Source organism: Terriglobia bacterium (assembly GCA_020072565.1).
Lineage (GTDB): Bacteria > Acidobacteriota > UBA6911 > UBA6911 > UBA6911 > JAFNAG01.
The window spans coordinates 1-89,708 of record JAIQGI010000022.1 but is presented as its reverse complement, the minus strand read 5'-3'; the positions used below and the strand labels follow the sequence as shown (position 1 = coordinate 89,708).

67 protein-coding genes are annotated in these 89,708 nt (G+C 58.6%); 40 read left to right on the top strand and 27 right to left on the bottom strand.

The window, feature by feature from the left end; translation table 11 throughout:
* Together LAP85_15755 and LAP85_15750 are read left to right on the top strand one after the other, a co-directional pair.
* Positions 1–193: hypothetical protein (locus LAP85_15755; GenBank protein MBZ5497859.1), on the top strand; the 193-nt coding region annotated here is incomplete at its 5' end.
* A complete protein-coding gene (locus LAP85_15750; GenBank protein ID MBZ5497858.1) occupies positions 186–938 on the top strand; it encodes a hypothetical protein in 753 nt (250 codons plus the stop codon). The genes LAP85_15755 and LAP85_15750, both read left to right, overlap by 8 nt.
* A 344-nt stretch (positions 939–1,282) precedes the next feature.
* Here LAP85_15750 and folK read toward each other — a convergent pair whose 3' ends face one another.
* The 9 genes from folK to LAP85_15705 all read right to left on the bottom strand — a co-directional run bounded on the left by folK (position 1,283) and on the right by LAP85_15705 (position 15,622).
* On the bottom strand, positions 1,283–1,813 hold the full coding sequence (gene folK / locus LAP85_15745; protein ID MBZ5497857.1) for a 2-amino-4-hydroxy-6-hydroxymethyldihydropteridine diphosphokinase: 531 nt from the start codon (positions 1,811–1,813) through the stop codon (positions 1,283–1,285).
* Positions 1,810–2,169, bottom strand: coding sequence for a dihydroneopterin aldolase (locus LAP85_15740; protein MBZ5497856.1), 360 nt, complete (start codon positions 2,167–2,169; stop codon positions 1,810–1,812). The genes folK and LAP85_15740 overlap by 4 nt, the downstream gene beginning before the upstream one ends.
* Positions 2,147–2,908, bottom strand: a complete 762-nt coding sequence (locus LAP85_15735) for an SDR family oxidoreductase (protein MBZ5497855.1) — start codon at positions 2,906–2,908, stop codon at positions 2,147–2,149. Before LAP85_15735 ends, LAP85_15740 begins: the two co-directional genes overlap by 23 nt.
* A gap of 115 nt (positions 2,909–3,023) precedes the next feature.
* Entirely contained in the window at positions 3,024–4,214 is a 1,191-nt protein-coding gene (locus LAP85_15730) for an FAD-dependent oxidoreductase (protein MBZ5497854.1), read from the bottom strand.
* Between the two features lie 21 nt (positions 4,215–4,235).
* Entirely contained in the window at positions 4,236–4,886 is a 651-nt protein-coding gene (locus LAP85_15725) for a GTP cyclohydrolase I (protein ID MBZ5497853.1), read from the bottom strand.
* 221 nt (positions 4,887–5,107) lie between these two features.
* On the bottom strand, positions 5,108–5,275 hold the full coding sequence (locus LAP85_15720; protein ID MBZ5497852.1) for a DUF3309 family protein: 168 nt from the start codon (positions 5,273–5,275) through the stop codon (positions 5,108–5,110).
* Positions 5,276–5,435: 160 nt separating this feature from the next.
* Positions 5,436–14,057, bottom strand: coding sequence for a cyclic beta 1-2 glucan synthetase (locus tag LAP85_15715; GenBank protein MBZ5497851.1), 8,622 nt, complete (start codon positions 14,055–14,057; stop codon positions 5,436–5,438).
* 515 nt (positions 14,058–14,572) lie between these two features.
* The gene (locus LAP85_15710) at positions 14,573–14,824 is read right to left on the bottom strand and encodes a GlsB/YeaQ/YmgE family stress response membrane protein (protein ID MBZ5497850.1); all 252 of its coding nucleotides are present in this window, start codon (positions 14,822–14,824) and stop codon (positions 14,573–14,575) included.
* A gap of 96 nt (positions 14,825–14,920) precedes the next feature.
* Complete coding sequence (locus LAP85_15705; GenBank protein MBZ5497849.1) at positions 14,921–15,622, bottom strand: lipid-binding SYLF domain-containing protein; 702 nt, start codon at positions 15,620–15,622, stop codon at positions 14,921–14,923.
* A gap of 346 nt (positions 15,623–15,968) precedes the next feature.
* On the opposite strand from LAP85_15705, the gene glgP reads away from it, so the two are divergent.
* Positions 15,969–18,515, top strand: coding sequence for an alpha-glucan family phosphorylase (glgP, locus tag LAP85_15700; GenBank protein MBZ5497848.1), 2,547 nt, complete (start codon positions 15,969–15,971; stop codon positions 18,513–18,515).
* A 107-nt stretch (positions 18,516–18,622) separates the two neighbouring features.
* Here the strand turns inward: glgP and LAP85_15695 are convergent, their stop codons facing one another.
* The 3 genes from LAP85_15695 to LAP85_15685 form a co-directional block, all read right to left on the bottom strand.
* The gene (locus LAP85_15695; GenBank protein ID MBZ5497847.1) at positions 18,623–18,865 is read right to left on the bottom strand and encodes a hypothetical protein; all 243 of its coding nucleotides are present in this window, start codon (positions 18,863–18,865) and stop codon (positions 18,623–18,625) included.
* 48 nt (positions 18,866–18,913) lie between these two features.
* Positions 18,914–19,693, bottom strand: coding sequence for a Crp/Fnr family transcriptional regulator (locus tag LAP85_15690; GenBank protein ID MBZ5497846.1), 780 nt, complete (start codon positions 19,691–19,693; stop codon positions 18,914–18,916).
* A gap of 681 nt (positions 19,694–20,374) precedes the next feature.
* Entirely contained in the window at positions 20,375–21,265 is an 891-nt protein-coding gene (locus LAP85_15685; GenBank protein ID MBZ5497845.1) for a hypothetical protein, read from the bottom strand.
* Between the two features lie 568 nt (positions 21,266–21,833).
* On the opposite strand from LAP85_15685, the gene LAP85_15680 reads away from it, so the two are divergent.
* The gene (locus tag LAP85_15680) at positions 21,834–23,147 is read left to right on the top strand and encodes a zinc dependent phospholipase C family protein (protein ID MBZ5497844.1); all 1,314 of its coding nucleotides are present in this window, start codon (positions 21,834–21,836) and stop codon (positions 23,145–23,147) included.
* Between the two features lie 381 nt (positions 23,148–23,528).
* Positions 23,529–24,032 carry a hypothetical protein gene (locus LAP85_15675; protein MBZ5497843.1) on the top strand — a complete coding sequence of 168 codons (504 nt, stop codon included), beginning with the start codon at positions 23,529–23,531 and terminating at the stop codon, positions 24,030–24,032.
* A gap of 164 nt (positions 24,033–24,196) precedes the next feature.
* Here the strand turns inward: LAP85_15675 and LAP85_15670 are convergent, their stop codons facing one another.
* Positions 24,197–24,805 carry a dual specificity protein phosphatase family protein gene (locus LAP85_15670; protein ID MBZ5497842.1) on the bottom strand — a complete coding sequence of 203 codons (609 nt, stop codon included), beginning with the start codon at positions 24,803–24,805 and terminating at the stop codon, positions 24,197–24,199.
* 459 nt (positions 24,806–25,264) lie between these two features.
* Here LAP85_15670 and LAP85_15665 point away from each other — a divergent pair, with 459 nt between their 5' ends.
* From LAP85_15665 to LAP85_15655, 3 genes are all read left to right on the top strand, one after another.
* On the top strand, positions 25,265–27,088 hold the full coding sequence (locus LAP85_15665) for an ABC transporter ATP-binding protein/permease (GenBank protein ID MBZ5497841.1): 1,824 nt from the start codon (positions 25,265–25,267) through the stop codon (positions 27,086–27,088).
* Positions 27,089–27,443: 355 nt separating this feature from the next.
* Positions 27,444–28,409 (top strand): hypothetical protein, encoded by a 966-nt coding sequence (locus LAP85_15660; GenBank protein MBZ5497840.1) that lies wholly within the window; start codon positions 27,444–27,446, stop codon positions 28,407–28,409.
* A 174-nt stretch (positions 28,410–28,583) separates the two neighbouring features.
* Positions 28,584–29,654 carry a phosphatidylserine synthase gene (locus LAP85_15655; protein MBZ5497839.1) on the top strand — a complete coding sequence of 357 codons (1,071 nt, stop codon included), beginning with the start codon at positions 28,584–28,586 and terminating at the stop codon, positions 29,652–29,654.
* A 98-nt stretch (positions 29,655–29,752) separates the two neighbouring features.
* Here the strand turns inward: LAP85_15655 and LAP85_15650 are convergent, their stop codons facing one another.
* The 3 genes from LAP85_15650 to LAP85_15640 form a co-directional block, all read right to left on the bottom strand.
* A complete protein-coding gene (locus LAP85_15650) occupies positions 29,753–30,457 on the bottom strand; it encodes a hypothetical protein (GenBank protein MBZ5497838.1) in 705 nt (234 codons plus the stop codon).
* Between the two features lie 602 nt (positions 30,458–31,059).
* The gene (locus tag LAP85_15645) at positions 31,060–32,136 is read right to left on the bottom strand and encodes an AI-2E family transporter (GenBank protein ID MBZ5497837.1); all 1,077 of its coding nucleotides are present in this window, start codon (positions 32,134–32,136) and stop codon (positions 31,060–31,062) included.
* Positions 32,137–32,177: 41 nt separating this feature from the next.
* Positions 32,178–33,104 carry a YihY/virulence factor BrkB family protein gene (locus LAP85_15640; GenBank protein ID MBZ5497836.1) on the bottom strand — a complete coding sequence of 309 codons (927 nt, stop codon included), beginning with the start codon at positions 33,102–33,104 and terminating at the stop codon, positions 32,178–32,180.
* 1,041 nt (positions 33,105–34,145) lie between these two features.
* On the opposite strand from LAP85_15640, the gene LAP85_15635 reads away from it, so the two are divergent.
* The 13 genes from LAP85_15635 (at position 34,146) to LAP85_15575 (ending at position 49,366) form a co-directional block, all read left to right on the top strand.
* On the top strand, positions 34,146–37,958 hold the full coding sequence (locus tag LAP85_15635; GenBank protein MBZ5497835.1) for a PAS domain-containing protein: 3,813 nt from the start codon (positions 34,146–34,148) through the stop codon (positions 37,956–37,958).
* Between the two features lie 12 nt (positions 37,959–37,970).
* Entirely contained in the window at positions 37,971–38,621 is a 651-nt protein-coding gene (locus tag LAP85_15630; GenBank protein MBZ5497834.1) for a response regulator transcription factor, read from the top strand.
* A 197-nt stretch (positions 38,622–38,818) separates the two neighbouring features.
* A complete protein-coding gene (locus LAP85_15625) occupies positions 38,819–39,478 on the top strand; it encodes a Crp/Fnr family transcriptional regulator (protein ID MBZ5497833.1) in 660 nt (219 codons plus the stop codon).
* Positions 39,479–39,613: 135 nt separating this feature from the next.
* Complete coding sequence (locus LAP85_15620) at positions 39,614–40,294, top strand: hypothetical protein (GenBank protein MBZ5497832.1); 681 nt, start codon at positions 39,614–39,616, stop codon at positions 40,292–40,294.
* Positions 40,197–40,541 carry a nucleotidyltransferase domain-containing protein gene (locus tag LAP85_15615; GenBank protein ID MBZ5497831.1) on the top strand — a complete coding sequence of 115 codons (345 nt, stop codon included), beginning with the start codon at positions 40,197–40,199 and terminating at the stop codon, positions 40,539–40,541. Before LAP85_15620 ends, LAP85_15615 begins: the two co-directional genes overlap by 98 nt.
* A 3-nt stretch (positions 40,542–40,544) precedes the next feature.
* Positions 40,545–40,805, top strand: coding sequence for a hypothetical protein (locus LAP85_15610; GenBank protein ID MBZ5497830.1), 261 nt, complete (start codon positions 40,545–40,547; stop codon positions 40,803–40,805).
* Between the two features lie 130 nt (positions 40,806–40,935).
* On the top strand, positions 40,936–41,205 hold the full coding sequence (locus LAP85_15605; GenBank protein MBZ5497829.1) for a DUF2191 domain-containing protein: 270 nt from the start codon (positions 40,936–40,938) through the stop codon (positions 41,203–41,205).
* Positions 41,202–41,675 carry a PIN domain-containing protein gene (locus tag LAP85_15600; protein ID MBZ5497828.1) on the top strand — a complete coding sequence of 158 codons (474 nt, stop codon included), beginning with the start codon at positions 41,202–41,204 and terminating at the stop codon, positions 41,673–41,675. The genes LAP85_15605 and LAP85_15600 overlap by 4 nt, the downstream gene beginning before the upstream one ends.
* A gap of 554 nt (positions 41,676–42,229) precedes the next feature.
* On the top strand, positions 42,230–45,238 hold the full coding sequence (locus LAP85_15595) for a PAS domain-containing protein (protein ID MBZ5497827.1): 3,009 nt from the start codon (positions 42,230–42,232) through the stop codon (positions 45,236–45,238).
* Between the two features lie 33 nt (positions 45,239–45,271).
* Positions 45,272–46,576, top strand: coding sequence for a PAS domain S-box protein (locus LAP85_15590; GenBank protein MBZ5497826.1), 1,305 nt, complete (start codon positions 45,272–45,274; stop codon positions 46,574–46,576).
* 198 nt (positions 46,577–46,774) lie between these two features.
* A complete protein-coding gene (locus LAP85_15585; GenBank protein ID MBZ5497825.1) occupies positions 46,775–47,860 on the top strand; it encodes a site-2 protease family protein in 1,086 nt (361 codons plus the stop codon).
* Between the two features lie 242 nt (positions 47,861–48,102).
* A complete protein-coding gene (locus LAP85_15580; protein ID MBZ5497824.1) occupies positions 48,103–48,759 on the top strand; it encodes a Crp/Fnr family transcriptional regulator in 657 nt (218 codons plus the stop codon).
* 271 nt (positions 48,760–49,030) lie between these two features.
* Positions 49,031–49,366 (top strand): STAS domain-containing protein, encoded by a 336-nt coding sequence (locus LAP85_15575; GenBank protein ID MBZ5497823.1) that lies wholly within the window; start codon positions 49,031–49,033, stop codon positions 49,364–49,366.
* A gap of 135 nt (positions 49,367–49,501) precedes the next feature.
* On the opposite strand, the gene LAP85_15570 is transcribed toward LAP85_15575, so the two are convergent.
* Entirely contained in the window at positions 49,502–51,727 is a 2,226-nt protein-coding gene (locus tag LAP85_15570) for a PAS domain-containing protein (protein ID MBZ5497822.1), read from the bottom strand.
* Between the two features lie 628 nt (positions 51,728–52,355).
* On the opposite strand from LAP85_15570, the gene groES reads away from it, so the two are divergent.
* Positions 52,356–52,652: a co-chaperone GroES gene (gene groES, locus LAP85_15565; protein MBZ5497821.1), complete on the top strand. Its 297-nt coding sequence runs from the start codon at positions 52,356–52,358 to the stop codon at positions 52,650–52,652.
* A 55-nt stretch (positions 52,653–52,707) separates the two neighbouring features.
* The gene (gene groL, locus LAP85_15560) at positions 52,708–54,333 is read left to right on the top strand and encodes a chaperonin GroEL (GenBank protein MBZ5497820.1); all 1,626 of its coding nucleotides are present in this window, start codon (positions 52,708–52,710) and stop codon (positions 54,331–54,333) included.
* A 158-nt stretch (positions 54,334–54,491) separates the two neighbouring features.
* Here the strand turns inward: groL and LAP85_15555 are convergent, their stop codons facing one another.
* Positions 54,492–54,821, bottom strand: coding sequence for a hypothetical protein (locus LAP85_15555; GenBank protein MBZ5497819.1), 330 nt, complete (start codon positions 54,819–54,821; stop codon positions 54,492–54,494).
* Positions 54,822–55,315: 494 nt separating this feature from the next.
* Between LAP85_15555 and LAP85_15550 the strand changes: the two genes are divergently transcribed.
* Together LAP85_15550 and LAP85_15545 are read left to right on the top strand one after the other, a co-directional pair.
* The gene (locus tag LAP85_15550) at positions 55,316–56,560 is read left to right on the top strand and encodes a DEAD/DEAH box helicase (GenBank protein ID MBZ5497818.1); all 1,245 of its coding nucleotides are present in this window, start codon (positions 55,316–55,318) and stop codon (positions 56,558–56,560) included.
* A gap of 19 nt (positions 56,561–56,579) precedes the next feature.
* The gene (locus LAP85_15545) at positions 56,580–56,762 is read left to right on the top strand and encodes a hypothetical protein (GenBank protein ID MBZ5497817.1); all 183 of its coding nucleotides are present in this window, start codon (positions 56,580–56,582) and stop codon (positions 56,760–56,762) included.
* 29 nt (positions 56,763–56,791) lie between these two features.
* On the opposite strand, the gene LAP85_15540 is transcribed toward LAP85_15545, so the two are convergent.
* The gene (locus tag LAP85_15540) at positions 56,792–58,087 is read right to left on the bottom strand and encodes a Zn-dependent exopeptidase M28 (protein MBZ5497816.1); all 1,296 of its coding nucleotides are present in this window, start codon (positions 58,085–58,087) and stop codon (positions 56,792–56,794) included.
* Between the two features lie 724 nt (positions 58,088–58,811).
* Between LAP85_15540 and LAP85_15535 the strand changes: the two genes are divergently transcribed.
* The 5 genes from LAP85_15535 (at position 58,812) to LAP85_15515 (ending at position 62,984) form a co-directional block, all read left to right on the top strand.
* Entirely contained in the window at positions 58,812–59,666 is an 855-nt protein-coding gene (locus LAP85_15535) for a hypothetical protein (protein MBZ5497815.1), read from the top strand.
* A complete protein-coding gene (locus tag LAP85_15530; GenBank protein ID MBZ5497814.1) occupies positions 59,663–60,106 on the top strand; it encodes a response regulator in 444 nt (147 codons plus the stop codon). The genes LAP85_15535 and LAP85_15530 overlap by 4 nt, the downstream gene beginning before the upstream one ends.
* A gap of 201 nt (positions 60,107–60,307) precedes the next feature.
* Positions 60,308–61,801 carry a carbohydrate kinase gene (locus tag LAP85_15525; GenBank protein MBZ5497813.1) on the top strand — a complete coding sequence of 498 codons (1,494 nt, stop codon included), beginning with the start codon at positions 60,308–60,310 and terminating at the stop codon, positions 61,799–61,801.
* A 104-nt stretch (positions 61,802–61,905) separates the two neighbouring features.
* Entirely contained in the window at positions 61,906–62,403 is a 498-nt protein-coding gene (locus tag LAP85_15520; protein ID MBZ5497812.1) for an RNA polymerase sigma factor, read from the top strand.
* Positions 62,404–62,405: 2 nt separating this feature from the next.
* Positions 62,406–62,984, top strand: coding sequence for a hypothetical protein (locus LAP85_15515; protein MBZ5497811.1), 579 nt, complete (start codon positions 62,406–62,408; stop codon positions 62,982–62,984).
* Positions 62,985–63,312: 328 nt separating this feature from the next.
* Here LAP85_15515 and LAP85_15510 read toward each other — a convergent pair whose 3' ends face one another.
* Positions 63,313–67,227: a carboxypeptidase-like regulatory domain-containing protein gene (locus tag LAP85_15510; GenBank protein MBZ5497810.1), complete on the bottom strand. Its 3,915-nt coding sequence runs from the start codon at positions 67,225–67,227 to the stop codon at positions 63,313–63,315.
* A 519-nt stretch (positions 67,228–67,746) separates the two neighbouring features.
* On the opposite strand from LAP85_15510, the gene LAP85_15505 reads away from it, so the two are divergent.
* On the top strand, positions 67,747–69,858 hold the full coding sequence (locus LAP85_15505; protein MBZ5497809.1) for a M20/M25/M40 family metallo-hydrolase: 2,112 nt from the start codon (positions 67,747–67,749) through the stop codon (positions 69,856–69,858).
* Positions 69,859–70,088: 230 nt separating this feature from the next.
* On the top strand, positions 70,089–70,901 hold the full coding sequence (locus LAP85_15500; protein ID MBZ5497808.1) for an endonuclease/exonuclease/phosphatase family protein: 813 nt from the start codon (positions 70,089–70,091) through the stop codon (positions 70,899–70,901).
* Positions 70,902–71,028: 127 nt separating this feature from the next.
* Here LAP85_15500 and LAP85_15495 read toward each other — a convergent pair whose 3' ends face one another.
* The gene (locus LAP85_15495) at positions 71,029–74,415 is read right to left on the bottom strand and encodes a DUF5107 domain-containing protein (protein ID MBZ5497807.1); all 3,387 of its coding nucleotides are present in this window, start codon (positions 74,413–74,415) and stop codon (positions 71,029–71,031) included.
* Between the two features lie 42 nt (positions 74,416–74,457).
* Positions 74,458–74,868: a serine/threonine protein kinase gene (locus LAP85_15490; GenBank protein MBZ5497806.1), complete on the bottom strand. Its 411-nt coding sequence runs from the start codon at positions 74,866–74,868 to the stop codon at positions 74,458–74,460.
* 187 nt (positions 74,869–75,055) lie between these two features.
* On the opposite strand from LAP85_15490, the gene LAP85_15485 reads away from it, so the two are divergent.
* Both LAP85_15485 and LAP85_15480 read left to right on the top strand, forming a co-directional pair.
* A complete protein-coding gene (locus tag LAP85_15485; GenBank protein MBZ5497805.1) occupies positions 75,056–76,423 on the top strand; it encodes a 3-deoxy-D-manno-octulosonic acid transferase in 1,368 nt (455 codons plus the stop codon).
* 109 nt (positions 76,424–76,532) lie between these two features.
* Positions 76,533–77,243: a lysophospholipid acyltransferase family protein gene (locus LAP85_15480; protein ID MBZ5497804.1), complete on the top strand. Its 711-nt coding sequence runs from the start codon at positions 76,533–76,535 to the stop codon at positions 77,241–77,243.
* 276 nt (positions 77,244–77,519) lie between these two features.
* Here the strand turns inward: LAP85_15480 and LAP85_15475 are convergent, their stop codons facing one another.
* The gene (locus LAP85_15475) at positions 77,520–78,965 is read right to left on the bottom strand and encodes an alpha-L-fucosidase (protein ID MBZ5497803.1); all 1,446 of its coding nucleotides are present in this window, start codon (positions 78,963–78,965) and stop codon (positions 77,520–77,522) included.
* A gap of 257 nt (positions 78,966–79,222) precedes the next feature.
* On the opposite strand from LAP85_15475, the gene LAP85_15470 reads away from it, so the two are divergent.
* Complete coding sequence (locus LAP85_15470; GenBank protein ID MBZ5497802.1) at positions 79,223–79,639, top strand: hypothetical protein; 417 nt, start codon at positions 79,223–79,225, stop codon at positions 79,637–79,639.
* Between the two features lie 127 nt (positions 79,640–79,766).
* Here LAP85_15470 and LAP85_15465 read toward each other — a convergent pair whose 3' ends face one another.
* The gene (locus LAP85_15465) at positions 79,767–80,228 is read right to left on the bottom strand and encodes a hypothetical protein (protein ID MBZ5497801.1); all 462 of its coding nucleotides are present in this window, start codon (positions 80,226–80,228) and stop codon (positions 79,767–79,769) included.
* Between the two features lie 439 nt (positions 80,229–80,667).
* Between LAP85_15465 and LAP85_15460 the strand changes: the two genes are divergently transcribed.
* Positions 80,668–82,299: a M1 family metallopeptidase gene (locus LAP85_15460; GenBank protein ID MBZ5497800.1), complete on the top strand. Its 1,632-nt coding sequence runs from the start codon at positions 80,668–80,670 to the stop codon at positions 82,297–82,299.
* Positions 82,300–82,317: 18 nt separating this feature from the next.
* A complete protein-coding gene (locus LAP85_15455) occupies positions 82,318–84,684 on the top strand; it encodes a S9 family peptidase (protein MBZ5497799.1) in 2,367 nt (788 codons plus the stop codon).
* A 181-nt stretch (positions 84,685–84,865) separates the two neighbouring features.
* On the opposite strand, the gene LAP85_15450 is transcribed toward LAP85_15455, so the two are convergent.
* Positions 84,866–85,234 carry a hypothetical protein gene (locus tag LAP85_15450; GenBank protein ID MBZ5497798.1) on the bottom strand — a complete coding sequence of 123 codons (369 nt, stop codon included), beginning with the start codon at positions 85,232–85,234 and terminating at the stop codon, positions 84,866–84,868.
* 403 nt (positions 85,235–85,637) lie between these two features.
* On the opposite strand from LAP85_15450, the gene LAP85_15445 reads away from it, so the two are divergent.
* Together LAP85_15445 and LAP85_15440 are read left to right on the top strand one after the other, a co-directional pair.
* Entirely contained in the window at positions 85,638–85,892 is a 255-nt protein-coding gene (locus LAP85_15445; GenBank protein ID MBZ5497797.1) for a hypothetical protein, read from the top strand.
* Entirely contained in the window at positions 85,892–86,281 is a 390-nt protein-coding gene (locus tag LAP85_15440; protein ID MBZ5497796.1) for a PIN domain-containing protein, read from the top strand. The genes LAP85_15445 and LAP85_15440 overlap by 1 nt, the downstream gene beginning before the upstream one ends.
* Before the next feature lie 532 nt (positions 86,282–86,813).
* On the opposite strand, the gene LAP85_15435 is transcribed toward LAP85_15440, so the two are convergent.
* Both LAP85_15435 and LAP85_15430 read right to left on the bottom strand, forming a co-directional pair.
* Positions 86,814–87,299 (bottom strand): methyltransferase domain-containing protein, encoded by a 486-nt coding sequence (locus tag LAP85_15435; GenBank protein MBZ5497795.1) that lies wholly within the window; start codon positions 87,297–87,299, stop codon positions 86,814–86,816.
* 373 nt (positions 87,300–87,672) lie between these two features.
* Positions 87,673–88,485 carry a hypothetical protein gene (locus tag LAP85_15430; GenBank protein MBZ5497794.1) on the bottom strand — a complete coding sequence of 271 codons (813 nt, stop codon included), beginning with the start codon at positions 88,483–88,485 and terminating at the stop codon, positions 87,673–87,675.
* Positions 88,486–89,144: 659 nt separating this feature from the next.
* Between LAP85_15430 and LAP85_15425 the strand changes: the two genes are divergently transcribed.
* Positions 89,145–89,516: a hypothetical protein gene (locus tag LAP85_15425; protein ID MBZ5497793.1), complete on the top strand. Its 372-nt coding sequence runs from the start codon at positions 89,145–89,147 to the stop codon at positions 89,514–89,516.
* Positions 89,517–89,708 lie beyond the last annotated feature (192 nt).

The following is an 89,708-nucleotide window of genomic DNA, read 5'->3' as shown; positions in this document are numbered from 1 at the left end:
TTTTGTGGTTTCTTTTGTTCACCTGGAATGTGCTCCTTTTGGTTGTATTAGTTATATGCTAATTCCTATTATAACCAATAACGAAGCACATTCCAGGGTTGTTTCAGCTTTTCTAGCAAAAAATCACACTGGTTTAGGGACTAGCGGTCGGCCTCAAGGTGGATGTGGACGCTTTACCGTCCTCCTTGGTTGAACAATTGAAAGCAGGAAAGGTCAACCTTGACGACCCGGCCACCACTCTGGCGCTTCTCAAACTGAAATCGGTTTTGGGTGTCACAGGCTTCTTCGATGCCAAGGGAAATCTGAAGTCTATTGGAATACAGTGCTCCTTTTGCCACTCGACGGTGGACGACTCACTCGTTCCAGGCATCGGCCACCGGCGGGACGGTTGGGCCAACCGCGATCTTAACGTTGGGGCCATCGTCTCTTTGGCGCCCAACTTGCAACCCCTAGCAGATTTATTGGGTGTCGATGTGCCCACCGTAAAGAAAGTTCTCGGCAGCTGGGGACCGGGCAAGTACGATGCCGAACTCGATCAGGACGGCAAAGCATTTCGCCCAGACGGGAAATCCGCGGCAACGTTGCTGCCAGCAGCCTTTGGCCTGGCCGGCGTGAACCTCCATACATACACTGGCTGGGGCTCGGTGACCTATTGGAACGCCTATGTTGCCAATACCCAGATGCATGGGAAGGGCACATTTTTCGATCCCAGGTTGACCCAGGAGCAATTCCCGGTGGGCGCCAAAGCCCGTTTCGGATACATGCGGAACAGCGATGACATGATTACCTCTAAGCTTGCTGCCCTTCATTTTTATCAACTGGCTATTCCAGCTCCGAAACCACCCGAGGGGAGCTATAACAAGCAGGAGCCTGCCCGTGGGCAGGCGCTGTCTGCAGGAAAGGCCAAGAGCGCCAGTTGCCACACGCTACCTCATTAGTACTGAGCCTGGTTTGAGCTTCCACAGCCCGGAAGAGATCGACATTGATGATTGCCAATTTTACCGGTCCCCGGACAAGAAATACCGGACCACGCCGCTGCGTGGATTCTGGAGTCATCAAAAACGTCTTGCTGTGGGCCGTTGGCTGCCTCGAGCGCGTCCGGCGTGCGAAATACGAGGAAGTGGCCCTCTACGTCGGCCCCAAATCCGCCGCCTAACTCAGCGAGTTTTTCTCTAAGCACAGTGGTTCATGAACAGGGCAACCTATTTTTCGGGACACGGCTGAACGCAGGGAAACGCGCCCGGGCGTGTTTGCACACGGATTGTTTTTGCTCCAGCCGCGATTATCCGCGTCCTAAGAAATACATGTCTCTCCTTATCTGGGCCGTATAGTCTTCGAGTGGGTGCATATGGTCTTGAGGGAGACGCGCAGCCAGCTCTGTGACCCATGAAGTGGTTCCCGGCAACGTCATGTCCGGTGCGAGTTCGCTCAAACACGCGGCAAGGAAGGCCCTGGAGGCTATCTCGGGGTCGGGCAGTACGAGGCTGTCCGTGTCGAGTACCAGGTCGTCATAGAGCATCAAGTCGAGGTCGATGGTACGCGGCGCGAACTTATCCGAAGTCCGCTGCCTTCCGAGGCCGGCTTCGATGCGCCTGAGAACCTGGTATTTCAGCGCCTCAGGAGTCTTGTCCGTCTTGATTTCGACGACGCAATTGTAGAAATCCGGCTGATCGGGCCGGCCTTCCGGTTCCGTTCGATAGATTGTGGAAACAGCAACAATCTGCTCTTGCCGGGCCAGGGCTAGGAGGGCAGTACGCACATTCTCTTCCGGCCTGATGTTGGATCCCACGGCTATGAACGCGCGAACCTTCACTGCGCCCCTCTTTGCCGTGATATCTCAACGCTCACGCTCCGGGCGAAGCGCAAGGCAGATGGCTTGTCCACCCGGACATGGACTTTGATGACGCCGGGTGTCTCGAGGCAGATATCCGCCACGGCCTGCGCGAGCGCCTCAAGCAGGAAATATTTCGAGTTCTCAACCAGGTTGAGCACCCGTTTCTTGATGGCTCGGTAGTCAATGGCATCTTCGAACTTGTCGGATCGCCCCGGCTTCCGGAGGTCGGCGTAGATGGAAAGGTTGACGGTCACATCCTGTTTTTCGGTGCGCTCGTCTTTGTTGACGCCCACGATGCAGCGGGCGCGAATGTCAGTGATTATGATCCGGTCCACGATTTGGCTCCATGAGGTGCCGGCCTCCATCCACGAAAATCACCTGGCCGGTTATGAAGTCGCTTTTGAGTAGATACAGAACTGCGTCGGCGATATCGGCCGGCTCCCCGTGCCGTTTGAGGGGGATCTTTCGCGCGAGATCGTTCAGGTAGCTCTCATCCTCACCGACGGGAGGTAAAATCAACCCGGGCGCCACACCGTTCACGGTTATTCGGGGAGCAAATTCAACCGCCGTCATCTTCATCAGGAGGGCGAAAACCTGCTTGCTGAGAATGTAAGCCACGTGGGATCGGTCGTCTCCCACAATCCGCGAATCAAGCAGATTGATGATTTTCCCGCGACCGATGTGGCGGGCAAACTCCCGGCTGAGCACAAATGGCGCCCACGCGTTTACCTGCATTTGGTTCATCAGGTCCGCAAAATCAATGTTCTGGATGGTGCTCGGGAGAAACAGCGAAGCGCTGTTCACGAGAATTTCGAGTGACCCGGCCGCCTCGACGACTTCCGGGATCAGCCGTTGGGCGGCCGCGATATCGCTAAAATCCGCATCCACGAGCCACGCCATCACTCCGTGTGAAGCCAGCTCCGTGCGCAGTTCCTCCGCTTGCCTCGCGGAATGCCGGAAGTGCACGGCCACATTAACACCAGCACGGGCGAGGGCCAAAGCAATCTCCCGGCCGATGCGCTTCGCCGCGCCGGTTACCAGCGCCGTCTGGCCGTGCAGGCTCTCTGTGCTCATCAGAAAATCGCCTCGCCTCCGGCTGAGACTCCGTGCCGGGCATGGGCACCGGATTCAGGGCGCGCGCATCACGAGATCCCAAGCGCCCGTATAAAGTTATCGAACGTCCCGATTCTCAGGCCAGGCGTTCGGTAGCATCTGCGCCGCGGAGTATCAGCTGGCGCGCCGCATCCACTTTATCCCAGACATTGCACATCATGACGCCGCGAATTTTGTGGTTCCGCAGATAATAGATGACGCCCGTGTCGTGCTGTTTCTGCCAATCCGCAACGATCTCCATTTGAGAGTTCACATCACCGACTGCCTCATATCCAAACTCGAAAAGATCGGAGAAGAAATACGGCATATAGGTGAATGGTTCGTGTGCTCCGGCCATATTCCGTCCGGCAAGTTTGCCCTGGTTGAGGGCATTGTCCCAGTGCTCGACACGGGCCTGCTGTCCAAGTGCCTGGTAGGGGAACCGGGCATTGTCGCCGGCGGCGTAGATGCTGGGATGAGACGTTTGCAGGTATTCATTGACGATGATGCCGTCGCCGGTTCTCAATCCCGCTGCTTCGGCCAGTTCGACGGCAGGTTTTATGCCGACGCCGACGATCAGGAGGTCGCACTCGATCTGCGCGCCGCCACTGGTCCGGATGAAGAATGCTGATCCCTTCCGGTCGAAAGAAGTGGGTTTTTGACCTTTCAGAATCCTGATGCCTCGATCCTGATAGATCCGCTCCATTGCCAATCCCAGATCTGCAGGCAACACCCGGTCGCACAGGTGCGTAGCAGGGTAGACCATGGTGACATTCAACTTGTTGATTCGGAGCGCGGCGGCCATTTCCGATCCGATGAATCCACCGCCGATGATCATGGCGGATCTACCTTCGTCAGCCTGTTGTCTGATCCGCTGGTAGTCGTCCAGGAACCGGTAGTAGCAGACTCCGTCGATTTTCCCGCCGGGAATAGGGAGATTCTGTGGCGCGCCACCTGTTGCCAGCAGCAGTTTCTTGAACCGATGGCTTTGCCCTTTGCTATCCGTGGCCGTCGGGCTTTTTGCATCCAGCGATACAACACGCCTGCCCGGGAAGAAGGAAACCCCATTATGATCATAAAATGCCTGATCGTGAACAAAGAGATCTTTGACTTCGGTTTTGCCGAACCACAATTTTTTGGACAAGGGCGGCCGGTGATATGGAAGGTGGTTTTCCGCGCCGATCATAGTTATGGAGCCGTCGCGGTCGTGTTCCCGGATCCCTTCAATAGCCGCCGCCGCTGCCAATCCTGCGCCAACAATCAGGTAGTCACAATAATGTTCCGCCATGGCTGGACCCTCCTCTGTCCTCTATTTTCTCAGGCCGCAAGCGACAAGAAACTCTTCACGCAGGGATGAGTTTCCGTCGTATTCCCCGCGCCAGAACGTGGTGCGGGTCTTGGGAGACATTTCCCGGACGCCCCGCATCTCCACACAGAGGTGTCGAGCTTCCAGATACACCGCGACACCGTGTGGCTGCAACATGGCATTGAGAGTGTCCGCAATCTGCTGGCCGATCCGTTCTTGCACGGCAAATCGTCGTGCAAACAGCCGCACCAGACGGGTCAACTTGGAAATCCCGATGATGTGCTCGTGTGCAATGTAGCCGACATAGGCCTGGCCATAGAATGGCAGGGCGTGATGCTCACACAAGGCGACAAACTGGATTGGACCTTCTACAACCTGGCTCAGGCGGCAGTCCGGCCCGCCCCTGCATTCCGTAGCAAACACCTTGAGCAACTTCGGATCTCCGTCGTACCCCTCCGTGGCATCGTAGAGGGCTTGGATGAAACGACGAGGCGTCTCCGCGGTCGCGGGTGTGTCAAGGTTCATCCCGATTGCCGCGAGTATCTCCGCCGCATACCCCTCAAACTTCAGCCTCTGCTGGTCGGTAATCTCCCGCCGGCGCAAACCCAGCGTAGCGGCAACCGTCTGCCCGCTGGACTCATGGTCATGAGACATCGCACCCTCCACAGGAATCGCTGGCCTATTCCCGAATCTGAACTTCTACCTGCCTGCCGACATGATCCAGGCCCAGCCGGTTCTATGGAGCCTGGGCTCCGGTCAGCCGCACGCACGTTATTATATGCGGCTGTTTTCGATAATGTACTGGAACTCCTGCCCAGTCAAGCCCGCCTCTTAGATGCATGTACCCGCCTGGTGTTTCGATGGTGGCACGCGGTTCAATTGCGACCGACGAATAAGAGGATGACGGCGATGAAGAGAACGAGACCCACCCCGCCGGTTGGGAAATAATTCCACTCTCTGCTATGCGACCACCTGGGTAGCGCTCCCACGAGTGCCAAAACCACGACCAAAAGAGTTCCAAGCCTATTCCGCTCCCTTCTTATTGATCTCAGCGTTTTTACTTCACAACGCAGTTACCTATACCATTGGCTGGTTCTCGCGTCGGTTCAGTATGGCTCACACATGGGGTCAACATTGCTCATCCCCGTCAATAAGGGACAACAGCGCTATGGCCCATGCCTCTTTTGATTATGGGAGTGGAGTCTAACCCAGCGCCGTTTGGTGCTCCAATGGGGCGGTTCTTTGGCTGGGTGCGACATGGATTCTTACTTCGGCGCTGTGTTCCTGCCGGTCATCGACCAGGGGAATGGCTTGGTCGTCTCGTTCCATGCCATCTACGGTCACGGTCATCCCGGCATGCGCGTCGGCGGTTTGCAGGACGGCGATGTGATACACGGTCTCCCGATAACGGTAGTGGACCTTGAACTCCTTCCAATCCGCGGGGAGGCACGGCGCGAAACGGAGTTTGTCCACTTCCAGCCTCAGTCCCAGGAGTGATTCCACAATCAGCCGATACATCCATCCGGCCGATCCCGTGTACCAGGTCCAGCCGCCGCGGCCGATGTGCGGCGCGAGCGCGTAGACGTCGGCCGCGACCACGTAAGGTTCTACCCCGTAGTTCGCAACCGCCGCCGGAGAGGCCGCATGGTTCACCGGGTTGATCATGGCCAGCAGTTCCCACGCGCGCCGGCTGTCGCCCAATGCAGCGAAGGCCATTGCCGCCCAGATGGCGGCATGCGTGTACTGCCCGCCATTTTCTCTTACGCCCGGGACGTACCCTTTTATGTACCCGGGATTCAAGTCCGACTTGTCGAACGGCGGGTCCAGGAGCTGGATCAGCGCATGATCGCGGTGAACCAGGCGCTGATCGACTGCTGCCATAGCCATGCGCGAGCGTCCGGCGTCGCCCGCTCCGGATAGAACCGACCAGCTTTGCGCAATGGAATCGATCCGGCATTCGGGGTTATCGGCCGACCCGAGGGGCGAGCCGTCGTCGAAATACGCGCGGCGGTACCACGCGCCATCCCAGCCGTGCTGCTCGATATGCTGACGCACTCGCGCCGCCTCCCAGTGGCAATGTTCGGCGAAGCGACTGTCGCCATGCCCGCGGGCAACCTCCGTAAACCGTGTGAGCACTTCATAAAGGAAGAATCCCAGCCAGATGCTTTCGCCTTTGCCGTGTTCACCCACCAGGTTCATGCCGTCATTCCAGTCACCGGAACCCATGAGGGGCAGGCCGTGCTCACCCATGCGGAGACCTCTCAGGATGGATCGGACGCAATGGTCGTACAAACTGGCCGCTTCTTCCGACCGGCCGGGCAGATCGTAATACGAGTCCTCCTCCGCTTTCACCTGGCGGCCTTCAATAAAGTGAACGGGCTCATCCAACACCCCGGTGTCTCCTGTGCTCAGAACGTAGCGGCTGGTCGCCAACGGCAGCCAGAGGTAATCATCCGAACAGTGCGTACGCACGCCCCGGCCGGAGGGGGGATGCCACCAATGCTGAACATCTCCCTCCGAAAACTGGCGTCCCGCGCAGAGGAGCAAGTGTTCGCGCAGAAGGTGGGGCTCGGCGTGCAGGAGCGCCATCACGTCCTGCAACTGATCGCGGAAACCGAAGGCGCCCCCTGGCTGGTAGTATCCGTTCCGCGCCCAGAGGCGGCACGCGAGCGTCTGGTATAAGAGCCAGCCGTTGGTCAGGACATCAAGGGACGGGTCGGGGGTTTCCACATTCACCGCGCCGAGCGTGCGGTTCCAATACTCCCACACCGCTTCGAGCGCAGCGCGCGCTGAGCCGGACCCCCGGAAGCGATGCACCAGGTTGACGGCGTCATCGGTGTTGCGCCCGACGCCGAGCCTGAAAATGATCTCACGCTCTTGTCCGTCGGCGAGCTCGAACGGAACCTGGACTGCGGCGCAGGGATCCAACGCGGCTCCCACCTTGCCGGAAAGCCGCGCTCGAGTCATGGCCGCCGGACTGCGAAGCGTGCCGTTGCGCCCCAGGAACTCCGTCCGGTCGGCGCTGACGGTCCGAGCCGCATCATCCACGTCGAAAAACGCAACCCGATCGGCGAACTCCGTGTTGTAGGGATTACGCGCGAAGAGCGCGCCGCTGTTGAGATCGACTTCGGTGATCACGTGCATGGCGGATTTCGGGCGCAGATCTCCCAGCACCCATTCCGCATAGCCTGTGGCGGAGAGGCGGCGGGATCGGCCGGACTCGTTGCGCACTTTCAACACCGTGAACTTGATCGGCGCGTCCCGGGCCACATAAACCCACAGCTCGGAGCGGATGCCGCGCTCCATGTGCTCAAAGACGCTGTAGCCGAATCCGTGCCGGGTGGCGTATGGCGTCGCCCCGGGGCTTGGCAGCGGCGTGGGCGACCAGAAGTGGCCCGTCTCTTCGTCGCGAATATAGATGGATTCTCCGCTCGCATCGCTTACGGGGTCGTTGTACCAGGGAGTGAGCCGGAACTCGTGGGCATTCTCGCTCCAGGTGTAGGCACAGCCGCTCTCCGAGACGACCGTTCCGAAGTCCGGGTTCGCCAACACGTTCACCCACGGCGCCGGCGTCACTTGCCCGGGCGCGGTCGTAATCACGTACTCGCGCCCATCAGGGGTGAAGCCGCCCAGCCCGTTGAAGAAGATCAGATCGCGGCGAGGCAATGCGGTGGCCGCCGGGGGTTCGGCGCGGCGGATTCTGGTCGGCGTAAGGCGCGGGACCGGCACTTCCATAGGGCCGCGCCGGTTGATCTGGTCCGCCAGCGATCCCCGGCTGTCGCTGATGATGGCACGAGCGACCGTCTGGAGCAGAACGCGATCTTCGTTCGATATCTGCTCCGCAGGCCTGACAAAGATTCCACCCGGCCGATCGGTCACGTTGGCTTCGGTGCCCGCGGCAATCAGGCCCATGATTTGTTCTTGGAGCCCTTGCCGGTAACCGGCGTGCTCTTCGTTCCAGACTACCAGGTCGACCGCCAGACCCTTCAAGCGCCAGTACGCGTGCGCCTGCACGATCTGGCGCACCAGTTCGATATTGGCCGGGTCTCCGACCCGCAGCAGCACGATCGGCAAGTCGCCGGAAATCGCGTAACCCCATAGACCGGATTGCCCCCTGGAGTTCTTGATGAGGATGCTCGGGTCGGCGCGCAATGAGGAATTGGCGTAGATGATGGAGCCGGCGAGGCGCCCATAGAGTTGCGCGTCGGCTTCGGTGGCATTGAGTTGCTGCAGGAGCACCTGGCCATGTGTCCAAGCCAGGTCGAAGACGCGATCCGCCAGACGCCAATCCTGATATTTTTCTACCAGGCCCAGGCATGCTTCGCGCGTCGCGCCGATGCCGGACACAACATTGATCGCCGCCGTTTCTTCCGGATCGAGCGTTATTTGCTGGCGGATTGCGACCATCGGATCCAGCACGGACCCCTCGCAGCCCGAGAGCGCCGCGGGATCGGTCATCGCTTTGGGAGTGGCCACATTGCGTCCCCGCCCGATGAACCGCATCCGGTCGGTTTCATAGGAGATTTCGCCCATCCCCGCCCCATGAACGGCCATTAAATGAAACATCCATGGCGTCTGCTCGCCGGTCGAGCGGGGCCGGCGCGTGCAGAGAATTGCCTGCCGCTCACGGATGATCTCGGTCTGAACGAACAGATTACTGAAAGCCGGATGAAGCGCGTCCGCGGCCCGCGCAGCGAGGACGACTTCCGCGTAGCTTGTGATGTCGATGGCTCTGCGTGTCCGGGAGCGGTTGGTGATGTGGATCCGGCGCAGTTCGATGTCATCCTCCGGGGAAACCGCAATTTCCGTATGGGTGTCGACCCCCTGTTCGCGGCAGCGGAACTCCACCCGCGCCTCCGAAAAAACCGCTTCGTAGTTGTGTGATGGTATCAGCGCCGGTTGATATGCGGTGGACCAGAACTTCCCGCTCGCCACGTCGCGGATGTAACAGAACGTGCCCCAGTTGTCGCAGGTGCCGTCTTCGCGCCAGCGCGTGACTGCCATGTCTTTCCAGCGGCTGTAACCACCGCCTGCGTTCGTGATCATCACGTGGTATCCGCCGTTGGACAACAACTGCACTTCCGGTATCGGCGTATCCGGGCTGCTGAAGACGCGCACCGGCGTCTCCGGACCGTTGGCAGTCACGCGTAAATCGGAACTCTCGGCTGTTTGCGAGTAGAACGCCGTAGCCTTGGGGACCCGCTCCTGGAGCAACAGCGTGGTCGCCTGGAAGGACGAATCCGACTCGAATCGCTTCTGCATGGGACGGTCCAGGAGCAGATAGGCCAGCGCGAGCAGGCTCATGCCCTGGTGATGCGCCATGAAAGAGCGAACCAGGCCATTGGATTGCCCGTGGGGCATGCGCGAGGGAGTGTAGTCGATCGCTTCATAGAATCCATATTTCCCCTCGAATCCTTCCGCGGCGAGTCGCTCGAGATTCAGGCAAGCTTCCTCGGGCGCGACCATCAGCGCAAGCGCTGAGGCATACGGCGCAATGACCAGATCCTCAGCCAGCCCGCGTTTGAGCCCCAGGCCGGGAACGCCAAACGCCCGGTACTGATAGTTGAGCTGGACATCGATCGCGTTGTAGCCGGATTCCGAAATGCCCCACGGGACCTCGCGCTTTTTGCCATACGCGATCTGCCGGTCCACAGCTGCAATATAGGATTGGTCAAGCAGTGTATGGTCGTACGTCGGCATGACCAGGAGCGGCATGAGGTACTCGAACATAGAACCGCTCCACGAAAGCAGAACCGGCTGTCCACCTGCGGTAGTGAGCAGGCGTCCCAGGGCAAACCAACTCTCCTGCGGCAGCTGCCCTTGCGCAATCGCAACAAAACTGCACAATCTCGCTTCCGAAGCCAGCAGGTCGTAAGAACTCGAGTCCCGCCGGCGCTCGGCAACGTTGTACCCGATCGTCAGCAAATGGGATGCCTTGTCATACAGGAAGTCGTACTCGATACGGGCGAATTCCCCGGCTTGCAGCACGAGGCGTTCTATGACCGCAAGCCTTGCCCGAGCCCGCCGGCTTGCCTCCGTGATGAGCCGTCGAAACTCAACCAGCCACGCGCCGGCCTCCGGGGATGAGTTCGAGCCTGGCTGCGGTTCGATTGCCGGCAGCAAATCCAGCTCGAGACTTGCCAGTTGGCGCAGCGTCGGGATGGCATCGAACCCGCGAAAGCCTAATCCAGCAGGGGCCGGTTTCATCAGGGTCCACGGGGCCAGGATGGTCAGCTCTCCGAGGGCGTCCTGGCACTGCCGGGCAAAGGCGCGTGCCCACCAGTTGGCCTGGCTCTCGGGGTCTCCGGCATCGAGGCTGTCCGCCACCTGTGCGGCGGATGCCGCCAGCCGGTCGAGGCACTGCCACGTTGCCGTGAGCGTGGTAGGCTGGGAATCGGGCTCAAGATCCTCATGAAGTTGAGCGAGCCGGGCCGGAGCAGCACCTCCCGCGGTGTCCACGAGAATCCTGAGCGTGTCGCGGAGCCCGTCAAAAAAGCGCTCTCCCAGGATGTTGTGATCGGGAAGTGCGAGCAGACCGGGCCGCAGGGTTAATAGGTGCCCCGCGAGGTTCCCGCTGTCTACTGTCGAAATATATGCAGGCAGCAGCGGTTTCAGGGACTGCGTGTCGTACCAGTTGTAGAAATGGCCTCGGTGCCGTTCCAGTGCTTCCATCGTGTGGAATGCATTCGCCGTGCGTTCGATCAGTTTCCCCGGCGTAATGTAGCCGAAGTCGTATGCAGACAGATTCGCAAGCAACGCAAGTCCCATGTTGGTCGGCGACGTGCGATGCCCGATCGCGGCAACCGGACGTTCCTGAAAATTGTCAGGCGGCAGCCAGTGATCCTCCGGCCCGACGAGGGTTTCGAAGTACGCCCAGGTCTTCCTCGCAAGCTTCTGGAGAAAGATGATCTGGTCAATGGACAATCGTGCTGCCCGGCGGGCGAGCGGCCGGCTGATCCACCACGCGATCACGGGGGAGGCAAACCAGAGCCCCAGTATAGGCCCAGCCAACACCAGGGTGACAGGCCTCGAAAGCGAAAGATAGATCCCTGTGGCAACGGCTAAAGCGGGGGCAATCCACATGGACAGGCAGGAGGCGAGGAGGTTCATGCGGCTATTGCTGTCCGCGTGGTTCGAGGGGCTCCATTCGAGAAGTCTCCTGTGCGTGAACAGCATCCGCCCCGCCGTGCGGACAATCGCATCCAGGCTGAAAAATGCCTCGTAGGGGAGGCACACGAGCGTGAATGCCGTCTGCGCGAAGCGCCGGGCTGAACAACGCGCCGCCACAGCGAGGTGTTGACCCAGAAGTACATCGGCCGGCTTGCGCAGCAAATCCAGGATGCAATTAATCAAAGCAGGAATCAGGATGATGCCGAGCACCGCCAAGACCCAAAACCATGGTGGTGACAATACTGTCCAGCCCAGCAGCAGCATCAATGTCAACCCCGCAGGCACGAGACTGCGGCGCAGATTGTCTAAGATCTTCCATCGGGACAAGCCGGAGAGCGGATTCTTCTGATGGCGACTGCCGAAGCCGGGAACGCGTGGCAGCAGCCAGCGTGCGATTTGCCAATCGCCGCGGATCCAGCGGTGGCGGCGGCTCACGTCGGCGTTGTAGCCGGAGGGATATTCCTCATACAACAGCACATCGCTCAACAGCCCCGCCCGCGTATAGCACCCCTCCACAAGGTCGTGACTGAGAATCCGGTTCTCTGGAAGGCGACCCTTGAGTACCCGCTCAAACGCTTCGACATCATAGATCCCCTTGCCAATGAACGAACCTTCGTGGAAAAGGTCCTGGTAAACATCAGAGACGGCGCGCGTGTACGGGTCGATGCCCGGCTCACTCCCGAACAGTCGCGCGTACCGCGATCGGTTTGTGCCTGCCAGACTTATTGCCATGCGTGGCTGAAGAATGCAGTACCCTTCGCGGATGCGCTGTTTATCTTCGTCGTAGCGCGCACGATTCAGCGGGTGCGCCATGGTTCCTACAAACTGCCACGCCGAATCGCGCGGCAGTTGCGTATCCGTATCAAGGGTGATTACATACTTCACGCTCGACAAAACTGAAGTCTCACCGATGACGAGTGCGAACCGATCCCTGGAGCCGCCGCGCAGAAGAGAATTCAAATCCGCAAGCTTCCCGCGCTTACGCTCGTAACCCATCCAAATCCGCTCCCGGGGATTCCAGCGGCGCGGGCGATGGAAAAGGAAGAAATTGCCGGCTTTTGCGCGCCCATACCTTTCATTCAGCTCTTCGATCTTCTTCCGGGCCAGCTCTAACAGCGGCTCGTCTTCCGCAAGCGTTTCCTGCGGTGCGTCTCGAAAGTCAGTGAGCAGACCGAAGTGCAGGTGCTCGTCGCGATTTGCCAGGAACCGGACCTCGAGCGCCTCGACCAGATCCTCGATGTTTTGAGCGCTCGTAAGCATAGTCGGGATCACAACCAGCGTGCGTGATTCCGGAGGAATTCCGCCGGAAAAGTCCATGCGCGGCAGCAGGTGCGGCTTCGCCAGCAGCGTCGCGAGCCAGTTCACCAGTGCCACCGCCAGTTGACTTCCACACAGCAGCGAGAGGACACCAAGCAGGGCGAGCGGCCATCCCAGGGACCCGCCGGCATGCGCCTTCATCATTAAGCCCCCGGCAAAGGCCACTGTAATCAGCGTGATCGTGCCGAGATAGAGGAGTAAAGGAAACTGCCGTCTCATCCGCTGAAAAGCCTCAGCGGTAGATAGGCGCACCTCCGCCGTTCGTTCCAGCAGCGGCAATCCGCTCTCGATCAGATAAAACCCGGCATGTGCGGCCCGATCGCCGGCGCCATTCCTGGCCGCGCCCTCCTGTGCCAACTGGATCGTTTTGCGCGCCACCTCGCTTTCGGATAGCCGGCTGCTCTTCGCCAGCTCCTCCACTACGTGACGGTAGCGATCACGGGTGGCAAAATCCATATTGCCGTAAACGCCGCCGGGATCCGCGCGCAGGGTCTGCTCGACATCGCTCATAGTCTCGACGAAATCGCGCCAGTCCCTCGTCCCCAGAAACCTGAGGCTGCCGATGCTGTTGCTTATCGAAACCTGATCGGCGGCCTGTTGTTGATTTTCCGATTGCACCAACTTTTCAATCGTAAGGCCGGACTCGGCGAGCCGCTGCTCGATCCAGGTGAGCGGCAGCGCCAAAGCGGGGCTCTGTCCCTGCAGCCGGCGCGCAAATTCCGCAACAAATGAACTCGACACCGGAAGGTTCGACCGCGCCATGTCCGCGATCGCCAGAATCAGGCTCTTCGGGTCTTTCTCTGCGATCTCCGTCATCTGGTCTGCCCAGGAGTCGGCGTGATTTCGGTCGATCCTGTTGGCGGCGACCCGCGCCCCAACGCGGCGAAGATTCTCGATCAGTGCCAGGCGCAACATGATGGGGATTGCCCACAGTTCGCCCAGTTTCAGGACAGTCACGGTCTGGTAAGATGCCACAAAACTGCTGAGACTCTCCGAATCCACCCGGCCATCGCCGTGCGAGATCGCCTCCAACGCGATGTCGTACACTCGTGGGAGCCCAGCCGAAGGCCCGTCCAGCAAGCGCGGCAGCTCCCGGCTGTAGCCCTTTGGAAAGTGTCGCTTGGCCATGCGAATCTGCTCTTCGATCAGATAGAAGTTATCGAGCAGCCATTCCCCGGCCGGCGAAATCCGGCGGTTCGCCTTAACCGCATCCTCGATCAGGTTGCGGACTCCGATGAGGACGCCTTCATTCTCAGCCAGCCGCGTCAGAAGCCGGCCCGGAACACGTCCCGTACTTAACCTGTGCAAACCCGCCAGGGTCTTGCCATGCTGCTCCATCTGGGCGCGGCTGAATAGTTCCGATCGCAGCGGTGGCTCGGGAAGGCCATACTCCCCAGCCGCACCGTCTCCGCGGAGACCCGCCCAGAAATCCAGCAAGTTCCCGAAAATCGTCTTGCTCGCCGTCAAGTTGGTCTCCTCTTTAGAAGCAAACTCTCAACCAACCAGGTCGCAACCCGGGTGGCGGGCTTGGACGCAGCCCTTCCCCCGGTGATTATAGCCTAAAGTCTGTTGATTTGCGGGAAGCGAAGGTGCAGGCGCTATCCAGGCGACTTGAGTTATCGTGTCTATCCTCTCTTTCTCCGAAGCAACTGTTCTGCTTCGTGCAACGGGGAGAAGAAAGGGAAGGCGAAATTGTCCCCCTCCCTTTCAGATGCAGGAATATTCGCGGAGGTAACTGCGGATTGAGCCGCGGAGTGTTTGATTCAGAACAAATGAGGTCGGCCCATATGTGATTGATTCCTCTCTCCGGTGTGAGAAACTTGCGAATTGTGGGCACCCGGCCGTCGCGCCGCTCACGCCCGTCGAAACATGGCGTGGTAGATCACCAGAAACAAGACCGAGCCCACAACAGCAACAAACAGGCTGTAAAGATTCAAGCCACTTGCCCCGCGGGCTCCGAGCGTGTTGAACAAGAATCCGCCGACAATTGCTCCCACAATTCCGAGCAGAATATCGAGCAAAATGCCCTCTCCCCTTTTATTGACAAGCTTGCTGCCGATAAATCCGGCCAGCAAACCCAGAACAACCCAAGTTAGAAATGACATATCTGTCCTCCTTTGTCATCTGTTGTACCCGCGTGGCTTCGGAAACCCACCGGTTGACTCGATGGGCTTCCTGGCCACGCGGAGACCTGGGCATGACTATTTATTCCGAAGTGAATACCTATTCATGTCCGCGGTCAGCTTGGCTCCTTCCGCCGACTTCCTCGTCTTCGTGCCCGTGACGATTTCCTTGTTCGTTACTCCCTTTCCATACAGCTCAGCATTGGCGTCGTCATCGGGCCGGAGGGTAGCGCCGTCCAGCGAGACACCGGCAAAAACGCCTCGTGCGCGAGAATAGGACAGGATCTCCGCGTGCATCTTGAGATCTGTATCGGCCGACGAGGTGCGGCCCACCGGCCCGGCTGCCACGGAAGCATCCGCTCCAAGTGTGAATTTGCTCGAAAGGAGTTTTTCAACGCCTCCGGTGTTCATGACAAGCATGACGGCGTCCGTCTCCGAGCCTCCGATTTGAAAACCCACGCTCCCGCCTTCCACCTTTATGGCTGCCGGTGCGGACCAACCCGTGCCTGAAGCCAGGCGGCACATCATGAAGCCCCTGCCGTAGCTGGCTCCCACGATAAACGCGCCCTTTTTCATTCCAGGAACGATCACGATACACTGGCAACTCTCAAGCAACTCCTTCGGAATGGCCTTATCCGGCGTCGCCATAATCTGCTTCATGACATCGGATGCCGCAGTCAAGCGCGAAGCCGCGCTCTCTTCCGCAAACAACATTCCCGCGGACAATACGCCCGCGCCGACGCAGGTAATTCCAAGTCTTCTCAACGTTTGCAGTTTCATAAATTTCTCCCTGGTTTTTGATTCCAAGCCTGTTCGACTTCATGACTCAAGCATCGTTGATCACAAAACCCCGGCTGGCTTTCGCTTCGTACGTCGGAGGAATGACGGCAGGAATTAGCAAGTAAGCTGGAGTCGTCACAACTTCTCTAATCCTCTAGCGGTTGAATTCGCCAAGATTCGTCCGATTGGCGTCAGCCGTTATACCGCTCCCCATTTCATGTATACCCCGGGGTAAATGCAGTGTCAGTTCAGTTTTGCTCAAGCATCTGGTCAAAATTGCTCAGGTTGGCTTCACTCAAGACGATCACGGCATCGAATTCGTGTCCTGCTATAATAGGGTGAGATTATGGGCATGCAAACCCGTGTCATCCACCCGATTTATGGTCTTCTACCCACGGAAGTCGAGGGGTTCGATCCCCTCGCCGAGCTTGCCCTGGATATGCGCTGGTCGTGGAATCATGCCGCTGACGAAGTGTGGCTGCAGCTTGATCCCGCGCTGTGGGAACTCACGCATAACCCTTGGGTGGTCCTGCAGACGGTTTCGCGGAACCAGCTCGAGCGCGTGCTGGCCGATCCCGCCTTCCGAGGGAAAGTAGATGCCCTCGTGCAGTCCAAGGAGCACGCGGCTGCGGCGCCGGCGTGGTTTCAGCAAAATCATCCGCAGGCTCCCCTGACCTGTGTCGCGTATTTCAGCATGGAATTCATGTTGAGCGAAGCTCTCCCGATCTATTCGGGAGGTCTAGGCAATGTGGCCGGCGATCAACTTAAAGCCGCCAGCGATCTGGGCGTGCCGGTGGTCGGCGTGGGGCTGCTCTACCAGCGAGGGTATTTTCGGCAGGAGATTGATAAGGACGGGGCGCAACAGGCCCTCTTCCCGTATAACGACCCCGGACAGTTGCCGATCACGCCGTTGCGCCAGCCCAACGGGGATTGGTTGCGGTTGGAAATTGCCTTGCCCGGTTACTCGGTCTGGCTGCGCGCCTGGCAGGTCCAGGTCGGCAGAGTAAAGCTCTACCTGCTGGACAGCAATGACGCGGCAAACTTCCCCGTTCATCGAGGGATCACCAGCGAGCTTTACGGGGGCGGGCCGGAGCTGCGCCTTAAGCAGGAACTGCTCCTTGGGATCGGCGGATGGCGGCTGCTCGGCGCGGTCGGCATCCACCCGGAAGTTTGTCACCTCAATGAAGGACATGCGGCCTTCGCCGTGCTGGAACGCGCCCGCGGTTTCATGCAGGAGACCGGGCAACCCTTCCAAGTCGCACTGGCCGTCACGCGAGCGGGCAACCTCTTCACCACCCATACGGCAGTGGCCGCCGGCTTTGACCGTTTCGATCCGGCACTCATCGAGCAATACCTCAGTGGCTATGCCGCGCAGAAGCTCGGCATTACACTTCACGATTTGCTGGCTCTGGGCCGCCAGAACCCGAACGACTCATCGGAGAGCTTCAACATGGCATATCTGGCGGTCCGCGGGAGTGGGGCGGTCAATGGCGTGAGTCGCCTGCACGGGACGGTGAGCCGGCAGATCCTGGGGCCTCTCTTTCCCGGCTGGCCGCAGGACGAAGTGCCGATCGGACATGTGACCAACGGAGTCCACATGCCGAGCTGGGACTCGGCGGCAGCCGACGATCTTTGGATGGAGGTCTGTGGCAAGGACCGCTGGCTGGGGAAGACGGAAACATTGGAGCAGGATATTCGTCGCATCCCGGATGCCAAACTCTGGCAACTGCGCACCGCGGCCACCAGGTCTTTCGTTGAATACATTCGCGAACGCTTGTCGAGACAACTGGCCGCCTCCGGCGCGGCGCGCGAGGAGGTTGAAGTTGCAAAGTATCTGTTTGATCCCAACGCATTGACGCTGGGCTTTGCGCGGCGCTTCGCGACTTACAAGAGACCGAACCTGCTGCTGCGCGACCCGGAGCGGCTGCTTCGCTTGTTGACCAACCCTGAGCGCCCGGTGCAGCTCATCATTGCCGGCAAGGCCCATCCGGCAGACCAGGCGGGGCAGGCCTTGATTCAGGAATGGACGCATTTCATTCGACGGCCGGAGACGCGCCCCCATGCGATTTTCCTCGGTGACTACGACATGCTCTTAACCGAGCAATTGGTGCAGGGGGTGGATGTCTGGATCAACACGCCGCGGCGGCCGTGGGAGGCGAGCGGAACGAGCGGCATGAAGGTGCTCGTGAATGGAGGCATCAATTTGTCGGAGTTGGATGGTTGGTGGGCGGAGGCCTACACGCCTGAAGTGGGGTGGGCGTTGGGTGATGGGCAGGAACATGGCGACGATCCTGCCTGGGACGCTGTCGAAGCCGACGCGCTCTACGACCTGCTCGAACGCGAGGTGATCCCCGAGTTCTATGCCCGCGATAAAGACGGCATCCCCACCGCCTGGGTCGCGCGGATGCGCGAAAGCATGGCGCGGTTGACACCGCGCTTTTCCGCCGACCGAACGGTGCGCGAATACACCGAGCAACACTACCTCCCGGCGGCGGCAACCTACCGCGAGCGCGCTGCCGATCAAGGCGCAGTGGGTGAGCAGGTGGCGAATTGGCAGCGCACCCTGGAACAGAAATGGGCCACGCTGCGCTTCGGCGAAATGAAGGTGGAAACTGATGGCGAGCAGCACCTATTTGACGTCCAGGTCTATCTCAATGGCCTCGACCCGACGGCTGTTCGAGTCGAGCTTTATGCCGACGGAGTCAACGGCGGCGCTCCGATGCGGCGGGAGATGACGCCCGTCCGGCAATTGGGAGACGGGACCAACGGTTACGTCTATCAGGCGCAGGTGCCTGCAACACGCCCGGCGGCAGAGCATACGGCGCGAGTCATACCGCATTGTCCGGGTGTAGCGGTTCCCCTGGAAACCCCTCGAATCCTCTGGCAGCGCTGATGATGAAGACGCCTGAACGCCTGCTCGCCCAACAAGGACACAGTTGGCCGCCCGCTACGGAATTGGTGAATTTCCCCCGCGAGCTCACGACCGAGTTCGGTGCGACGTCAGCATATCCGCACTTGCTGGCTGCGCTCACGTCCCAGGAGGCCAACCAGGATCCGATCGACCTGGCATTCCTCGCCGCGGCCCGAGAGCGTCACATCTTCGACGCCGTTCCTGCAGTCACGGCTGTCTCCTTCCAGCCGTTCGATCCGCAAAGCCGGCGGGCGGAAGCCGTCGTCGAACAGAATGGGCAGCGCCATCGGGTGATGAAAGGGGCCGTGCGGGCCGCGGGCTTCGCTCGTCACCCCGTTTCGATCATAGAAGTCCTGATCAAGGCAGATTTGACAGCGATTCTAGTCGTGCAGGACCACGTTGAGCAGGCCACTGTGGACCGTCAATCCGGTGTCACCGTAATCGATGAATCCCAGGCTCCTGAACTTATTCATGAAATGACTGACACGCGACCGGGTTGTGCCGACCATTTGCGCCAGGGTATCCTGGTTTACGGTTGGAAGTACCCTCTCGGCTTTACTTTCCTTGCCGAAATGAGCAAGCAGCAAAAGAATCCGGGCCAAACGCTTCTCGCTCGAGTTGAAAAGCTGGTCGACGAGATCCGCTTCATATCGGATGTTCCGCGAAAGCAGATGCTTGACGAACAATTCCGAGACATCGTGTTGTTCGTGAAGTATGCGCGCCATTAAAGACTTCTCAAGCTTATCCAAGGTGCAATCCGTTATCGCGACCGCCGTTGACATACGCAATGGTTGACCTGCGAGGCATCCCTCACCGAAGAACTCACCTGCGCCCAGCACGGCGACGATAGCTTCCTTGCCCTGTTGGGATATAACCGTGAGCTTCACCTTGCCTCGCCTGAGGTAGAACAAGGAATCCGCAGGCTGACCTTGCCGGAAAACGGTGCGGTCCGTTCCGTATTCCAAAACGGTTTTCCCGCGGAAAATGCTGGTGAGGATGGCTTCCCAATCGACAGGCTGGCTTTTCGTACGCGCCGCAACTGCCTCCGTCTCTTGCTGCAAGCCTGGTGCAGCATCGGAAGTGATTGCTTTCGCGCGCTGCTTCCTGGCGCCGTTGCCGGCTCCAGGATCCAGCTTCACCGGATTCTCCAGAGAGATCATGTTTGGCTGCTTTTGCGGCATGATTCCTCGTTTCGTACTCCCCGTGTCAAGTCGAGACGCCACTCGATTTAGATCGGTCCCGCTCTGGGCAAACCGTCGGATTAGAAGAACGCCCTTCTGAATGCGCATAGGATGGGCAAAAACAGTCACTCAAGGTAAACACGAGAGTCGTTTCGCGTCCATTTTGGTGGTTTCCAAGGAATTGAACTTTTCCAACCTCAGTCTTGCCACGACCCGGTTGACTGCCCTGCGTGGGGCCCTTTATTCGTCATAAGCGAGACCACTCGGTTAAATTTTAGTCCGCCACATCGAAAAAATCCATCCAGGTACACGAATTTTCCACCCCACCATTCCATAACGATCGCGCTCCTTAACAAGTCTTCAGCCCTCGGTATAGGGCTCGCCATCGAACCGGAGAGATGTGGATAAACGTGCGCCCTCCTCTTTTTTGCAATTTACTCATGAATAATCCGGGTTAAGAAGCCGTCGAGTCACGAGATCGGGGTGGCCACCGACGGTTCGGCACCGTGGAGTGGGTCTGGTCGTTGACGGCCAGACCGAAGTGACCGCCCGTGCCTCGATTGTTTCCAGGCTCAAGGCGCCGTGGCGCGTCTGGCTCCCCCCTGATTCTTCTTGCTCAGTGGAGCCAGGCGCTGGCTTAGAGCACCCCTGTCTTGGATCTTAACGAAGCGCCCTTAATATGAGAATCCCTCCTAAAATGCCGTCAAGGATACGATAGGTGCCGTTATCATAGCGGCCATATTGATAGCGGCTCATGTAGCCGTCGTCATAGCCGCGACGGAAGCCCTCGCGAAAGTAGTAGTTGTAGGCGTCCTGGTCGACATAATAGCCAATATAGCCGTAGTTGGCGTCCTGATATGCGAAGGAATCCTGATAGCTGGAATGCCATCCATCCGCCCGGTCTGCCTGTCCGGCGTGGAATCCTTCCGCATAACCATAGTTCACGGCCTGCCGGAGTAAATTTGCGCCGTACTGATTTGTCTCGTAGTAGATGCCGCCACGATTGTATCGATAGTTTGGAGCCGTGTAGAAGTACGGATCACCATAATAATCATGGTTGCGATCGTTCTGGAGACGTAGTTGCTGCTGATGCAGGCGCTCTAAGTACTGTTGTTGAAATCGGTACTGCGCCATACGATTTTGTTGCTGGAGTTGTGCTATGCGCTGTGGTGCGAGACGCGCCTCCTGATCCACATGTTGACGGTACTGCGTCATCTGCTGCTGCTGCTGTACAATGAGTTGCTGCTGACGCTGTTGTGAGAGACGCTCCGGCTGCTGCTGCGGCGGCCTATTTTGGGCCTGCTGCTGTTGCTGCTGACGGTTTTGGTCCTGCTGCTGTTGCTGAGCCCGCTGTTGCTGCTGCTTGTTTTGGTCCTGCTGCTGGGCCCGCTGTTGCTGCTGCTTTTGGTCTTGCGGCTTTTTTATGTCTTGCTGCTTTTTAGGATCCTGCTGCTGTTGTTGCTGCGCGCTGGTCAGTATGCTCATTCCCACCAACGACACTATGACGATTACAATCGCCATCAAAACCCGGTTCGAGAAAGTAACTCTCATTGTACTCCTCCTTTAATGATCCAGTCGCTCCGAGAAACATCGCCCGTCCGAAATGCCAGGCAACGAGGAGCACAATAGGCAAGAGAGGATACAATAACCCTTCCCTCTTCTGCCATCCGCCTCCCACCAGATCCTGAAGGCACTCCAACTATATCTTTGCGATAATCCGGTGTCAGTTCACTACTGCTCACAAGTCTGGTCAAAATAGCTCATTGCAGAGAAACGCAGCGACGAGTGTCACCCGCTCTACATTGTGGGTCTCGCCCCCAAGAGATTTGTCGTCCGCGCGCACAGGGTTTCCGCTGAGGCACTGGAACCGCGGATGCACGCAGATAAACGCCGATCCGCATTTGCGTTCATCTGCATTTATCTGCGGTCTCATACCTGGAGGTATGGAGGGATGAGCAAGTTTGACCAGACATGTGAGCAGTAGTGCACAGAGGTGCACTCTGACCCAGCGTATAAATGGAATGGGGAATTGCAGTAACGCTGACGCCACTGGAGGGAAATCTAAGCCGTGGAATCCATCATAAAGCAATCAGGCATTTGTTTCACGAAGTCCCAGCACATGGCGCCATCGCCCGGCGCCAGCGCTGTGAGAAGGCGCCTCCTCTTTCTCCGTGTGCCGGCAATCCTCGTTATTTTGCTCATGTGCAACGGCTGGTTGTCTGCATACTCCGTGCTCACGCACATGGAAATTGTGGACCTGCTCTGGACCGATGGGATCCGCCCTCTGCTGCACCAGCACTATCCGGAATTGTCGGAAGACCAGATCACGGAGGCGCATGCCTACGCTTACGGGGGCGCCGTTATCCAGGATCTCGGTTACTACCCGTTCGGCAGCGTGGAATTCAGCAACCTGGTGCATTACGTTCGCAGTGGAGACTTCGTCCGCGAGCTGCTGCTTCAAAGCCAGGATGCCAACGAGTACGCCTTCGCTCTGGGCGCTCTATCGCATTATGCGTCGGACATTGCCGGCCACCCGGCTGTCAACCTTTCAGTAGCGATTGAGTATCCGAAGCTACAAGCGAAGTATGGCAACTCCGTCAGGTTTGCGCAGGATAAGACGGCCCATTTGAAAACTGAGTTCGGGTTCGACATGGTGCAGGTTGCCAAGAATCGTTATGCTTCGGAGCACTACCATGACTTCATCGGGTTTAAAGTGTCCAAGTCCCTGCTGGAACGGGCCTTCCCGGTCGTATACGGAGTAGAGTTGAAAGATGTGCTTCCCCGCGCGGATCTCACGATCGGCTCGTATCGTTTCGCTATCGCCAGGCTGATTCCCGAAATGACCCAGGTCGCGCTGCAAACACATAAGAAGGATCTGATGAACGAGATACCCAGTATTGCGAAACAAAAGTTCCTGTACCGCCTGTCGCGCTCCGATTATGAAAGGGAATGGGGAAAGGACTACCGTAAGCCCGGAATCGCCTCCCGGATCCTGGCAACGCTCATGCGGTACATGCCGAAAAAGGGCCCCTTCAAGGCCATGGCGTTCAAGAACCCGACCGCGGCGACTGAAGAGCTATATTTCAAGAGCATCAATACTACCGTCGACCAATACCGGGCCTTTCTCGAAGAAGTGCGCACTGACTCAATCGTGCTTCCCAATTGCGATTTGGATGACGGCAAGGGGACCAAGGCAGCGGAATATTCGCTGGCAGACGACGCCTATGCAAAGTTGCTGGTCAGGCAGTCAGTGCGGAAGTTCGATCTGACCACAGCCGACCTGCGCACGAACATCCTGAACTTTTATGCCAACCTCTCTGCTCCGATCGGGACGAAGAAGGACACGGTGCGCTGGCAGAGCATCCTCACTGCGCTGGATCAGTTGAAACTGATATCTCCGGTTCCGGCCCTGGCAAACGGTCCTAAAAAGTGACCCTCATCAGCGGGCTCCGGTCGCAAGGTGAGAATCCCGGTACCGTTAAATGAAGAGATCGCCGGAAATGAAAGTTGGCGGCAAGTGTTCCGTATGCCTCTTTGTCCAGGACGGCCCGTAGTCATCCTCTTGGCATTGTTGACGGCGATTTTTTGCGGCGCAGTTTTGAGCCATCCGGATCCTGGGCCGCAGCCTCCTTGTGGAAGCGAGACCTTTCCCCCATATCCCGACCTGGATAAGCCGCCCACCACAAGATTCTGGGACCGATCCGACTTGGGCCGCGACTGGACACCGCCTGCCTGCACTGGTTGGACTACACGGGGATTTGCGACATTAGTGGTTACGGTCGGGCGCTTTCGCAATTCCGCGGGAGCCGACGGCATGCTCCGCCGCATCGGGGCGATTTCCGAACTCAAGGGGATGCTTTATTGGTCAACCACGCACAAGCAATGGCAAACGCTGATCGTCGGTGCTTATGCCTCGACCGGGCCACCCGGCGATCGACGCCGCCAGGACTTTTCGCCGGACGAGATCGCAGAAGGGAAGTTTTTTTACTTTCAGCAGGCGGATAACCTGTCGGGAAAAGCGATGTATCGAATGCGCATGCTGAGCGTTTCTCCCGATCGACTGGTGTTCGATACCGAAAACATCACCACCATGCGCTACTTGCTGCTTCCCCTTTTCCATCCGGGCGAAATACAGTCGATTTACTTCCTCGAACGGGAGTCGCAGGACGTCTGGCGTTATTACAGCATCGCGCGCACGGGTAAGAACGTGAACACCTTGACAGCGGGGCACGAGGCATCCTCCGTTAACCGGGCAGTGGCTTTTTACCGTTACCTGGCTGGCATCCCGATGGACAAGGAGCCTCCCGCGGCACGCTAGAAAGGCGTTCATCAAGGGCTGCTACTAGTATGTGCTAACTTAAGCCACTTCCCCCAGGTGGACTTTGATGTGGACTTGGATGTGCTGGTACTCGGCAGATTTTCGAGAGCGTCCTATCGGTTGGGAGAAATAGTCAGTTAATTCTGAGGCAGAGATCATCCGGATCATTTCACTCGATCGGCGTTCGCGGCAGCAATCTTAGCTGCGACATATTTGCTGTAGTATTCGAATACGTAGTCCCTGAGCGGGCCGTGCCCCCCTATCGAGTAGTAATCGTACTGCTTCATCTCCTGGTAGGCTTGATCCGCAGTCCAGGAATCGCGGGTGATCCGGTAAATGGCCGTCATTTCCCCGGTGCGATGCCTGCCGCCGGCACAGTGGACAAAGACCGGCCAGTTTTGCGGGTCATTGACGAGTTTGAGAAAATGTTCCGTTTGCCCGTCGGTTGCGGGCCGCGTGCTGGAAAGGGGAATATTGAAGTACTGCATGCCTGCGTTGCGAGCCCATGCAGGTTCCTGGCTATTTCCGTCTTCCTGGAGATCGATGACTGTTTTTATTCCCAGCCGCTGCAATTCCATGAATCCAGAGGCATTCGGCTGTGCGCCACGGTAATAGTTTTGGTTGATCTGGCCAAAATTGTCGATGAGGACGCGAGGGCCGGCTGCGGCTCCGACCCATATGCCGTGCGGCAGCATTGAAGTGAGCAGGATCGTTATGCAGGCACATAAAAAGAGCCAATTTCGCCGCCTTCGTGCCTGATTCGGTTGATGCATTTCAATCCTCGCTGCGATTCCGCGCTTTTGTTGTGATTCGAGAAGAGCCGGTTCGGTTGCCAACGCTATAATGATGCTCGCTGGATCCAGGAGTTACAAATAAAAGGAAGACTTTTGTATCAGGTGCCCGGCATTATGAGCAAATTCCGCGTTCGCAGGATCATTTGGGTGTAAGATCGGTAGCTGTAAGCTTTAGAGCAACTCAGCAGCCACCAAGAAGTTTACATAACGAATTCAGGATTCTTGAACACCTACAATCCGGAAGCTGGGGCGGCGCAACAGCCGGACTCCGACCCCAAAAGGCATTTTGTTCAGTCTACGACGGCCTTCGGCTGCAACCAATGAGACAGAAGAGGATAGCGGCTTGTAACTTCTTGCAGAAAAGCGAAGAAGTCACAGATAAAGACTCTATCCGCTGTTGCGTCGCTGAGCGGATACGCATCCGAGTATAGAATGACGATGACGCCGCATGCGGCCAAGAAGTCCAAAGGTCTCAGCATCATCGACTTCTTACGGCCCCACTGGAAAGCATTGACGCTGGCCTTGCTGGCGGTGGCGGGCGCAACCGCAACCGACCTGCTCGAACCTTGGCCTCTAAAGATCGTTCTCGATTACCTGCTTCAGTCCAAACGGCCGCCCGGTTGGATGAGCGTAATGGTCGGCTGGATCGGGCAGAACAAGCTGGCTGTCCTCAACTTCGCGGTTGTGGCGGTGGCGGTCATTGCCATCGTAGGCGCACTCAGCTCCTTACTGGAGAATTACCTCACCACCAGCGTCGGCCAATGGGTCATGCACGACCTGCGGCGTACGCTCTATCACCACATCCACCGCCTATCGCTGGCCGAGCACGACGCGAAAAGGACCGGCGACCTCATCGGCCGGGTGACGAGCGACATTGAAGCTATTCAGGACTTTGTCACCACGGCGCTGTTGGGCATCTTAGCCAGTGTCCTCACCCTACTGGGGATCATCGGGGTCATGCTTTACCTGAACTGGCGTTTCACGCTCATCTCGCTCTCCGTTGCGCCCGTGCTCTTCCTGGTGGTCTACATCTTCACCCGGCGCATCAAAAAAGCTTCGCGCGACGTAAGAAAGAAAGAGAGCGAGCTGGTTTCGATTGTCGAGGAAGTTTTTTCCTCGATCCGCGTGGTCAAGGCCTTTGCCCGTGAGGACTACGAGGAGCGCCGCTTCGAGCGCCAGAGCCTGGAAAATGTCGAGATGACCCTTGTTGCGCGCAGCATCAAGATGAAGCTCTCACCTATCGTCGAGATTGTCGTAGCGACGGGGACCTGTTTGATGCTCGGTTACGGCGCGCGCCTGGTACTGGCGGGCCAACTCACCGTTGGTGCGCTGGTCGTTTTTTTGCTCTACCTGGGCAAAATGTATAAGCCTATGCGTGACCTTTCCAAAATGACGGACACCGTCTCAAAGGCAGCGGTGGGGTTCGAGCGGATCCGCGAAGTTTTGGAGACCGATAGCGGAATGCGTGACCAGCCGGGCGCGCGCCCCGCCGCGCGCTTCAAGGGCAAGATCGAATTTGACAAAGTCTCGTTTGGGTACAACCAAGACCAATTGATCCTGAAAGATGTGAGCTTCGAGATCGAGCCGGGCCAAGTCGCGGCATTCGTTGGCCCGACGGGGGGCGGCAAGTCTACCATCATCAGCCTGGTTGCGCGCTTCTACGATCCCGTCTCCGGGGAAGTCAAAATCGACGGGAAAAACATTCGCAACTACACGATGAAATCGCTTCGCCAGCAGATCAGTTTTGTTTTGCAGGAGACGCTTCTGTTCCACGCACCCGTATGGCAAAACATCGCCTATGGCCGCCCGGAAGCCAGCCGAGCGGAGATTATCCGCGCGGCAAAACTGGCCAACGCCGACGAATTCATTGAGGTGATGCCCGAGGGCTACGACACGATGGTCGGCGAACGCGGCGTGACGCTTTCCGGGGGCCAGCGCCAGCGCATCGCCATCGCGCGGGCCGTTATCCGCAATACTCCCATCCTAGTTCTGGACGAGCCCACATCAGGACTGGACGCCGTGTCCGAGCAGGCCGTGTTCGAAGCCCTCGACCGTTTGATGGAAGGCAAGACTTGCATCGTCATTGCGCATCATCTGGCGACGATCTGGCACGCCAAAATTATCTTCGTGGTGAAAGACAATACTATCGTTGAGCGGGGCACCCACGACGAGCTGCTGGCGGCAGGCGGCCTCTATTCGGAGCTTTATGAAATCCAGTTTCGCAGGGAAGATCGCCAAGCGGCGGACACACAAAAAACTTAGCCGGCAACGCCGACGATGATCCCCTCAGCCCGGGCGGCAAACCTATATTTGAGTTCGCCTCGCAAGCCCCATGCGCACGGCCCGCTATGATTCTCGGCCAGTCCGTAACTTCGACTCGTCACCACAAGGTGGTTCCCCGTCATTAACTAGCGTGAGCAATATTGATCAAATGTATGAGCAATACTAGACTGACACGGGAACTGCCGCCGCAGTATAAGAAAGTGTGGCTCGCGCTGCCAGCCACAAATATGACGTAACACTTTGCCCCATCTCGCAGCACGATCTGCCAGATTGCCGCTCGCGACGGCTGTGCGGTAATCCAAGGAATAGGACTGCTCCTTTTTTAGGAGGAACCATGCGAGATCACAAGAGGATCTTCTTCATCATTCTTGCTCTTTTTCTGACGCTGCCCGCCTTCGCTCAGCCGGCCGGGACCGCCGGCGCGCTGTGGCGCGACCGCGGCGACGTTTCGGCTCTGGACCTCCTATACGGGCCGGGGGGGAAAAATCATCAGCCCGGGACCAACTTTAAATTCATCGAGGAATCTCAGAGCGGAACTTCACCCAAGTTTGAGGTCGAAGATGAAAACGGCACCAAGTGGAAGGTGAAACTCGGCCCCGAGGTGAAGTCGGAAACTGCTGCGACGCGCCTCGTGTGGGCGGCGGGTTACTTTGCCGACGAGGACTACTACCGGCCGCAAATCCACGTACAAGGTATGAAACCGCTCTCCCGCGGTCAGGAGTACGTGTCAGACGGCGGCGTTGTCCGCGAGGCGCGTTTGGAGCGCCACGGCGGCGGGAAGGAATTGAAGAACTGGAGCTGGTACGATAACCCCTTTGTCGGCACGCGCGAGTTCAACGGCCTTCGTGTCATGATGGCGCTCATCAACAATTGGGACTTGAAGGAAATCAACAACAAGGTTCTCGATGAGGGCGGCGAGCCCCGTTATGAGGTGGCCGACCTGGGCGCCAGTCTTGGGAGAACCGGCAACCCCTTCGGCCGCAGCAAGGACGTGATGAAGGACTACGCGGAAACCAAGTTTATCGAAAAGGTCACGCCCGGATATGTGGACTTCGTCATGCACAGCCGACCCTTCATACTTACCATGATCAATTTCCCCAACTACCGCTTCCGCACGCGGATGGAGAGTGTGGCCAAGCATATTCCTATCGCGGACGCACGCTGGCTCGGCAGCCGGCTCGGCCAGTTCTCCTCCGAGCAGATCCGTGACTGCTTCCGCGCCGCCGGCTTCTCGCCCGCCGAGGTCGAGGGCTATACCAGGGTAGTGATGCAGCGCATCGAGGCGCTGAAGAAGCTATAGCCGACCCATCCGCTGCACTCCGGATTCTGTGCCATGGGTTCAGTCGCTGGGAAGGAGTGCGGTGTTGGCCTGACTGTGCCGTCGCAGCTTGAGCCCCCCAGCGTTTACCGAGCCTAATAGAGGTGGAACGCTTCCGATCCCTAAGACTTGGCCTGACCACCTGGTGAAGCGCCCATGAAACTGTTAATCCAACCTGGCGACGGAATCGCGGCGCTGCTTTCGGGAATCCGAAACGCCAAGAAAAGCATCGAGATCGCAATCTTCCGTTTCGACCGCGCCGAGATTGAGGCGGGGCTGAAGGCTGCGGTCGGCCGCGGCGTTTCGGTGCACGCGTTGATCGCCTACACCAACCGGGGCGGCGAGATAAACCTGCGCAAGCTCGAGATGCGTCTGCTCGCAGTGGGCGTCGCCGTTTCGCGGACCGCCGACGATCTGGTGCGCTATCACGACAAGCTGATGATTATCGACCGTCGACTGCTCTACGTCCTGTCCTTCAACTTCACCCACCTTGATATCGACCATAGTCGCGGCTTCGGCATCGTCACCAGGAACGCCAAGTTCATCCAGGAAGCGGTGAAGTTATTTGAGGCCGATACCACGCGGAAACCCTATACACCGACACTAGACACCTTTGTCGTCAGTCCCGCCAACGCCCGCAAAGTGCTCGGCGCGTTTATCCGCAAGGCCAGGAAGGAGCTGCTCATCTACGACCCGAAGATCGCCGATGCGGGAATGCTGGGTGTACTCAGCGAGCGGTCGAAGGCGGGGGTGGAGATCAAAGTCATCGGCCGCGTAAGCAAGCAAAACCCTGGTCTGGAAGCCCGGAATCTCGCCAAGCTGCGCTTGCACACGCGCACGATTATCCGCGACCGCCGTCAGGCCTTTCTGGGCAGCCAGAGCCTGCGCGTGGCCGAACTGGACTCGCGCCGCGAAGTCGGCGTTATTGTTAGTGAACCGAACGTGGTGAACGGTTTAATCAAAACTTTTGAAACAGATTGGGCGATGAGCGCAGTCGAAGAGAACCAGCAGTCCGAAGGCAACTTGAAACAAATCATAAAAGAGCTGGTCAAGGAGCTGTCGCCGCTGAATCCCATCGTGAAAGAGGCGCTCAAAGAGGCGGCGGAGCAGACCGGGAGCGCGAGTCTGAATCCGCAAGAAGTGAAAGAAACGGTCAAGGAAGCAGTGAAGGAAGCGGTCCAGGAGCGTGTCGAAGAGATGGTGAAAGAATCCCTGCAGGAGTCTTAATAATAGGCGGCGACAAATGTTCCGTAAGCCTCATTGACCAGGATAGCCCGCAGTCATCCGCCTGGCAGTGTTGCTGGCGATCCTTTGTCCCTCATCCGTCAATAGACTCTGATCGTGTCTCGGACCGAGGACTTGATAAGATTTCTAATCCACAGGTTCAATCTAAGCTTGCGCGACACGTTGGGCCAGTATTCCTTGAACAAATTGAATCCTGCATCCGATGCCAGGCTGATACCAGCATTGGCGAATATTACGCCGGCACCTGTAGATCCCCCAACAGGGGAGTAGTAAGCGCTGGAAATTGCGGTAGAGACAACGGTCCCCAGGATCAGGGATTTGTTCAACTCCGAACGGCCGGCATCATTGCGCGTGATGACAATGCGGCTGAGAGCGTATGCGATGCGGGCTCGCTTGGTGCCGTGGTCCATTGGTATGTAGCGCGGGTCTTCGTGAAAGAACCTGGGGAACAGGAATGCCCCAAAGAACGTAGCGTTTGCCTCGTCAGCCATATTGAACCCATACCTTCGCAGGAAGCCATAGCCGCCCCTTCCGAGAAAGGGCCGATCGTTGGTGGCCAATGATACACCCGCGTCCAGAGCCAGCGAGACATGCGTTTCCCAGTGCAGCAGGTCCCGCCAAAAGAGTCCGAATTTTTCAGCATGGGATAGCGGGTGCCAGTTCGCCGACGAAAGTTCGATCAGATATGAATGATCCTGGCTGGGTTTCTTGCCCTGGCGTTGGGCGCCGCTGGAAGATCCACCTGCTGCCTGCGTATCGCCTCTGGCAAACAGGTGCGAATCCATGATAAGAAGCCCCCGCGCCGGCCCCGCTGATGCCAGAACGGCGGGGGGATTGCACGTTTTATCCATCGTGTGCAACGGATCAGAGAAGCCTCTGCGGGAATCGTCGCATGACGGAAGAGAAAAGAGAGGCGCGGACTGTTCCTGGCATAAAGTGCCCGGCGCCCGCAACAAGAGGATGCAGGCAAGTACAACAGTTATTCTATACATGAACCCAGCACCGCGCCCTCTCTCCAGGGGTTACACGAAGAAGTCGGTGCCCGCCAATCACTTGCACCGGGAGCGAAGGCCGGCCCATAACGCACTGTCATTGGCGACCTCCCGTCAGAGTCCTTACCAGCAGCACGGGCTGGTGGTCGAGGCGGCGCGTTGTTTCCATGTCTGTTCCCGGCTGAATTGGCTGAGATTCTCCTCGACCCTTCACGTGGTATGCCGCCCCTCATTACCTCAATACTCTAGAGACATTTCGGGTGTCAGTTCAAAACGGCTCATACGTTTGGTCACAATTGCTCACCATGTTCAGGAGCGCGAATTGCAGCCTGGGGCAGATGGGAATTGCAGCAATTAGCCCAGGCGTTCCGCTGGCTCGCCATCTTCCGCGAAGCTCAAACAGTTCCGATCCCCGGCCTGTCGAGCGCGGAGGCGAGGAGTTTCTTTTTCAGTTGCCGATATACGATTCGGAGGGTCGCCAAAACAGGCACAGACAAAAAAATTCCGGGGATTCCTGCAATTTGTCCGCCCGCGAGGATTCCGAAGATCACCACCACGGGTTGTAGTTTCGCGCCTTTGCTCATCAGGTGGGGCGACAAGACATAATCCTGGAAAATGCGGAACACGGCCAGGAATACGAGAATCCAAAGCCAATGTTGAAACCCGCTCAATCCGGCAACCATCAGGATGGCGACCGCTCCCACCAGGGGCCCTACAACAGGTATAAACTCAAGAAAAAAGGCGATGGCCGCCAGCAGGATTCCATAAGGGACGCCGATTAGAGTGAAAAACAACCCGAAGGCTGCGAACGCCGCTGCCGCCAGCAGCACCAAGGCTCGCATGTACTGGGCAAGCAACAAATGCACGTCGGCCGCAATTTCCTTGATCTCGTCGCGTCGAGATCCCTCGGCGAGCATCTCCAATATGGAGTTGCGAAACTCCGGGCCGTCTTTCAAGAAGAAAAAGCCCAGGATCGGCACCAGCACGATGTAAATAAGACTTCCGGCATGTGACAAAAAGCCCAAAGCTATATTGGGCAGGAGTGATAGAAGGTCTCGCGAATGTTCAACGAGCTGCTTTTGCAGAGTCGAGATCACCAGTTCCTTAAACGTCGGAAGGGATGGTGACGCGATCAGTGCGACCGGTTTTTCGAGTCTGGAAAGGAGTTCCGGAATCCTCATCGCAAGTGCGTGCGCCTCCAGCACGACTCGAGAGCCAACTGCAATCCCGACTGCAACCAGCAATCCGACTAGGGATAAATAGACGATGGCGAGGGCCGGCGCCCTGGATCGCCCTGGCAGCCGGCGATCGAGATAGTGGACCAATGGCCGTAGCAGATAGGCAAACAGCAGCGCCAGCGCAAAGACGAATAGAGTCTCTCGAATGAGATAGACCACTGTCAGCAGTAATAGAATAAACAGCACTGTCCAGGTATAACTCGCCGCGCGACGATCAAGACCATGTTTGAACATTACGATCCATTAGTGCTCAATCCGGGTGAGGTGATGAGATATCATGTCGACTCCCCTCGACCGGGACTCGCTGTGCGAGAGGCCGATTCAACTCGCGAGCGGTGCTTGTTGGCGTAGACGTGCGTGATTTCCGCACCAAAGAGAAGAATCTGTGCCGAGTAATAGACCCAGACAAGGACAACGAGAGGGGATGACACTGCCCCGTACGCTGAGGCTACGGCGGACTCGGCGAGATACAACCCCATCAGCACCTTGCCGGTCGTGAAAAGAAGTGACGCAATTGCCGCGCCGATCCACACATCATTCCAGGCAATCTCCGTGTCTGGCAGCAGTCTAAAGATCGCAGCGAGCAGCAGGGTTATCACACCGAAAGAGAAGAGAAAATCGACCGATACCAAAAAAAACACGGGCCAAGGAAGTAGATGTCCCATCAATCTTCCCACGGCCCCCAGCGCGGCGCTCGAGACGAGTGACAACAGCAACAGAAAGCCCGTGCCTAGGACCAGGCTGAATGACAAAAATCGCTGTCTAATCGCGCTCAGCAGGATACTTCCTGATTTCCGCTCAACATTCCAGATCTTATTGAGCGCGTCCTGGAGTTCAACGAAGGCGCCTGAGGCGCCGAGTAACATTGTTCCGACGCCAATCGTGCTGGCAATGGTGCCGAGCGCGGGCCGATTGGCGCTTAGGATGGCAGTCTGAAGAATCCTGGCACTCGTTTCACCCACCAGGGCTTGAATGTGACGTAAGACCTCAGCCTCAGCTGCTTTTTGCGGAAATCCCAGACCCGCAACCGCTGTTGCGACAATCAGGACTGGGGCCAGCGAGAGGATTGCGTAGAATGTCAGCGCTGCACCCATGCTCGGTGCATTGTCTTGGAACCATGCAAAGCACGACTCTTTGAGCAGGGCCCAGACGGCCTTTATGTTCGCTGATGCCGTCGATACCGCCGAGAGACCCGGTTTCATCCATTGAATCGCGCCCGCCTGGCTCATATGAACCACCTCTCTTCCGGTGAGGTTTGGTGCAACGATCGCTCAAACCTCTCCGATCGGTGATCCCCGCTATGCTTCTTGCCTCGCGCCCACGACCAGCAAGATAACCCCTCCAACCAACGCCAGTCCTCCGACTACCGGAGCAAGGGGAATCCGTTCATGCTTCTCGGGTCCGCTATCCGCCAGTTCCTGCTTGGCAACTACTAACACTACTCTTATACCCTTGGGATAATTCGCGTGTCAGTTCGGTACGGACCACGCTTATTTGTTAAATAATTGAATTGATGTTGCACCGGACTTCTTAAACTGGGGCTTGGCGTCATTTTTTGAGGTCTTTTTCTGAATCTTAGGTTTTTGCATACCCGGTGTGATTTTCTCTCACGTACCAGGAGCCATCCTCTGCCGTGGCTATATATATCTTTCCCCTTTTCTCACGGAGGCATCCTCAGATTGTACAACTATTTCGCGTGGTCCGACCCCCGCGAGCCCCCAGCGAGCGCGCCGCTCGGGTACCAGGCCAAGCAGTTCCTTATAGTGCATGAAGCAACCAGGGCAGAACGTATGGGTAAACATCAGATCCTGTTCCTGAATTCCGTATCTACTCAGGTGTGCTTTCAGGCTGTACCAGGCGCCATCCGCTGCGATATCGTCACGTGCCTCTCCGCACACACAGCAAACGCAGATCACTTGCTTTTCTTGCCACTGCCGCAGAACCTGTGCCATGGCTACCTCCCGAATCACCCGCGTGTGAGAAGGCATCAACCCGTGCTCGCTCCCTTATAAGGCTGCCTTTCCCGCATGGGAACTAGGCAGGTGCCCGGTTAGCATGGGGAAAACCCCTAGGATTTCCCGGCCAAGAGAGCAATTTGGATGAAGCAACGGGCGATGGCTGCGGGTATTTCCTGCCCACATACGCGCGCTTCGATTGACTCGGCACCTGGACGCGATGGATAATATGGGCGGTTCTGGCACACTGCAGAAAACGCCTGCACGCTCGTGAGGAGCACGGCACGGATGGCAAAGAGCAAACGCACGTCGCGGCGCGTCCGCGACGCGGAACACCTGTCCAGGGCGACGACGGATGCGCGGGATCGGGAGCATGAGCCGGCAACGGGCTCGGAGGATGACCGCATTCCCTTGATACAGGATTCCGATGAAGAGGATCCGCTACAAGTGGCGCCTCTCCCTGTCGTCGGCGTCGGCGCTTCCGCCGGAGGATTGGAGGCATTCACGCAGCTCCTGCAACACCTTCCCGCCGATACCGGAATGGCTTTCGTCTTTATCCAGCATCTTGCTCCTCAGCATCCCAGCATGCTGGCCTCGTTGTTGTCGCGAACGACCGCGATGCCGGTCATGGAGGTTCAACCCCGCACGCCGGTTCAGCCCAACCATGTCTATGTCATCCCGCCCAATACTCTGATGCGCATTACGGGCGACGTCCTGGAACTCGAACCTCGCCCGGAGGAGCGTGGCGCACCCAGGCCGATCGATTACTTCTTCCGCTCCCTGGCGGTGGACCAGAAAACAATTGCGATCGGGGTGATCCTGTCCGGCGCGGATTCCGATGGGGCTTTGGGCCTGCAGGCGATTCGGGCCGATGGCGGCATTGCCATCGTTCAAAGCGAGAGTTCGGCCAAACATCCCGACATGCCGCGAACCGCAATCGCGGCCGGAACCGTCGACCTGATTTTATCCCCAGAAGAGATCGCGGCCGAGTTGGCAAGGATTGTACGGCACCTTTCCCTGGTCGGACGCGAGCCGGTGGCTGTTCCCCAGGAAAACGCCGGGGACGAGTTTCAACTGAACCGGATCTTCGCGCTCATACAAGCGGCCACCAGGGTGGACTTTCGCGGATACCGGCGTGCGACGATCCGGCGGCGCATCACTCGCCGGATCATCCAGCGGCGCCATGAGGGTCTGGAGGCATACATTTCTGATCTGGAATCCAATCCTACGGAGCTGTTGGCGTTGTGTGAGGACCTGCTGATCAATGTCACCAGCTTTTTCCGTGATCCCGAGGTTTTTCTGGCCCTCGAAAAAGATATCTTGCCGCGACTGTTGAAGGAACGGTCCAGCGACTTGCCGCTGCGCGTGTGGGTGCCCGGCTGTTCCACAGGAGAGGAGGTCTACTCGATCGCCATGTGCCTGATCGAGGCGAACGAGAAGTGTCCCGCGCCGGTCCCGATCCATATCTTCGGCACCGACCTCAGCGAACAGGCGATTGTGATGGCTCGTACTGCCACGTACGCGGAGAACCAGGTCGCCAACGTCTCGCCGGAACGGCGGGCACGCTTTTTAGCGCGCGTGGAGAACGGCTTCCAGGTCCTTAAGTCGGTTCGTGAAATGTGCGTGTTCGCGCGCCAGAACCTGCTCCTGGACCCGCCCTTCTCGCGTCTCGACCTGATCAGCTGCCGGAACCTTCTGATTTACCTCGAATCTGCGCTGCAGCGCCAGGTGGCCGCTACATTTCACTATGCGCTGCAACCGAACGGCTACCTGATGCTGGGCCTTGCGGAGAGCCTGAGCAACGTCCCGGGCCTGTTTTCACTCGTCGACAAGCGTCACAAGTTTTTCACCAGAAAAACCGCTCGAGTCCACGCGGAACTCATCGGCCGTGGATTCGTCAGCGAGCAGCCACCAAGTCTTCCCCCCCACGCACCCTCGATCGGCAAGGAGAGGTCATTCGAGGCAGAGCTTGACAAAGAGGCCGAGCGCATCGTCCTGTCCGAGTATGGGCCGGCCTGGGTGATCGTGAACGAAAGCTTCGAAATCCTCCAGTCGCACGGGGACACAAGTCCGTATTTGCGCCTCGCTCCGGGACAGGCCACGCTGTCACTCCTCAAAATGGCACGGGAGTGTATTAGGGGCGAGTTGCGAAAGCTCCTCGCGAAAGCAAAGAGCGAAGCGGGCCCGGCCCAATCGACCGTCCTACAGAAGAGCGGGGATGGCGAGATCGGCGCCGTCCGGCTGGAAGTGCGTCGCCTTACCGCCCCAACGAGTGATGGCCGATGTTTTCTCGTCCTGTTCCTCAGCCGCGCAAAGGAGCGGCTCGGCCAGCCACGCGAACCATCGGGAAGCACGAGGTCACGCCGCAAATCCAAAGCCGGCTCCGCCGGACTGGAGCGGCTCCGGGAGGAGCTTACCCTGACCGAGCAGCGGCTCCAATCCATCATCAACGAACGTGATGCGGCCAACGAAGATCTCACCTCCGCGAATGAAGAGATCCAGTCGAGTAACGAGGAACTGCAGAGCATCAACGAAGAACTGGAAACTTCGAAGGAAGAGCTGCAGTCGAGCAATGAAGAGCTGAACACGGTCAACGAGGAGTTACGGAACCGCATTCAGGAACTGGGCAAGCTCAGCGACGATCTTGCGAATCTGCTGAAAAGCGCATCGATGCCGATGCTGATGATCGACAACGAGCTCCGTATCCGGCGGCTCACGACGTCGGCCGAACGCCTCTTCGGATTTCAACCCGGCGACATCGGCCGGCCGATCCTGGACATTCAGACGCGGCTCAGCATGGACGACCTGGAATCGAGGGTACGGAGGGTTCTCGAGACATTCAACCCGGAAGAAACGGAGTTGCTGGATCGCCAGGGATGCTGGCACCTTCTGCACGTTCGGCCGTATCGGACGGGAGACAACCGGGTCGAGGGCGCGGTGCTGGTCCTGGTGGACATCGACCAGGCTCGGCGCGCGCAGATTGCAGCCGACTCGGCGCGCAAGTTCGCCGAGTCGGTCGTCGAGTCGGTTCAAACGCCTCTCCTGGTGCTGCGGAGCGACTTGCGGGTTCGAATGGCAAACCGCGCCTTCTTCCAGTCGTACCGTCTGCGGCCCGCCGACGTCGAGAATCAGGTCTTCTATGAGGTGCGCGGGCAACAGTGGAACCTGCCCGGCCTGCAGACTGCTTTAGCGCGGCTCTCCGCGAACCGGGAATCGATTGAACCTCTCGAGTTTAAGCAGGAGTACCCTATATCAGGCAGGAGGACAGTAGCGATCCATGCCCGCAGGATCCATCCCGATGACGAAAATCAGATCCTCGTCGCAGTGGAGGATATCACCGCTCAGAAACGAGCAGAACACGTCCTGGTCGAAGAACGGCAACGACTGCAGCGCAGTGTGCGGGTTGGTGAAACTGCCTTGCACGACAGTGAAGCAGCCTTGCTGCGCACCCGCGAGGAATTGCGCGCGTTAACAGCAGGCCTGCTCAACACCCAGGAGGAAGAGCGCCGCCGCGTATCCAGGGAGCTGCATGACGACTTGAGCCAAAAGGTGGCCAAGCTGCAGTTTGATGTGGAGACGCTCGACCAGCAGCTTCCTCCCGATCTGATGGACGGGAAGAGACGGCTGCTGGCGATCCGCGATGGAATTGGCACGCTCTCCAATGACCTCCGCAGGATCGCCTACCAGCTTCATCCTTCGACCCTCGATCACCTCGGCCTCGCCGTCGCGATACGTACTTACTGCCGGGAGTTTTCCGAGCGCGAGGGCCTCCCGGTCCAGTTCACGGCGCGCAGAGTGCCGGCGCGAATTCCACCGGAGGCTGCAAGCTCTCTCTATCGGATCGTTCAGGAGGCTCTGCGCAACGTCGCCAAGCACGCGGGCAAGACATCGGTGAAAATCAGACTTACCGGAGGTTCGAAACGGCTGTCCCTTTCCATTCGGGATCACGGCGTTGGGTTTGATATCCACTCAGTGCAGCATAAAGGCGGGCTGGGACTGATCGGCATGCAGGAACGCGTGCGGCTGGTCCGGGGAGAGTTCTCGCTGGTGACGCTACCCGGCCGCGGCGCTGCCATCATGATTCGGATACCGCTGAATTGAGGAGCAGATGATATGCGCCCCCGGTTGCTGCTCGCCGACGACCACACTCTGATGCTCGAGGGAATCCGGCTCATGCTGGAGCCGGAGTTTGAGCTGGTAGGCAGCGTGGAAGATGGCCAGTCGCTTCTGGTCGCGGCGAAGACCTTGAAACCCGATATTATTCTCCTCGACATCTCCATGCCGGCTCTGAATGGCATCGACGCGGCACATCGGCTCCGGAAGCTTCTGCCTTCGGCTAAGCTGATCTTTCTTACCATGCATGCAGACTCCGACTATGTGGCGGCAGCGTTTCGGGCAGGCGCCATGGGATACCTCTTGAAGCGCGCGGCGGCTTCCGAGTTGAAGATCGCCATCCGCGAGGTGATGAAGGGCCATCATTATGTAAGCCCGCTCGTGACCCGGAACGCCCTGGAGCTGCTGATTTCGTCTGCGACACCGGGAGGCAAGCCCTCGGACCGCCTGACTCCTCGCCAGCGAGAGGTTCTGCAATTGGTGGCCGAAGGGCGGAGCCGCAAGGAAATTGCGTCCATCTTGAACATTTCCATAAAGACGGTGGAGTTTCATAAGTCGACGCTCGCCCGAGAGCTCAACTTGCACACCGTTGCGGACTTCACTCGCTATGCGATCGAGCATCGCATCATCCCCGCCGAACGCTCTTCTTAACGCGAGATCCCATCGAAAACGGCATCGTCCCTGACGAATGCCGGTCCCAAATTGCCAGGCTCCTTTTCCTTGAAAACTAGGCGACTGCCCAGTTCGCAACAAACACTTTAGAACATAAAATATAGGGAGGCGGAGAACCAAAAACCGATCCTCTTCCATGCCATAGATGGGTCTGTGGCATACAGAACGAGGTAGTCATGGCAGATAACAAAAGTCAGCCTGTCGATTGGGAGACCATCCTCTCTGGAATCTCCCAAGGGAAAACCGTTAAAGAATACAGCGCAAACCGCAACATCTTCCGGCAAGGAGACCCCGCCGATTCCGTGTTTTTCCTCCGACGAGGCGCGGTGAAGCTCGCAGTCACCTCCAAACAGGGCAAGGAAGCGATTGTTGCCATTCTGAACGCCGGTGAGTTTTTTGGCGAGGGATGCCTTGCAGGTCAGCCGTTGCGCATGGCGGCAGCCAGCGCGACGACAGATTGCACGATTATCCGGATCGAGAGGCAGAAGCTGGCGAGCCTGCTCCACGATCAGCATGCCATCTCGGAAGTTTTCGTCTCCCATCTGCTTTTCCGCAACATCCGATATGAAGCGGATCTTGTCGATCAGCTTTTCAACTCGAGTGAAAGGCGTCTGGCTCGGATTCTCCTGCTGCTTTCTCATTTCGGCAAGGAAAGCCGATCCGAACCTGTGGTTCCCAGAGTCAGTCAGGATGATCTGGCACAAATGGTAGGCACTACCCGGTCGCGAGTCAGTCATTTCATGAATAAGTTCAGGCAGCATGGCTTTATCGATTACGCCGACAGCGGCGGGTTGACGGTCAACAACAGCCTCCTGAGCGTAGTCCTGCACGACTAGATTCGATGCCAGGAGGCTATTTTCCAGGCCGGCCGACGCCGTCTTCGCCCGATCCTGACACGCTGAATCGCTTGCCATTGCTTGCCTCCCTGCGCTAACCTCGACCACGTCACACTCGCATGGAAAGAAGCGCTGATGCGGAAGCTGGAACTCAAGCCGGCGCACAAGCCGGTTCAGAACTACCACGCGGCGCTGCGCCAGTTCGAGGAACTGGGTGTCCGGCACGAATCGGCGGTCCGGTCCGCATTTCAGAGCCTGCTCTCTCACTGCGCCCGGCAGCATGACTGGACGCTGGTGCCGGAATGGGAAATCCGCCGCCAACGCCGGATGCCCCTGCGCGTCGACGGCGCCCTGGTCGACGATTTCCGCCTGACCCACGGCTTTTGGGAAGCCAAGGACATCCACGATGACCTGCGTCGCGAGGTCCGCCGCAAGTTCGAGGCCGGTTACCCCCGCGACAACATCCTCTTCCAGACGCCGCGCCGCGCGCTCCTGTATCAGAACGACGCGCTCGCCATCGACGCGGATCTCACCAAACCGAAGGCGCTCATCGACGCGCTTGCGCTTCTTTTCAGCTACACCGCGCCTGCGTCGCCGGCCGGACGCAGACGATGCTCCTTGACGTTTAGACTCCTTGTGTGTACGTTCCAATCAAATGATAAATCTGGAGATCGCGCATCAAACAGAAGACAGGCTCAAGTCGGCGGGAGTGGAACTTGTGTACGTCTTTGGCTCCGTGGCCGAGGGCTGCGCGCACCCGCTGAGCGACCTCGATTTCGGGATCGTATTCCGAGACCTGCGGAAAGTCAGTGCTGATTCGTTCGTGGCCTACAACCAACTGTACGACCTCCTGACCGATGCCTTCCCGGACACGATCATGGATATCGTCTTCCTGCAACTGGCCGGCCTGGAAATCTGTTCGGACGCCATCAGGCATGGCCGGCTCCTCTTTGCCTCTTCTGAGGACGCCCGATACGAATTCGAAGAGCGAGTCATGATCCTGTACGCGGATTTCAAACCGCATCTCGATAATTTCAACGAGGCGGTGCTGCAAAGGATCTGAGGTATGGCGCCACCATCGATCAAGAGTCAGTCGGTCATTCCCCGGCTCGACGGCATAGCCAGAGATAGGCTGATGCTGCAAAAACTGGGGGAGTTGCCGGACGTGGAGTTTGCGCAGGAAGAAAACTTTGTGCGCGCGCAATTCTATCTGCGCAGGGCGCTGGAAGGGGTCTTTAAGAACGATCTCGGCGATTTCGACACCTTCGCCGCCGCGATTAAGGCGGTTCTCGAGCACCCCGAGTCTTTCGGCCTGTCCCTCGAGTGAGCCGGCATGCCCGCGTATGGGTGCGCCGTCCTATTCCGGTTTTCTCGTTCTATGAGACAGACGTGTTGTAATGAACTTGCGAACTTCGATGATGCTTTGATGTCTGGCATTTGTGTGCTATGATGTAAGCATGCGAACCACACTGACCATCGATGACCGGCTGGCGCATGCGCTTCGTAAAAAGGCATACCAGTCCGGCAAATCATTCAAAGAGGTTGTCAACTGCGCCTTGCAAGCCGGGATTCAAGCGGAGCACGCTTTGCCGAAAAGCCGACCCTACAAGATCAAGCCCGCGTCCCTGGGCGGAGTGCTCCCGGGTATCAACATCGACAAGGCGTTGCGGCTGGCCGATGAAATCGAAACCATGGAAATTGCCGGCAAGCTTCGGCTTAGAAAATGATTCTGATCGACGCCAACCTGTTGATTTATGCGATCGATTCGGCATCGCCCCATCATGATGCCGCGCGGCGATGGCTCGAGAAGGTCCTGTCGAGCAGTGATCACGTCGGCCTGACATGGGGTGTGGTCCTGGCATTCCTTCGAATCGTAACCCACCCGGCTGTCGTGAGACATCCCCTCTCTCCCGAGGCTGCCCTCGAGTACCTCGACTCGTGGCTGGCACAGCCCTACGTCCAAACCGTCGTGCCCGGCGAAAAACACTGGCTCATTTTGCGCAATCTGCTCCGCTCCTCCGGCACGGCCGGAAATCTGACCTCCGATGCACATCTTGCCGCCCTTGCCCTCGAACTCGATTGCGAAATATATTCCAGTGATCATGATTTCAAGCGCTTCCACGGCGTCAAACATGTAAATCCCCTCGAAAAGCAGCCCTCCAGAACTCATCCTGTAGGGTCAAGAAACTCAGCCTAACCACAAAAACTGCTCACTCGATCGGACCCTTGCCGCAGAGATCCTGAGCATCGGAAAGGCGATGGGTCCGATCGTGCACGATGCGCGTGTCATGGCGACCTGCTGCGACCATGGCAACAGAGAAATCTGGACAGCCGATCGCGAATTCTCCCGCTTCCAGGGCGTCCGCACGAGGAATCCGCTGATTGGAGCTGGTTGAGATTATGTGCAAACAAGCCCGTGTGATCCACCCGAATAAGAGTGGATGCGTGCACATAACTCGAACTCAAGCACCAGTTCCGGTGTATAATTCGCTTCGCTGGTGAATTCGGAGGCTCCGGAGCGGCCCAGCGAAATTGACTTACATTTTATCTCAGAAGCTGACCGGCGGTCGTGCCCAGCCTGCGACCCGAAATGCATTCAATTCGGACTAGCCACTTCCAAATATTTCCAGGTTTCACCTGGACCTACCGGTGGACAACGGCTGTCATCTTGGCACCGTATGACTTTACCGGAGAGCGAGAATGACCAAAAAGAAGAAACCGAGTGTGAAGCAAGAAATCCCGTCGCCCGAAATGGAGCGACCGGTCACGCCGAATGAGGCGCCGGTAGAAACGGAACCTGCCGAGGGGGCAGATTCGAGCATCTGCCCGGAGGCGAGCTTTCCCATCGTCGGCCTAGGCGCGTCTGCCGGTGGACTGGCCGCTATCGAAGCGTTCTTTGCTGCGATGCCCACGGACAAGGAAATCGGGATGGCATTCGTCGTGGTGCAACATCTCGATCCCAACCACAAGAGCATCCTGATGGACCTGGTCAAGCGGTATACCAAGATGCAAGTCTACAAGGTTGAGGACGGGATGGAGGTGCAGCCCAACTGCACTTACGTCATTCCGCCCAACCGGGACATGGCTTTCATCAACGGTAAGCTGCATTTGCTGGAGCCGAGTGCGCCGCGCGGCTTGCGCCTGCCGATTGATTATTTCTTTCGCTCGTTGGCCCAAGACCAGCATGAGCGGGCGATCTGCATCGTGCTCTCCGGCACCGGCACCGACGGCACGCTGGGGCTCAAAGCGATCAAGGGCGAAGGGGGCATGGCGATGGTCCAGGCCCCAGAGTCGGCGGCCTACGATGGGATGCCCCGCAGCGCCATTGCCACCGGCCTGGTGGACTTTGTCCTGCCTCCGGACGGTATGCCGAAGCAACTGATCGTCTACGTGCAGCACGCCTTTGGCTACCGGCCGAAACCCATGATCCTTCCCACCCCCAACGACGACGACATCCTGCAGAAGGTGTTCATTCTGCTGCGCGCCCAGACCGGACACGACTTTTCGCTGTACAAGCGGAACACCATCCACCGCCGCATCGAGCGGCGCCTGGCCCTCGCCCAGATTGACCGCCTCGAAGACTACGTCCGTTATCTGCGACAAACTCCGCTGGAAGTGGAAACGCTCTTTCGCGAACTGCTGATCGGCGTCACCAATTTTTTCCGGGACCCGCCAGCCTTCGAGTCGCTCCAGGAACACGTCATCCGCCGCCTCTTTGCCGGGATACCGGGCGGGAGTGTGCGCATCTGGGTACCCGGCTGTTCCTCCGGCGAAGAAGCGTACTCTCTCGCTATCCTGATCCGGGAATATCTGGACGAGCTGAAACAAAGTTTCCAGGTGCAGGTCTTTGCGACCGACATCGACGCCGAGGCCATTGAAAAAGCCCGCGCCGGCGTGTACCCCAACAGCATTGCCGCCGACGTCTCGCCTAAACGGCTGGCCAGGTTCTTTGCCCAGGATCAGGGCGGTAATTCCTATCACATCAGCAAGAGCATCCGCGATCTGGTGGTCTTTGCCGAGCAAGACGCGCTCAAGGACCCCCCCTTTTCCAGACTCGATCTGATCAGTTGCCGCAACCTCCTGATCTATCTTGGAGGCGAGGCGCAGAAAAAGATCCTGCGCCTGTTCCACTATGCGTTGAATCAGGACGGATATCTCTTCCTGGGCAACTCGGAGACCATCGGCGAGTTTATGGATTTGTTTGGCGGCGTGGACAAAAAGTGGAAGATTTATCAACGCAAAGGTGTGGTAACGCCTCGTGCCGCCCTTGCCCCCTATACGCCGCCTCTAGCGGCGGAGGACGCCGTCAGACGGGCACGTTCTGCGGGCGCGCCGTCGCATCCCGGCGGCGCTCGTGATCTGGCGGAACAGGTTTTGCTGGAAGAGTATGTCCCGGCGAGCGTGCTCATCAACGCCGAGTTCGACGTGCTTTACATCCACGGCCACACCGGCAAATACCTGGAGCCGGCCGCGGGGGATGCCAGTTTGAATCTGCTGCACATGGCGCGCCAGGGGCTGCGGATGGAATTGACTGCGGCGGCGCGCAAGGCCCTCACCCTGCAGGCGCCCGTCCGCTACGACGGCTTGCAGGTAAAGTCCAACGGAGACACCTCGGTTGTGAATCTCATCGTCCAGCCCGTGGTGAAGCCGGAGGCGGCGCGGGGCCTGCTCATGGTCATCTTCGAGGACGTGACCCCCGATCGCCCGGCGGTGGCAGGGGCAGCCGCGCCCATCAGCGACCAGGAGCAGCGCGTCCTCACGCTGGAGCGGGAACTGCGCACCAAGGGCGAGTGCCTGCGCACCACCATCGAGGAACTCGAAACCACCAACGAAGAACTCAAATCCACCAACGAAGAATTGCAGTCTTCGAACGAAGAACTGCAATCCACGAACGAAGAGTTGGAGACTTCAAAAGAAGAACTGCAATCGGTCAACGAGGAACTCGTGACGGTCAACACGGAACTGCAACAAAGGATCGAAGAGCTCTCGCGGGCGAACGACGATATGAACAACCTGATGGCCGGCACGAACATCGGCACCCTCTTTCTGGACCACCAACTGCGGATTCGACGATTTACGCCGGCGACCACGCGCATCATAAACCTAATCCAGACTGATATCGGGAGGCCAGTGAGCGACATCGTCTCCCGGCTCAAGGGCTATGACCGGCTGGTGCCGGACGCGCGGAAGGTGCTGGACACGCTGACCCCCATGGAAGCTGAAGTGCGCACCCAGGAGGGACAGTGGTACCAGATGCGCATCCAGCCTTATCGCACGCTGGATAACGTCATCGAGGGCGCGGTGCTGACTTTTGTCGAGATCACGGAACAGAAAGAGCTGCAGACGGCGCTGCGCGAGAGCCAGGAGAAGCTCAGTGCCCTGTTCCAGATATTGCCGGTGGGAGTCTCAGTGCTCGACGCCAAAGGCAAGATCGTCTATGTCAATCCCGCGTTGGAAACGATGTTGGATGTGACCCGCGCCGGTCTGCTCGGGGGCGATGCCACGCGGCATAGGTTTCTAAGGCCGGATGGCACGCCGATGCCGGCGGAAGAGTTTGCCGGCGCGCGGGCGGAGCGGGAGCAGCGGCCGGTGCCTCACGTCGAAACAGGCGTCGTAAAGGAAGATGGCAGCGTCGTCTGGACGGATGTGAGCGCCGTGCCCCTGGCGCTGCCGGGTTGGAGGGTAGTCATCGTAACTTTCGATCTCTCCGCGCGCCGGCGCGCGGAAGAAACGCTTCAGAAATCAGGTCACGCACAATGACCGGGAACCCGCAAAAAAGACAGGAGGTAAGCGATGGCTGAGAATTGCGCGAGTCGAAACAATACTGCCGACCTGCGCAAGCGGGCGGAGGAACGGTTGCAGAAACAATCCGCCGACCTGGGCGTCCTCGCGCCGGAGAACAGATGGCTCCTGCTCCACGAATTGCAAGTGCACCAGATCGAACTGGAGATGCAGAACGAGGAACTGCGCCGGACGCAGGTGGAACTGGAAGCGTCGCGCGCGAGGTATTTCGACCTGTACGATCTGGCCCCTGTCGGCTACTTGACCCTCAGCGAGCAGGGGCTGATCCTGGAGGCGAATCTCACCGCCGCCAACCTGTTGGGCATGGAAAGAAGCCGGATGGTCAAGCAACCGATAACCCATTTTATCGTCCGCGAGGATGAGGACGTCTACTATCTGCACCGCAAGCAACTCTTTGAGACGGGCGCGCGGCAGGTATGCGAGGTGAGAATCCAGCGCAAGGACGGCTCCCAATTCTGGACGCGGCTGGAGGCGACCATGGTGCAGGGCGGTGAGAGCGAAGCCCCTGCGTGCCGCGTCGCAATGAGCGACATTAACGAACGTAAGCGCCTGGAGCAGGAGCGGCAGGTAATGGAAGCGCACCTGCGGCTCAAGCAGAAGCTCGAGGCCATCGGGACGCTCGCCTGCGGCGTGGCGCACGAAATCAACAACCCCCTCACCGGAATCATGGGTTTCGCGCAGTTGATTTCGGCCAGGATAGACAAGTCCAGCCCCTTGGGCGAATACGCTTCGGAGATCATGCGCCAAACCGAACGCGTGGCAACGATCGTGCGCGCCCTGCTCACCTTCGCCCAGCACGAGGCGCAGTCTCATAGCCCGGCGGACATCCGCGAAATTATCGGGGCCACGTTGTCCCTGATCCACACGGTGATGCCGCGCGACCAGATCACTCTGGAGTTGGACGTTCCCGAGAACATGCCGAGGATCAAGTGCCGCAGTCAGCAGATTCAGCAGGTGCTCATGAACCTGCTCACGAACGCCCGCGACGCCCTGGACGAGAAGTATCCGGCGTGCGATCCGGACAAAATCATCCGGGTGACGACGCAGGTGTTCCAGAAGGACGGAAAAGCGTGGATCCGGACGACGGTGGAAGATCATGGAACAGGAATTTCAAGGGAAGTACAGGAGAAGATGTTTGACCCGTTCTTCACAACCAAGCCGCCGGGCAAGGGCTCGGGGCTGGGGCTGGCAATCAGCCATGGGATTGTGGAGGAGCATGGCGGCGAGTTGCATTGTGAAAGCGAGCCGGGGCAGTGGACGAGGTTTCACCTGGATCTGCCCGTGGACAACGAATAGCGTCCTGGCGCAGATCAGGACCAGGCCCGGTTAGAGTAGGCGCCGTAACACTTCCATGGCAGCGCTGATGACGAAGACGCCTGAACGCCACCTCGCCCAACAAGGACACAGTTGGCCGCCCGCCACGGAATTGGTGAATTTCTCCAACACGAAAGGACAAAACCCATGCATCGGCAAACTATTCCATTAGGCAGGATCATGGGAATCCCGATTGGCTTGGATTATTCCTGGTTCCTGATCTTTGCGCTGCTCACCTGGATGCTGGCCGGCAGTTACTATCCCTCCGAGTTCAAGAACTGGCCGCCGCTGCTGTACTGGTTCATGGGCGCAGTGACGGCCATCATGCTGTTTGTGAGCGTGCTGCTTCATGAACTCGGGCATTCCGTGGTGGCGCTCCGGTATAGGATTCCCGTGCGCCGAATCACGCTTTTTATCTTCGGCGGGGTCGCTCAGATCGGGTCGGAGCCACCCAGCGCCATCGCTGAGTTCTGGATTGCCATCGCCGGGCCGGTCGTCAGTCTTGCCCTCGCGGTGCTGTTTTCCGTGCTGAAACCTGTGGCAGCCGGCATCGAGCCATTGTTGGGTCTGGCGAAATACCTGGCCTACATCAACTTTGCATTGGTGCTCTTCAATCTGATTCCCGGTTATCCGCTTGACGGTGGTCGCGTGTTCCGCGCCATCGTGTGGGCCGTTACGAAAAACATGCGTCGCGCGACGCTTATCGCAGCCAATGTGGGCCGGTTCTTCGGTTTCCTGTTCATCTTTCTCGGCGTCTGGCAGATGTTCACCGGCAACCTCGGTGGAGGGCTGTGGATTGCCTTCATCGGCTGGTTTCTCGACAACGCCGCTGCCACGCAGGCGCAGCAAGTGATGTTTCAGGGATTGCTGGCCGGCCATAAGGTATCGCAGGCCATGAGCAGTCGCTGTGCCGCAGTTCCCGCGGACCTGACGCTGCAACAGTTGGTGGACGAACACATCCTCGGCGGCGGGCAGCGCTGCTTCCTTGTCAATCGCGGCGCAGACACCATTGGCCTGATGACGCTGCACCGGATAAAGGAAGTGCCGCGAGGCGAGTGGGCGACGACGAGCGCCGGCCAAGTCATGCTGCCGCTGGACAGGTTGATGCGCATCAGCCCGGACAGGGAATTGTGGGCCGCCCTCCAGCAGATGGATCGCGACGGGGTGAACCAGCTTCCCGTGATGACCGACAGCCAGGTGGTCGGCATGCTAAGCCGCGAAGACGTCATCACCTTCCTGCGCACCTTGCAGGAACTGGGGGGCTAGCAGGGTCTGCGGCGGAGATCACGGCGCAGATGGAGCCGATCCCGGCGATATCTATCGCGAGCTCACGCCCGACTTCGGTGCGCCGTCGATCCGGGCATCTTATCTGTTTGGTTGCCAGCTCTGTTCGGGCTAAAATAATTGTGCCTCTGAAGAATCGAGCGTAACTCAGTTGTGCGGGACACAGCACCCCAAGTTAATTGTCTCCTATGCTTGGCGCACCATCGGCAATCAAAGAGGTTCTTATGGCTCTTAAGAAAAACCAGTCGGTCGATTGGGAAGCCCTTTTCACCGGTATCTTCCGTGGGAAGACCGTTCTGGAATGCGGAATGGGCCACAACATTTTTCAGCAAGGGCAACCTGCGGATGCCTTGTTCTACATCCGGCAAGGCAAGGTAAAGATCTCGGTCATATCCCAACAGGGCAAGGAGGCGATCGTCGCCATTCTTGACGGCGGTGAGTTCTTCGGCGAGGGCTGCCTTGCCGGCCAACCGTTGCGTATGGCAACGGCTGTCGCATTGTCGGATTGCACGCTGGACAAGATCGAGAAATTGCTAATGGGGCGAATGCTTCACGAAAAGCACGACGTCGCGGAACTATTCGTCAAGCATCTGCTTTCCCGCAACATCCGATACGAGGCGGATCTCGTCGACCAGCTATTCAACTCAAGCGAAAAGCGTCTGGCTCGGATTCTCCTGCTGCTGGCTCATTTTGGCAAGGAAAGCCGAACCGAAATCGTGCTGCCCAAGGTAGATCAGGAATCGCTGGCGCAAATGGTGGGCACAACCCGGGCGCGGGTCAGTCATTTCATGAACAAGTTCCGGAAGCTCGGCTTTATTGACTATGATACCACTGGATTGGCAGTCCATAGCGGCCTCCTCAGCGTAGTCCTGCACGACTAGGAGCTCCTCCAAATTCTCCGATGGGCTCCCCCAGGCCTGATGTCGAACCCTCGGTGATTTCCACAGGCCCCGCACCATAGTTTCCCTGCTTGACCGTGATGAGCCATTTTGACCAAGTGCATGAGCAATAGGGAACAGACACGCAATGGCCCCTGGTTGTATAAGAAGTCTGTGCCCAGGGTTGTCGGCCAGGGACTTGGTATGAGGTGCGCCTCAGAGGGGATCAACAGGTTCTGGGCAAAGAAGGCACGAGCTAGTCAGGGAGGGATTCATGAACATTCACACACGCACGGTCGGAGACGTTCACATTCTGGATATCAGCGGCAAGATCATCCTTGGCCAGGGAACCATGGTCGTTCGAAGCACGATCAAAGATCTGCTGCACAACGGAGTGAAGAAGATCGTCCTCAACTTGGCCGAAGTAAACTACATTGACAGCTCGGGCGTTGGTGAGCTGGTGAGCTCCTTCACCACAGTTGCTAAGGAGGGAGGGCAGCTGAAACTCCTGAATTTGACCGCCAAGGTCCGGGAGATTCTGGCAATCACCAGGCTCTTGACGATATTTCAGGTGTACGATAACGAGCAGGCAGCTGTCGGCATACATTAACGGAACACTTGCCGCTTCTTACTTGCATGAGCTGCATGTGACCGCCTTGGCGCGCGGGCATGGCCATGGATGCGTTGAATGGACTCCTTGCGGACGAATGCCAGGCACACTGCGAGAGGTGACGGCGCCCGTGGCTCACGCAGCCCCCAGGCTATTTTGGGGCTGACCGCTCAGGATTTGTTGGATGCCGCGGCGGCGCGGATGGCGGCGATCAAGTCTTGCGTAGGCCCGCGCTTGCTCAAATAAGCCTTGGCCCCGGCCTCGAGCATCGCTTCTGCTTGATCGGCTTCCTCGTACATGGACAGGCCGATGACCTGCGTGCCGGGCAGTTCCGCCATGATTTTCCGGGTGGCCTCGATGCCGTTCATGACCGGCATGCTGAGATCCATGACCACCACCTCCGGGACGGTGGCGACGGGCCAGCTCGATCGCCTGTTGCCCGTCACCGGCCTCGGCGACTACCTCCAGGTCGGCTTCCTGCTTCAGCAATCCCATCAGTCCCTGGCGGACGATGGTGTGATCGTCGACCAGGAGCACGCGGATTTTTCTGCCGGAGGCGTCCACTCTTCCGTCGGCGGCATCTGATGTTGCCCGAGTGCCGGGAACGCCGGCCTCCATTGGGCGGGCAGCGGCGGTCGTTGCCAGCGCCTTCCGCTCCGCGCGCAAAGGCGCAATCATGATCATGCGTGTGCCGCGGCCGGGGGCAGCATCGATGTCCAATCGGCCGCCGACGTGTTCGAGGCGCTCACAGATGCCGAACAATCCCAGGCCGGCTTCCCCGTTTTCGGCGTCACGCAGCTTCGCCGGGTCAAAACCGACCCCTTCATCAGTGACCACAATCCGGATATGCTCGTCGTCGATGCGGTCGAGCTGTACGCGAGCCGACTTCACCCTGGCATGCTTGATAACATTAAGGAGCAACTCGCGCACGGCGGAGAACAGCAGCACAGACATACCCCCTTCGTCCGGCTCTGCTCTGGCATTAATATCGGTCTGCACATTGAGCCCCTGCTTGTTCTTTATCTGGCGGGCCAGCCAGGGCGGCGCGGCGCTCAGCCCCGCCTCAAAGAGAATGGGTGGGCTCAACTCCACCGTCAAGGCCCTGGAGGTCTCAATCGACAGATCGAGGAGGTCCTTGATCTTGTCGAGCGACTCCCGTGACTTTCCCCCCTGTGTGCACGAACGCACGTCTTCGAGCTGGAACGTCGCGCCAACCAAAAGCTGTTGCAGGTCGTCGTGCAGCACGTGGGCCAGGCGCTTCCGGTCCCGTTGCTCCGTCTGGGTCAACTGGAATGCCAATTCCCGGAGTTGGTCGGCCCGGCGCTCCGCCAGGGCGGTGCGTTCCGCGACCCGTTGCTCCAGATCCGCGTTCAGAGCGCGAAGTTCCTCGCGGTCCCTTTCCAGGCCGGTAATATCCACCATGGTCAGGAGAACGCGCTCCGGCATCCCGCCGATTGGCAGGATGCGGCGGCCGCTCAAAAGCATCGTCAATCGGCCAACCTCCTGGGACTCGTGCTCCACCCTGAAATCCTGGAACGTAGCCTTTTCCGGGATGATTTCCCCCAGCAGGAGCCGCAGGCGCTCCGTGTTCCATTGCCCGTCGGCCAAATCATAAATGCAGTTCCCTACGGCATCCTCCGGCTTGATCTGGAACCTCTGGTAGAACGCCGTATTGGCCGACATGACGCGCAGCCGGCTGTCCAGCACGATCAGTGGATCCCGGACCGTCTCGACGATGCCTTCGGCGTAGGCCTTCTGATACTGCAGCTTGCCTTGCGCCTGCTTCAGACGCGTCACATCCGAGAACGTAATGACGATTCCATCGATGCGGTTGTCCTCCGTGCGATAGGGAAAGACTCGAACCGTGTACCAACCGCCGTCGCGCGCTTGAACTTCCTTTTCCACTGCGGCAAGGGTCCCAAGCACCTTCTCCGCGTCGGCGACGAGCTCTTCGCCGGAGAAATTTGGTGAAATATGACCGAATGGCCGTCCGACGTCAGCCGGGATCAGGTTCAGCAGCGTCGTCGCCCGCGGGGTGAATCGCTTGATCCTCAACTTGCCGTCCAGGAAAACCGTGGCGATTTCCGTGGCGCTCAGCAGGTTGGCCAGGTCGTTGTTGGCCGTGGTGAGATCCGCCAGCTTTTCCGCCAATTGGCCGTTGATCGTGGTTAACTCCTCGTTGAGCGACTGCAGTTCCTCCTTGGATGCCTCCAGCTCTTCGTTGGCCGACTGGAGTTCCTCGTTCATGGACATGATTTCTTCATTGGCCGACTTGAGCTCTTCGCTTGCGGTATCGAAGTCCTCGGCGTTCATCTTGAGCTCGGTTCTCAGGGCCTTCACCTCGGCCTCGAGTTGGTTCACCAGCGGTTCTTCGGGGCTCGTCTCGGGTGCAACCGAGGCGGAACGGGGTGCGCGCTGGACATCCTCGAAGATAACGGCCCGGAATGTTGTCCTTCCTGACTGCGGAGGGAAGGTTTCCTGCCTTCGGTTTCGTCATCTCGAGTTCGCCCTCATCATCCGGTGAGCGCTGGGGAGGGGCGCCGGGGATGCCGGTGACATCATTCTCGCTTCTTCTGTGCTTACGCACCACAGTGGATCCGCTGGCACGGCCTCATGCTCTGCGAGCTATGAGGATTTCATCCTGATCCCTTTCAGTCTATGGCTATTTTTTATACAAGTAGTGGAGGGGTGGAGCAGGCAAAATTCCTTTGCAGAAAATGACGGGTCACGATCCCCCGCAGCGGCCCTGGGTCGATCAGGCAGTTCTCTCACTAGGGTCTCCCTCACCCAGCACATCGGCCCCATTTGCAGTTTCACCTCACAAAACTAAGATGAGCAATTTTGATCAGAGGTGTGAGCAGTACTGAACTGACACGCGAAGCGCGCCAAGAGTATAAAGAGGGTTAATTCTCTTGTCAGTTGAGGATGCTGAGGGAGACAGAGCTGGTCAACGGGGAAGCGGCATTAATAACTAGGGGGATCTAACGATATGAAAGCAAGACCTTTGCACGATCGGGTAGTTCTGCAGCGGATCGAGGAGAAAGAAACGGTCAAGGGCGGCATCATCATTCCGGACACGGCGAAAGAGAAACCCATGGAAGGACAGGTAATCTCCGTAGGACCGGGGAAAATAATGGAGGACGGCAAACGGTCACCCATGGATGTAAAGGCAGGAGACCGGGTACTGTTTGGGAAATACGCCGGGACGGAGATCAAGATTGATGACCAGGAGTACGTCATCATGCGTGAGGAGGAGATCCTGGCGGTGCTGCTGAAAGGGAAGTAAGCCGTCCCAGGGACAACCAGTATTCTAATTGCGGGAAGATAAGAGGTGAGAACTCATGGCTAAAGAGATCGTACATGGCGAACAGTCACGCCAGGCTTTGTTGCGCGGGGTGAATCAGCTGGCGGATGCAGTAAAAATCACCTTGGGCCCAAGAGGCCGGAATGTGGTATTGGACAAAAAGTTCGGGGCTCCATTGATCACAAAGGACGGCGTGACGGTGGCGAAAGAGATCGAGCTGAAGAACGGCCTCGAAAACATGGGCGCGCAGATGGTGCGCGAAGTGGCGTCGAAGACCTCGGACGTGGCCGGGGACGGGACGACGACCGCGACGGTGCTGGCGCAGGCGATTTTCCGTGAAGGCGTGAAAAACGTGGCGGCGGGTGCGAACCCGATGGGCCTGAAGCGCGGCATTGAACAGGCCGTGCTGGCGGCGGTTGCGCGGCTGAAGGAGCTGAGCAAGCCGGTGAAGGGGGAGATGATCTCCCAGGTAGGTTCGGTATCGGCCAACAACGACAAGACCATCGGTGGGATTATCGCCGAGGCGATGAAGAAGGTCGGCAAAGACGGCGTGATTACGGTCGAAGAAGCGAAATCGATTGAAACTTCACTGGAAGTGGTCGAGGGAATGCAGTTTGACCGCGGCTATTTGTCGCCGTACTTTGTGACCGACGCCGAGCGGATGGAAGTGGAGCTGAACGACTGTTCGATTTTACTGCAGGAGAAGAAGATCAGCTCGATGAAGGACCTGCTGCCGATGTTAGAGCAGATCGCGAAAAGCGGCCGGCCGCTGTTGATCATTGCGGAAGACATCGAAGGCGAGGCTTTGGCGACGCTGGTGGTGAACAAACTGCGCGGGACGTTGTCGGTAGCCGCAGTCAAAGCGCCCGGATTCGGCGACCGGCGCAAGGCCATGCTGGAAGACATCGCGATCGTGACGGGCGGCAAGGTGATTTCGGAAGAGCTGGGGATCAAACTGGAGAACGTACGATTGGAGGATCTGGGCCACGCGAAGAAGATCACAATCGACAAGGACAACACAACTATTATCGAGGGCGCCGGGAAGCATTCGGACATCGAGGGCCGCGTGAAGCAGCTGAGGGTTCAGATTGAGGAAACGACGTCGGATTACGACCGTGAGAAGCTCCAGGAACGGCTGGCGAAGCTGGTGGGCGGTGTAGCGGTGATCAAGGTCGGAGCGGCGACGGAAACCGAGTTGAAGGAGAAAAAGGCGCGCGTGGAAGATGCGATGCATGCGACTCGGGCCGCCGTAGAGGAAGGAATCGTGCCGGGAGGCGGCGTGGCATTGTTGCGCTGCGTGCCTGCGGTGGATAAGCTGAAGCTGGAAGGTGACGAGGCGATCGGGAGCAACATCCTGCGCCGTGCCCTGGAGGAGCCGCTGCGGCAGATCGTAAACAACTCCGGGTATGAAGGAGCGGTGGTGGCGGAGAAGGTGCGCCTGAGCAGCGAGCTGAACTTCGGGTTCAACGCCGAGACCGAGAAGTACGAGGACCTGGTGGCCGCAGGGGTCATCGATCCGACGATGGTGACGCGGACGGCGTTGCAGAATGCGGCGTCGATCGCGGCGCTGCTGCTGACGACGGAAGCCCTGGTTTCGGAGATCAAAGAAGATCAGAAGGCTCCTGCCATGCCTCAGGGCGGCGGCATGGGCGACATGTACTGAAACGCTGGATGATCCGAACGTCAAAAAAAGCTCGTGGCTTCATTCCACGAGCTTTTTTTGTGGTCATCAGCCTTGGTGTGCTTCGCCGGGAATCCTGCCCGGGGACCGGTTCGTCGAGATGGGGTGCCGAAAAAACGGGAACTGGTGCTGCTTTCGAGCTACACCCGCTGTCTGGCGGCTGTCTTTCGCAATTTGCCGGTCGGGTGAGCATTCCTGTATGAAGCAATTTCGGATTCGGTAACCGGTGCGAGGCTGCAGATGGGCGCGCCGGCGGCCTCGTTGATGACGTCCGCCAGCAACTTCTGATAGCAAAGATCGGGCGCCTCCTGAAACATCAGCTGATTTTTCCGAAAGATGCCGTCATCGATGGTTAAGGCAACGGTTCGAACGCTCTTGTCATGGGCCTCGATCTGGAATCGGTACTCGCGATGTCCAGTGTGAGGGAGCATGCCAAGGTATCGTAGTTGTAAAACGAGATCTTTTGCCATGCAATGCCACCTTCCTTTGAAAAGCCGACCTTCGACAAAATCGAATCTCTTCTATGCGGATGTGTGGCATCTGTAATCGGAGAGGCTCGATTCGCAGGCTCAAAGCTATTATACACCAGTCCGGCACTGTTTGTGCGGTTCGTTTGCGGGCGCGCGATTCCCTTGGTGCGGCCCGAAGAGTCAGCTTGGCGGCGAGCCTGTGTAATTGTGATGGTTGCGGGAAGGAAGATCTCAGCGGTTACTTGTGCGATCTTTGTTGGGTGTCCCCGGGATGCGCAGAGGCCAGATGGCCAAACCGGGACAGAGGTTCACGATTTCCAGTCTGGCGGTGTTTGCCCTGTTGCAGCACATCACAGACTTGTTGTGCCGCTCCAGGACTGCTATATTTACAGCGTGGCGCGGACAATGTGTCCGCACCATGACCGGCAAATCAATTTGCCAAAAATCATCGGGCTGAGAGTGCGACTTGGCTCAATGGAGTCAAGGAGTACTTTCTGAATTTCGAACAGTTTTCGCTAGATCCGCATATCACCGCCGCCGTCAAGGCGGTGGGCTACACCACACCGACACCCATTCAACGCCGGGCAATTCCCATCGTGCTCCAGGGGCGCGATGTCATAGGTTTGGCACAGACCGGCACCGGCAAGACGGCAGCCTTCGTCCTGCCCATACTGCAACGGCTGGCCAAAGGCCCGGCGCGACAGGTGCGCGCTCTGATTCTCGCCCCTACGCGAGAGCTCGCCGAACAGATCCACGATGCGATTAATAGTCTGGGCAGGCAAAGCAAAGTTCGCAGTGTATCCATCTACGGCGGCGTGAGCAAATACAACCAGCTAGCGGCGCTGCGCCGCGGGGTCGAGATTATCGTCGCTTGTCCCGGCCGCCTGCTCGATCACATCGACGATGGCAATATCGATCTGTCCCGAATTGAGGTGCTGGTGCTGGACGAAGCGGACCGCATGTGCGACATGGGCTTCCTGCCCGACATTCGCCGCATCCTCAGACATCTGCCCGCAGGACGCCAGACGCTCTTCTTTTCCGCAACCATGCCCAGCGACATTCGCCTGCTGGCCGACAGCATCCTCAAGAATCCGGTCCCGGTGCAGGTCGGAGCCATGGCGCCCATCGAGACCGTTTCACACGCGCTCTATCCGGTATCCAATGAGCTCAAATCGAAGCTACTGCTCGCGGTGCTCGAGCAGACGCCTACCGGGCGCGTGCTGATCTTCACACGCACCAAGCACCGGGCGCACAATCTGGCCGTCAACCTTGAGAGGAACGGCTATCGGGTTTCGGCGCTGCAGGGAAACATGACCCAAAACCGGCGCCAGGAAGCGATCGATGGCTTTCGCAACGGCAAGTATGACATACTTGTTGCTACCGACATTGCGGCGCGCGGCATCGACGTCTCGCAGATTTCCCACGTCATCAACTTCGACATGCCCGATACGCCCGACGCCTACACGCACCGTATCGGACGCACGGGTCGCGCCCATCAGACCGGTCAGGCGTTCTCATTCACCGCGCAGGCCGATGAAGCTATGGTGCGTGAGATTGAAAAGGTGCTGGGTGCACGCATTGAACGGCGGCGTTTGCCGGGCTTCGACTTCGGCAACTTCGCATCGGCCAGCCGGCCGGGAGAGGGTGGTGCGCTTCAAGCCTGTCCGCCCCTAGTCCGGAGAAATCGTCGGCGATTTCGGCCCAGCATCACCGTCAGGCGTCGCGTCGCCAGATCCTAAGGAATGAGAGGGACACACCATGACGACCAAGAGACCATCTTTCCTCAAGCGCCAGAAGGAGCTAAAGCGCAATGCACGAGCCCTCGAGAAACGTGAGGCGCGCAGAGGACGCAAGGAGGCAAGAGCAACGGAGCGCGATAATGCCACGGCACCCGATCGGCTCGTGGAAGAAACCGAACCAAACGACAACCCGGAGCCTTGATCCTGTCCACTGCGACTGGCGTTGCGAAGCTATTTCAGCTTCGCACCCGCGAGCTGCGCAATCGCCGCCAGCGTCGTCTGCGCAGCGTTCAGGCCGAGACGGAAGTCCTTGTCTGAAAAAGTCGTGAAGACGTCCGTCGGCTGGTGCCAGTGCGGGTCCCAACCGCTTCCCACCTGGCTCAGCCTTTCGGCCTCGCGCAGACTGATGGCTGCGACGAGGTCCTGGAACGCCGCGGAGTCGGTGTTGCTCATGCGGTTGCCCACGACCGCCGGGTAGTCCGTCGCGTAACGGTCGTTCGCATTCTTGAACACCCAGGCAAGTTCCTGAGCCTGGGCTCCCATTTTCGCCGCGGCAGCGAACTCGATGTTCACGTCGGCTTCGGCACGCTGCTCCGCGGGGAGTTTGCCGTCCGGACCGGGCATCCCGTGATCGTACAGCATCATGTCGTGCTGAACCATACCGAGCCATTTCGGTTCCGGGTACTTGCCCGACCCGGGCGGATCCTCCTTGCCCTGTAACGGCCCGCGCTGCTCCACATAGGTCCGCGCGCCGTTGAGGCCCGTCTCCTCGTTGTTCCATAAAACGAAACGGATCGACCGGTCGGTCTTGACATCGGGAGCGCTGAAGATGCGGGCCAACTCCATCACGAGGGCTACACCCGACGCGTTGTCGTTAGCAGCTTCCCCGTAGCCGATGCCGTCCATGTGGCCGCCGAGGATATACATCTCTTCCGGGTGTGTCGAGCCGATTTTCGTGCAATAAACCTCCTCGCGCTGCCCCGGGGTTGACGGCTGCATATCGAGCTCGCGGATCTTCGGATCGGGTTGTTTGGCAGGGTCGTTGTTCACGCCGGTGGGCCCGCGGTTTCCCTTGACGGGATTCGCGCTCCCTCGACCACGCCCTTGCGCTGCCGCCGTCTGGGCGCCGGTCGCTCCGGCGCCCCCGCGGCCGGCGCCCCCTGCCGCGGCACCTGCGGCACCCCTGCCGCCTCCAGATGTGACCCCGGCGCCGCGACCCGCTTCGCCCGCCCCGCCGGCCCGCGCCGCGGGAGCATACTCGTATTTGATCCGCCCGACGTCGGAGCAGCCGTAACTCTTAAGTTGAGCCTCAATCCAATCGTTCGCGGCCCGATTACGGTCTGTGCCCTGGCGGCGGTCGCCGAACTGGGTCAAGCCCTTGATGGTGGCCTTGTACTTCTCGAGGTCGAGTCGGCCGACCAGCGGCCGCACCGGGTCCTCTCCGGCACTGCCGGCGCCGGACTGCGCCCCTGAAACCGCCTGTGCCTGGAACGCTATGGGGCGGGCCACGCCGTGGGTGCTCAACATCCAGGCAACCAGCGCCCCGAGAACTGCCCATCTCCTTCGCATCACGTCTCCTCCAGTCCAGTGAATTGTGGCCCCAGATCGAAGCAGAGAGTCCGCGCTGAACGCAAAGCATAGCCTTGCGGCGGGCCGCCCGCGGCCCTCTGAGGCTTCTCCTCTCAGTACTTCGGTTGCCGAACCCTGATCGGCTCGCCGTCGGTGTTCGGATATCGGCAGTCTAACACCATGTGGCCGCCAGAATGGCTAGCAAATGATGAACCCAATGCTTTTTCCTTCCCGAGGGATCATTCGGCGGAATTGCCGCTGAATTCCCAATCGGAAGTTCATAAGATAAAGGCGAGGATTGGGTTGAATCGCATACAATGGAACAGGCACATTGGTAATTGCCAAGTACCACTCCGTAGACGTTTTTGGCCTCGAAGCCGGATGTGCCGAAAGGAGCAAAATGCGGCTGAAACAAGTCTTTCGCTATGCCTTCGCTGTGGCGATCGTCGCCCTGGCGGCATTGGCGAGGTGGTGGCTGTACCGCACGTTTGGCGATCTGCACGCGAGCTTCATCACATTCTACCCGGCTGTCCTCCTGGTGGCGACAGTCGCAGGGGGCGGGCCGGGTGTGCTGGCCACCATACTGTCCACGCTGGCATCGGACTACTGGTTCCTGCCTCCATACGGGCTGCTCTCTTTCGACAGCCCCGGCTCGGCGATCTCGCTGGCGATCTTCACCGGCATGGGCCTGTCATTGAGCCTGCTGGCGGAGCGCTTCCGAAGAAGGCAGTGGGCGGAGGCGTTCGCAACCGCCAAAGCAGAGGAGGCGGCCGAACTGGCGAGGACGAACGAGCGGTTGATCCGGCAGGCGGACGAGTTGTCCCGGCAGTCCGAGGAACTGGCCCGCTCCAACAAGGATCTGGAACAGTTCGCCTACGCCGCCAGCCACGATCTCCAGGAACCCTTGCGGATGGTGACCGGCTTCGTGGGTTTGTTGCGAGATCGCTACCGGGGTAAGCTGGATGACAAGGCCGACCAGTACATCGGCCTGGCCGTGGACGGCGCCCATCGCATGTCCCAGTTGATCATGGACCTGCTGGCATACTCGCGTGTCGGGGCTAATGAAATTCAGCCCAAACCCACACCCTGTGAGGATGCTCTGGAGGACGCGCTTGCCAACCTCCAAACCGCTATCGCCGGGCAGGGCGCCCAGATCACGCGCGACCCGCTGCCGGCAGTCGTGGCGGACGCAACGCAGGTGACACAGCTGCTTCAAAATCTAATCAGCAACGCCATCAAGTTCCGCCGCGATGATGTGTCGCCGGAAATCCATATAGGCGCGAGGCGCGAAGGAAACGATTGGGTGCTCTCAGTGCGTGATAACGGCATCGGCATTCCGCCGGGCCAATACGATCGCATCTTCAGGATCTTCCAGCGGCTGAACAGCACCGAAAAGTACCCCGGCACAGGTATCGGCCTGGCGATCTGCAAAAAGATTGTCGAGCGCCACGGCGGCAGGATCTGGGTTGACTCGAAAGTCGGCGAGGGTACAATTTTTTATTTTACTCTCCCCGGGGCGGGAGGAGGCACTGCATGACTGACGCTGCTGCCACGGACATTCTGCTGGTTGAGGACAACCCAGGCGACGTCATCCTCTTTTCGGAGGCTGTCGAGGCTGCCAAAATGACCGCCAATGTGCATGTGGTAGGCGATGGGCTGGCGGCCATGAGATACCTGCGCAGGGAAGGCGACTATGTCGGCATGCCCCGCCCGGACGTGGTCGTCCTGGACCTGGACTTGCCCCTGAAATCCGGCCATGAAGTGCTCGCTGAGTTAAGGGCCGAGCCGGCTATGACGGGAACTCCGGTAGCCGTTTTCACCACCTCCGGGTCCGAGGCCGCCATTTGCAAAGGCTACACCGACGGTCTATGCAGGTTCTTTACCAAAACCGGGGATTTCGGCAAGCTCCGCCACATCGTCAAGCAGATTGAGGAGTTTGCAATCGCGGTCAGGTATTCCCGCCCCAAAAATCCGTGAACATCCTGCTCGTCGAAGACAACTATGGCGACCGGCTGCACTCGCCGGCGGCAACACTTCGAGAAGACGATCCTGCCTTTGCCCGCCCTCCGAAGCCAACCGCCCTGTAACGCCGATATGTCCGGGCCCAGCCCGTCCCACTGGAAATGTTTTGGATCCAAACAAAATCCTAATACAATGCCCACTGCAGAGGATGAGCCCATGCACTTACTAGGCTATGACCTGGGCAGTTCGTCGGTCAAGGCCAGCATCCTGGATGCAGAAACCGGCACATGCCTCGCCTCCTCTTTCTATCCCAAGGCAGAAATGGAGATCCTGTCGTCGAGGCCCGGCTGGGCCGAGCAGGAACCTTCGGTCTGGTGGGCCAATCTGGTGCTGGCCACCCGTGAGGCGCTGCAACAATCGGGGATCAAGCAGGGAAGCATAGGCGGCATCGGAATCTCTTACCAGATGCATGGCCTCGTGATAGTGGATCATAAGAAGCGGGTATTGCGCCCCTCCATTATATGGTGTGACAGCAGGGCGGTAGAAATCGGCAGCAAAGCTTTCAGGGAGATCGGCCCTGACGTCTGTCTGCACAACCTTCTGAATTCGCCCGGGAATTTCACGGCATCCAAGCTGAAATGGGTGAAGGACAACGAGCCGGACCTCTATTCGATGATCTGGAAGATCATGCTTCCCGGCGACTACGCTGCCATGCGAATGACCGGGGAAGCATGCACGACCGCTTCGGGCCTGTCCGAGGGAATCCTCTGGGATTTCCGTTCGAACGGGATTTCGCGGACTGTCCTGGATTATTACGGGTTCGATCCTTCGTTCATTCCGGAACTGGTGCCGACTTTCGCAACGCAGGGCAGGCTTCTGGCCGCGGTCGCGCACGAGCTGGGGCTGGATGCCGGCATTCCGGTAGCTTATCGCGCGGGTGATCAGCCGAACAACGCCTTCTCGCTGAATGTCCTGAATCCTGGAGAGATCGGCGCAACGGCCGGGACTTCCGGTGTCGTCTACGGAGTGACCGGAGATACCACGTGCGACCGCCGGAGCCGGGTCAATATCTTCGCCCACGTGAACCATCAGCCGGACGAACCGAGGCTTGGGGTGCTTCTCTGCATCAACGGCACAGGCATCCTGAATTCCTGGATCAAAAAAAACATGTTTGAACCAATGGATTACTCCGCCATGAATGATCTAGCAGCAGGCGTGGCTCCCGGCTCGAAGGGCCTTATGATCCTGCCCTTCGGAAACGGGGCCGAGCGCATGCTGGGGAATGCAGATATCTCCTGCATGATCTCAAACCTGAACTTCAATGTTCACGACAAGGCTCATTTCGCGAGGGCAGCCCAGGAAAGTGTCGTGTTCTCCTTCAAGTACGGCATCGAGATCATGGAGATCCTCAACATCCGCCCGTCGGTGATCCGGGCAGGCCATGCCAACATGTTCCTCAGCCCGCTCTTCCGGCAGTCACTGGCAGATCTCACGGGTGCGGCGATTGAGCTCTACAACACCGACGGATCCCAAGGTGCGGCCCGGGGTGCGGGCATCGGGGCCGGAATCTACAAGTCCCCCTTGGAGGCTTTTGCGGGCCTACATCGCATCCTGACCGTCCAGCCTGACGAGGACGGCGGCCGGATTCTCTCCGCAGCATACCAGAAGTGGCTTGAGCTCCTGGAACAACAACTCGAGCGGAAAATGTAGAATGGGATCGAAGGCGGAGCGATTCCGGCCGCGCCCCCATTTGTTTTCGGATCCTGTAATTTTGGGCCCGCGCCGGCGACTAATACTAGTGATGGGAGATCCACATGGCCGGGAATGATACGAAGGAGCGCTGGTTCGAGGACGTCGTTGCCGCGAACCAGCGCCGCATTCTGGCGATCGCACGCAGCTACGCCGGCGCCGAGGAGTGCCAGGATCTCTGCCAGGAAATCCTGCTTCAGATGTGGAGGGGACTCGACGGGTTCGAAGGAAGGTCCGCCCCGTCCACCTGGGTCTATCGGGTGGCGCTGAACACTGCCATGACGTTTCGCAGGAAGAACGGCCGCCGCGTCAAGCCCTCGGGCAGGCCCATTGGCGAATCAAGTCCGGAACCCGTGGCGCCGTCCAGCCCCGGAAATGAAATTCTGATCCTGGAGGAATTTCTGGGCTCTCTCGGAGAGATCGATCGCGCAGTATTTCTGCTCTACCTGGAAGACCTCAGTTATCGTGAGATTTCCGAGGTTACCGGTCTGACCAAGAGTCACGTCGGAGTGAACATCAGTCGCCTGAAAAAAACTTTTACACAGCGCTACTGCGGAGGTTGAACATGGAACTCGAAAAATTCAAGTCGGCATGGCAGAACCGTTCCGTTCCTTCGCCGTTGCGCATGTCGCGGTCAGTCCAGTTTCTCCGCACGAGCGCGATCCGCGACCTGCAACGGTCCGACGAGCTTTCAAGGTTCGTCTTCTGTCTTCTCTTCGCCCTGCTTGCGGTCGGAGCGTCTTTGATGGTGATGCCTCCGGGAGCCGGCCGGATAGCAGCGTGGCTTTTCGCGGTGGCGCTGCTGGTCGACGGCGTCGCGGGAATGGCACTGCTGGTTCGCCGATTTCGCGAACCGGCCACTGCCAGCATGCTGGAATTCATAGGGAGTGAATACCACCAGGTGGAAACGCGGGTCCGGTTCGAACGCTACTCCCAGCGGTTCATGATCGCGCTTGCCGTGTTGGCTTTGCTGATCCTTTTCTTTGCGCCGAGGCCCATCAACCTCCGTGAAAATGCCGTGGACGCCCTTCAGAGAATGGCGATCGGAACCGCGTTTTTGGCCGTCGCGTGGCGCAGGGCGAAATCGCGTTCCCGGGAGGTTCGAGGCGAGCTCGAACGCTATCTTAGAGACCTGGAAAAATAGCGCCCTGCCTCGCAGCCGGAGAAAGGGGGGTGCTTCTCAGCCTTTTGGCACAGGGGTTCACGGGCCTGGGCCCACCCTGTGAAGCATGAAAATGACTGACCGAGCGCGCAGCGTCTTGGAGTGCGGCGCCATGGCGCCGCTTTCCAATATCGGGATGCCCAAGGCGGCGTCGTGCCGCCGCACTCCAAGACGCCTTCGGCGCTCCGTCTCTGTGCCACACTCCAAAGAGCATTTTCGGGGCAGATGGAAATCCTCATAAGTCGGGATGTGAGAAAGGGCGGGCTGAACCAACAGTTCAGCCCGCCATGGCCAGACCTTCCGACTTGCGCTAGAAATCTATGTGCAGGCCCAGTTCAATCCGGCGCGGTGAGTTCATCTGGGATGTGATCACGCCAAATGCGGTGGGGCTCTGCAGGCTCAGGCCCGGATCGTTGAACAGCACGTGGTTGAAAACATTGAAGAACTGAGCGCTCAGCGCGAAGCTTGCGCGCTCGCTGACTTTGAACTGGCGGGACAAGGCCATGTCAAAGTTCCACCGGTTCTGCCCGCGCAGGCAGTATCCACTGGACGAAGTATCCTGACTGAGCCTTATCGGCCGGAAAGCGGCGAAAACTGCCGCCGGATCCGCGAAGAGGTTCAGCCCGGTCCCTCCTGTTGCCGGATTCGCATTGGTGCCGATACCGGCACTGCCCGTGACGCCCTGGTGCGCGGAGTTTCCGAAGGTATTGGGTTGCATCAGCACGGCTCCGACTGCCGTAGTCGTTGCCCCCTGCCCGAACTCCTGACCGGACCCGACCGTGACCCTGAGCGGCAGGCCGGTATACCAGCTGAAGATCGGCGCAATCGACCACCCTTTGACGATCTGATGCAAAACGGGATTGCCGGCATGGAAGGGCATGTTATATAGCCCCATCACGTTGAAGACGAACTTGCGGTCAAAAACCGAGTTGCCCCACCCATAGGAAGTGTTGTAGGAATTGGCAACGTAGGAATCAATGTCCTGGTTTACCACGCCGTTGTCCAAAGAGTGAGCCCAAGTAAAGTTGCCGTTCAAAGACAATCCCTTGTGATCCCGCATCTTGAGGGACACGAAGCCGGCGTTGTAGCTGGACTTGCCGTAATCCGTAAAATACAGGAAATCGTTGATTTGGGTGCCGGCAGCCGTTGCCGGCCCGAAAACAAACGAACTCTGCAGGCCATTAAAGAGATCGAAGACGTTTGAGTTGCGAAGGTTGCTCGAGAATTTCGCTACCACCCCGGCGGTGCAGCTGGGATTGCCTTTGCAGTAGCTGCTTCCAGCGAGGGAGGTTTCGAAGAACGGCTGTGGAGCGACGGACGCAGCAGCGATGCCTGCTCGCACCTGGTCGGCGACGGCATCATAAGCCTGTGCAAAGCTCTGCCCCCCGTAAACCATCATATAGGGGACCTGGTTGAGCGTCATGCCTTCCAGCAGATTCCTGGCATCACGGCGTATGTAGCCGATCTCGAGGATTGTTCCTTTTCCCAGTTCCCGCTGCAGGGTCAGGTTGTACGAGTTGTTGATGGCTGGGCGGAATTTAGGGGCCAACTGCGTGGAAGCGTTGGCAAATGCCTGATTGGCGCCGGAAACGGTGGCGTTGCCGGGAATCACGGGGATAGGCTGATTCGCCACATAGGACGGCAGCGGAATCGTGTTGCCGTCGATCTTCACTCGAAAGCCGGTCAAGGGGTTGATGCCGGAGCTTCCCGTGCACTGCCCGTTGATCGACGGTCCCAGGCAGAGGAGAGTCTGCGTGAAACCGAGTACCTGTTGCGCATCGATCACTTTCTGCACGCCGTTCAGGCGGTCATAGAGCCGGGCGAAACCTGCCCGAACGACGGTTTTCCTGTTCCCGAACATCTTTCCCCAAAGACCACTGCTGAAGCTCGGGTTCCACGCGACTGCAAGCCGCGGCCCAAAATTGGTCCAAGTGGGATCATAAGGGTACGATCGATCGGTGCTGCCGATCGGTTTCCAGGTTACTATGGGATTGAACACAGTTCCGGCGAGGGCTGCCTTGGCGCGTTGCGCGATGTAGTCGGACGGAATAACAACTTCGCCCGTTGCGTAGTAGGCCAGCGCCAGCTTGCCCTGCACCTCGGTTTCGGGTACATCGGCACTCCAGTTCAGTCCAAGATTGAGCGTCAGCGTGGGAGACACCTTCCAGGAATCATTGGCATATATGCTGTATTCGTTGTAATGGGAGTCAGTACCCAGGGGAGCCCCGAGTGGATTGATCTTGAAGTTGGCGTCGCGCGTCGCCACCAAGGTGGCTCTGTCTGTCAATCCGAGGACGCCGGCATAGAAGTTGTTCCAGTTGCTGGTCTGGTTCGAGGGCAGGCAGTTGGTGGTAACGGTTGAGCTGCAAATCGGCGGCTGATAAATGGAGGGTATATTGAGCCCCTGACCCGCCGTCAGCAGATAGACGCGCTGCGCGACAGCAGACTGAGCGTCGTCTCTCCAGAACTGAATTGCGTTGCGTCGTAGCGAGCCTCCAATCTGCAACAGGTGATTTGCTTTCACCCAGCTGAAGTTGTCGCTCCAGGTCCAGTTGTGCGCTCTCCATTCACGCTGCCGGACCAAGCCGACCGTGAGGTCCAGGGGATTCATGTTGCCGGCGATATTCAATGCACTGTCCGTGCCGGGAACTTGAGGCCGGGAGCCGTCGGTCTGCCAGAACCAGTAATCGCGCAGATAGCTGAAGGCGAATTCGTTCACGGTTCTGGGAGTCAATCGCCCTGTCAAACCGAAAACCAGGTAGCGCGGCTGTCGCGGAATGAACGCCGGCGACGATGGCACGCCCAGCTTATCTCCCGGGAGCAAGCCGCCGATGTCGATCTGGCGATCCCCCCCATTGTGCACCTGCTTGAAATACCGAAAGCTTCCCATAACCTGCCAGTTGCTCGTCAGATTGCGGTCGACCCGCATCACGGCAAAATTATCGTTGTTTGGGAACTTGCCCGGAGCGGTGAACCCAATCGTGTTCAGTCCGTCGCCCCTGGATGGATCGTTCCCGGCAGGCATGTATTGGTTCCATATCTGACTGACCACCGGATTCAAACCGAGGCCCCGCGGATCGCAGGGAAGGCTGCCGCTCGGGCTGCACTGTGTCGAAGTCGACAGATTGTAGGAGATGACGTTGCCGGACGCGTCCTTGAAGCGCAGGATGCCCTGCCGGAGAGTACTTGTCGGCACCGTCCTGGTAATCTGGCTGTAATCGTTTCGTCGCCGGCCCTCGTAATTAAAGAAGAAGTACGTCTTTTCATCGCCGCCCAACTTGGGGATCGGCCCGCCCAGGGTGACTCCGAAACGGTTGTCTTGAGTCATGGGACGGGGCTGAAACGGAATCAGCCGGTTCCGATCCCAGGTATTGGCATTCAGGGACTTGTTTTGCAGATACTCATAGGCAGACCCGTGATACTTGTCCCCGCCCCGCTTGGTTACAAGCATTACCTGGCTTCCACCCGAACTGCTGAAGCTCGCTACCTGGTTGCTCGTGGCCACGCGGAACTCCTGGATGCTTTCCACTGGCGTAGGAATGGCTCCCTCGGGTGCGCCTTGATAGTTCGTCCAATAGTCGGAGTTTCCCGAGACTCCGCTGGTGACGTTGCCGCCGTCCAGCACGAAAGTGTTCTGGTCGCTCTGCGCTCCAGCCACCTGACCGCCGTATCTGCTGCTCTGGGTTTCGGCCTGCTGCGGCATGGCGCTGGGCTGAAGGAGCAGAAAACTGGCGACGTTGCGGTCGAGACTCGGGAGCTTCAAAAGCATGTCGCCGCCGAGGGTGTCGCCTACGGTGGCATCGGTAGTCTGCAATTCGGCACCAGCCGCGGCAGTGACCACTACGGTTTCGGAACTCATGCCTATCTTCAGGGTGAAATTGAGGTTGTAAGACTTGGAAACCTCAACCACCTGCTTTTCTACGACCGATTTTTGAAAGCCCGGTGCGGCTACAGTTATCGAATATGTACCCGGTTTGACCGCTACGAAGGTGAATCTGCCGATCTCATTCGTGACGGCAGTGCGCACATCGCCAGTCGCGAGGTCTTTGAGTTCGACATCCGCTCCGGGCACGATAGCGCCGGAGGGATCGGCCACCACGCCGAGCACTGTTCCGGTGTTGGCGGTCTGAGCCTGGGCCATCACAGGCACCATCAGACATACCAGCAATCCAAGCAGAGCCGTGCCGGGCGAGAACCGGAAAGCTGTGCAATGACAGGTCTTCATGTCTGGCCTTTCTTCGTGCTCATTTCTGAGCGATAAGGACTCTCGGAAACCGCCAATCCGCCATAGAGGCATGGATTGTCCGGGAGTCTTTCCTGGCTTTGGTCATTGAATCGCCGAGGCCTGCACAAAGGCGGCCCGGCGCGAACGGTAGCCTCTGCAGGTGCCCTAAGAGCGTTGGCTGGAACTAGATCCGTAGATGGCGACCATGGTAGGCAAGTGGGCCGGCATTGTCAACGACTGTTCCGCTCAATTCCGAACTCTCCGCTGCCCTCCGCCAGCCATAGCTTTTCATTCAGGTAGTGGCGTGGCAGCCTGCAACTGCAATCACGCCGGCGACTTCTGTTGTCTCCGCCGCAAACCCAATGCCGGTTGCATCCTTTTGGTGTAATATGCGCGGGCATGGGACCACGAATATTCAAGGGAGTTGAACTGATGCCGCTATTCGCAAGCCCGGGAAGCGCCGCACGCCGGCCTGGGGCTGGAAGCCCCCCTATCCGGGCTATTCACACGATTGGAGGAATGATGAGAAAACGTACGCTAGGGTTCGTTGTCGGCCTGCTCATACTGGCTGCCGCCGCCGTCGGCTTTCAGGCGCCCGCCCAGACACAGGAAGACCCAGTCGTCAAAAAGATCATCGAGCTGGGCACGACTGACAACCAGGTCATGACCTGGAACGACTACGCCAGCAACCGGTTTGGCGGCAGGGAAACGGGCACGAACGCTTATAGCGACGCCACTGCCTGGGCCGTCTGGCAATTCAGGCAGTGGGGCCTCGACGCCGAACTCGACGAAGTCGGCGAGGTGCCGGTCGGATTCAACCGTGGACCATGGTTTGGAAGGATGATCAAGCCGGCCGAGAAAGCGCTCTTTTTCGGGACGCCGAGCTTCACGGCCGGAACAAAGGGCGTGCAGCGCGGGCCGGTGGTCATCCTGAAGGCAGATCCGTTCTCGATCCAGGGGCGCAACGCAACGCCTGAAAACGTCGAGAAGAAGCGCGCGGCGGTGCAGGAGGCGATTGCCGAAGTCAACGCGAACAGGGGTGCCTTTAAGGGAGCCTGGGTGCTGATCCCTGGTGAGAACACGGGATTTGGCCGCGATGGCCGCCGCGGCACCCCGGAGTACTCCGATGCTCAACTGATTCCGCCGCTCACCAAAGCATTGGTTGATGCCGGGGCCCTGGGCACGATTCAGTTGTCGAAAACGGAGCCGTTCAGGATTCTGGACGGCTACGTCGCATCCTGGGACAGGCTGCCCGTCCTGCCCGACATCAAGCTGGCCGAGAACCAGTACAACGAAATCAAGGGCTTGGCAGAGAAGGGCGAACCGGTCGAGCTCGAGTTCGACATCCGCAACTGGTTCAAGATGGGCCCGATCAAGTATCACAACGTAGTCGCGACGCTGCGCGGCACGACGTACCCCGACGAATACGTCGTCATCGGCGGCCATTTCGACTGTTTCAGCGGTGCTACGGGCGGGGTAGACGACGGGTCGGGTTTCGCGCCCGGCATGGAAGCGATCCGACTCATCAAGGCAGCGGGTGCACGGCCCAAGTGCTCCATCATCTTTATGCTTTTTGCAGCGGAGGAGAGCGGCCTGCTCGGCTCCCAGTCGTGGCTGAAAAAGCACCCGGAAATCCAGCCGAAAATCGTCATGATGATCAACCGGGACGGCAGCCCGAGCGCCATCACCGGAGCGTCTGTGCCCGAAACCTGGTATGAAGATCTCCAGAAGATCACCGCTCCGCTCACCAATTTGAATCCGAAGTGGCCGTTCAAACTCGAACGAGGCTTGCCCAGGGCGCACGCAACAAGCCCGGGCGGCACTGACTCCTCGTCATTCGAGATGTTGAGCGTGCCGACGCTGAGCTTCCGGACACAGACCAACTATGTATACAACCACGCCTGGCATACCCTCTACGACACGTACAGCGAACTCGTTCCGTACACCGAGCACCAGCAGCATTCCGCGCTGGTAACCGCGGTGGTTGCATACGGTGTGGCAAACCTCGACAAGCCGCTCACACGCGATGGCGTCTACCTGGCTGATGGCCTGTATGCCGATATTGCCATCGGGCCGGCGGATGCCCCGATCCACATCATGACCGCACTCGACTACGCGAACGCGCCCCTGCAAACGGCGAACTTCATCCGAATCGTCGAGGGCAAGGGACAACAGCCGGGCGGACGCGGTGCGGCCCCTGCTCCGGGTGGTGGCGGTCGTGGCGGGGCCGGCGCTCCCGGCGGACCCCGTCCGGAGATCCCGCCGATCGGCACGGTCGACGTGAAAGACGGGCTGATCAGCGGCCTCATCGTGTCGGAGATCCAGAAATCAGTGGCAGTCCCCAGCCTGCCGTTTGCCGCCAATGCCACGCTGAAGCATGACGTCGTGGGCATCCTGGGTGTCTCGGCCCCGAACGCGTTCTACCTCACGCTCCAGAAGAGCCCGGGGCTCGACAAGAAGTCCACCGCGATCGGCAAGGTGATTGCCGGGCTGAGCCTGCTTCAGGATGTGAAGAAGGGCGACGCGATCAGGAGCATCCGGATCACCCGGGTGGGTCAGGCTGCGCGCGACTTCAAGACCGACGATGAGGCGTTCAAGAAACTACTGGAACCGGCGGCCACGAAAAAGTAGACCCGCAATGGAGGCTGTTCAAAGAAATCCACTGGCCTTACCACACTCCCAGGCCAACTGGTGATGGTGGATTTGAGATTGAACGACTTTGCTGGTACAGACGACTTCTTGTGAACGGAGTTCGCGATAGGCCCGGTCATGTGCGCGGTTCGCACGGGCACAGCAATCTCAAGAAGTGATGGATAGCCCAGGATTCAGCTAAACCGAATTCTGAAGTCAGGAGGCAAGTCATGACAAAAGCGTTCTCATTGGCGTCCTGGAATGTTGAACACTTCAAGGAGGCCAATTCCCGCGTCGAGCGGGTCATCGCCTTTTTGAAATCCGTGAATCCGGATGTCTTTGCACTTTACGAGGTCGAGGGCAAGGAAGTATTTGCGGAGTTAAGCACGGCCATGCCCTCGTATCAGTTCCACATTACGGAAGGGCCCCAGGTCCAGGAAATCCTGGTCGGCGTTCGCCAGGGCCTGACTGCCTTCTTCACACAGAAGCTGGAATTCAAGGCGGGGAATCCGAGCCTGCGGCCGGGAGCACTGCTTACCATCACGGTTGCGGGAACCCACTACCCGATCCTGTTTCTCCACACCAAGTCCGGGCCTAAGCCGATCGGGTGGGGGATACGCGACGACATGCTCGAACGCGCGCTCAAATTCAAGAATGTCCTAAAGAAGTCGGGAGATGGATCGGAGCCCAACTACATCTTTCTGGGCGACCTCAACACGATGGGGATGAACTACCTGATCAAGAAGTACAACATTCCCGCCGACGAGGAACTGCAGAAACTTGATACGGTTGCCAAAAAGTACGGCATGCGCCGCCTTACCAAAACCAGCCCATATACCTGGTGGAACGGCCCACAAAGCGGGATCGCTCCGAGCAACCTCGATCAGGTCGTCGCAGCACAACATCTGAGATTCGCGCAGTTCGGTGGCCAGGATGTTTCAGTCCGAGGATGGCCCGAGCAGCCCACAGACCAGGCAAAGGGTGTGTGGATCAAGGATTACTCGGATCATGGCCTGTTGTATCTCGAGGTCCAGAAGGCTTAAGCTCGCAGGCTGGGCTGCATCGAACCGACGTTCAGGCTGACGGTCGTGTTGATTGGAACTCTGCGAGAGGACCTGGCGACTCTGCCGGAAAGAGATTGCGGTCGCATGCCGGTTCCGTCGGGCCCTCCTACTTGAGCGCGGCCAAGGCGGCCCTGGCGCCCACGAGATCCGGGTTAGCCTGAACCGCCTCGGCCAGTTCGGTCTTCGCCTTAACCAGGTCGTTCAGCCCAAGGAAGCCAAGTCCAGCGAGGTAGTGGGCATTGGCCAATCGAGTTCGCGGAGACTGCTGACGGCCTGCTCCGCCTCGCCCCCCGGCGATATTGGACGGCGGCTGCTGGAGCGTTCTCTGTCCGGACTCGACGAGGCTCTGGAACAACGCCTTGGCTTGGTCTTCCTGGCCGAGTTTCCGGAGGGATAGTGCCAGGTAGTAGGATTGAACGCCGACTGCAGCCGTGGCAATCCCGGCTCCGCCGCGCCGGCCGGTTCCGGACGAAACCGATGATATCGCCCTGTTCCATGACTCGGCAGCCTTGTCATGGTTGCCCATCCCCTCATAGGCGATGCCGGTCCAGAAGGCGACCTCTATGCTGCGGCCACCCGCTCCGCCGCTGCTGCCGAACCCGCTCGCCGGCAGGTTTGGGGGCAACGTGACGGCCATCTGTATATCCGCCAGCGCCTCCTCGAAACGCCTGGCCGCGATGTTCTGCTGAGCCCTGAGAATGTGCGCATCCATCCAGTGCTCGGCCACGTTCAGATTGGTGCCCTCCGCGACCGCGAACTTCCGTCCCGTCATCATCCTGATGGCCTCGTCATACTTGCCCCCGGCCACTTTGAGACCCACGGCGCGGTTTTGAGCGTCATCCCGCTGCGCGACCACGGCCGCGTTCTCTTCGAAAAGAGGGAGCCGCTTCTCGATGGGAACGCCGGCCTGCTCGTAGAGTTCATCCAGTTCCATAAAGTGCAGGGCGTACTTGGGGTCGAGCGCAACCGCCTTCTCGAGTTCCACGATGGCCTTGGCGAGGCTGGTCCCCGACCTCTGATGCATATAAGCCGTTGCCAGATTGCGATGAACGATCGAGAACGAAGCGTCGAGCGCGACGGAAGCCTCCCACATCCTGGTGGCCTCCTCAGGCTGCCAGTCGTACAGCACATTCCCGAGATAGTAGGGCGCTCGTGCGTCGCGGGGATTTGCCCTGATCGCGGTCCGAAGCACTTCGATGGCCTCGCTCTGGAAGGGGAAGGCGTAGTCAGGAGGCATCGTCTCGGCCAGCCTGTAGTACTCGGACGCCTTTTGCGTTTGTCCCAGCTTCCCCGCAAAATAGCCTAGATAATAGTAGACCATGGGATTGATCCTGGCCTTGTCGGGGGCAGTGGCGGTCATCCGCAGCAGGATATCCGTTCCGTCCTGCCAGAGGCCGGAGTTGAGATACTCGGCGGCCGTCTCCTGTGCGGTCGCGGGATGTTCATTCATCGTGGAAGCCAGGGTCATTGCCGCTGCGAGGTTTCTGGATGCCAGCCAGAATTCCGCCATGGAGCGCACGTCGAGCGGATCGGCCTTGTGCGCGGCTGAGGCCAGCACCTGCAGCGCCTCCCGTGTGCGTCCCAGGTGGCGCAACACGGCAGCTTTCAGGTTCTGGGCCCTGATGTTCAATGCATTCGAGTCGATCGCACGGTCGATGAGGTCGAGGGCGGCCGGCATGTCACCGCGTCCGGCCGCGATTTCTGCCAGGGAGAAGTAACCGGCTGCCTTCCATGCCTGGCTCCAGGTGGCCTTGTAGAAATTCGAGCAGGCCTCGTCGGTCTTGCCCTGCGCCTTCAGAGTGGCCGCAAGATAGAAAAACGCCTCAGCATCTTTCGGGGTTGTGTACTGGTCCGTGAGCCGCTCCAACGCCTTGCGCAAGCGCTTCTCTGCGTCTTCGTACCTTGCTTCTTTAAAGGCGGTGATACCGAGCGCGGTGTTGACGCGGGCGTCCCCCGGATCGCGACGCAGCGCCTCTTCCCAGTATGTCTCGGGATCGATATTCGGGTCGTGGAACTGCTGCGCGCGCAGACCGATCAGGTACAGCTCTTCGTTGGTCTTGACGTCCGCCGGAGCTGCCGGGGGTGTCACGCCCTTCGGCATTGGTTCCGGGTGCAAGCGGATGGGGGAATAGGAAACGAGTTCCTTGCTGCCATCTGCCAGCGAGGCGACGAGATCGTGCTCGTCGATGCCGGCAGGGACTGGGACCCGCCTGGTGTAAGGTTTGCCCGGGTTGATGGCTACCGTCTCCTGGAGCAGAATCTTTTGTCCGGCTCTCAGCATGACTTTGGCCGCCGCATGGGCGGAGGTGGTGTAGAAGCCCATCCGGGCGGTGCCGTCGGCCATGTCTAGGTTCACTGCCGCGTCCAGGTTGGCCTTCTTCACCCCGCCAATGTCCCGGAAGGGATAGTAATTCATGGAAAACGACCTCACTTCGTAAGGCTGCAGCCAGCTGTAGTCAGGCTGATTGTCCGAGTAGGCGCCGGCCATGAGCTCGATGTAGGGGCCGTCGGTGTCAGTCAGAGTCTGGTCCCACGCGCGGCCACCGGCGCCGGCGCCCCATTCAAAGAACTTCTTGCCCGGCACGACATGGTGGTCGGCGACGCTCATCGTCCCTGCCTCTTTGCCGTGGTCATAGCCGGCAAAGAAATCGTCCTGGTAGTTCCAGGCGAAGATCGAGACCGAAGAGGGGTGGTTCTTCCACCAGCTGACGTCAACATTGGCATCGTTGACCGGCCACTTGGTGAATGTGCGCTTCGAGTGGCCGGTGCCGAACTGCGTGCCCGGCGGGAAGATGACCTGGTAGTTGTCGTTCACGTGAACGGCCAGAGTGGCAAAACACAACATGGTGTTCGGTTCGGGGACACGATTCAAGATGCGCACTTGTGCTTCCAGGTAGCCCTTGCCGGGCCTCAGCGTGTAGCCGACCGCCCAGCGCATGCGTTGTCGCAATTCCAGTTCGCCTACCCAGACGGTTTTGGCGCCGTCTCCGCCTTGCTCGATCTTGTATTGCACCGGGAGGAAGGTTGTCGCGCGGTGATGGTGCGGGATGTTCCACTCCATCCCTCCGGAAATCCAGGCGCCGATAATGCTGATCAGGGCGGGTTTGATCACGTGCTGGCGGTAGATGAAATTGTAGTTGTTGGTCTTGTCCAAACCCTCGAAGATGCGGCCGCCGACTTCGGGTAATATGCCGATGCGGATGTACTCGTTCTCCAGATAGACCGCCTGGTAGGTCTTGTCTGCTTTCCTGCCCGTGAGCGTGTCGTACATCGGATAGGGGTATACCGGCGCCTGGGCTCCCTGGGATTGCCGCCCGAAGAAGAACAACGGGTTGCGCTCAGGCGGCCCGACCTCGTACGTCGGAATCACGATATTCTCCTGCCATGCCTTGACCGGCGAAACCTCAGCGGCAGAAGGAAGAGCGGAAGCGACCAGCAGCGCCGCACACAGACACAAAAGCAGAGGAAGAACGAGTCGGTTACGAATTATCATTTGTGCTCTCCGACGGGGGCGCACCCCTTTATAATGCTTGTTTCATTTGGCGGGCTTGATATCCCGATGGATGATCCCTTTTGAATGCGCGGCGTTCAGCCCATCTGCAATCTGAGTTGCGAGATCCAGGATCTCGCCGGTGCCGAGCGGTTTCCCCTGGATGCGCTGCCTCAGGGTCTGCCCTTCTGAGAACTCCATGGCAATGAAGTGCCAGCCTTCATGTTCGTCAATGTCGTAGATGGTGCAGATGTGAGGGTGATTCAATGCTGAGGTCGCCTGGGCCTCGCGCACGAATCGCTCCAGCGCATGGTGGTCGCTGGACAGCTCGTCGGGGAGGAACTTCAGGGCGACGGTGCGTTTCAGCTTGGTGTCTTCCGCCCTGTAAACGACACCCATGCCACCGCCGCCGATTTTTTCCAGGATCCTGTAATGCGATACGGTCTCACCGATCATGCGGATTCAGTCCTTCAACCGTGCATTTCACGCGCTGCATCAAGAGGAACTTCGGGAATGAACCTAAGTATAGTGCGCTGGGTAGGGCTTTGACAGCGGAATCCTGAGATGAGCCGGGGGTCCCGAAGGCACAGACGTCACGTTTCGCGTTTTACTTTTGGCGCTTTCTGCTAAGCTTCTTGGCGTCATGCTCTTCCTATTCCAGATCCTGTTCATTATTTTTTCGGTGCTGATGTTGCCGTGGTACCTGACGAAGGTCTTCCGTACCAGCAACGTGGCACGCCGGTTCTGGGAGCGGTTCGGCTTTTACTCGGCGGAGGTGCGGCGGCAGGCGGCGGGCGGCAATTATCTGTGGGTCGAAGCATGCAGCGTGGGCGAAACCCGCGTGGCGCTGCTGTTGATTGAACAGCTGCACAGGCGCTGGCCGGACTCGCAGATTGCGCTGACCACGACGACGAGCACCGGGCGCGCCTTGGCCCTCAAGAGTGTACCGGCGGGGGTGCTGGTCCTCTATTTTCCCGTCGATTTCTACCTGTGTACGCGCCGGGCGATGAGGCTGTTGAGGCCGCGAATGCTGCTGATCGTTGAAAGAGATATCTGGCCGACGCTGGTCCTGACCGCACGTCGTTATGGCGTCCCGGTGGGCATAGTCAACGGCCGTATGTCGCAGAAATCGTTCTGCACATATCACCGGTTGGGCGTTCTGAGCCGGAGTATCTATCGCTCGTTTGATCTGGTCTGCGCTCAGGGACCGCAGGACGCGGAGCGCCATTATCAATTGGGTGTGCACCAGGATGCGTTGCGCGTGACCGGGAGCATGAAGTTTGACGAAGCGCAGAAACCTGCCGCCAATTCGGAGCAGGCGCTGCGGTTTCTCCATGCCTGTGGCGCAGATGCATCCCGGCCGATCTGGGTATGCGGCAGCACGCACTGGGGCGAGGAGGAAATCGTGTTTCGCGTCTTGCGGCGGCTGCGGACGAAGTTTCCGGAGTTGTTTCTGGTCGTTGCCCCGCGACACCCGGAGCGGGCCAAACAGGTGCTGGCCCTCGCGCATCGGCGCGGGTTGAACGTGGCGTTGCGGACAGAGCCGCCGCGGCGGGGCGCAGATTGTGTGTTGCTGAACACGACGGGGGAACTGAAGGCGTTTTACGAGGCGGCAACGTTGATTTTCGTCGGCAAGAGCCTGCGCGGCCGTGGCGGGCAAAACATCATCGAGGCGGCGGCAGCCGGGGCGCCCGTGTTGTTCGGGCCGCGGATGCAGAACTTCGAAGCGGTGGCGGAAGCATTTGTTCGAGCCGGCGGCGCGGTTCAGGTGCGCGACGAGAACGAATTGAGCATGGCGCTGGAGGAATTGCTCGCCGGGCCGGATCGGCGGCGCGAGATTGCCGAACACGCGCGGCAGGTCATTGTGCAGAGTTCCGGCGCGACGCAGAGGACGGTGGATGCCATCGCGGAAATTCTGGAGTGCGGCGAGCCGGACAACCTTATACCCGGCTTGCGCTCACTGCGTTCCGTGCCGCCGACTCCCCGGTCTTCATGCATCCGTTTGACCTGAAAGCTTCTTAGATCGTATCGTGACTGCTGACGATGCCGGGTAGAATCAGGCTCACAGCGGCGGGAATGGCGCATCGGCAAGAACCCAGGATCACCTTTTCGGAACCAGGATGAGCGAGGCTTCTTCGCAGGAAAAAGCATTCACGCGCTGGCAGCGCTTCCAGATCTGGTGCATGCAGTACATCGGGTTCTGTGCGGTCTACCTGATCGGAAGGACCCTGCGCTGGGAATCCAGGGGAGAGGATTGCCGGCAGGAAGCCTACGATCGCGGGAAGCGGGTCATTTTCACATTCTGGCACGGACGCATCCTGCCGAGCACCTGGTACTATCGCAAGCGTGGGATCGTGGTGATGACCTCGATGAATTTCGACGGGGAGTATATCGCCCGTTTTATTCACATGCACGGATATGGCGCCGCCCGCGGATCCAGTTCCCGCGGCGGCCTGCGGGCCCTGGCCGAAATGGCCCGCCATCTTGCCGGCGGCCGGGATGTGGCGTTCACCGTTGATGGCCCGCGCGGACCGCGTTACGAAGCCAAGCTCGGTCCGGTGATCCTGGCCAGGAAGACAGGGTGCCCTATCTTCTGTTTTCACGTTTCGGCAAACCGCTATTTGCAGTTGAACAGCTGGGACCATTTCCAGATACCCGCCCCCTTCAGCCGCGTGCTGATCCTTAGAGCTCCGCTTATCTGGGTGCCTCCCGATGCAGATGAAGAGGCCCAACGCGCCAAGCATCACGAGATGCAACAGGTTCTGGACCGGCTCCGCGCTGAAGGCGATTCCTACTGGCAGAACCGGAAGGTCGCAGGCAGAAAGCAGTGATCTGAACCAGGCATTCAGCAATCCCATTCATGGAATCTCTGTGCCAGCTGCGTGGGAAGCGCCTCTATCTGAATTATTCATGAAGCACAAGCTCACGCCCGTGAAAAGCTCCTGCACGCCGACCAAGGCTGAGCCGTCGGCGTTTTTCCGCCTCCAAAAATGCATCTTGTTCGCATACTCATGAATAGTCGCGGCTATATCCCTTGACTGCGGGGAAGCGGTCCCGGCCGGACACGCAGCCCCGGGCTTGCGGGCGCAGAGTTGAAGCGGATCCGGCTATTTCCCCAAAGCTGAGATCTTTATCACCCACGCATGCTCGCACGGCGGGTTCATCTGAACCGATTCCGGAATAAGAATCGACAGTTCATTACCGGTCTTTTCCCATTTCAGACTTTCTCTTGTGCCGAGAAGGGAAAGGTTCGCATTCGGCGCCGGGGAGACGGCTGACAGTGTGATGCGCGCCGGCAGTGTCTTCTCATTTTCATCTGCGAGATAGATCGCATAGGCCGTGCCATCTTTCAACTGAGTGAAACAGATTTTCCCCTCGCGATACGGTGCCAGAGGGCGTGAATTGTAGATTGCCTGCTCATTGACCCTCATCCACGCACCGAGTTCCTCCAGCCGTTGGTATGCCGCATCATCCCAGGTTCCTTCCGGAGAGGGCGCAATGTTCAGCAGGAGATTCCCTCCCTTCGAGACGATATCGACAAGCAGGTTCACCAGCACGTGAGTGCTTTTATACCTGGCATTGAATGCGTAGCTCCATCCGCCGCCCATGATTATGCAGGATTCCCACGGATAGGGGAGAAGTTTTCCGGGAACTTGATTTTCCGGCGTAAGATAATTCTGATATGGGCCTTCGACTGCCCGATCCACAACAATCAAGCCGGGTTGCTTCTCCCTTGCCTTCCGAACGAGGCCCGGCATATCAATATCCTGACTCTGAGGGCGGGTCGCATATCTTGCGCTAAGCATCGCTTCTCGAATTTCATCATCTGTCTTGACACGCACCCAGCCGCCATCGAGCCAGAGGATGTCAATGCGCCCATAGTCCGTCATCAGTTCCAGGATTTGCTGGTGAGTGAACTCGACAAATTGCTTCCAGCGCTCGGGATATTTCTTAATATCATAATTGACATTGCGGTCCGGCGTTGCGAAATTCGGCCACCAATAGTTTTCATTGTGCCAGTCCGGCTTGGAAAAATATGCGCCGATCATAAATCCTTGCTCGCGGAAAGCGTTGAATATTGCTTTTGTGATATTGGCTCTCGCATTGGTGCTGAAAGCACATGCGGGATCGGTGATCTTATAATCGGTCTGTTTTGTGTCGAACATGGAGAAACCGTCGTGATGCTTGGTGGTGAACACCACGTAGCGCATCCCGGCCTCTTTTGCGGCCTGCGCCCATTTTTCAGGATCAAATTTCGTAGGATTGAAGGTTTTCTTCAGATCTTCGTACTGTTTTTTATACTCGACATAGTTCGGATTGTTCCTTTTGCACCAGCTTTCGTCTTCGGAGCAGATGGACCATGATTCGACCACGCCCCATTGACTGTATGGGCCCCAGTGCATCAACAGGCCGAACTTTATATTTTGCCATTTCTCGAGCTGCTGGAGAACAAGCGGGTCTGTTTCGGGGTAATACTTTTGAAGGTATTCTTGAGCTGATGAGATTGGCAGCAAGAGCAAGAACAACAGTGAAATCAGGGATAGATGTTTCATATATGTCTCCAGTCGGAGATCATTAGTCGTGCCTTCCTTTTTATCCGATGGGGGCCGGGTGGACAAGTCAAAAGTTCTGCCCGCGGCGGGCCTGGCGCTTCTCCAAAAGGTCTGCGCGGCCATGGGCTGGAGCATGACGAGGCCAATGAAACGGTGAGTTTCGCGGCGCAGCGTCTGTGATATTGTGCTCGTGCCGCCGAAAGGCGGATTCCCATGAATCGGGACGGCGGCGGAGCGAAATTTCGGAGGGCAAAAGGATGAAGGCAAACATTTGCGATGGCCCGCAACTGCTCTACCGGCCCAACCAGGCAGCCGGCGCCTGGCTGGAGATTCCCTTCGAAGTGAAGAAAAAGGAACCGCTGCGACTGCTGCTGAACGCGACCAGGTCGGTCGACTTCGGGCGCTACCAGGCATTCCTCAACGGCGTGAGGCTCGGCAGGCCGATGGACTTCCACAGCGACAAAGTCGTGAGCGAGGAGTTCCACCTGCTCGACTTCTGGCCGGAGCCGGGTACCTACGTGTTGCGGTTGGAATGCGTCGGCAAGAACCCGCAAAGCAGCGGTTACTATTGCGGACTCGAGTCCGTGCGCCTCCGCGAGCGCTGCCCGCGCGTGGCGAAATTCGGCCACGACAAGGACAAGGACTGGCGGAAAGAGCCGATTCTCTATCGCTGAGCCACCCTGGAATTTTGGACCACCTCTGGAGCCCGCAAGGCCGGCACACCGCAACCCGCGCAGCGCATTCTGCCGCATCTCGCGCTCGCGTTCGGCGTGTTGACCCTTGATATATCCGCGATTCTGGTCAAATGGGCCAACGCCCCCGGCTCGGTGAAGGGAGTGATGTGTCGGTGCCCTTTTCCTTCTTTGCGCTCCACGTCGCATCGCCGAGTTCGCCCATCGCCGCCGTGCCCTTCATCGTCTGGCCGTCTGCGGCGATTTCGCCCGTGAACGTTATCGTGAAGGACTGATCTTCGGCGGTCATCGTGACCGAGAACTCGATGGCGCGCTCCTTGAGCTTGCCCTCGAGTGCAAAGGTTCCGTAGCGGCCGGTGTAGGTGCCGGTGACCTTGTCCGCGTCCTGCTTGAGCTCGAGCGTAGGCGTCCCCGTTCCCATTGACATCTCGAGCGTCATCGTCCACTTGCCGGCCACATTGGGCGCGGCTTTGGTGTCCGGTTTTTGTTCCGGCTTGGCCTGCTGCTGCGCTTGAGCCGTCAGCCCGCCGGTGACCACCATTACGGCAACGAGTACCAGGAACTTTTTCATGCGACCTCCTCAAGGGATGTGGTAGTTCAGATTGTACCAGATCCGGCATCCCGGTCTTCGTCCCATACTTCGACTGTTTTCGACTCGTCCAATTTCGGCAGGAATCGGGACTAACTGCAGACCACCTACATATAATATCCCGACATTTTATTCGCAGCCGCAACCGATGATTATCGGTTCAGCATAGAAAAACAGACTACCGATCCTGGTGCGGCTCAGCTATGCTAAGCTCCGCTTCGAAAATGACTGGTGTAACTTGACGGGCAGAAACATGCCGGCACTAACTCTGGCTCTTAGGTAGAGTTCAGGGGGCACGGGCTTTAGCCCGTCAGCAGATCCCAGCATTCATGCATCGTAGGGTGCGCCCCGGTGCCTGAGAGGTTGTTTCCGAACTGCCGCAACTGGATGGAAAAATTCTTAGCCTTCAAGAGGTACATCGATGCCTGGACAGCTCTTGCTCAAGCCTTCGCTTGCTTCTCTGCTTTGCCTGGCCACTTTTCTTGTGGCACAAACGCCACAAAGGACGGTCACTCGAGCCGACATTCTTCGGGGCGCCTATGGGCCCTATCGGGCCAATAACGACTTGCTTTCTTATAACCTCGACGTTCGCGTCGACCCCGAGAAAAAGTTTATCAGCGGCAAGAATGCGATTCGTTTCAAGATGCTGAAGGACGACGTGCGCATTCAAGTCGACCTGGTCGCCAATCTGAATGTCGACAAGATCCTGCTGGGAACGAAGGAGCTGAAATACGAGCGGGAGTTCAATGCCGTGTTTGTGGATTTTCCCGAGACCCTCAAAAAAAACTCGATATACACGATCGATTTCTACTATTCCGGCAATCCGGTGCAAACCGGACGGTTCGGCGGCATTGGCTTCAGGAAGGATCCTGCCGGCCGCGATTGGATCAATACCGCCTGTCAGGGAATTGGTGCCAGTGTCTGGTGGCCGAACAAGGACCAGCAGCGTGATGAGGTGGAAAACATGCGCCTCAGCGTGGCGATTCCCAGCAATCTCGTGGATGTGTCCAATGGACAGTTCCTGGGCAAAACCGACCTTGGCGACGGATACACCCGTTATGACTGGCTCATTCATTACCCCATCAACAACTACTGCGTTTCGCTGAATATTGGCAATTACGCTCACTTCAGCGACAGGCTGAACGATCTGACGCTCGATTTTTACTGCCTGCCGGAGAATCTGGAGAAGGCCAAACAGCAATTCACGCAGGCAAAATCAATGATGCAGTGCTTTCAGAAATACTTCGGCGCGTACCCTTTCAAGGAAGATGGCTACAAGCTCATCGAAGTTCCTTACTCGGGAATGGAGCATCAAAGTGCCGTCACGTATGGGAACCACTTCGCAAACGGATATCTCGAGCGGGACTGGACGGGCGTTGGTGTCAGCATGAAATTTGACTTTATCATCATTCACGAGAGTGCCCACGAGTGGTTCGGCAACAGCATCACGGCGGCTGATACTTCCGACGAGTGGATCCATGAGGGTTGGGGTACCTACGCCGAAGTTGTGTATGTCGAATACATGTTCGGCCGCGAGGACTCCCTGAAATATGTCAACGGGTATAAGACCAAGGTCAGAAACCAGCAGCCGATCATCTCTCAGCCTGGTGTGAACAGCACGCCGCCGCAGGACATGTATTTCAAAGGCGCGCTTTTCCTCAACACCCTTCGTAGCGTAATCGACAATGACGGACGCTGGTGGAAGCTCGTGCACGATTTCTACAGCCGCTTCCAATACAGGAACATCATGACCGAGGATGTGGTGAGGTTCTTCAACGACAAGACCGGAAAGAACCTTACTCCGATTTTCGACCAGTACCTGCGGCACACCAACATCCCCACGCTCGAATTACAGTTTCAAGACAGCGGCACTGTTTCCTATCGTTGGAAAGCCGACGAGAAGGAATTTGCCATGCCTGTGAAGGTAGGAAGAAAAGGTGACTGGCAACTTATTCAACCCACAACGGAATGGAAGACGATGAAATCGGGTGTGAAGAAGGACGATTTTGAGGCAGCCACCGATCTATATTTTGTCAATGTGATCAAGAATTAGCGAGGACCATTCATGAACATGCGACCATGTGTTTTTTTTGCGACTCTGGCGGCGATCGTGGCCGCCGTGTCTCCGGTGTCGGCTCAACAACCGCGCGCTCTTACCGCGGCCGACTATGCGCATGCGGAGAAGTTCCTTGGGCCTGCGGTCACGCCGCTCGTCGTTGGCGGCAACGTATCTGCCACCTGGCTGCCGGACGAGCGTTTCTGGTACCGCAATACCACGGCGGAAGGACCTGAGTTCGTCCTTGTCGATCCGGCAAAGCGGACGCGTGCGCCGGCCTTCGACCACGCCAGGCTGGCTGCGGCGCTGTCTGCGGCCGCGGGCGCCACGTATAATGCGCGCCAGCTCCCCTTCGTGTCGATAGATTTCTCCTCGGATGGGACTACCGTTTCGTTCGACGTCGGAGCGCGTCGCTGGGCATGTGATGTCCAGGGAGCCAAGTGCACCGCGGCCGGTGAAGCCAAGGGTACGCGCGGAGCAGGTGCGGGCGGGCGAGGTGGCGGTCGTGGCGGTGGAGCCGGCAACCCAGTGGCATCACCGGACGGGAAGAGAGCCGTCTTCATTCGCGATTGGAACCTCTGGGTGCGAGACGTGGCGACGGGTGAGGAGAAACAGCTCACCAGCGACGGCGCCAAGGACTTCGGATACGCCACCGACAATGCCGGATGGGCCGGCAGCGACCGCGCCATTGTGCTCTGGTCACCCGATTCGAAAAAGATCGCGACCTACCAGCAGGATGAGCGCAAGGTCGGTGACATGTATCTTGTGGAGACCAGGGTCGGCCATCCCGTCCTCCGCTCCTGGAAGTATCCGCTCCCGGGAGACAGCGAGGTTGCGATGCTCCACCGGGTCATCATCGATGTCGACGCCGGGCTCATCACCCGGCTGCAGATGCCGCCCGACTATCACCGCGCCACCCTTGGCGACAACTTCAGTCTCCGCGACATGCAGTGGAACCCGGACGCCACCCGGCTTGCGTTCGTTTCGACTTCACGCGACCACAAGCAGGCGGTGTTCCGCATCGCCGACGCCGCGGCCGGCACCGTGCGCACGGTCTTCGACGAGACGGTGGCGACGCACTATGAGTCCCGGACCGGCTGGCAGGTGCTCTGGCCCACGAGCGAGGTGATCTGGTATTCCCAGCGCGACAACTGGGGACAGCTCTACCTCTACGATCTGAATACGGGGAAGCTCAAGAATCAGATCACGACCGGTGAGGGTCCCGTCACTCAGATCACGCGGGTCGACGAAAAGAGTCGCACGATCTGGTTTGCGGCGCTGGGGCGCGAGAAGGAACAAGACCCGTATTTCCGGCACTTCTACCGAATTGCCATGGACGGAACGCACTATGTGGGCCTCACGCCCGACGATGGCGACCACAACATGCAGCTCTCGCGCTCGGGTCACTACTTCGTCGACACCTATTCGAAGCCCGACGCGCCGCCGGTCGTGGCGCTGCGCGACGGAGACGGCAAGCTGGTCATGCCGCTCGAGAAAGCCGACATCTCAAAGCTGCTTGCCGCCGGGTGGAAGCCGCCGATACCGATTACGGTGAAGGCACGCGATGGGAAGACAGACCTCTACGGCCTGATGTTCCGGCCAACAAATTTTGATCCCTCCAGAAAGTACCCGATCATCAACAACCCTTACCCCGGGCCGCAGTCGGGGAGCACGGGCGCCCGAACCTTCACACCGGCGCGAAGCGACCGCCAGGCGCTCGCAGAGCTGGGCTTCGTCGTCGTCACGATCGACGGGATGGGGACGCCTGACCGCTCGAAGGCGTTCCATGACGCTTATTACGGCAGCATGGGCCGCGACAACACGCTCCCTGATCAGGTGGCGGGGATGAAGGAGCTCGCCCAGAAGTATTCATGGATCGATCTCGACCGCGTCGGGATTTACGGCCACTCCGGCGGAGGCTTCATCACGGCCGATGCCATGTTCCGCTACCCCGACTTTTTCAAGGTCGGGATCGCCGAGTCCGGTAACCACGACCAGCGTGAGTACGAGGACGACTGGGGCGAGCGCTATCAAGGGCTGCTCATAAAGAACGCCGATGGCACCGACAATTATGACGCGGAGGCAAACCAGAATCTCGCCAAGAATCTCAAGGGACACCTGCTGCTCGCTCACGGCACCATGGACAACAACGTGCCGCCGTACAACACGCTTCTGGTGGTGGATGCGTTGATCAAGGCGAACAAGGATTTCGATCTTCTGCTGCTGCCCAACCAGGCTCATGGCTACGGCAACATGTCGTCATACATGATGCGCCGCCGCTGGGACTACTTCGTGAAGTGGCTCCTCGGCGTCGAACCGCCCAAGGAGTATCAGATGCAGCAGCCGGCCGGCGGGCGCGGAGGAACGCCGCCCGGTCGATAATGCCTTGATGAAATCGCATCGATCCGGAAGGGAGCCGCAGATGAACCCGGATCATGAGCTGCCTGCATCTGAGGTTTCAGTGCTGAGGATCGCAGTTTGCCAGGCCTGTGCGGGTGGTTCTCAGCGGTATAGGTTTCTGGAAAGTCAACGGCGCGTCAGCGCAAGTGTCCTCTTTACCGGTTCAATTCGAGCGTTTTTCCTCGCATCGAATGACACCGACCTTCCGGATCCCGCTGGTTACGACCTGATTGCCGAATTCCAGATGCAAGCCGCAAGCTGCGATAATGTCCAGCTTGATGGTACTGCCGCCCCAACTGCAGCCGGCGATCGTCGTGGTCATCGGGGACAAGCCGTGGCGGTCAAACCAGCCTCCGGAGATTGAATAGAAGCCTTCGTCAAGAACGTAAATCGAGTAGGTCGAGTTGGCGGTGGTGACCAGAACCAGATCTCCAAATTCCAGATCGTCTTTGCGCACCGCACTCAGGCCGGTCGCGTGCCTGATTATCGCTCCGAGAGTGCGATATGAGGGGGAGGCAGTGTCTGTGATCATGTTACTCGCCCATGCGACAGGGGCGCTTGAGCCTTATGAACCGGTCATGGCCAAGAACCGTTTCTGTGATTGCCGATTACGGCGGATGCTTCCGCCAGTCGGGCAATTCACGTGAAACTCGATGACCATGCGCTTTTGAGAGCGCAACGTGAGAATAGCATGATTTGGTGCGAAGCGTATCCGCCATTCTCGCTGGATTTTCTCACCTCCTTCCCGCTTTTCCGTCGTGCATCTGGATATCAACGCTTATAAGGCGCAATCTGATGTTGGCTGCGCGCCCCATTCAGACATTCCTACCCTGATCCATTAAAAGCTCCCCATTTGGCTGTTGCCTCATGCATTTGTTGCACCTATTTCATCAACTTACATTGCATCAAATATGGTTATATGTTAAACATATTATATGTCACAGAGGACCACACTGATTCTGGATCCTGAAACCAGGCAGGCCGCACGCCAGCTGGCGCTTCGCTATGGCTGCTCGACCTCCGAGGCAATCCGGCGGGCAGTGCTGCGCCACAGGGATACGGTGTTCGGAGTCCCGGTGGAGAGCCGAAACGAAAGGCGCAGGGTACTCGAGCGTCTTTTCAAGCTCTTTGAAGGCAACGATGCGGAGGAAGAAACCGGCCGGCTCAAGACTCAGGATCAGGGTTTCTGATGCGCTACCACATTGACACGGACTTTTTGATATTCGCTCTTTCCTCAGCCGGGCGCGAGCGCCGCCGACTGACGCAGCTCGCTGAGTCGGAAGCCGACCTCCAGATGAGCGCCGTAGCCTGGTACGAATTTTCCCGGGGCCCGCGCACTCCGGAGCAGCTCTCCGTCGCCCGTTCTTTTTTCTTTGATGATGGAATCATCCCATTTTCGGAGGAGCTCGCAAGCATCGCCGGTGATGTTTTTCGAAGTCTCGGCTCTCCACGCCGGCGCGCGGCCGATGTGGCCATCGGCGTGACCGCTGCTGCGATGGCAGCTACGCTCTTGACGCGCAATGCCAACGACTTTGCCGGCATTCCGCATCTTGAGGTCGAGGGCACGGCTGGACAATAGCTCCCGAACCGTGCCCCGTTTTTCTTCCGCGCCAATTTCCCAGGCATGGAGGGGTGTCCTGTGAGCATGGCATCATGGATGCCAATATTCACGCTCACGGCAATCCCTTCTCATGATATGGGGGACCCGGGCCGAATGGCGCTTAAATAAGGGTGATTGGAATCGTCTTGAGCGTACCAGGAGCAAGGGCTTAAGCCCCGAAAGGGGCGTCCGCAGTCCGCAGCCCAGGGCGTGAGCCCTGGGAATGGATGGCCATTAACAAACAGAGCCCTGTAAGGGCGATGCAAGGTCCTTGTAATCGGGGCATTGCAAGCGTTCCTGCATCGCCCCTACAGGGCTCATCCATCATTTGCGTCTTATCCCAGGGCTTGCGCCCTGGGCTGAAAACTACGGCCGCCCTTTCAGGGCTTGCGGCCGCCAACGGCTTCGGGGCTTGCAACAACCGATGGCTCGCCGGAATGGGTGAGCCCGCCAGGGTCGCACCCTGTTTCTTTAATTAAGCGCCATTCGGGACCGGGCCCGGTTGTCGGCATCATCTATTGCACTGGTAGACGAACGCAGGCGGCAGGTTGAGCCATACTGTCCGGCTTTTTGAAACCTGAGTGAAGTAATTGGGCAGAAGTTCCGCGAACCTCCTGCCCGCGGGCAATAGCAGACCCTGGAGGTAGGCGAAGGTCACGAATTGCCCTCCTGCGCTCAGAACCGACATCATTTGATCCAGAAGATGGGTCTGAGCCGCCTTAGGGAATGATGCCCAGGGCAAGCCGCACACGATGCAATCGACGCTCGCGAAACCTAATCTTTGGCAGATGGCTCCCACGTTGGCCACCGAATCCTCGACCAGCGTCAGACCGGGATGGCGCCGCCTGAACAGTTCCGCCAGCCGGTGGTTAAGTTCTATTGCCGCAAACCTCGAACCTGCCGGCATGCGCCGGATGATCTGGTCGGTGAACACGCCCGTGCCCGGACCATATTCCAGTACTGTTTTTGCCTTGGGCAGGTCGATCCACTCGACCATTTTCCTGGCGAGGTACGTTGAGCTGGGGGCAATGGCTCCTGTCGTCGTCGGATGAAGCAAAAATTCACCCAGAAACCTGCCGATGTTTCGCGGTACGGCCATCATGAATCTCCGTATGAGTCAGCCTGGCTTCGACAATATATCTGGTAACCAGGTGTTGATCAGCAGGAATCTTTGAGTGTGTCGCAGGCGCGGATCGAGGCTGAGGATGAGCGGCATAAAGTGACCGCCAGGGCGCCAGGACGAAAAGACGCCCTGAAATCCGGAGTTTCCTGGCGCCTTCGTTCCTTCGCGGTTTCCCGGGTATCCTCGAGGCGTTCAGGAGATCACCCACCCTGGACGGGCCCGGGGCGTCGCGGGTTCTTCGTGTCCCCTATTTTTTGGGGCCGAACTGGATTGTTGCCTTCGAATCGAAGTGTTGGTAGTTTTCGTAGGTAATGGTTTCCTCTACGCGAACCCTGTTCTGGGAGAAGTCCAAAACGCTGTCGGCGTGTGTCCACACCGGAAACCAATACTTCTGATCGATGACCTGCCGCAGCGTCTCGAATTCCGGGAATCGCTGATTCCTCTTCTCCGGTACGGGCTTGCCGACCGTCCTGACAATCTGCAGATCCTCGTCATCCACCCAGATTTTCCCGTCGAAGTACATCTTCCCCCCTTTTGTGCTCTTCGGCTTTACCGAGAAGACGTAGCAGGTCAGCTCATCCACTTTCTCTTTGCCTTCATATTTCAGGTTGTAAAGCGGGAGTTGCTTGGTAGTCAAAGAGAAAGGCTGGAGGTTGTCGATTACCTCTTCATCATCCCTGGTAAACTCAACCGACTTCAGTTTGCCTCTGTTCTGAATCTGGCGGACCTCCCGGGTGCCATCATCGTGGAAGATGACATCGGAGACGATCGACATACGCTCGCGTGAGGGGTTGCCATTGACGGACAGGACGCGCACCTCCGCATCCTGCCGATAGGCGTATTGAATCCACGCCTCATAAAACTCCGTCTCCTTGGCCGCGAATGCCCGGATGATCTCATCCGGCGTGGGATCCGGCTTTTGAGCAGGTTGCGGCGAGACCTGAGACGGATCTTGAGAGGCACGGAATTGTGCTTGAGGAGCCGGTGACGCCACCTGCCCGAGGGAGAACCCGCTCAAAAGCATGGTGGACAGAACCACAGACACGCGTACAGATTTCACCCTGATACCCTCCCTTCACCCTTGGTATTAGATTCATTCCCCGCCCCGGTGTTTCAGGAGAATCCGAGGGGGAGGCTCACGGTGCGCCATCCTGGGCCTCCCGCTCACCTGTCATGCGCCGGCAACCCGATATTCTGTGGCTTTTTCCAGGCAATGAGGATCGTGAGCCGGGCGTGTCGAGGAAATGATCTGGCGAATTGGGGAAGCGAGGATGCGCGGACAGGTTTCGCTCTGAGAATCGGCTGGAACGGAGTGGACGGAACTGCCGGTGATCTGCCCAAAGAGGGACCAACGGCAGTCGGAGCCGATGGAGGTCCCGGCTTTCAGCGTTCGCTATTTCTTGGGGCCGAATTTGACGGTCGCCTTTGAATCAAACCGTTTACTTATTCCAATTGGTTCACACGGCCAGCTCTACTGGCGTCATCATAGCGTGCCTCTGATCTACGTGCCCGAAATTCGGCGCAGGCAAGTTTCAGAAACGGAAGTGTGGACGAGCGCGGATTCAGGCAGACGATGATCTGCTTACGCATGCGCAAAGCTGCGGTTTTCTTGCACCGGCCGGCTGGATTCCAACTTGCAAATTCCCGGCTTTGCTGTAGCCTAATACAGCGGAGTTACCGCTCTCTCACGGGTAATTTCCCCTCCGCAGGAAGGGTTGAATGGACAGGAGAATTCTGGAACTCGCAGTGGAAGCACTCGAAAACCGCAGAGCAGAAGTAGAACTCGAGATTGAAGCAATTCAAGTCATATTGACAGGTGGGAGGACGGCCCGCAAGCCCGAAGCCGCGTTTGCAGCCGGGAAACGAAGGCCCAGGACCGCGGCGGAGAAGAAAGCCCAGAGCAGAATGATGAAGAAGGTCTGGGCGCGTAGGAAAGCGGAAAAGGCAAAAACCAGAGTTTCCGGTACCAAGGCTTCTGCCAGGCCCGGACCGGGGCCTGCAGGTGCCGCCTTCAAGAGAGCCCAGAGTCTGAGAATGAAGGCGTACTGGAAGAAGAGGAAAGCGGCAGCGGCTGCGAAAACAAAAAAGTAACAGCCGGCCGCGTGTCGGGCTGGACCAGCGCACGAAGAAGCAACACGCTTAGTCCCAATACTGTTCACTTAACAAACGAACTGTGGTATCCTGTGGTAAATTTTCACAGGAGGACCGCATATGGCACGTACCGTTGCTGAGCTTCCAAGCGGCTCCCGCATTACGGATTACATCAGTCTGGGCGTTATTACA

Bases quoted from the DNA above. Each gene is read 5' to 3' on its own strand.
- LAP85_15540 (MBZ5497816.1), bottom strand. From the start codon at position 58,087: ATGTTGAGCACCCACGGCGTGGCCCGCCCCATAGCGTTCCAGGCACAG.
- LAP85_15580 (MBZ5497824.1), top strand. From the start codon at position 48,103: ATGGCTCTTAAGAAAAACCAGTCGGTCGATTGGGAAGCCCTTTTCACC.
- LAP85_15525 (MBZ5497813.1), top strand. From the start codon at position 60,308: ATGCACTTACTAGGCTATGACCTGGGCAGTTCGTCGGTCAAGGCCAGC.
- LAP85_15490 (MBZ5497806.1), bottom strand. From the start codon at position 74,868: ATGATCGGTGAGACCGTATCGCATTACAGGATCCTGGAAAAAATCGGC.
- LAP85_15510 (MBZ5497810.1), bottom strand. From the start codon at position 67,227: ATGAAGACCTGTCATTGCACAGCTTTCCGGTTCTCGCCCGGCACGGCT.
- LAP85_15735 (MBZ5497855.1), bottom strand. From the start codon at position 2,908: ATGAGCACAGAGAGCCTGCACGGCCAGACGGCGCTGGTAACCGGCGCG.
- LAP85_15520 (MBZ5497812.1), top strand. From the start codon at position 61,906: ATGGCCGGGAATGATACGAAGGAGCGCTGGTTCGAGGACGTCGTTGCC.
- LAP85_15640 (MBZ5497836.1), bottom strand. From the start codon at position 33,104: ATGAAACCGGGTCTCTCGGCGGTATCGACGGCATCAGCGAACATAAAG.
- groES (MBZ5497821.1), top strand. From the start codon at position 52,356: ATGAAAGCAAGACCTTTGCACGATCGGGTAGTTCTGCAGCGGATCGAG.
- LAP85_15670 (MBZ5497842.1), bottom strand. From the start codon at position 24,805: ATGCATCAACCGAATCAGGCACGAAGGCGGCGAAATTGGCTCTTTTTA.
- LAP85_15535 (MBZ5497815.1), top strand. From the start codon at position 58,812: ATGGGCCTGTCATTGAGCCTGCTGGCGGAGCGCTTCCGAAGAAGGCAG.
- LAP85_15470 (MBZ5497802.1), top strand. From the start codon at position 79,223: ATGAAGGCAAACATTTGCGATGGCCCGCAACTGCTCTACCGGCCCAAC.
- LAP85_15675 (MBZ5497843.1), top strand. From the start codon at position 23,529: ATGCTCCGCCGCATCGGGGCGATTTCCGAACTCAAGGGGATGCTTTAT.
- LAP85_15435 (MBZ5497795.1), bottom strand. From the start codon at position 87,299: ATGGTCGAGTGGATCGACCTGCCCAAGGCAAAAACAGTACTGGAATAT.
- LAP85_15660 (MBZ5497840.1), top strand. From the start codon at position 27,444: ATGCGAGATCACAAGAGGATCTTCTTCATCATTCTTGCTCTTTTTCTG.
- LAP85_15650 (MBZ5497838.1), bottom strand. From the start codon at position 30,457: ATGGATTCGCACCTGTTTGCCAGAGGCGATACGCAGGCAGCAGGTGGA.
- LAP85_15585 (MBZ5497825.1), top strand. From the start codon at position 46,775: ATGGGAATCCCGATTGGCTTGGATTATTCCTGGTTCCTGATCTTTGCG.
- LAP85_15705 (MBZ5497849.1), bottom strand. From the start codon at position 15,622: ATGAAACTGCAAACGTTGAGAAGACTTGGAATTACCTGCGTCGGCGCG.
- LAP85_15715 (MBZ5497851.1), bottom strand. From the start codon at position 14,057: ATGGAGCAGCATGGCAAGACCCTGGCGGGTTTGCACAGGTTAAGTACG.
- groL (MBZ5497820.1), top strand. From the start codon at position 52,708: ATGGCTAAAGAGATCGTACATGGCGAACAGTCACGCCAGGCTTTGTTG.
- LAP85_15455 (MBZ5497799.1), top strand. From the start codon at position 82,318: ATGCGACCATGTGTTTTTTTTGCGACTCTGGCGGCGATCGTGGCCGCC.
- LAP85_15685 (MBZ5497845.1), bottom strand. From the start codon at position 21,265: ATGAGAGTTACTTTCTCGAACCGGGTTTTGATGGCGATTGTAATCGTC.
- LAP85_15610 (MBZ5497830.1), top strand. From the start codon at position 40,545: ATGGCGCCACCATCGATCAAGAGTCAGTCGGTCATTCCCCGGCTCGAC.
- LAP85_15450 (MBZ5497798.1), bottom strand. From the start codon at position 85,234: ATGATCACAGACACTGCCTCCCCCTCATATCGCACTCTCGGAGCGATA.
- LAP85_15655 (MBZ5497839.1), top strand. From the start codon at position 28,584: ATGAAACTGTTAATCCAACCTGGCGACGGAATCGCGGCGCTGCTTTCG.
- LAP85_15680 (MBZ5497844.1), top strand. From the start codon at position 21,834: ATGGCGCCATCGCCCGGCGCCAGCGCTGTGAGAAGGCGCCTCCTCTTT.
- LAP85_15530 (MBZ5497814.1), top strand. From the start codon at position 59,663: ATGACTGACGCTGCTGCCACGGACATTCTGCTGGTTGAGGACAACCCA.
- LAP85_15425 (MBZ5497793.1), top strand. From the start codon at position 89,145: ATGGACAGGAGAATTCTGGAACTCGCAGTGGAAGCACTCGAAAACCGC.
- LAP85_15630 (MBZ5497834.1), top strand. From the start codon at position 37,971: ATGCGCCCCCGGTTGCTGCTCGCCGACGACCACACTCTGATGCTCGAG.
- LAP85_15590 (MBZ5497826.1), top strand. From the start codon at position 45,272: ATGGCTGAGAATTGCGCGAGTCGAAACAATACTGCCGACCTGCGCAAG.
- LAP85_15635 (MBZ5497835.1), top strand. From the start codon at position 34,146: ATGGCAAAGAGCAAACGCACGTCGCGGCGCGTCCGCGACGCGGAACAC.
- LAP85_15620 (MBZ5497832.1), top strand. From the start codon at position 39,614: ATGCGGAAGCTGGAACTCAAGCCGGCGCACAAGCCGGTTCAGAACTAC.
- LAP85_15505 (MBZ5497809.1), top strand. From the start codon at position 67,747: ATGATGAGAAAACGTACGCTAGGGTTCGTTGTCGGCCTGCTCATACTG.
- LAP85_15495 (MBZ5497807.1), bottom strand. From the start codon at position 74,415: ATGATAATTCGTAACCGACTCGTTCTTCCTCTGCTTTTGTGTCTGTGT.
- LAP85_15605 (MBZ5497829.1), top strand. From the start codon at position 40,936: ATGCGAACCACACTGACCATCGATGACCGGCTGGCGCATGCGCTTCGT.
- LAP85_15625 (MBZ5497833.1), top strand. From the start codon at position 38,819: ATGGCAGATAACAAAAGTCAGCCTGTCGATTGGGAGACCATCCTCTCT.
- LAP85_15645 (MBZ5497837.1), bottom strand. From the start codon at position 32,136: ATGTTCAAACATGGTCTTGATCGTCGCGCGGCGAGTTATACCTGGACA.
- LAP85_15555 (MBZ5497819.1), bottom strand. From the start codon at position 54,821: ATGGCAAAAGATCTCGTTTTACAACTACGATACCTTGGCATGCTCCCT.
- glgP (MBZ5497848.1), top strand. From the start codon at position 15,969: ATGGGCATGCAAACCCGTGTCATCCACCCGATTTATGGTCTTCTACCC.
- LAP85_15515 (MBZ5497811.1), top strand. From the start codon at position 62,406: ATGGAACTCGAAAAATTCAAGTCGGCATGGCAGAACCGTTCCGTTCCT.
- LAP85_15690 (MBZ5497846.1), bottom strand. From the start codon at position 19,693: ATGATCTCTCTGGAGAATCCGGTGAAGCTGGATCCTGGAGCCGGCAAC.
- LAP85_15730 (MBZ5497854.1), bottom strand. From the start codon at position 4,214: ATGGCGGAACATTATTGTGACTACCTGATTGTTGGCGCAGGATTGGCA.
- LAP85_15710 (MBZ5497850.1), bottom strand. From the start codon at position 14,824: ATGTCATTTCTAACTTGGGTTGTTCTGGGTTTGCTGGCCGGATTTATC.
- LAP85_15575 (MBZ5497823.1), top strand. From the start codon at position 49,031: ATGAACATTCACACACGCACGGTCGGAGACGTTCACATTCTGGATATC.
- LAP85_15595 (MBZ5497827.1), top strand. From the start codon at position 42,230: ATGGAGCGACCGGTCACGCCGAATGAGGCGCCGGTAGAAACGGAACCT.
- LAP85_15445 (MBZ5497797.1), top strand. From the start codon at position 85,638: ATGTCACAGAGGACCACACTGATTCTGGATCCTGAAACCAGGCAGGCC.
- LAP85_15480 (MBZ5497804.1), top strand. From the start codon at position 76,533: ATGAGCGAGGCTTCTTCGCAGGAAAAAGCATTCACGCGCTGGCAGCGC.
- LAP85_15665 (MBZ5497841.1), top strand. From the start codon at position 25,265: ATGACGCCGCATGCGGCCAAGAAGTCCAAAGGTCTCAGCATCATCGAC.
- LAP85_15545 (MBZ5497817.1), top strand. From the start codon at position 56,580: ATGACGACCAAGAGACCATCTTTCCTCAAGCGCCAGAAGGAGCTAAAG.
- LAP85_15485 (MBZ5497805.1), top strand. From the start codon at position 75,056: ATGCTCTTCCTATTCCAGATCCTGTTCATTATTTTTTCGGTGCTGATG.
- LAP85_15475 (MBZ5497803.1), bottom strand. From the start codon at position 78,965: ATGAAACATCTATCCCTGATTTCACTGTTGTTCTTGCTCTTGCTGCCA.
- LAP85_15460 (MBZ5497800.1), top strand. From the start codon at position 80,668: ATGCCTGGACAGCTCTTGCTCAAGCCTTCGCTTGCTTCTCTGCTTTGC.
- LAP85_15500 (MBZ5497808.1), top strand. From the start codon at position 70,089: ATGACAAAAGCGTTCTCATTGGCGTCCTGGAATGTTGAACACTTCAAG.
- LAP85_15465 (MBZ5497801.1), bottom strand. From the start codon at position 80,228: ATGAAAAAGTTCCTGGTACTCGTTGCCGTAATGGTGGTCACCGGCGGG.
- LAP85_15725 (MBZ5497853.1), bottom strand. From the start codon at position 4,886: ATGTCTCATGACCATGAGTCCAGCGGGCAGACGGTTGCCGCTACGCTG.
- LAP85_15600 (MBZ5497828.1), top strand. From the start codon at position 41,202: ATGATTCTGATCGACGCCAACCTGTTGATTTATGCGATCGATTCGGCA.
- LAP85_15440 (MBZ5497796.1), top strand. From the start codon at position 85,892: ATGCGCTACCACATTGACACGGACTTTTTGATATTCGCTCTTTCCTCA.